Below are 114,352 nucleotides of genomic sequence, written 5' to 3'. Positions count from 1 at the left end.
CCTCGTCACCCTCGCCGACCCCACCAGCCCCTGGAGCTTCCTCGGCTACCTCAGAGAACGCGAACGCCTCTACCCCTTCTACTTCGCCGAGCGCTTCCACATCCAGCGCGCCGAGTACGACGCCTACTGCCGCTGGGTCGCCGAGAACCTCCCCGCCCTCCGCTTCGGCCACCGGGTCGACGCCGTCCGCTACGACCCCGAACACGCCCTGTTCGAGGTCGACCACACCCGCCTCGGCCCCGACGGCCAGGCCGAGGCCCCCGGCCGCACCCGCACCCGCCACCTCGTCCTCGGCACCGGCACCGAACCCCACGTCCCCGACCCGCTCAAACCCCTCGTCGACACCCCCGGCATCCCCGTCCTGCACGCCGCCGATTACCTCGACCACCGCGCCGACCTGCTCGCCGCCGGCCACGTCACCGTCATCGGCACCGGCCAGTCCGGCGCCGAGGTCTTCCTCGACCTGCTCCGCCACCGCCCCGCCGGCCGCGAACGCCTGCACTGGCTCGGCCGCACCCCCGCCCTCGCCCCCATGGAGTACTCCAAACTCGGCCTGGAGCACTTCACCCCCGACTACACCCGCTACTTCCACGCCCTCCCCGAACCCGTCCGCGACCGCCTCGTCCCCGCCCAGTGGCAGCTCCACAAGGCCGTCGACGCCGACACCCTCGCCGCCATCCACGACGAGCTGTACCGCCGCACCCTGCACGGAAGCTGGCCCGACACCGTCCTCACCCCCGGCGTCCAGGTCCGCACCGCCCACCGCACCGCCCCCGCCAAGGTCGAACTCCACCTCGAACACACCGAGCAGCACACCCGCTCCCGCCTCACCACCGACGCCGTCGTCCTCGCCACCGGCTACCGCGAACGCCCCCTGGACCCCCTCCTGGCCGGCCTCGGCCCCCACCTCCACCGCGACCACCACGGCCGCCCCCGCGTCGACGAACGGTTCCGCCTCGTCCTCGACCCCCGCATCGAGGCCGCCGGCCGCCACGTCTTCGTCCAGAACACCGGGACCCACACCCACGGCGTCGGCACCCCCGACCTCGGCCTCGCCGCCTGGCGCAGCGCCACCATCCTCAACACCCTCACCGGCGCCGAGCCCTACCCCCTGCCCCGCCGCACCGCCTTCACCACCTTCGGCCTCCCACAGCCCCCGCCCCGCACGCCGGCCGCCCGCGAGGCACGCGTCCTCACCCCGCTCGCGGACGGCATCCGAGCCGGCTCACCCCCGGCCCCCCGGCGCTAGAACACCGGCGTACCGTCCCGGGTCAGCCGCCAGTCCACCGACGCGAAGTCCGCCGGGTCCAGCACCCCCTTCGCGGTCACCCACTCCGCGATCCGGGTCCGGATCTCCGTCGACTCCGACCACACCTCCGGCGCCGACGCCACGTGCGGGAACGCCCCGCCGCCGTTGGCCCGGTAGTTGTTCACCGCCAGCACGAACCGCCGCGCGTCGTCCAGCGGAGCACCGCCGAACGCCAGGTTCCTGATCCGCGACCCGGCCGGCCGCGAGATGTCGATCTCGTACGTCAGCCCCGACACGTAGTCGTAGTTGTAGTCCGGCCGGCCGCCGGCGTTCGTCAGCCTGTCCACGTCCACCGCCGCCCCGGCCGGGGTCTGCGCGTAGTACTCCGCCGAGTACTCCAGGTACGCCCGCACCTGGGCGCCCGTCAGCACCTTCGCCACCAGCGTGTTGTCGTACACGTACAGACCCGACAGATCCCGGATCGTCACCTCGCCCGCCGGGATCTCGGAGGTCCGCGAGAACGGCGACGCCTGCGCCAGCACCGGCAGCGACGCGTACTCCGTGCCCGCCAGCGCCGCCCTGACCACGTCCTCCTGCACCCTGGTGATCAGGTCGATGATCGGCGCGTCCCGGTACCGGGCGTCCACCGTCGTCAGCGTCCCGGTCGCCGTGCCCACCACCTGGTTGACGTACGCCACCACCTTCGCGTGCTCGTCCGCCAGCAGCTTCGTGATCCGCGGGTCGTCCCCGACCGCCGCCGAGTCCCGCAGCGACGCCGTCACCGACTCGACCCGCCACCGCCCCTTCTCGAAGACCAGGGAGAAGTCGAACAGCGTCAGCCGCTCCGCGTAGCACAGCGGCTCCGACAGCACGACCGTCTTCCCGGTCGCCTCGTTCACGACCCGCAACTCCTCGATCTCCTGGTGCGCGTGACCCACCAGGACCGCGTCGATGCCCGGCACCCGACGGGCCACGTTCACCGCCGCGTTCTCCACGTACGGCACCTGATCGCCGTACGAGGACGTCCCCGACGTCCCCGAGTGCGCCGACACCACCACCACGTCCGCACCCATCGACCGCAGCTTCGGCACCCACTTCGCCGCCTGCTCCTCCAGCCCCGGGAACGCCAGCCTGCCCTGCACGTACGCCTTGTCCCAGATCGCGATACCGGGATTGGTCAGCCCCAGCACCGCCACCTTCACCGGCGGCGCCCCCTTCACCCGGAACGTCTTCATGAAGTACGGCGGGAAGGCCGGCCGCAGCGTCCTGGCGTCCACCGCGTTGGCGCCCAGCAGCGGGAAACGGCACTGCTCCTCGAACCTGCGCAGCGTCTCGATCCCGTAGTTGAACTCGTGGTTGCCCAGCGCCACGGCGTCGTACCCGATCGCGTTCATCGCCCGCGCCATCGGATGCACCGGCCCGCCCTCGGCGGTGATCGGGTCCACCTTCGCGTAGTAGTACGTCAGCGGCGTGCCCTGGATCGTGTCACCGGCGTCCAGCAGCAGCGTGTTCTCCCGGCCCTTCTCCCTGCGGACCTGCTCCACCAGCGACGAGATCCGGGACAGGCCCTGCGCGTTGCCCGCGCCGTCGGTGTACTCCGCGTCCTTGAAGTAGTCCCAGTTGAAGACGTGCCCGTGCAGATCGGTCGTGCCCAGGACGGTGAGCGCGTACCGCTTGGCCCGGCGGCCCCCGGGCCGGGAGTGCGCCTCGGCCGCCGGCGCCGCCACCGCGCCGGCCAGCGCCGCCCCCGCCCCCGTCACGGCGGACCTCTTCAGAAACCTTCGGCGGTTCAACGGCATGGCTGCTCTCCTCGACGACGAGCCTCACGGCAGGTGGTGACGCGCGTAGATTCTGGCCGCCGCGGACCACCGGCGACAGGCTCCCCAGGTTGCGATCCGGTGACGTGTCCCGGCCCGTCCCTTCGCGGCAGGTCAAAAGGGCTTCACCCGACGGTCGTTGGGCGGACACGCGTCCCCGATTCTCTACCCGCCGGTAGGTCGTAGGGTCGCCCCATGCGCCGAGCCAGAATCGTCTGCACCCTGGGCCCCGCCACCGACTCGTACGACCGGATCGAAGCACTGGTCGACGCCGGCATGGACATCGCCCGCTTCAACCTCGGCCACGGCGGCCGCACCGAGCGCGAGGAGCGCTACCGGCGGGTGCGCAAGGCGTCCGACCAGACCGGCCGCAGCGTCGGCGCCCTCGCCGACCTCCAGGGCCCCGAGATCCGGCTCGGCACCTTCACCGAGGGACCGGTACTCCTCGAACGCGGCGACGAGTTCACCATCACCGTCGAAGAGGGCGCCGAGGGCGACCGCGCAGGCTGCGGCACCACCTACGCCGGCCTCGCCGCCGACGTCACCCCCGGCGAACGCGTCCTCGTCGACGACGGCAAGGTCTGCCTGGAGGTCACCGGCGTCGACGGCCCCCGGGTCCGCACCCGGGTCGTCGAGGGCGGCATGGTCTCCGACCACAAGGGCCTCAACCTCCCCGGCGTCGCCGTCTCCGTCCCCGCCCTCGCCAAGAAGGACGAGGACGACCTGCGCTGGGCACTGCGCACCGGCTTCGACGTGATCGCCCTCTCCTTCGTCCGCAGCGCACGCGACATCCTCGACGTCCACCGCGTCATGGACGAGGAGGGCCGCCGCCTCCCCGTCCTCGCCAAGATCGCGAAACCCCAGGCGGTCGAGGACATCGAGGACATCGTCGCCGCCTTCGACGGCGTCATGATCTCCCGCGGCGACCTCGGCGTGGAGATGCCGCTGGAACAGGTCCCGATCGTCCAGAAACGCGCGATCAAGCTGGCCAAGCGGAACGCCAAACCGGTCATCGTCGCCACCCAGATGCTCGACTCGATGATCGACAACGCCCGGCCGACCCGCGCGGAGGCGTCCGACGTCGCCAACGCGGTGCTCGACGGCACGGACGCGGTGATGCTCTCCGGCGAGACCAGCGTCGGCAAGCACCCCGTGGAGACGGTCGGCACCATGGCCCGCATCATCGAGGCGGCGGAGGAGGATCTGCTGGCCGCCGGGCTCCCGCCGCTGACCGACCGCGCCAAGCCCCGCACCCAGGGCGGCGCGGTGGCCCGCGCGGCGGCGGAGATCGGCGACTTCCTCGGCGCCAAGTACCTGGTCGCCTTCACCCAGTCCGGCGACACCGCCCGCCGCCTCTCCCGCTACCGCTCACCCATCCCGCTGCTCGCCTTCACCCCCGAGCCGTCGACCCGCTCCCAACTGAACCTCACCTGGGGCGTGGAGACCTTCCTGGGCCCGCACGTCGACTCCACGGACGCGATGGTCGCCCAGGTCGACGAACTCCTCCTCCACCACGGCCGCTGCCGCCCCGGCGACACCGTCGTCATCACGGCGGGCTCCCCACCCGGCGTCTCCGGCACCACCAACCTGGTCCACGTCCACCACATCGGGCGGAAGTAGCGGCTAGTACTTGGCCCCGACATGAGCGTCCATGAGCGCCACGGACGCCCTGCGGGCGATGGAGATGGTGAAGGGGTCGCTTCCGCGTGCGAGGGTGGTCCACTCGACGCCGAGCCTGTCGAGGGTGCCGGCCAGGAGCCCTCGGATGTCGTCCGACTTGTTGGCGAAGAAGTACCGGGGGTATTCGTAGCGCTTGCGCTCACCGCCGACGATCCGGGTCGTCCAATTGGTGATGCGGCAGCCGTCGGAATGGATGAGCCCGCGGACGAACTCCCACGGGAACGCGTCGACGATCGTCTGCTGCCAGGGTTCGAGTGCGATCTCCCGCTCGTGCTTCTTGCCGGGGCCGTGCTGCGGGAAGAGGCAGTGCAGGTGCTTCGAGTAGACCTTCACGTTGTGGCAGCCGGTCCGCCTCACGCGGCAGACCGAGTTGTCCGGGAAGACAGCCCGCATCGCGTTCTCGCAGTCGTCCATGAGCCCCGGCCATGAGTCCGAGCAGGTGATCATGAGATTGGGTACGCGGTGCGCCGAGTAGTGGCTGATGTGCCCGTCGCCGAGGTAGAGGCCCAGCAGGTAGCCGTACGCGGGCTCGTCCAGTTCCCGCCCGTCGCACCTCGGACAGGGTGGATCGGGTCTGCCCGGACACGCGCCCCGCTCGGCGAGGTCCCTGTGCTTCCAGTAACCGACCGTGCCCAGGGGCACGTTCAGTCGCCGGGCGACAGCGGCGTTCGGCACACCGCCGCGCAGCAGGTCGAGGGCCCTCTGCCGTACTTCGGCGCCATGGAAGATCATGAGACCAGGGTGGGCCGCCGGGTGTGAGGGCGTACGCCGAAAGGCGGAAGATCACGCGAACGTGACCTTCCGCTTTGTGTCCGTGTGCCCGGTGTGGGATTCGAACCCACATGCCCAAAGGGCACGGCATTTTGAGTGCCGCGAGTCTGACCAGTTCCTCCAACCGGGCTGGCCGGGTAACCGCTGAGAAGTGTACCGGGTCCTCGTCCGTCACCGCCTCTGGGTAGGCTGCATACGCAGCAGTACCTGCCCGGCCCGTAACAAGGAGCCCACGTGACCGCCCCCGAGTCGCCCCAGCCCGTCGACGTGCCCGATGACGACAAGTCGCACGTGCCTCCGCTGACGACCCGTGTCGTCATCGCCGAGGACGAGGCGCTCATCCGGCTGGATCTGAAAGAGATGCTGGAGGAGGAGGGGTACTCCGTGGTCGGCGAGGCCGGTGACGGCGAGCAGGCCGTCGAGCTGGCCCGTGAGCACCGGCCCGACCTGGTGATCCTGGACGTGAAGATGCCGAAGCTGGACGGCATCTCGGCGGCCGAGAAGATCGCCGAGGAGCGCATCGCCCCGGTCCTGATGCTGACCGCGTTCTCGCAGCGCGACCTGGTGGAGCGGGCCCGGGACGCCGGCGCGATGGCGTACCTGGTGAAGCCGTTCAGCAAGAGCGACGTCGTCCCGGCGATCGAGATGGCCGTCTCGCGGTTCACCGAGCTGAAGGAGCTGGAGAAGGAGGTCGCGGACCTTTCCCAGCGGCTGGAGACCCGCAAGCTGGTCGACCGCGCCAAGTCCGTCCTGCAGACGGAGTACGGGCTGACCGAGCCGGCCGCCTTCCGGTGGATTCAGAAGACCTCCATGGACCGGCGGATGTCGATGCAGCAGGTGGCGCAGGCCGTCATCCAGGACGCCGACGAGAAGAAGGCCCCCAAGGACTGACCCGGCGCACGGCACGGAGGCCCGCGTCCCCCGCATCGGCGGGGGCGCGGGCCTCCGTCGTGAGGACTCAGTCCTCCCCGAGGTACGCCTTGCGGACCGACTCGTCGTGGAGGAGGTCCCGGCCGGAGCCGGACAGGACGATGTTGCCGACCTCCATGACATGGCCGTGGTCGGCCAGCGAGAGCGCGGCCTGGGCGTTCTGCTCGACCAGGAGGATCGTCGTGCCCTGGGACTTCAGCTCCGCGATGGTCGACATGATCTTCTGCATCATGATCGGCGACAGGCCCATGGAGGGCTCGTCCAGCATCAGCAGCTTGGGCCGGGACATCAGCGCCCTGCCCATGGCGAGCATCTGCTGCTCGCCGCCGGAGAGGGTGCCCGCGGCCTGCTTCCGGCGTTCCCCGAGGATGGGGAAGAGGTCGTAGGCGCGCTGGATGTCCTGCTCGATGCCGGCTTTGTCGTTGCGGAGGAAGGCGCCGAGGCGGAGGTTGTCCTCGATGGTCATGCGGGGGAAGATGTGCCGGCCCTCGGGGGAGTGGGCGAGGCCGAGGGAGACGATCTGGTGGGCGGGGACCTTCTTCAGTGACCGGCCGTTGAAGCGGATCTGTCCGCCGACCGGCTTGAGCAGCCCGGACAGGGTGCGCAGGGTGGTGGTCTTGCCGGCGCCGTTGGTGCCGATGAGGGTGACGACCTCGCCGGCGTCGACGGTGAACGAGATGCCCTTGACGGCTTCGATCTTGCCGTAGGCGACGCGGAGGTCCTCGACCTCTAGCAGCGCGGTCATCGGTCGGTCTCCTTGTTCTGCTGTCCGGCCGCGGGGTCCGCCGGGGCGTCGGCGTGGCCCCCGGCGTGGGCCTCGGCGGCCTCCACCTCGGCCGCCTCGGCCGCGCCGGGGTCGTTGTCCAGGGGTTCGCCGAGGTAGGCGGCGACGACGCGGTCGTCGCCCTGGACGGTGGCGCTGTCGCCTTCGACGAGTTTCTCGCCCTGGACGAGGACGGCGACGCGGTCGCAGAGGTTGAAGATGAACCTCATGTCGTGCTCGATGACGAGGACGGCGATGCCCTGGTCGCGGATGGCGAAGACGAGTTCCTCGGTGGCGCGGGTCTCCTGCGGGTTCATGCCGGCGGTGGGCTCGTCCAGGAGGAGCAGGCCGGGTTCGCTGGCGAGGGCGCGGGCGATCTCGAGTTTGCGCTGTTCGCCGTAGGGGAGGTTGCGCGCGAGGTGGTCGGCCTTGGCGGCGAGTCCGACGAACTCCAGGAGTTCCATGGCGCGGGCCCGGGAGGCCTTCTCGGCGCGGTGGAAGCCGGGGCCGCGCAGGACGGCGGACCAGAAGCCCTCTTTGGTGCGGGTGTGGCGGCCGACGAGGACGTTCTCCAGGACCGTCATGTTGGCGAAGAGGCGGATGTTCTGGAAGGTGCGGGCGATGCCGGCGGCGGTGACCTTGAAGGACTTGGGCGGCAGGATCTGGCCCTTGAAGCGGACCTCGCCCTCGGTGGGGGTGTAGAGGCCGGTGAGGCAGTTGAAGAAGGTGGTCTTGCCGGCGCCGTTGGGGCCGATGAGCCCGACGATCTCGCCGCTGTTGACGGTGAGGTCGACGCCGCGTACGGCGGTGAGGCCGCCGAAGCGCATGGTGACGCCGCGGGCGTCCAGGACGGTCCGGCCGGGGGTGGTGGCGCCGGGGGCGCCGCCCTTGGTGGTGGTGTCGGTGGTCATGGTGGTCAGGCCCCTGTCTTGCCGAGGACTGCGGGCGCGTCGGCCTCTTCGTGGAATTCGAGCTGGCGGCGGCGGTTGGGGACGAGGCCCTCGGGGCGGAAGCGCATCAGCAGGACGAGCGCGAGTCCGAAGGCGAAGAGCTGGTAGTCGCCGAGGAACTGGAGCTTGTTGGGGATGAGGAAGAGCAGTGCGGCGCCGATGAGGGGTCCGCCGATGGTGCCCATGCCGCCGAGGACGACGGCGGCGAGGAGGAAGGCGGAGTTGGGCGGGGTGGTGCCGGCGAAGAGGTACTGCTCGGGGGTGACGGTGTAGGTGACGTGGGCCTGGACGGTGCCGGCGAGGCCGGCGAGGGAGGCGCCGACGGCGAAGGCGATGAGTTTGACGCGGAAGCCGTTGATGCCCATGGCGAGGGCGGCGGTCTCGTCCTCGCGGATGGCGACCCAGGCGCGGCCGATGCGGGAGTCGCCGCTGCGCCGGAAGACGAGGACGACGACGGCGGTGATGAGCAGCATCAGGAAGAAGTAGTTGGCGAAGCGGCCGATGGTGACGCCGGCGATGTCGTGGTGGGTGCCGAAGTCGAAGCCGAGGACCTCCAGGTCGGGGATGCCGGCGATGCCGTTGGACCCGTTGGTGACGTCGGGTCCGGAGGTGCCGTCGAGGTTGTTGGCGGTGATGCGGAAGATCTCGCCGAAGCCGAGGGTGACGATGGCGAGGTAGTCGCCGCGCAGCCGCAGGGTCGGGGCGCCGATGAGGACGCCGAAGACGAGGGAGGCGGCGGCGCCGACGAGGACGGCGGCCCAGAAGGGGAAGTGCACGTCGAACGGGGAGCTCTGGGAGCCGGAGACCAGGGAGGCGGCGTAGGCGCCGACGCCGAGGAAGGCGACGTATCCGAGGTCGAGGAGGCCGGCGAGGCCGACGACGATGTTCAGGCCCAGGGCGACGGTGGCGAAGATGAGGATGTAGACGCCGAGGGTGGCGTACTGGTCGTCGGTCTGGGTGAAGGGGAAGCAGGCGGCGGCGACGAAGGCGCCGCAGATGGTGATGTTCTGGTGCCGGGCGGTGATCTCGGTGACCTGAGCGATCAGTCCGGAGCGGTGCAGGGCGGCGAAGCCGAGGCCGGCGGTGATGAGGAAGCCGACGAAGAGTTCGTCGTACTCGGTGCCGATGCCGTAGGTGAAGACGGTCAGGGCGACGCCGAGGACGGCGACGATGATGAGGATCTCGGCCCAGGAGGGCATGGCGCGGACGGGGCGGGGGCTGCCGGCGGCGAAGGCCGCCCGGACCGTCTGCCAGTTCTGGGCGGTGGTGTGCCGCAACCGTTCCCGGGGGGTGCTGTCCGGGTCGTGGGGGTCGGGGGCGGGGCGTTCGAAGGGGAGGGCGAGGGCGCCGAGGAAGGCGATGAGGGTGACGGCGGCGGCGAGGTAGCCGCCGGGTTCGAGGTTGACGACGCCGCCGAGCTGGGCGCTGATCGCGATGACCGTGTACCAGGTGGTGGCGAGGGTGGCGAGGGCGGCGAACTTGACGGCCGCGTCGGCGCCGGCGGGTGCGAGCCAGCGCAGGCCCTTGACGCCGTAGGAGGCGAGGCCGAGGAGCGCGGTGAGGGCGCCGCCGATCAGGACCAGGACCTGGAGGCCGCCGGGGTAGCCGTAGACGGTGAGGTCACCGGGGAAGGCGGAGGTCCAGGTCCAGGCGAGGAAGGTGGAGACGACGGTGAGGGCGCCGCCGCCGGTGGCGAGGGCGCGGCCGAGGTGCGGGGGTATGCCGATGAGGCCGGTGGCGCCGCCGTCGGGGGTGGCGGGGCCGGGGGTCTTCGGGGTGGTGGTCTGTGTGGTCATCGGTGTCACGCCCTGTCCGCAACGCGTTCGCCGAGCAGGCCCTGTGGCCTGAGCAGCAGTACGAGGATGAGGAGGATGAAGGCCCATACGTCGGCCCAGGACTGGCTGCCGAACTGTCCGAGGCCGGGGACGTCGGCGACGTAGGCGGTGGCGAGGGTCTCGGCGATGCCAAGGACGACGCCGCCGATCATGGCGCCGTAGATGTTGCCGATGCCGCCGAGGACGGCCGCGGTGAACGCCTTGAGGCCGAGGATGAAGCCCATCCGGAAGTCGATCTGGCCGTACTTGAGGCCGTTGGCGACGGCTCCGACGGCGGCGAAGAGGGCGCCGAGGGCGAAGGCGATGACGATGATGCGGTCGGTGTTGACGCCCATCAGGCGGGCGGTGTCCGGGTCCTGGGCGGTGGCCTGCATGCCGCGTCCGGTGCGGGTGCGCATCACGAAGTAGGCGAGGAAGGCCATGCTGACCGGGGCGGCGATGAGGAGGAAGATGTCGCCGGTCTGGATGGTGACGTCGCCGAGGTGGAAGGGGCCGCCGTCTATCTGGGGGAAGGTCCGCGCGGATTTCGCGTCGGGGTACCAGGCCCAGACCGCCTGCTGGAGGGCGAGGGAGAGGCCGATGGCGGTGATGAGGGGCGCGAGGCGGGGGGCGCCGCGCAGTGGACGGTAGGCGAACCGTTCCGCCCCGACGGCGACGGTGACGGCGACGATCATGGCGCCGATCAGCATCAGCGGCAGGGCGATCCACATGGAGGTGCCGTCGGGCAGGATGTAGACGTAGACCGTGAGTGCGCCGAAGGCGCCGGTCATGAAGATCTCGCCGTGGGCGAAGTTGATGAGCTGGACGATGCCGTAGACCATTGTGTAGCCGATGGCGATCAGCCCGTACATGGATCCCAGTAGCAGGCCGTTGACCAACTGCTGCGGCAGTTCGTTCACCGCATGTCCTCCGTGACTTTCGGGCGTTCGACGGATGTGGCCGGATGCGAGTCCGCGCGGGGCGCCTGTGGAACAGCGCCCCGCGCGGCTTGGTGGGCTGTGGTGCGGGCTGGGTCAGCCGGTGTAGGTGCCGGACTTGACGGCCTTGAAGGCTCCGTTCTCGACGGCGTACACGGTGAGCTGCTTGTTGGTGGCGTCACCGAACTCGTCGAAGGAGACCTTGCCGGTCACACCGTCGAAGGAGACGTTCTGCATGGCCGCGGTGACCTTGGCGCGGGCGTCGTCGGGGAGCTTCCCGCCGTTGTCGTCGACGACCTTCTTGACGGCCTCGATGATCGCCCAGGCGGAGTCGTAGGAGTAGCCGCCGTAGGCCGCGTAGTCCTCCTTGTAGCCGCCGGCCTTGTAGTCGGCGACGAACTTCTTGGCGGAGTCGAGTTCCTCGACGGGCGCGCCGACGGAGGTGGCGAGGTCGCCGTCGCTGCCGGCCCCGGCGAGCTTGATGAAGGTGTCGTCCTTGATGCCGTCGCCGCCGACGAGCGGGATCTTGGCTCCCGCTTCCTTGATCTGCTTGCTGAGCGGGCCGGCCTGCGGGTATTCGCCGCCGTAGTAGACGACGTCGGCGCCGGAGTTCTTGACCTTGGTGGCGACCGAGGAGAAGTCCTTGGTGTCCGGGTTGATGTGTTCCGTACCGACGACCTTGCCGCCGAGCTTCTTGAATTCCTCGGTGAAGGTGCCGGCCAGGCCCGCGCCGTAGGTCTTCTTGTCGTCGATGACGAAGACCTTCTTCTTCTTGGCGTCGTTGTAGACGTACTGGGCGGCGAACGGGCCCTGGATGGCGTCCGTGGTCGCGGTGCGGAAGTACGACTTGTACGGGCGGACCTTCTTGGTGCGCCAGTCCGGGCCCTGGGTGAGGGAGGGGCCGGTGTTGGCCGGGGAGACCTCGACCAGGCCGGCGCTGTCGAAGACCTTCTGCATCGACTCGCCGACGCTGGAGTTCAGCGGGCCGACGACGCCGAGGACGGACTTGTCGGCGACGAACTTGGCGGCGTTCTGCTGGCCGACGGAGGGCTGGCCCTGGTCGTCGAGGGCCTCGATCTCGAAGGTGACGCCATCGACGTACTTCTGCTTGTTGGCGGTCTTGGCCGCGAGGTCGGCCGAGTTCTTGATGCCGAGGCCCAGTGCGGTCAGGTCGCCGGTCAGCGGGGCGTCGACGCCGATGACGACGGTGGTGCCGTCGCCGTTACCGGAGTCCGAGCCGCCGTCGTCGTCGCGCGAGCCGCAGGCGGTGAGGGTGAGTGCTCCCGCCGCCAGAGCGGCGGTGATGGCGATGAGCGAACGTTGACGCACGATCAGTCCTTTCCCTGGCGCGGCCGCGTCCCCGTGGAGACGGCCGAGTCGAACGCTGGGCCGACGTGGCAATCGGACGGCGCGGTGACTGGCCGTGACTCTAAGCGCGTGCGGGGAACGCGGAGGAGGGTCTGACGGAGGCTGTGACGCTCTTGTTATGACACGGCGTAATGCAGAGCGGTACTGGCGGGGAAGAAGGGCGGAATTCCGGCCGATTCGCCCGGTCCGCATGCTGAGAACCCGCAGGACCGAGCGGGGGTGTTCAGGTGTGTCCGGGCTTTTTGGTGATTACCGGATTCCGTCGCCGCAGGCGACCCGGAGGGCTTCGGAGAGGTGCTGCGCATATCGCGGACCCAGGATGAAGCTGTGCACTTGTATTGCGCGTGTATTACGCAGTGTTACGTCAAGGAAAGGGAGTCCGGGATTCCGGGGCGCTTTATCGCATTCCGTCACCCGCAGCGTGACGGTGATCCGGCGGACGGAATGCGGCTTTGTCCGGAAAGGTGCCGCCGGGGAGGAGGTCACGGTGAGGCCGGCGTAGGGCTGGCCGAGGCCGGTCACGGTGACGGGCGGTCCGGAGCGGACGCTGAGCGCCACGGCGAAGCTGAAGCCCCCGGCGGCGCCGCTGCGGGGGGTGGCCACCGGGTCCAGGTAGACGAGGTCGACCGCCTGGGAGGGGTACGGCGGCGGGGGGTCGGGCGGGGGCTCGGGCCGGCCGGCGTAGAGGTAGCCGCCGCCGGCCAGGACGGCGAGGGCCGCGGCGGTGGCGAGGGCGGCACGGCGGTGGCGGGCGAGGCGTCCGGGCGGGCGGGGCGGCAGCCGCGGGACGGCGTGGGCGTGGGTGCCCTCGCCCGCCTCGACGGGGCCGGTGCCGCTCATCCCCAGGGCCCCGCGGTCGGGCCGCCGTCACGGTAGGCGCCGGCACACCTGGCGCGGGACTGGCGGTCGATCGACTCCCGTGCCCGTGACGGCCCTTGACGGGCGTTCACCTGCCGGGCCTCCTCCAGGACCGCACGCAGGATGTCGTACTGGCGGTTGGACAGCCCCATCGACTGGTAGTCCCCGTAGGAGTCGCCTTCGAGCAGCTCCCGTGCCCAGTAGGCGACGGCGCGCTCGCAGAGCTTCGCCGGCCGGACGGCCGTGGCGGAGGGGGCGGGTGTCGGCCTGGAGCCGCCGCCCGGTGATGAGCCGCAGCCCGCGGCCGCCGCGCAGACCGCCAGCGCCAGCCCGGCCACCAGCGCCCGCGCCCCCGGCCAGGGGGCCGCTCCCCGTCCCATGCCCCGACGCTAGGGCGTCGGGGGCCGGGGGGCAATGGAGGCGGCGCCGGGAGGGCGCCCGGCTCGCGGCGGTGCCGGAAGGAGCGGTCAGCCCGAGGCGCCGCCACGGGCCGCCGCGGCGAGGTCCACGTCCCGCAGCAGGCAGGTCAGCCGGGCCGTGCACACCCGCCGGTCCTGCTCGTCGGTGATCACGATCTCGTACGTCGCCGTGGTCCGGCCCCGGTGCACCGGCGTGGCCACCCCGGTCACCAGGCCGGAGCGGACCCCGCGGTGATGCGTGCAGTTCAGGTCGACCCCGACGGCGATCTTGGAGCTGCCGCCGTGCAGCATCGAGCCGACCGACCCGAGCGTCTCGGCCAGCACGGCGGAGGCGCCGCCGTGCAGCAGCCCGTACGGCTGGGTGTTGCCCTCCACCGGCATGGTGCCGACGACGCGGTCCGCCGACGCCTCCCGGATCTGGACGCCCATCCGGGTGCCGAGGTGTCCCGCGGAGAACAGGGCGGGCAGGTCCACGCCGAGCGCGGCGTACTCGGCTATGACTTCCTGCGGGAACTGCACCTGATGCTGCTCGCCCATGGGCCCGGCTCCGTTCGTCCTGATCGGTACGGCACTGTACGCGCTGAGCAAACGCTCAGTCGGTCGCCGATTGTTCCAGACGGACCACGACGGACTTGCTGGCCGGGGTGTTGCTGATGTCCGCGGTGGCGTCCAGCGGCACCAGGACGTTGGTCTCCGGGTAGTACGCCGCCGCACATCCCCGGGCCGTCGGGTAGTGCACCACCCGGAAGCCGGGCGCCCGCCGCTCCACCCCGTCCCGCCACTCGCCGACCAGGTCGACGTACGCGCCGTCGCGGACCCCGAGCCCCGCCGCGTCCTCGGGGTTCACCAGGACCACCCGCCGGCCGTCGCGGATTCCCCGGTAGCGGTCGTCCAGGCCGTAGATCGTGGTGTTGTACTGGTCGTGCGAGCGCAGTGTCTGGAGCAGCAGCCGGCCCTCGGGCAGCTCGGGGTACTCCACCGGCGCGGCGGTGAAGTTGGCCTTGCCGGTGGCGGTCGGGAAGCGCCGCTCGTCGCGCGGGGCGTGCGGGAGGGCGAAGCCGCCGGGGCGGGCCACGCGGGCGTTGAAGTCCGCGAACCCGGGGATCACGCGGGCGATGCGGTCACGGATCGTCGCGTAGTCCTTCTCGAACTCCTCCCAGGGCGTCGCGCTGCGCCCGCCGAGGACCCGGCGGGCCAGCCGGCAGACGATGGCCGGCTCCGACAGCAGGTGCGGGCTCGCGGGCTCCAGGCGTCCGCGCGAGGCGTGCACCATGCCCATGGAGTCCTCCACGGTCACGAACTGCTCGCCGCTTGCCCGGAGGTCGCGTTCGGTGCGGCCGAGGGTGGGCAGGATCAGCGCCCGCGCGCCCGTGACGACGTGCGACCGGTTCAGCTTCGTCGAGACGTGCACGGTGAGCCGGGCGCGCCGCACGGCGGCCTCGGTGACCTCGGTGTCGGGGGTGGCGGAGACGAAGTTGCCGCCCATGGCGAAGAACACCTCGGCCTCGCCGTCGCGCAGCGCGCGGATGGCCCGGACGACGTCGTAGCCGGGCCGGCGCGGCGGGGCGAAGCCGAACTCCTTCTCCAGGGCGTCCAGGAAGGCGGGCGCGGGGCGCTCGAAGATGCCCATCGTGCGGTCGCCCTGCACGTTGGAGTGGCCGCGCACCGGGCAGACGCCGGCGCCCTCGCGGCCGACGTTGCCGCGCAGCAGCAGGAAGTTGACGACCTCGCGGATGGTGGGCACGGAGTGCTTGTGCTGGGTCAGGCCCATCGCCCAGCACACGATGGTGCGCCGGGAGGCGAGGACCATCTCCAGGGCGCGCTCGATCTGCGCGCGGGCGAGGCCGGTCGCCGCGAGCGTCTCGTCCCAGTCGGCGGCGCGGGCGGCCTCGGCGAACTCCTCGAAGCCGTGGGTGTGCTCGCGCACGAACGCCTCGTCGACCGCGCCGTCCGTGTCGAGGATCAGCTTGTTCAGCAGCCGGAACAGGGCCTGGTCGCCGCCGATGCGGATCTGCAGGAACAGGTCGGTCAGGGCGGTGCCGGCGGTGAGCCCCTTGGCGGTCTGCGGGTTCTTGAAGCGCTCCAGGCCGGCCTCGGGCAGCGGATTGACGCTGATGATCTTCGCGCCGCCGGCCTTGGCCCGCTCCAGGGCGGTGAGCATCCGCGGGTGGTTGGTGCCCGGGTGCTGCCCGGCGACGATGATCAGGTCGGCCCGGTGCAGGTCCTCCAGCAGGACGCTGCCCTTGCCGACGCCGAGCGTCTCCGACAGGGCCGAACCGGACGACTCGTGGCACATGTTGGAGCAGTCCGGCAGGTTGTTGGTGCCCAGCTCGCGGGCGAACAACTGGTAGAGGAACGCCGCCTCGTTGCTGGTGCGTCCCGAGGTGTAGAACACCGCCTGGTCGGGGGAGTCCAGGGCGGCGATCTCCTCCGCGACGATGCCGAAGGCGCGCTCCCAGGTGACCGGCTCGTAGTGGGTGCCGCCCTCCGGCAGGTACATCGGGTGGGTGAGCCGGCCCTGCTGGCCGAGCCAGTAACCGCTGCGGCCGGCCAGGTCGGCGACGGAGTGCGCCGCGAAGAACTCGGGGGTGACCCGGCGCAGGGTGGCCTCCTCGGCGACCGCCTTCGCCCCGTTCTCGCAGAACTCCGCGGTGTGCCGGTGCTCCGGCTCCGGCCAGGCGCAGCCCGGACAGTCGAAGCCGTCCTTCTGGTTGACGCTCAGCAGGGTCAGCGCGGTCCGCCTCACGCCCATCTGGCGCCGCGCGATCCGCAGGGTGTGGCCGATGGCCGGGATGCCCGCCGCCGCGTGCCGCGGCTCGGTGACCCGCGGCGCGTCCTGGACCGGATCACTCTTGGGCGGCTCGGCGGCCATCGCGCACTCTCCTTCGCGTACGTGTGAGGTACGTCTCCGATCCTCGCACGCGGCACCGACAGCGCGGCCGGCCGGCCGGGCGCGGGAGGCGGCAGCAATGCTTGCGGCGGAGCGCGGTTCCGCCGCCGTCCAGGGCCGCGGTGGCGCCCTTGAGGGGCGCGGGGAACGGCGCGACCGGCCACGACGCACCCGCGCCGCACGACGGCGGAACCCCGTCACGGCGAGCGCGGGCCCGACTGTCAGTGGCACGTGGCAGGATCGGGGACGTGGCAGAAACAGCATCGAAGACGACCGATACCCCCACCGGCGGCAGCCGTCCGCGCCTGATGCTCATGGACGGGCACTCGCTGGCGTACCGCGCGTTCTTCGCGCTGCCCGCGGAGAACTTCACGACCGCGACCGGCCAGCCGACCAACGCGATCTACGGCTTCGCCTCGATGCTGGCCAACACGCTGCGTGACGAGACGCCCACGCACTTCGCGGTGGCCTTCGACGTCTCCCGCAAGACCTGGCGCAGCGAGGAGTTCACCGAGTACAAGGCGAACCGCTCCAAGACCCCCGACGAGTTCAAGGGCCAGGTCGAGCTGATCGGCGAGCTGCTCGACGCGATGCGCGTCCCGCGCTTCGCCGTCGAGGGCTTCGAGGCGGACGACGTGATCGCCACCCTCGCCACCGAGGCCGAGGCCGAGGGCTTCGACGTGCTGATCGTCACCGGCGACCGGGACTCCTTCCAACTGGTCAGCGAGCACACCACCGTGCTGTATCCGACCAAGGGCGTCTCCGAGCTGACCCGCTTCACCCCGGAGAAGGTCGTCGAGAAGTACGGCCTGACGCCCGCCCAGTACCCCGACTTCGCGGCGCTGCGCGGCGACCCGTCGGACAACCTGCCGGGCATCCCCGGCGTCGGCGAGAAGACCGCCGCGAAGTGGATCAACCAGTTCGGGTCGTTCGCCGAGCTGGTCGAGCGCGCCGACGAGGTCAAGGGCAAGGCCGGGCAGAACCTCCGCGACCACCTGGAGTCCGTCAAGCTCAACCGCCGCCTCACCGAGCTGGAGCGCCGGGTCGAGCTGCCCAGCGGGGTCACCGACCTGGAGCGGACCGCGTACGACCGCAAGGGCGTCGCGATGATCCTGGACACCCTGGAGATCCGCAACCCCTCGCTGCGCGAGCGTCTGTACGCCGTCGACCCCGGCGCGCAGGAGGCCGAGGCCACCCCGGTCGTCGCCGACGGCGTCGAGCTGGACGGCACCGTGCTGGGCACCGGCGAGCTGGCCGCCTGGCTCGCCGAGCACGGCACCGGTCCCCTCGGCGTCGCCACGGTCGGCACCTGGGCGCTGGGCACCGGCTCGGTCGCCGAGGTCGCGCTCGCCGCCGCCGGGGGGCCCGCGGCCTGGTTCGACCCGTCGCAGTCGGACGAGGCCGACGAGGCGGCCTGGGTGTCCTGGCTCGCCGACCCGGACCGGCCCAAGGTCCTGCACAACGCCAAGGGCGCGATGCGGGTCTTCGCCGAGCACGACTGGAGCGTCGCCGGCGTCACCATGGACACCGCGCTCGCCGCGTACCTGGTCAAGCCGGGCCGCCGCTCCTTCGACCTGGACGCGCTGTCGCTGGAGTACCTGCACCGCGAGCTGGCCCCGGCCGCCGCGGCCGACGGCCAGTTGGCGTTCGGCGCGGACGACGGTGCCGAGGCCGAGGCGCTGATGGTGCAGGCCCGTGCCGTCCTCGACCTCGGCGAGGCGTTCGAGACCCGGCTCCAGGAGGTCGGCGCCGCGGACCTGCTGCGCGACATGGAGCTGCCCACCTCCGCGCTGCTGGCCCGGATGGAGCGGCACGGCATCGCCGCCGACCGGGAGCACCTCCAGGCCATGGAGCAGATGTTCGCCGGGGCCGTGCAGCAGGCGGTGAAGGAGGCCCACACCGCGGCGGGGCACGAGTTCAACCTGGGCTCGCCCAAGCAGCTCCAGGAGGTCCTCTTCGGCGAGCTGAACCTGCCCAAGACCAAGAAGACCAAGACCGGCTACACCACGGACGCCGACGCCCTGGCGTGGCTGGCCGGCCAGACGGAGAACGAGCTGCCGGTGATCATGCTCCGGCACCGCGAGCAGGCCAAGCTCCGCGTCACCGTCGAGGGCCTGATCAAGACGATCGCCGCGGACGGCCGTATCCACACCACGTTCAACCAGACGGTCGCCGCGACCGGCCGCCTGTCCTCCACCGACCCCAACCTGCAGAACATCCCGGTGCGCACCGACGAGGGCCGGGCCATCCGCCGGGGCTTCGTGGTCGGCGCGGGCTACGAGTCGCTGATGACCGCCGACTACAGCCAGATCGAGCTGCGCGTGATGGCCCACCTGTCGGAGGACGCCGGCCTGATCGAGGCGTTCACCTCCGGCGAGGACCTGCACACCACCGCCGCCGCGCAGGTCTTCTCCGTCGAGCCGGGCGCGGTCGACGCGGAGATGCGCCGCAAGATCAAGGCCATGTCGTACGGCCTGGCGTACGGGCTGTCGGCCTTCGGCCTCTCCCAGCAGTTGAACATCGAGGCGGCCGAGGCGCGCGGCCTGATGGAGGCGTACTTCGAGCGGTTCGGCGGCGTACGGGACTATCTGCGCCGGGTCGTCGACGAGGCGCGGGCGACCGGATACACGGCGACGCTGTTCGGCCGCCGCCGCTATCTGCCCGACCTCAACAGCGACAACCGCCAGCGCCGCGAGGCCGCCGAGCGCATGGCGCTCAACGCGCCCATCCAGGGCACGGCGGCGGACATCGTCAAGATCGCCATGCTCAACGTGGACCGGGCCCTGCGCGAGGCGGACCTCAAGTCCCGGATGCTCCTCCAGGTGCACGACGAGATCGTCCTGGAGATCGCCCCCGGCGAGCGCGACCGCGCGGAGGAACTGGTCCGCCGCGAGATGGCCGCCGCGGTGACGCTCCGCGTCCCGCTCGGCGTCTCGGTCGGCGCGGGCCCGGACTGGGAGTCGGCGGCGCACTAGCCAGGACGCCGAACGGCACCCCGCCGAGTCGCCGCCGCCGCGTCCCGCCGCCCGCCGACGGGCTCGCGGCCCGCGCCGGGCGGGCCGTCGGCCTCGGGGGGGGCAGCGCCGAGTCGTGGCGGGCGGGCCGCCGGCCGCGGCGGTGAGCGTCAGCCGGGGGTCGGCGTGCGGGTGCCCGCACCTGAAGGGTGTCCAGTGCCGGACGGGGTTTCGCCCGGCGGTGCGCCGCCCGCCCGCGGCGCACGGCCGGATCAGGCCCCGTCACTCAGGTGGCCCCCGCGGAAACGCCCCCGTCCGGGTCTCCGCCCAGGATGCGAGGCATGGGTATACGCATGCTCCACCACCGGACGTCACCGGCACGGGCAAGCACCGACAGACCCGCCCGTGTGCCACCGCGGCCCGTCCCGGCCGTCGCGCCGGATGCCGGCACCGGCCGCGTCCCCGCCACCGTCGCCACGGCAGTGCGCCGCGGCGCGGCGGACCTGCGCCGCGGCCTCACCCGCCGGGGCCCGGCCCGCCAGGGCCCCGCCCCCCGGGGCGGCCCGGCCGTCACGCCCCGGCGTGAGACACCCGCCCGGCACCTCTGGGCCGACCTGGCCCGCAACTGCCTGGCCCTCGCCCACGGCCTGCTGCCGCGCACCCGGCCCACCCGTGCGGTCACCGTGTCCGTGGCGACCACCGGCACCTCCCGCGCGGAGGACTCCCCCTCCTGACCGGCCAACCGGCCCCCGGCGTCGGGCAGATGGCCGAAGAGACCCGCCGCGTCCTTGCACTGCCGTGAACGAGCCACTAGCGTCCCGTGTCCGCGGGGCCGTTCCGGTACGTGAGCAACAGGTGAATATCAGGCGTGAACGGGTGTTCGGTGGCCTGGAGTTGCCGTAGGGTGCCGAGAGCCCATCGTGTCGGGGTGTACGTCGCAGAACGTCCTCACGCCGGTCGAGGGCAACCATCGAAGCGGATGGATCGTCCCCAAGGGACGACCACAGCAGGCGTCGAGGGACGCACCGGCGTCCACGGGAGGGGTTCAACTCTATGGCGGCGCATTTCGGCAGGAGACTGCGCAAGGGCGCGGTGACCACCACCGTGGCGGCGGTCGCGGTCGCGGCCCTGTCCGCGTCCCAGGCTCCGGACGTCACGGCGGACGCCCGGGACAGACAGTCCGCCGCCGACGCCACCTCCTCGACCGACGCGGCCTCCGAGGCCAACGCCACCGGCAACTCGCCCTACTACACCGACCTGCCGCCGCTCAAGAGCCCCAACCCGTCGCCGACCATCGGCACTCCGGTCGCCCGGGGCCCGGCCGAGGCGGGCATCCCCGCCACCGTCCTCGACGCCTACAAGAAGGCCGAAGCCGCGCTGCGCGAGGCCAAGCCGAGCTGCAACCTGCCCTGGCAACTCCTCGCCGCCATCGGCAAGGTGGAATCCGGCCAGGCCCGCGGCGGCCGCGTGGACGCCGACGGCACCACCATCAGCCCGATCATCGGCCCCCAGCTCGACGGCAACGGCTTCGCCCTCATCAAGGACACCGACAACGGCGCCTACGACGGCAACAGCGACTACGACAACGCCGTCGGCCCCATGCAGTTCATCCCGTCCACCTGGGCGTGGGCGGGCCGCGACGGCAACGCCGACGGCAAGCGGGACCCCAACAACGTCTACGACGCCGCCCTCGCCGCCGGCCACTACCTGTGCCGCAACGGCTGGGACCTGTCCACGCAGGCCGACCTGAACCGGGCGATCCTCAGCTACAACAACTCGCAGGACTACCTGAACACCGTCCTGTCCTGGCTGGAGTACTACCGCAAGGGCAGCCACGAGATCCCGGACGGCACCGGCTCGCTGCCGGTGGGCCGCAGCGACAGCGGCGCCGGTACGGCCTCACCGAGCCCCAGCATCCAGGTGCCCGCGACGACCGCGCCGCCCGCGAAGCAGCCGAAGCCGGACGAGACGACGAAACCCGCCAAGCCGTCGAAGCCGACGACGCCGTCGAAGCCGACAAAGCCGTCGAAGCCCGCGGACCCCACCCCGCCCGGCAGCGATCCCGGCTCCCCGACGCCGAACCCGCCCTCCACCGGCACGCCCACGCCCACCCAGACCGTGGCCCGCCTGGAGAACGCGGGCACCGGCAGGCTCAGCGCCGTCGCCGGGGACACGTTCGCCGAGCGGATCAGCGCCCGCGCGGAGACGGAGGCCGGCCAGGGCGTCGGCAAGGTCCGCGTCCGCTTCACCGTCGTCGGCGACACCGACGCCGCCTTCGCCACCGGCGAGAACGTCGCGACAATCGCCACCGACAGCTCCGGCGTGGCCGTCGCCCCCGCGCTGAAGGCCGGCGAGAAGACCGGCGACTTCACCGTCCGCGCCACCGTCGTCGGCCGCGTGCTCCCCGGCGTCGACTACAAGGCGACGGTCACCGCGCCCGTCGCCGACGCCGTCCTCGGCGACACCGCGCTCACCGGCACGGCGGGCGGCGAGTTCGCCGAGCAGGTACAGGTACGGGCCACCTACAAGGGCGCCGCCGCGCACGGCGTCGCGGTCACCGCCGCGCTCATCAAGTCGCCCGCCGACCCCGCCGAGAACGACAAGGGCCCGTACTTCAAGAACGCCGCCGGCGCTCCCGTACGCACCCTGACCGGCCTGGAGACCGACGCCGCCGGCCGCCTCACGCTGCCGAAGCTGTACACGGGCGACGACCAGGGCACGTACGTGCTGCGCATCACCACCGCGGGCGGCGCCACGCTCGACATCACCCTGACGGTGCGGCCGGCCGAGACGGCCACCCCGTCCGCCGGTCCCACCGAGTAAGCCCCGTACGTACGACGGCGGCGCCCCCTGGGAAGGGGGCGCCGCCGTCGCCGTTCAGCGCCGCAGCCGGGCGTTGGTGTGCCGCGTGGGCTCCGCCGTGGCCGGGTCCTCGGGCCACGGGTGCCTGGGATACCGGCCGCGCAGCTCCGCGCGGACGCCCTGGTAGCCGTCCCGCCAGAAGGAGGCCAGGTCGGCGGTGACCGCGGCCGGGCGGCCGGCGGGGGAGAGCAGGTGCACGAGCAGCGGCACCCCGGCCACCTCGGGCGACCGCTGGAGCCCGAACATCTCCTGGAGCTTGACCGCGAGCACCGGCTGGTCCGGGTCCCCGTAGTCGATCCGGATTCTGGACCCACTGGGCACGGTGATCCGTTCCGGGGCCAGCTCCTCCAGGCGGGCCGCCTCCCCGGTCGACCAGGGCAGCAGCCGGGTCAGCGCCTGACCGGCGTCCAGGCGGCCCAGGTCGGCGCGGCGCCGGGCGCGGCTCAGCTCCGGCTCCAGCCACTCGTCCACACGCGCGTGCAGGGCGTCGTCGCCGACGTCCGGCCAGGGCGCGCCGAGGTGCCGGTGCAGGAAGGCGAGCCGCTGCCGCAGTCCGGCCGCCTCCGCCGGCCATCGCAGCAGCCCGAGCCCTTCCTGCCGCAGCCCTTCCACCAGGGCGGCGCGTACCAGGCCGGGGTCGGCGTCGGCCAGGGGGCGCACCGCGAGTTCGACGGCCCCGAGCCGTTCCACCCGCCGGACCACCACGTCCCCGTCGGCCCAGCGCACCTCGTCGCGCTCGGTCAGCAGGGCGCCCGCCGCGCGCCGGGCGACGTCCTCGTCGACGGCCGCGCCGAGCCGCACGTGGGCGTGCCCCTTGCCGACGGGCCGGTCGGCCACGGCCACGGCGATCCAGGGCGCCCCGTGCAGCCCGGACCCCTCGGGCAGTTCGGCCCGGGTCCCGGACACCATGAGATACGAGCCGCCGTCCTTCCTGGCCACCCGCTCGGGGAAGGCCAGCGCGGCGACGACCCCGGCCCGCCGCTCGTCCCCGGCCCGGGGCTCGTCGGGGGCGGGCCGGCGGGGAGCCCCTTCGGACACGCCCCGCAGCCGCCGCACCTCCGTCCGCCACCGCGCCGCGTAGGCGTCGTCCCCACGCCGGGCCGCCCGCAGCACGGCGGCCAGGTCGTCCCCGTACGCCCGCGGCACGTCCTCGCTCAGCAGCGCGACGACCTCCTCGTCCCCCGAGTCCAGCAGCGCCCGCCCCAGCCGGGGATGCACCCCCAGCCGGGCCAGCCGCGTCCCCCGCGCGGTCGCCCGCCCCGCGGAATCCACCGCCCCGATCGCGGACAGCACCGACCGCGCCGCCGCCATCGCCCCGCCCGGCGGGGGGTCCAGCAGCGCCAGCCCGGAGGCGTCCGGATCGCCCCAGCAGGCCGCCTGGAGCGCGAACGCCGTCAGGTCGGCCACCTTGATCTCGGGCGCCGGGAAACGCGGCAGACGGGCGTCCTCCGCCTCCGCCCAGCACCGGTACACCGCGCCCGGCGCCTCACGCCCCGCCCGTCCGGCCCGCTGCCGCCCGGCCGCCCGCGAGGCCCGTACCGTCGTCAGCGCGCTCAGCCCTCGCGCGTGGTCCACCCGGGGCTCCCGCGCCAGTCCGGAGTCCACCACCACCCGGACCCCTGGGACCGTCAGCGACGACTCCGCCACCGAGGTCGCCAGCACCACCCGGCGCCGCTCCCCGGCCGTCAGCACCGCGTCCTGCACGGCGGCCGGCGCCCGCCCGTGCACCTGGAGCACGTCCACCGCGCCCAGGTCCCCGAGCTGCCCCGCGACCCTGGCGATCTCGCCGACCCCGGGCAGGAAGCACAGCACGTCACCGTCCCGCTCGGCCAGCGCCCGCCGGACCACCGAGGCCACGTGCGCGAGCAGCACCGGATCGACCCGCGTGCCGTGCGGCGGGCGGACCGGCCGGGCCGGCGGCGCCCACACCACCTCCACCGGGTACGAGGCCCCCCGCGCCTCGACCACCGGCGCCCCGCCGAGCAGTTGCGCCCAGCCCTCCGCGTCGGTGGTCGCCGACGCGGCCACCAGGCGCAGCTCCGGCCGCAGCGTCTGGCGCACGTCCCACAGGAACGCCGCCGCCGTGTCCGCGTCCAGATGCCGCTCGTGGCACTCGTCGAGCACCACCGCGTCCGTCCCGGCCAGTTCCTGGTCCCGCTGGAGCCGCTGGAGCAGCACCCCGGTCGTGACGACCTCCACGCGCGTGTGCCGCCCGACGACCCGCTCACCGCGCACGGTGTACCCGACGCTCCCGCCCGGCCTCTCGCCCAGCAGCCACGCCATCCGGCGGGCCGCCGCGCGGGCCGCGATCCGCCGGGGCTCGGCCACCACCACACGCCGCGCGGCAGCGCCGCCCGCCAGTCCGGCCAGCACCAGGGGCACCAGCGTCGTCTTGCCGGTGCCGGGCGGCGCGACCAGCACCGCCGTGCCGTGCGCCGCCAGGGCGTCGTCCAGGGCGGGCAGGGCCTGCCGGACCGGAAGGGCGTCCAGGGCGTCGTACCGGATCACGCGCTCAGTCCCGCACGCAGACGAAGATCGCCGTCCCCGGGATCAGGTTGCCGCGCAGCGGGGACCAGCCGCCCCACTCGGAGCTGTTCCAGGCCGGCCACTCCGGTTCGACCAGGTCGACCAGGGTCAGGCCCGCCGCGACGACGTCCCGGACCCGGTCGCCGAGCGTGCGGTGGTGCTCGACGTACACCGCGCGGCCCTCCTCGTCCTGCTCGACGTAGGGCGTGCGGTCGAAGTAGGACGAGGAGACGCTCAGCCCCTCCGGTCCCGGCTCGTCGGGGAAGGCCCAGCGGATCGGGTGCGTCACGGAGAACACGAACCGCCCGCCCGGACGCAGCACCCGCCGCACCTCTCGCAGCACCGACCGCGGATCGGCCACGAAGGGCAGCGCCCCGTACGCCGAGCAGGCCAGGTCGAAGGAGGCGTCCGCGAAGGGCAGCGCCCCCGCGTCGGCGCACACCAGGGGGAACGATCCGCCGATGCGCAGGGCGTGCTGCAACTGGCGGTGCGAGATGTCCAGGGCCACCGGACGCGCCCCCTGGGCGGCCAGCCAGCGCGAGCACTGGGCGGCGCCCGCGCCGATCTCCAGGACCGCCCGGCCCTTCAGTTCCTCGGGCGGGCCGAGCAGCTCGGCCTCCACCTCGTCCAGGCCCTCCGGGCCCCATACGAAGCGGTCGTCACCCAGGAAGGTGCCGTGCTCCACCTGGTACTCGTCGGCGTTGCGGTCCCACCAGCCCCGGTTGGCGCGGGCGCTCTCCGCCACGCCCGCCACACGTCGGGTGGCCTCGGGTTCGGGACCTTCGGGCTCTTGGATGACCGGCTCCTTCGTACTACTCTGCGGCAATTCCGTACAGCCGTGCCCCACGGGTGTCACAAGGGCGCGCCACGGGGCGCGCGTGGCCTCGGGAGACACGATTTGTGCCGGGTATGCGGTGATCCGCCCCGGGTGTGCGGCTTCGCGCATTGACCCTGCCCGGCTGCCCCCGTATGCTACAAGTTGCGCTGCGGGCCTGCGCACCTCAGACGTAGCAGGCTGCGCTCGCATCTGTTGTATGTCCCCTCGGTTGTCGAGGCGCCATACCGGGAGACCGGTGAGGCGCTTCCTTGGCTGTCCGGCTTCTGCAGAGCGAAACGGGCTCCGGCGTAGCAGTACCTACGACTTCAATGTCCGTACCGGAGCCCTTTCCCACATGACGAGCAGCACCGAGACCACCGCCACCACCCCGCAGGTAGCGGTCAACGACATCGGTAACGAGGAAGCCTTCCTCGCCGCGATCGACGAGACGATCAAGTACTTCAACGACGGCGACATCGTCGACGGCGTCATCGTGAAGGTCGACCGGGACGAGGTCCTGCTCGACATCGGTTACAAGACCGAAGGTGTGATCCCGAGCCGCGAGCTCTCGATCAAGCACGACGTCGACCCGAACGAGGTCGTCGCCGTCGGCGACGAGATCGAGGCCCTCGTCCTTCAGAAGGAGGACAAGGAAGGCCGCCTGATCCTCTCGAAGAAGCGCGCCCAGTACGAGCGTGCCTGGGGCACCATCGAGAAGATCAAGGAAGAGGACGGGATCGTCACCGGTACCGTCATCGAGGTCGTCAAGGGTGGTCTCATCCTCGACATCGGCCTCCGCGGCTTCCTCCCGGCCTCCCTGGTCGAGATGCGTCGCGTCCGCGACCTCCAGCCCTACGTGGGCAAGGAGCTCGAGGCCAAGATCATCGAGCTGGACAAGAACCGCAACAACGTGGTCCTGTCCCGCCGTGCCTGGCTGGAGCAGACCCAGTCCGAGGTCCGCCAGACCTTCCTCACCACCCTCCAGAAGGGCCAGGTGCGGTCCGGCGTCGTCTCCTCGATCGTCAACTTCGGTGCCTTCGTGGACCTGGGTGGCGTCGACGGCCTGGTCCACGTCTCCGAGCTGTCCTGGAAGCACATCGACCACCCCTCCGAGGTCGTCGAGGTCGGTCAGGAAGTCACCGTCGAGGTCCTCGACGTGGACATGGACCGCGAGCGCGTCTCCCTGTCGCTGAAGGCGACCCAGGAAGACCCGTGGCAGCAGTTCGCCCGCACCCACCAGATCGGCCAGGTCGTGCCCGGCAAGGTCACGAAGCTGGTTCCGTTCGGTGCGTTCGTCCGCGTGGACGAGGGCATCGAGGGTCTGGTCCACATCTCCGAGCTGGCCGAGCGCCACGTGGAGATCCCGGAGCAGGTCGTCCAGGTCAACGACGAGATCTTCGTCAAGGTCATCGACATCGACCTCGAGCGCCGCCGCATCAGCCTCTCGCTGAAGCAGGCCAACGAGTCCTTCGGTGGCGACCCGTCGGCGGTCGAGTTCGACCCGACCCTGTACGGCATGGCCGCGTCCTACGACGACCAGGGCAACTACATCTACCCCGAGGGCTTCGACCCCGAGACCAACGACTGGCTCGAGGGCTACGAGAAGCAGCGCGAGGAGTGGGAGCGCCAGTACGCCGAGGCGCAGTCCCGCTTCGAGCAGCACCAGCAGCAGGTCATCAAGTCCCGCGAGGCGGACGCCCAGGCGGCCGCCGAGGGCGGCGAGGCTGCGGCTCCGGCCGCGTCCGGCGGTGGCGGCGGCGGCGGTTCGTACTCGTCCGAGGGCGGCGACAACTCCGGCGCCCTGGCGTCGGACGAGGCGCTGGCCGCGCTGCGCGAGAAGCTGGCCGGCGGCCAGAGCTGACGCTCTGACCCGGCCCGTATCGAGCGGACCTGTGGAAGGCCCCGTTCCCCTTGAGGGAGCGGGGCCTTCCCGCGTCTGCGGTACCCCGTCCCCGCCGCACCGGGGGCGCCGGCGCCATGTTCGCCACCATGGGCGCGCTCGGCTCGCCCCCACCGCCGCCCCGACTACTGCGTCGCCACCCTCGCCCCGCACCTCCTCGCCCGGACCCCCCACAACCTCGGCACCGCCGTGCAGAGCGCCCTGGAGGCCGTGCGGCCCGCCCACGCTTCCAAGATCGGCCTGGAGTACCGCAGCCGCTGGTGGGAGACCGACTTCAAGATCTTCGGCGGCATCACCGAGACCGACCTCGACCTCGCCCACATCTGGTACCCGTCCCACGGCCACCTCGGCGAACGCGGCCTGATCATCGGCTACTACAACACCGGCGCCGCCTCCGAGGCGTACTCCGCGCTCACCCCCGCCGAACGACGGGCCCGCGCCGTCGCCCAGGGCATGAAGATCCACGGCGAGAAGTACCGGACCGAACTGGCCGCCGCCTTCTCCCACCAGTGGAAGCTCACCCCGTACCTCGAAGGCGCCTGGCACTCCATGCCCGGCGGACCCGACGCGCCCGCCTACGCGCCCCTCAACCGGGCCCAGGGGCGCGTCTACTTCGCCGGTGACTACCTCAGCCACCTCGACGCCTGGCAGCACGGCGCGATCTCCTCCGCCCGCAAGGTGGTCACCGAACTGCACGCACGCGTGCTCGCCTCCTGATCGCGTCCCCCACAGGGGGGACGGGCGGGAATGCCCGAGCCCCCGCGGACGTTCGACCAGGGGGAAGACGAGGAGGACCCCCACAGTGCCTGATCCGCAGGGTTTGTACGCATGGGAGCCGAAGGGCCTGGCAGTCGTCGACGTGGCGCTCGCCCAGGAGTCGGCCGGCCTTGTCATGCTCTACCACTTCGACGGTTACATCGACGCCGGCGAGACCGGCGACCAGATCGTCGACCAACTGCTCGACTCGCTGCCGCACCAGGTCGTCGCCCGCTTCGACCACGACAGGCTCGTGGACTACCGGGCCCGCCGCCCGCTGCTGACGTTCAAGCGCGACCACTGGGACGACTACGAGGAACCCACCATCGAGGTGCGCGTCGTCCAGGACGCCACCGGAGCGCCGTTCCTGCTGCTGTCCGGCCCCGAGCCGGACGTCGAGTGGGAGCGCTTCGCCGCCGCCGTGACCCAGATCGTGGAGCGGCTCGGCGTCCGCCTCTCGGTGAACTTCCACGGCATCCCGATGGGCGTCCCGCACACCCGCCCCGTCGGCATCACCCCGCACGGCAACCGCACCGACCTCGTCCCCGGCCACCGCAGCCCCTTCGAGGAGGCGCAGGTCCCCGGCAGCGCCGAGGCGCTCGTCGAGTACCGGCTCGCCCAGGCCGGCCACGACGTCCTGGGCGTCGCCGCGCACGTGCCGCACTACATCGCCCGCTCCGCGTACCCCGACGCGGCGCTCACCGTGCTGGAGGCCATCACCGGGGCGACCGGACTGGTCCTGCCCGGCGTCGCGCACTCCCTGCGCACCGAGGCGCACCGCACCCAGACCGAGATCGACCGGCAGATCCAGGAGGGCGACGAGGAGCTGACCGCGCTCGTCCAGGGCCTGGAGCACCAGTACGACGCCGCCGCGGGCGCCGAGACCCGGGGCAACATGCTCGCCGAGCCCGTCGAGATCCCCTCGGCGGACGAGATCGGCCGCGAGTTCGAACGCTTCCTGGCGGAACGGGAGGGCGACGGCTAGGGCCCCTCGTCCGGCGACGGGGTCGCGGGGCCTAAGCTTCCGGTCATGCTGAAGGTTGGCCTGACCGGCGGTATCGGCGCCGGCAAGAGCGAGGTGTCGCGGCTGCTCGTCGAGTGCGGGGCCGTACTGATCGACGCGGACCGCATCGCCCGCGAGGTGGTCGAGCCGGGGACGCCCGGTCTCGCCGCGGTCGTGGCGGCCTTCGGCGAGGAGGTGCTCGCCGCGGACGGCAGCCTGGACCGGCCCAGGCTGGGCTCGATCGTCTTCGCCGACCAGGACAGGCTCGGCGTGCTCAACTCGATCGTGCACCCCCTGGTACGCGACCGCTCCCGCGAGCTGGAGGAGGCCGCCGCCGAGGACGCCGTCGTCGTCCACGACGTCCCGCTGCTGACCGAGAACGGCCTCGCACCCCTGTACGACCTGGTGATCGTCGTCGACGCCGACCCCGCCACCCAGCTCGACCGGCTGGTCCGGCTGCGCGGCATGGCCGAGGAGGACGCCCGCGCCCGGATGGCCGCCCAGGCGACGCGCGAACAGCGCCGGGGGATCGCGGACATCGTCATCGACAACGACGTACCGCTGGAGGACCTCCGGCGCCGCGTGCGGGGGGTCTGGGACGAGCTGGTCCGCAGGGCGCACCCGCCCCGCTGAGCGACCCCGGACCGCCCCGCGCACTGCAGGAATAGCGGCCCCCACGCACGCGTTGAACGCTTGCAGTGAGGGAAGGACTCAGCCGTGCCCGAAACCAGCGGATCGACCGGACGCACGCCGGAGACGGACGTGATCGACTTCCGTGCCGCCGAGCAGTTGCTGGCCGCGCGGGACCCACGGGGCGCGGTGAAGCTGCTCGACAGCGTGATCGCCGCGCACCCGGAGAACACCGCCGCGCGCCTGCTGCGCGCCCGCGCCTTCTTCGCCGCCGCGCAACTGCGACCCGCCGAGCTGGAGTTCACCGTCGTCCTGGAGCGCGAGCCGGACAACGCCTACGCGCACTTCGCGCTCGGCCGCACCTATGAGCGGCAGAACCGCCCCGACCAGGCCAGACGCCACTTCCGCCTGGCCGCCGCGCTCGACCCGAACCCGCAGTACCTGCGACGGGCCGGGTTCGACGGCTGACGGGACCGCGCCGGTGGTCCGCGCCGGTGGGCGGGTGCCGCTGTCGGCGTCGTCGTCCGTCGGCGGGTGCGGTCAGTGGTCGTCGTCCGGTGGCCGGTACGGCGGGATGCCGGGGCCGGGCTGGTAGTGCGGGCCCTGTCGCAGCCGGTGCAGGATCACGGTCAGATCGACCGTGGTGATCAGCCACAGGACCCCGCAGGCCACCGCCCAGCCGATCCGCCCGGTGAGGGCGAACGCCGCCGTCCCGAAGACCGCCCAGACCAGACCCCACAAGGTCAGCCAGAATCGCGCCCGCAGCGCACTGCGCGCGGTCGCCGGCTCACTGCCCGTACGCATCACGATCACCGCTTCTGCGTCTCCGCGCTCCTACGGGAAAACGTACTCGCCCTCGGCGACGTTCACCAGAAGAGCCCGCTGAGCGCCGGTCGTCGGAGCGGCCGTATCGATCAGCGGTGAGGCCCTATCGATCATCCGGGGGGTCGTTCGGGTGCCGTTCACTCGTTCGAGTGAAGGGGGGCGGGGTGGGAACGGCGTTGCGGGAGCGGGCCGTTGGACGGGCATGGAACGGAAAATGCGAGCAGGACATCAGGGGACGGGTCCCGGGGCCATCACCCCGGACGGCTGCGCGGTCGAGCTGTACGCGCGGCTGCCGGCCGGCACCGAGCCGGACATCATCGCCGCCGCCGTGCCGGAGGGGGCGCACATCCTGGAGCTGGGCTGCGGCGTGGGCCGCGTGACCCGCCCGCTGCTGGAGCGGGGATTCACGGTCACCGCGGTCGACGAGTCCCCCGAGATGCTGGAGCGCGTCCGAGGGGCGCGGACGATATGCGCCCCGATCGAGGACCTGGACCTGGGCGAGCGGTTCGACGCGGTGCTGCTCGCGTCGTTCCTGGTGCACACCGCCGACGTCGAGGTGCGGCGCGGCCTGCTGCGCGCCTGCGCCCGGCACGTCGCCGAGGACGGCTGCGTACTGATCCAGCGGGAGGGCGAGGACTACCACCGTGACCTGCCGCGCGAGCGCGTGGACCCCGGTGGCTTCACCGTGCGCATCGCCTCGTCGGAACCGGTCGGGGACGGAGTCCGCTCGGTGCGCGCGGAGTACGTCTTCCCGGACGCCCTCTGGACGCAGACCTTCCGTGCCCGGCCGCTGACCCGGGAGCAGTTCGAGACGGCCCTCACCGAGGCGGGCCTGCGGGTGGACCGCTATCTGACGGAGGACCGGATATGGGTACGGGCCGTGCCCGCGGCCTGAGCCACGGGCACGGCGGTGGACGGATTCCGGGGCGGAGCCAGGGTCAGAGGCGTCGGCCGGGCACCACGGCGAACGAACCCCGGCCGGGCGGCAGTTGCACGGTGTACTGGCTCAGGTACGTGTCCAGGAACGGCGAGCGCGCACCCTGGGTGGGGACGTCGTCGGCCGGGTTGTCCAGGGCCAGTTCCAGCCGTGCGCCCCGGACGGTGATGGTCTCGCCGGAGGGCGTGTCGCGCCACGAACCGGTCTGGATGGACCCGATCTCCACGGCCAGCACATGCCCGGCAGCCAGCGTCCAGTCGGTCGACTTCAGGTCGACGGTCAGCCGGCCCGAGTCCACCAGGGACACCTGCTCGTCGAACATGACCGCGGTGCCGTCCGGGGCGACGTCGTACAGCTTGAGCATGATGTTGCCCTCGCCCCTGGCGGTCAGCGACACCTGCGGGGTGCCGGTGACGCGCACCGGCTGCTTGACCGGCTTGGACCACACGAAGAAGCTCGACGTGACGTCACCGGCCTGCTGGCGCTTCGCCTGCGCCTCGGCCAGGCCCTTCGGCGCGGTCGGTTCCGTCCTGGGCGCGTTCTCCATGTCCCATGTGCCGGACGACTGCGGGGACGCCTTGGGGGCGGGCCGGCCCGACGCGGTCAGCGCCGCGCGGGCGGAGGCGCCGCCGTCGTCCACGTAGGAGCCGCCGCCGAGCGGCAGGGCGACGGTCCGTTCGACGACCGGCCAGGTCCGCTGGGCACGCCAGGCGCCGGTGTTGTCCTCGACGGCGTAGGCCGGGTAGCGGACGGACGGCTTGACGCCCTTGAGGTACTGGTCGAAGAAGGAGAGCGTCTCGTCGTACCAGCCCTCGCGGCCCATGGCCAGCCGGCCGTCGCCGACGCGGTCACCGCCGCGGACGTGGTCCCACTGGCCGAGCCAGCCGCGCTCGGGGCCGTGGTGGTTGTCGAGGTACTCCTCCATCTCCTCGGGCTTGGTGTTGTTCTCGATGAAGCCCTGGGTGACGAAGAGCGGGGTGTCGCTGCCCTTGGCCATCTTCGCCAGGTCACGGGAGGTCCAGTGCTCGTCCCACTGGTCGGATATTCGGTATCCGGCCGAGTTCTCGGTGAGGCACTCCGGGTGGGCGTCCTCGTAACGGGCGTTGGCCTGGTAGCGGGGGTCGTCGTCGGCCAGCGGGTCCATGGTGGCGATGCCGTTGTAGGCGTTGGCGGTGCCCGTCACGTTCGGGCGGGGCACACCGTTGGAGTAGATGTACTGGTACATGTCCCAGACGGGTTCCTGGGCGACGACGGCCTTGAGCGCGCGCTGGTCCAGGTTGTTGCCGATGAGACCGGTCACGGCGTCGTAGGACTTGCCGTACATGCCCACCGCGCCGGTGGACCACGGCTGCTTGGCCGCCCAGTCGATGGCGGCCTTCACATCGGCCTGCTCGCCGGGGCCGGCCCAGTCCAGGCAGCCGGTGGAGCCGCCGAAGCCGCGCAGGTCCACCATGACGAAGGCGTAACCCTCGTCGAAGAGGTCGGCGCCCTCGATGAAGTCCTGGAAGCGGGCCGAGGGGCCGGTGTGGGTGAATCCGTCGGGACCGGACTGCCCGGTGTGCGAGAAGTAGGGGCCGACCGACAGGATGACCGGCACCTTCTTGTGCTTGGGCCGGGACTCGGGCAGCAGGACGTCAGCGTGGAGTTCGGTGCCGGAGCCGTCGGAGGACGGGAAGTAGTGCTGGGTCCAGACCGAGCCCTCGGGGACGCGGTCGTTCTCCTCGTGGGTGACCGGGTCGGTCGCGGCGGTGGCCGCTGACGCCGCCTCGCCGGGCGCCGCGGTGGCGGGGCCGGCGAGTCCGGTGAGTCCGGCGGTCAGGGCGAAGGTGGCGACGAGCGCCGAGGCGGCCCGGACGGCCGTACGACGTGCTCTCACATGCTCCTCCTTGGGTGATGGATGGAGGTGGTGCGGTGGTGCGTGGTGGTGTGCAGTGGTGCCTGTGGTGCGCGGGGGTACCGGCGGCACTGTGGTGCGGTGCAGGTCTAGCAGCGATTCCGGCTCGCGTCGACGGGGCGTCGGTCATCTTCCTTGAGGCGCGCGGGCGTTGGGGCGGGGGGAAGAGCGGGGACAAGACGGCGCGAGTCGGGCCCGGGTGTGACGGGGAAAGGCGTGATCATCTTTCCGGGGCTGGATCGCGGGGGTGTGTCCGGGGAGTTACCGGTGTGGCCACCCCGAGCGGGCAGCGGGAAGGGGCGGCCGACCGGTCAGGGGCTCGGTCGGCCGCGGCTCGGGGGCGGTTCAGAGGCGGTGTCAGTGGCCGCCGGGGCTCTTGAGGCTGTTCAGCGCGCGCAGACGCTCCAGTTCGCGCCGGTCGCGCTTGGTGGGCCGGCCGGCGCCGCGGTCGCGGATGCCGGCGGGGGCGACGGCCTCGCGGGGCGGGGGCGGCGGGGAGTTGTCGATGTAGCACTGGGCGGCGACGGGGGCGCCGACGCGCTTGCGGATCAGCCGCTTCACGACGACGACGCGTTCCCGGCCCTCCTGCCGCAGCCGCACTTCGTCGCCGACGCGCAGGGAGTAGGCGGGCTTCACCCGTTCACCGTTCACCCGGACATGCCCGCCCCGGCAGGCGGTCGCACCGACGGAGCGGGTCTTGACCAGCCGGACCGCCCAGATCCAACTGTCGACGCGGACCGTCTCACCGTTCTTCAGCCCGGCCGCCTCGGCGGCGGCGATGGCGGCGGCGACCTTCGGGTCGACGGGAGCGGACGCGGAGGAGCCGGCGGTCTCGGACTCGACGGTCCGGGAGTCGGCGGTGCCTGGGGCTGCGGACTCGGATTCGGCGGTGCCTGGGGCCCCGGACTCCGAGTCGGCGGTCTCAGGGGCGGTGGACTCGGAGTCGGGTGCGGTGGAGCCGCGGGTTCCGGTGTCGTTCGCCGTGCCGGGCCGGCCGTTAGCCGTCACCTCGGCGGGGCCCCGCAGACGGGGCGCCGCGCCGTTCCTGTCCTCGTCACGCTCGGAAGCCATGCCCCGACCTTAGCCGCCCGGCCACCGCGGATGCCCGGGTTCTACCGTGGAGGCATGGACATCAGCGGCCTCACCGGTCTCGACCAGCGCGTCTCGGAGTGCCGGGCCTGTCCGCGGCTGGTCGCCTGGCGGGAAGAGGTCGCCCGTACCAAGCGCGCGGCCTTCGCCGACTGGACGTACTGGGGGCGTCCGGTGCCCGGCTTCGGACCGCCGGACGCCCGCCTGCTGATCGTCGGCCTCGCCCCCGCGGCCCATGGCGGGAACCGCACGGGACGGATGTTCACCGGTGACCGCTCCGGTGACGTGCTGTACCAGGCCCTGTACGACGTGGGCCTCGCCTCGCAGCCGACCGCGGTCGCCGCCGACGACGGACTCGAACTGTTCGGCGTCCGCGTCACCTCCCCGGTGCACTGCGCGCCGCCCGCCAACAAGCCCACCCCGGAGGAACGGGACACCTGCCGACCCTGGCTGGTGCGGGAACTGCGGCTGCTGCGGCCGACCCTGCGGGCCGTGGTCGTCCTCGGCGCCTTCGGCTGGCAGGCCGCGCTGCCCGCCTTCACCGAGGCGGGCTGGAACGTACCCCGGCCACGCCCCGGATTCGCCCACGGCGCGCGGATCACCCTCCACAGCCCCGGCAGCCCCGAAAGCCCCGGCAGTTCCGAGAGTCCCAGCCGTCCCGGCGAGCCCGGCAGCCCCGGCGGGTCCGCCCGGCTCGATCTCTTCGGCTGCTTCCACGTGAGCCAGCGCAACACCTTCACCGGCCGGCTCACCCCCGCGATGCTGCGCGGCGTACTGACCACGGCGGCCCGGACCGCGGGCCTGCCCACCACCGGGGGCGGAGGGGAAGCCGGGGGAGCCGGGGGCGCGGGGAAAAACGAGGCGACGGGGACGCCCCACGAGGGTTAGCGTGCTCCGATGGGTCACCATCCGGAGAGCGAACCGTACGACCACGGCATGCTCGACGTGGGCGACGGCAATCGAATCCACTGGGAGACCAGCGGCAACCCGCGCGGCAGACCCGCCGTCGTCCTGCACGGCGGGCCGGGATCGGGGTCGAGTCCGGCCCTGCGGCGCTACTTCGACCCGGCCGCGTACCGGATCGTGCTCTTCGACCAGCGCGGCTGCGGCCGTTCGACACCGTCGGCCGCGCTCCACGGCACCGACATGAGCGTCAACACGACCGCCCACCTCATCGCCGACCTCGAACTGCTGCGGCGGCACCTCGGTATCGAACGGTGGCTGGTCTGGGGCGTGTCCTGGGGTTCCGTGCTCGGGCTGCGGTACGCGCAGACGCACCCCGACGCGGTGACGGAACTGGTGCTCGCGGCGGTCGCGACCGGCTCGAACCCCGAGGTCACGCTGATGACCAAGGGGCTGGGCAGACTCTTCCCGGCCGCGTACGAGGAGTTCCGCGCGCTGGTCCCCGAGGCGGAACGGGACGGCAACCTCACCGCCGCCTACAACCGGTTGCTGGAATCCCCCGACCAGCGGGTGCGGGAGCGCGCGGCACGTGCCTGGACCGACTGGGAGACCGCGATGGCCTCGGCCCCGCCGCGCTCGGTCCCGCGCTACGAGGACCCGGTGTTCCGCATGGGGTTCGCCCGCACGGTGACGCACTACTGGGGCAACGACCACTTCCTGGGCGACGGCAACGACGAGGGAGTCGTCCTGCGCGACGCCCATCTGCTCGCGGACATCCCCGGCACCCTGGTCCAGGGCACCCTCGACCCCAACAACCTCCTCGGCATCGTCTGGCGGCTCCACCACGCGTGGCCCGCGAGCGAGCTGCTCGTCGTCGACGACGTCGGCCACGACGCGGGCGCCCCGGGGATGGCCGAGCTGCTGGTCGCGGCGACGGACCGGTACGCCGCCAACGGACGGTAGGCCCGCCCGACACCCGCCCGACACCTGGACGCACCGGAGACCCGGACGCCCGCAGACCCGGACGCCGCGGACCCGGAACCCGGACACCTGGACACCTGGAAGGAGCCCACCCCGTGCCCGACCTCACCGACGAAAAGTTCCTCGACGTCATCGCCGACCGGCTCGCCGCCCTGCCCACCGTGCGGGCGGTCACCCTCGGCGGCTCCCGGGCTCAGGGCACCCACCGGCCCGACAGCGACTGGGACCTGGCCGTCTACTACCGGGGCGCCTTCGATCCGGCCGACCTCCGCGCCCTCGGCTGGGCGGGTGAGGTCTCCGGTATCGGCGACTGGGGCGGCGGCGTGTTCAACGGGGGAGCCTGGCTGACCGTCGACGGACGGCGCGTCGATGTCCACTACCGCGACCTGGACGTCGTGGAGCACGAGCTGACGGAGGCCGGGGCGGGACGGTTCCGGGTCGAGCCGCTGATGTTCCACCTGGCGGGCATCCCGACGTACCTGGTCGTCGCCGAACTGGCGATCAACGGGGTGCTCCGCGGCGACCTGCCCCGCCCCGCCTACCCCGGGGCCCTGCGCCGCACCGCCCCCGGTCACTGGTGGGGCATGGCCGACGCCACCCTCGCCTACGCCAAGGCGGGCCACGCCCCCAAGGGCGCCCTCACCCAGGTCGCGGGGGCGATCGCGCTGGCCGCGACCCAGACGGCCCACGCGGTGCTGGCGGCCCGCGGGGAGTGGGTCACCAACGAGAAGGGGCTGGTCGAACGGGCCGGGCTCGGCGGGGTCGACGCGCTCATGGCCGGCCTGACACCGGAGCCGGACGCCTTGGCGGAGACGGTCGGGCGGGCCGCGACGGTGCTCGCAGACGCCGTGGAAGCGGCCCGTCGGTAGGGGGCGGCAGCGGGAGCAAGCGTTTACGGCGCGCACCCGTCCCCCTTGAAGCAAGCGCTTCCAAGCGGGATTGAAGCGGTCATTCCGGGCTAACCGTCACATGCCCGAAACAGAGCCGTTTCCGTCTCCACAACAACACCCCGTACCGTGGAAGGCACCACACCAGCCCGGCCACCGTCGCCCGAAGGCTCGCCCCCGCCCTCGACCGGACGACAGGAGCCCGCACACCGTGACCCACCGCGTTCGTCCCGCCGCCTCCCTCGCGCTTCCGCCCTGGCTCGCTCATGCCCTGCGGGCCCAGCGCGGACCCGTGTCCTGGAGCGCGGTCACGCGCGGGGCGCTGGCGGGAGGGCCGCTGCTCATCGCCGCCCTGGCGGCCGGACACGCCTCCCTGGGTGTCGTCGCCGCGATCGCCGCCATGCTGGCCGGGATCAACGACCGGCCCGGCAGCCGGCGGGCCTCGGTCCGCCGCATGGGCGTCCCCGCGCTCGCGGGCGCGGCCGGGCTGCTCGTCGGCACCTACGCCGGGGACCACCTCGGCGCCGTCGCCCTGACCCTCGTACTGACCGTGCTGGGACTCCTCGCCGGCGCCGTCAGCGCCGTCGGGCCCGTGGCGTCCGGGGTGGGCACACAGGTGCTGGTCACCGCCGCCGTAGGGGCCGGGATGCCGCTGCCCGACACCGGATGGCTGCGCACCCTGGCGTTCCTCGCCGGAGCGGGCTGGCTGCTCGCGCTGCGGCTGGCCCTGCCCACGCCCGGCTCGCTGACCGGCGACTTCCGCTTCGACGGGGAACGCGCGGCCGTCGCCGAGATCTACGACGCCGTGGCCGCGCTCCTCGACGCCACCGGCACCCGGCACGCCGTCGCCCGCCGCGCCGCGCTCACCGCCGCTCTCGACCAGGCGCAGGACGCGCTCGCCGGACCCCGGCTGCGCCGTTACGCCTCCTCGGCGGCCGAGCGCCGGCTGCACGCGCAGTACGCCGCCGCGCTGCCGCTCGCCGAGGCCGCGACCGCGCTCGCCTGGGCCGGGGAACCCGTCCCCGCCCGCGCGGCGGAAGGCCCCCGCCGCCTGGCCGCCGCCGTGCGCGGCGCGCGGCACACCGGTCCGCTGCCCGCCCCCGCGCGGTCCGCCCCGGGGCTGCGCGCCCTGGACGACGCCCTGTTGCGCGCCGCCGAGGCGTTCGACGGCGGCGAGGGCGGTGACCTGCACACCCGCAGGCGGTCGCCGCGTTCCGTGGCGCGCACCGTGTGCGGCGCCGCCGGGCGGGAGTACGGGCTGCGCGTCGGCCTCTGCTTCGGGGTCGGCGCGGCCGTCGCCCAGGCCCTGCACCACACCCACTGGTACGGGCAGCACCAGCACTGGTACTGGCTGCCCGCGACCGCCGTCTTCCTCGTCAAGCCCGACCTCGGGCCGCTCGCCTCCCGGGTACTGTGCCGGGCCGCCGGTACGGTCCTCGGCGCGCTGGTCTTCGCCGCGCTCGCCGCCGTGCTGCCCCGGCCCGCGGGTCTCGTCGTGCTCGTCGCCCTCGCCGGTGCGCTCATCCCCGTCGCCACCCGGCACTTCGCCGCGCAGACGGCCGTCGTCACCGTGCTCGTCCTGGCCCTCGTCATGGTCGGCGGCGAACCCCAGGCATCCGTCGGCCGCATCGGCGAGACCCTGCTGGCCTGCGCGATCGTGCTGGTCGTCGGTCATCTGCCGATGCCGGGACAGCGCGGCGGGGGCGTCCGCACCCGGCTCACCGCGGCGGACGACGCCGCCCACGCCTACCTCGCCCATGTGCTCAGCGGCTCCGAGGACCGCGCCACCCGCTGGACCCTGCGCCGCGAGGCGTACCGGACGCTCGCCGAGGCCCGCGCCGCCATAGCCCTGGCCGCCGCGGAACTCCCCGCCCTCGCCCGGCACGCCGAGGGCGCCGACGACATCGCCGCCACCCTCGAACGGCTCGCCGACACCACCACCGCCTGTGCCGTGCACCTGGACCACACCGGCCGGCTCACGCCCCAGCACCTCGAACGGCTCGCCGAACTCCGCGCCCAACTGGCCGACCGACGCGACCGCACGGGGGCCCGCCTGCCGGAACTGCCGCTCGCCGGGTGACCCTCCGGCCCCGCGGCCAGGCGTCGTACCGCACGCGGGTGTGCGTCCGCACCGGGTTGCCGTTCGCCGGTCAGCGCCCCGGGGCGCGTCCAGGCGTCGTGCGCGCGGGTGTGCGCCCGCCCAGGCCGCCGTGGACCGAATGACGGGCCGGCCCGGCGCCCGGATGTCGTACCGCGCGGGTGTGCGCCTCCCCGGACCGCCGCCCGCCGGACGGCCCCCGGTCCCCCCCACATCCCTCCCGCACCCCCTGGCGCCCGCCCCCACGCCGCACCCCGGCGTCATACGTTGACCCCATGACGCCCGCCGCAGACGCCGCCGATCTCGTCATCACCGGATGCACCGTCCTCGTCCACGACGCGGAGGAACAGGCCGGCTTCCGGCACGACGCGGCCGTCGTCGTACGTGGTGGCCTCGTCGACGCCGTCACCACCGCCGACGCCGTGCGCGGTCTCGCCGCCGCCGAGCGCGTCGACGCACGCGGACAGGTCGCCCTCCCCGGACTGATCAACTGCCACACGCACGCCCCGATGGTCGCCCTGCGCGGCCTCGCCGAGGACCTGCCCACCGAGGAGTGGTTCAACGAGGTCGTCTGGCCCGTCGAGTCCAACCTCACCGAGCGGGTCGTGACGCTCGGCGCCGAGCTGGCCTGCGCGGAGATGATCCGGGCCGGCGTGACCTGCTTCGCCGACCACTACTTCGCCATGGACGCGGTCGCCACCGTCGTCGCCCGGTGCGGGATGCGGGCGCTGCTGGGCGAGGCGTACTTCTCCTCGCAGGGCGAGCGGGGACGGCAGCGCTCCCTGGAGTTCGCGCTGGCGCACCGGGGGGCGGCCGGCGGCCGGATCACCACCGCCCTCGCCCCGCACGCCCCCTACACCGTCACCGAGGCCGATCTCACCGCCACCGCCGGACTGGCCCGCGCGCACGGACTGCCGGTGCACCTGCACGCCGCCGAGAACCGCGACCAGACCGACACGAGCCTCGCCCGGCACGGCGTCACCCCGATCGAGGTCCTGGACCGCACCGGCATCCTCGGCGCCGACGTGCTCATCGCGCACGGCACCGGCATCACCGAGCGCGACCTGCCGGTGCTGGCCCGTGCGACCGGGCGGGTAGCCGTCGCCACCGCGCCCCGTGGCTATCTGAAGTTCGCCTGGCCCACCACCACACCGGTGCGCGCGCTGCGCGGGATCGGCGTACCCGTGGAGGCGGCTGCCCGCCCTGACCGACCGCGGACACGGCCGGCGCGTTCGGACGTACGACACCTGAGGCCCACCGGACGTCTCTTCGGCGGTGGTCCGGAAAAAAACCTCGGACGCCGCGATGAGTTCCGCTGCTGCCGTCGGTCACCACTCCGACGGACCGCTGCACAGGAGGAGTCGATGTCACTTCCCGAAGCCGTCTCGCGCGAGGAGTGGCGCGCGGCGCGACAGGCACTGCTGGCCAAGGAGAAAGCGGCCACCCGCGCGCGTGACGCGCTCAACGCGGAGCGGCGCAGGCTGCCGATGGTGGAGATCGGCAAGGAGTACGTGTTCGAGGGCGGCGACGGGAAGGCGTCCCTGCTCGACCTGTTCGAGGGGCGGCAGCAGCTCGTCGTCCACCACTTCATGTTCGCCCCCGAGTGGGACGCCGGCTGCCGTAGCTGCTCGGCGTTCCTGGACCAGATCGGGCACCTGGCCCACCTGCGGGCACGCGGCACGGCGTTCGCGGCCGTCTCCCGGGCGCCGTATCCGAAGATCCTGCCGTTCAAGGCCCGGATGGGCTGGACGCTGCCCTGGTACTCGTCCTGCGTCAGCGACTTCAACGCCGACTTCGAGGTCACCCTCGAACACGGGGGGCACCTGGTCGAGCGGCCCGGCCTGAGCTGCTTCCTGCGGGACCGCGACCGCGTCTTCCACACCTACTCGACGTACGAGCGCGGCCTGGACTGCCTCGGCTCGACCACCAGCCTGCTGGATCTGACCGCCCTCGGCCGGCAGGAGGCGTGGGAGGAACCGGAGGGGCGCGCGTCGTCTCTCGGGGCGCCTGCGGGAAGCGAGGGCGTCCGTTACCACGACGAGTACGAGGACTGACCGCCCCCGGAACGGAAAGTGACCGAAACGGCCGTAAGGCCGTCAGAGTGCTCACTCCTTGCGGTGAACACGTGCCAACTAGATCTCAGTACCGTCACTTCGCGGGTCGTTCACCCCATCGTTGGCGTTTAACTCTATGAGCGCGACACAGATGGAGGTGCAGGGTGAACGGGCGAACGGTGCTCGAACGCTTCCCGGCCGGAGGACCACGCGGGTCCTGGCCGGCGGAGGAGTTCGCTTACGCGCGGCGTGCCGAGGGCCTGCCCGCGGAGGTCGTGATGGATCTCGCGACCGACATGTTCCTGGTGATCGTCCGCGGCGGTGACGCCGACCCCGCCGCCCTCTGAGCCGTACCGCCCGGCCGCGGCCTCAGCCCGCCTCCGGCGCGGACACCGGCGTCTTCGTGAACTGCTCCGCCTGGAGGGAGTACAGCTCGGCGTAGACACCCCCGGCGGCGAGCAGCTCCTGCGGAGTTCCCGGTTCCACGAGTCTTCCCTGGTCCAGGACGTGCACCAGGTCCGCGTGGCGGACCGAGGCCAGCCGGTGGGTGATCAGGACGACCGTCTGGCCGCTGCCCGCCAGCGCCCGGATCTTCTCGAACACCTCCAGCTCGGCCCGCGCGTCCAGGGCCGCCGTCGGCTCGTCCACGACCAGGACGCGGCCCCGCCGGTACGCCGCCCGCGCGATCCCGAGCCGCTGCCACTGCCCGCCGGACAGCTCGTGGCCGCCGCTGAAGTGGCGGGCCAGCAGGGTGTCCAGGCCGCGCGGCAGATCCGCGACCACCTCCCCGGCGCCGGCCTCGGCGATCGCCTCGGCCATCCGCCGCTCGTCCAGGGGCGCGGCGGAACGGCCCACGGCGACGTTCACCCGCGCGGTGAACGGCCACCGCTTGAAGTCCTGCGCCACCATGGCGATGCGGTCGGCCAGCGCCCGCCGGTCCGCGCCGGCCGCGTCCACGTCGTCCCACAGAATCCGGCCCCGGTCCGGGGTGTAGAGCCCGGCGAGCAGCTTGACCAGGGTGGTCTTGCCCGAGCCGTTCTCCCCGACGAGCGCGATGATCCGGCCGAGTGGGAGGGTGAGCGTCACATCGTCCAGGGCGGGACGTTCGGCGTCGCCGGGATAGCTGAAGGTGACGTTCTCGAAGCGGACCTCGCGCGGGTCCTCGGGCAGCGCCGCGCCGCCCTTGGGGATCTCCCGCCGGGCCGCCTCCACGTAGAGCCGCTCCAGGTCGCCGACGAACAGGGCCTCCTCGTGCAGCGCGTTCACCTCGACGACCAGCGTCTCCAGGCTCTGCGAACCGGTGCGGATCGCGATCACCGCCGTACCCGCCACCGACAGGGCCATCGCACCGCCGAGCAGCAGTCCGCCGAGCGTCGCGTACGTCGCCGCCGTCGCCAGCCCCGTCCAGGCCGCCGCGATCAGGCCCGTCCGCGCCGCGAGCCCGGCCAGCCGGGCCTGCTCCGCCTCGGCCGTCTCCGCCATCGCGCGGAAGTGCCGCAACAGGAACGCGCCCATGCCGTGCACCCGGATCTCGGGGGCCGCCGCCGGCTCGATGAGCAGACCGCCGATCAGGTGCCCCGCGCGGGTGTGCTGCACCCAGGTGTGGAACGACTCGTACCGGCGCCGGGCGACCGTCAGCGCGCTCCAGGCGCTCGGCAGCGTCATGGTCACCAGCAGCGGCAGCAGCAGCGGATGCAGCACGGTCAGCACACCGGCCGCCGCCACCAGCGAGATCACCGCGTTGATGACCCGTGTGCCGTACATGATCATGCGGCGGGCGGAGGCGGCGCCGTACTGGGCGGTGTCCAGCAGTTTGTGGAAGGCGTGGTCCTCGATCGCCGCCAGCTCGACCTGCGCCGCGCGTTCCAGGTACCGCTCCGTGGCCACCCGCTCCACCTTGGGTTCCAGCTTCCCCGTGGCGTACGTGGTGGCCGCCCGCAGCAGCGCCGCCAGCAGCATCGCCACGGCCAGCGTGACCAGCGCGGGCAGGGCGCCGCGGAGTCTTTCCGGCATGGGGCCGCCCGCCATCAGCCGCCCCAGGACGCCGTTGACCGCCAGCAGGCTCACCGCCTGCGCCACGCCCCGGGCCGCCTCGGAGGCCAGCACCGTGCGCGCGGCCCGCGGATCGGCCTGCCGGGCGAGCCGCAGCCCGGCGGCCAGCAGGGCGGGCAGCCGGGTCAGCAGGGCCCGGAAGTTCAGCTCCAGGAACGCTTCGGCGTGCTGGTTCCAGCCCATGTCGTAACGGAGCGGCCCGCCGAAGAGCAGCCGCTCCGACTCCGACACCCCGACCTGCTCCGCGCCGCCCGTCTTCCGCACCGCCGGCCTCCCCGGTCGTGGACGAACGGCCACTATGGCGGGGCCGCCCGCGCCGGGGCAGAGCGCGAGCGGGGCAGGCGGGAGCGCGGGGGCGCACACCGGGACCGGGGCCCGCGACGCCGGGGCGAAGGTCCCTCGTTACGGGCCGGCCGGGCGCTTCGTCACGCGCTGACGGGGCGCGACCAGGTCGGCGTCGTGCCCGTCAGGCGGCACAGCGTCAGGTAGAGGGGGATCGGCGGGGTGTACGGAACCGTACCGTCCGGTCGGTGGATGAGGCCGGGCACGTCGGGGGAGTCGGGCAGCACCGCTCCCGCGGCGTACCGCGCCGGGGCGGGCCACTCCATGGCGTAGTCGGAGTCGGAGGGAACGAGCCACCACCAGTGCGCCTCGTCGGCGAAGACGCACCCCACGCGCGGCAGCCGGGGAAGCACCTGCTGGCCCAGCAGCGAGGGAACCGCCACCGCGTCGCAGCCCAGCGGCGCGCTCATGCCGTCCGGTACGGCGAGCCGGTGCGGCGCCGCCGCGGCCCGGACCCCCCGCTGGAGCCGGACCAGCGTGTCCAGGCCGAGGACCCGGGCACCTGACACTGCGCTCACAGCCATGCGTCCCCCGTCATGTGGCGTGCTCGATGCGTCTGCTGCGCCTGTACGCGCGGCTGGTCCTGCCGTGCGGTGCGGAACCGGTTCTCGCCGCCGGAGCCTTCCCCGGGGCGGTCGCCGGAACTCTTGCCGGAGCCGTCGTCCGGGCCGCCCTCGGCCGGGTCGGGCTTGGGCCGCGCGCCCCAGCCCAGGTCGCCGCGCGGCTCGGGGATGCCGTGCGCTCCGCCGGCCCGGCGCGGCAGCTCGGCCCAGACCATCAGCCCGGGGCCCTGTTCCTGCGCGCCCCAGGAGTGGCACAGGGCGTCGACCAGGAGCAGACCCCGCCCGTGCTCCTCCTCGGGCTGGTCCCGGGACGAGGCGTGCGGCTGGCCGGGCGCGCATCCCTCGTCACGTACGGCTATGCGCACCAGCTCGGCGCCGTCGTGCAGCTCGCACACTATGTGTCTGCTCGCGGTGTGCACGATGGCGTTGGTGACCAGCTCGGAGACGACCAGGGCAGCCGTGTCGCAGGTGTCCTCGCACACCGCCCAGTTGGTCAGCCGGGCCCGCGTCAGGCGTCTGGCCTGGGCGGGAGAACCCGGGTGGGCGGCCAGCTCGAAGCGGAACCTGCGCTCGGCAGCGGCCTTGGCGGGGGCGGCTTCCGTGGCGGCGCCGAGGCCGTGGCGGCCCGTGGCGGCGTCTGTTCCTAAAGGCGCGGACGGAATCACGCTTGCCACTATCTCCCCGCCGTGAACACTTGGCAAGTGTCACTCTGAAAATTGCAGAGTGCGGTGTGACGCTCTGGACTGACGTGGCACACTGCTCGCAACAGCACGTCGAGCGGCGCCAGTTCAAGGCAGCGGAGGTCTGCGCCGACCTTCGAAAACGTCTTCGAATGGCGCCGCCGGGCTGTCCGCACGCGGTCGCGGCCGGTCCGGCGGCCCCGTGGCCGCGGCGCGCGACAAAGGGATCTTCTTGGAGGTGGAACGGTGAGCGAACCGCGGTCCGCGCCGACGGTCGGCCAGGTCGTCCTCGGCCGGCGCCTGCTGGACCTGCGGGAACGCGCCGGGATGAAGCGCGAGGAGGCCGCCCGCATCCTCCGCGTCGCCCCCGCCACCGTCCGCCGGATGGAGATGGCCGAGGTCGGGCTGAAGATCCCGTACCTCCAGTTGCTGCTCAAGGCGTACGGGGTCTCCGACGAGGAGGCCGAGGCGTTCGTCCAGTTGGCCGAGGAGGCCAACAAACCCGGCTGGTGGCAGCGGTTCCACGACATCCTGCCGGGCTGGTTCTCCATGTACGTCAGCCTGGAGGGGGCCGCGTCCCTCATCCGCTCCTACGAACCGCACTTCGTCCCCGGGCTGCTCCAGACCGAGGACTACGCTCGCGGGGTGCTGCAGTCCGGCGCCATCGGCCAGACCCGCCCCGACGACATCGAGCGCCACGTCGCCCTGCGCATGCGGCGCCAGGACCTCCTCACCCGCAAGGACGCCCCCCGGCTGTGGGTCGTCATGGACGAGACCGTGCTGCGCCGGCCGGTCGGCGGTCCGGAGGTGATGCGGGCCCAGGTCGACAGACTGCTCGAAGCCACGAAGCTGCCCAACGTCACGCTTCAGGTCGTCCCGTTCGCCAACGGGCCGCACCCCGGCACGTACGGGCCCTTCGTGCTGTTCCGATTCGCCGTGCCGGAACTCCCGGACATGGTCTACAGCGAGTACCTGACCGGCGCCGTCTACCTGGACGCGCGCTCAGAGGTGGCGACCCACCTGGAGGTCATGGACCGCATGGCGGCGCAAGCCGCCACGGCACATCGCACGAAGGAGATCCTCCGGGATCTCCGCAAGGAGCTGTGAATGGATCGCATCACGTCCAAGCCCAAGCCGCGGGTCCGCGGCGAGCGGATCTACAACGGCATGCCCGCACGCGAGCTGGGCAGCGAGGGCTGGCACAAGCCGTGGAGCGGCGGCAACGGCGGCAACTGCCTGGAGGCGATGAAGCTCGCCGACGGCCGGATAGCCGTCCGGCAGTCCACCGACCCCGACGGGCCCGCGCTGATCTACACCTCCGACGAGATGACGGCCTTCATCCAGGGGGCCAAGGCGGGAGAGGCGGACTTCCTGCTCTCCTGACACCTGCGCACCACTTGCTTTTTACGTCTCTTGCCCCCTGTCACTTCTCTTCCGCATCGGCACTGACTTGATCACTTACCGCAGCACAGACTTAGCCCTCTGGAGTCCGTCATGACCGGACAGCACCCCATCGAGATCGACACGAGCAAGCCCCATCCCGCGCGGATGTACGACTGGTACCTCGGCGGCAAGGACAACTACCCCGTGGACGAGGAGATGGGCCGGCAGATGCTCACCCTCGACCCGAGGGTGCCGGTCATGGCCCGGGTCAACCGCGCGTTCATGCAGCGGGCCACGCGCTGGCTGGCGGGGCGGGGCATCCGGCAGTTCCTGGACATCGGCACGGGCATACCGACCGAACCGAACCTCCACCAGGTCGCCCAGGAGATCGCGCCGGACGCACGTGTCGTCTACTGCGACAACGACCCCATCGTGCTGGCCCACGCGGCGGCCCTGCTGCGCGGCACGCCCGAGGGCGCCACCGAGTACCTCCAGGCCGACGTGCGCGAGCCGGACACCATCCTGGAGGGCGCCAGGAAGATCCTCGACCTCGGCAGGCCGGTGGCGCTGTCCCTGGTGGCGCTGCTGCACTTCGTCCCCGACGAGGACGGCGCGCACGAGCTGGTGCGCCGGCTGCTTCACGCGCTGCCCTCCGGCAGTCACCTGGTGGTCACCCATGCCACCGCCGACTTCACGCCGGAGGAGTCGGAAGCGGCCACCGCCAAGCTCAGGGCAGCCGGAGTGATGCTGGCGCTGCGCTCCCGCGAGGAGTTCGCCCGCTTCTTCGACGGACTCGAACTGGTCGAGCCCGGCATCGAGGTGCCCCACCGGTGGCACCCCGAACTGGGCGAACCGATCCCCGGCCAGGACGACGGGGTCATCCCGGGATACGGGGCGGTGGCCCGCAAGCCGTGACGGCTGGGGCGCCGACGGGGGCCTGCGGCGCCGAGGGGCTGGTGATGAGGGCTGGTGGGGGCGTTTCGGCCGTGGCCGTGGCCGTGACCGCGGTCGTGGCGTGCGTGGGGGCGGACCGACTGCCCAGCACCGCGAACGGTGGCTGCCCCCGTCCGGCCCCCGCCCGGACTCAGACCGTCATCGGACGGTCGTACGGCCCGATCGGCGCGGGCAGGCGTGAGGGGCCGCCGGTCAGGTGGCGGTCGACGGCCGCCGCCACCGCACGCCCCTCCGCTATCGCCCACACGATGAGCGACTGCCCGCGCGCCGCGTCCCCCGCGGCGAACACACCGGGGACGTTCGTCGCGAACCCCGCGTCCCGCGCGATCGTGCCGCGCGGCTCCAGCTCCAGCCCCAACTGGCCGGCCAGCCCGTCCGCGCGGTCCGGTCCCGAGAAACCGAGGGCCAGCAGCACCAGGTCGGCGGGGAGCGTCCGCCCGGTGCCCGGCAACGGGCGGCGCCGGTCGTCCACACCGCTCAGGTGCAGCGACCGCACATGCCCGTCCGCGTCACCGGTCAGACGGAGCGTGGACGCCCCGAACAGGCGCGCGTCCGCGTCCGCCGCCGGCGCGGACCGAAGATCACGCGCCTCCTCGTGCGCCGCCGACAGCCGGTACACCCTCGGATACGTCGGCCAGGGCTCCCCCTCCTCGTCACGTGCCGTGCCCGGCTGCGTGTAGATGTCCAACTGGGTCACCGACGCGGCGCCTTCCCGTACCGCCGTGCCCAGACAGTCCGCCCCCGTGTCCCCGCCGCCGACGATGACCACGTGCTTCCCGGCGGCGCTCAGCGGGGACGCCTCCAGGTCGCCCTCGCGCACCCGGTTGGCCAGCGGCAGATACTCCATCGCCTGATGGACACCGGCCAACTCCCGCCCGGGTACCGCTAGTTCCCGCCACGCCGTCGCCCCGGTGGCGATCACCACGGCGTCGTACCCGCTGCGCAGCTCCCCGGCGCCGATGTCCCGGCCGACCGCCGTGCAGGGACGGAACCTCGTCCCCTCGGCCCGCATCTGCTCGATACGCCGCTCCAGATGGCGCTTCTCCATCTTGAACTCGGGGATGCCGTACCGCAGCAGCCCGCCGATCCGGTCGTCCCTCTCGTACACGGCGACCGTGTGCCCCGCCCGGGTGAGCTGCTGCGCAGCGGCGAGCCCCGCGGGCCCCGACCCGATCACCGCCACCGTCCTGCCCGACAGCCGCTCCGGCGGGTGTGGTGCGGCGCAGCCCTCCTCCCATGCCCGGTCGGCGATGGCGCACTCGACGTTCTTGATGGTGACGGCCGGCTGGTTGATCGCCAGTACGCAGCCCGCCTCGCACGGCGCGGGACACAACCGGCCCGTGAACTCCGGGAAGTTGTTCGTGGCGTGCAGCCGGTCGCTCGCCCTGCGCCAGTCCTCCCGGGCGACCAGGTCGTTCCAGTCGGGGATCAGGTTCCCCAGCGGACACGCCTCGTGGCAGAACGGGACACCGCAGTCCATGCAGCGGTCGGCCTGCCCGCCGATGATCGGCAGCAGCGCCCCCGGGACATGGACCTCCTGCCAGTCGCGGACCCGCTCCCCGACCGGCCTGCGCGGCCAGTCCTCGCGGGGAGTGGTCATGAATCCCTTGGGGTCGGCCATGGCCGTCTTCCTTGCGTGCGCGGGTCGCGGGCCGTGCGTCGGCGGCGGCACTCCTCGATCCACGTTACGTCCGGCCCGCCCACCCCGCAGAGCGGCCGCGAGTGGCCGGCCCGGGGCCTCGCCGGGCGGCGCTCAGGTGAGGGCCGATATGTAGGCCGCCGCCGCCCCGGCGGACGCGGCGGTGCGGACGTGGTTCCAGGCCGTCCACTCGCGCACGTACGCCGGCCAGTACGCGGTCGCCTCCGAGGTGCCCGGGTCCAGCCGGGCCAGCGCGTCGTTGCGGGGCACGTTGGCGATCACGGTGACGCCGAACGACCCGACCAGGTACAGCGCGCTGCCCAGCAGCAGTTCCCCCGTGCCCTCGTCCGGCCACAGCACGAACGTCACCACGGCGATCACCCCGCACAGCACCGCGGAACCGACGAACAGCGCCATGAAGGCCGGTGTCACCGCGGCCACGTTGATCGCCTTCATCGCCGCCACGCCCTGCGCGGGCGGCAACGCGGCCAGCCCCCGCATCACGAAGGCCGAGAAACCGCAGAACACCCCGGCCACCAGTCCCGTCCCCAGCACCCCCAGCACCGTCAGCACGAAGTACGGCCCATCGATCATCTCTCGTCCACTCCCGTCCGTCGTCCACTGTCGTCCGTCGTCCACGTCGAGCCCCGCGCGGGCTGGCTGCCCATGGCCGCGGGGCGCGGCGGCCCCGGGCGCTCGTCCGGACCGCCGGCCGCCGTCCCTCTTCTCCCACCGTCGCCCCCGTCGCCGAGGTGCCCGACCCGCCGGGACGGTGCCTGGCGCATCATGGGCCCTGTGCGATGGGAAGCGATCACCTGGGACCGGCTCGGCGACCGGCTCGCCGAGCGACTGCTCGACCTGAAACCGGCCGACGGCAGCCCCTGGCCGCGCGTCGCCTTCGACGGAGCCCCCGCCGCCCGCCCCGGCGACCTGGCCGAGCGCGTCGCCAAGACGCTCCGTGTCCTCGGCCGCCCCTCCCTGGTCGTCGGCACGGCAGGCTTCCTGCGCCCCGCCTCGGTCCGGCTGCAGTACGGCCATCAGGACATCGACGCCTACTACGACGGCTGGTACGACACCGGCGCCCTGTGGCGCGAGGTCTTCGGGCCCCTCGAACCCGGCGGCGACGGACGCGTCCTACCCGACCTGTGGGACCCCGTCACCGACCGCGCCACCCGCAGCCCCTACACGGCCCTCCCGCCCGGCGGCTTCCTGCTCCTGCACGGCCCCCTTCTCCTGCGTCACTGGTTCCCCTTCGACCTGAGCGTCCACCTCCTCCTCACCCCGGGCGCCCTGCGCCGCCGCACCCCCGAGGCCGAGCAGTGGACGCTGCCCGCCTTCGAGCGCTACGCGGACGAGACCGACCCGGCCGGCACCGCCGACGTCCTGGTGCGTGCCGACGACCCCCGGCACCCCGCCTGGAACGGCTGACCGCCGTGCCGCTCCCGGACGTCTACAGCCAGCCGTTGCGCCGGAAGCCCCGGTACAGCACCGCGCAGGCGACGGTGATCAAGCCGATGACCAGGGCGTATCCGTACCGCCACCCCAGCTCGGGCATGTGCTCGAAGTTCATGCCGTACACGCCGCACACCATGGTCGGCACGGCCACGATCGCCGCCCAGGCGGTGATCTTCCGCATGTCCTCGTTCTGCGCGACGGTGACCTGCGCCAGGTGTGCCTGGAGGATGGAGTTGAGCAGTTCGTCGAAGGCGGCGATCTGCTCCGTGGCCCGCAGCAGGTGGTCGGAGACATCGCGGAAGTAGGCCCGTATCTCCGGGGCGACCACGCGGACCGGCCGGGTGGCCAGCTCCTCCAGCGGCCGGCCGAGCGGCACCACCGCCCGCTTCAGCTCCAGCAGTTCCCGCTTGAGCTGGTAGATCCGCCCCGGGTCCAGCCGCGCCCCGTCCTCCGCGAAGACGGCCGTCTCGGCCTGGTCGATGTCCCCCTGCACCTCGTCGATGGCGGTCAGGAAGTCGTCGACGACATGGTCCGCGATCGCGTGCAACACCGCCGACGGCCCCTTGGCGAGCTGCTCCGGATCGGACTCCAGCTCCTCCCGCAGCGGTCCCAGCGAGCCGTGCCGCCCGTGCCGTACGGTCACCACGAAGTCCGGGCCGACGAAGACCATGATCTCGCCGGTGTTCACCACCTCGCTGGTGGCGGTCAGCTCCTCGTGCTCGACGTAGCAGACCGTCTTGAACACGGCGAAGAGGGTGTCGCCGTACCGCTCCAGCTTCGGACGCTGATGGGCCTCGACGGCGTCCTCGACCGCCAGTGGATGCAGGTCGAACAGCTCGGCGATGTCCGCGAACTCCTCGTTCGTCGGCTCGTGCAGGCCGAGCCAGACGAAGCCGTCACCTCGCTTGCGCACCCGCCGCACGGCGTCGACCAGGCCGGTGCCTTCCGGGGTGCGGACGCCGTCCCGGTACGTCACGCAGTTCACCACCGAGGAGCCGAGCGGGGAACGCGCGGGGTGGCTCAGGTCGACGCGCGGGCGCCGCCGGGCCAGCCTCGCGACTGTGCGGAGGCCGCCGGCCCTGCCGAGGCTCGTGACCTTCCGCAGATTCCCTGCCATGGACATGTGGATCTCCTCGCGTGGAACCCCTCGCGCCGTGCTTTCTGCGCCCTGGCGCGCCAGTTTGCCAGCTCGGGGCGGGTCGTGTGCGGGCCTGTGGAAACGGAGGATTCCGCTTTGTTCCCGGCTGTGGACAGGCGTCGGTGGCCGATGGGGGAGAGGGAGCGGGCGCCGCGCGAGGGGCCCCGCGGGATGTCGTTCCGGAGCGTCGACCACTTCGGACAAGCCGGGCAACTGGGATGATCAGTGCATGACGCGAACCGACGGAGACCTTCTCGACAATCGGCCGACCGAGCCGGCGGAGCGCCTCGACGCCTTCGCCGCCCTGTACGACCCCACGACGTTCCGGCACCTGGCGGCCCTAGGCGTCGGCCCCGGCTGGCGCTGCTGGGAGGTCGGGCCCGGCGGCACCTCGGTGATCTCCTGGCTGGCCAAGAAGGTGGGGCCCACCGGAAAGGTCATCGTGACGGACGTCGACACCGCGCGGCTCGCCCGGGTCGCCCGTCCGCCGGTGGAGGTGCTCAGGCACGACGTGACGTCCCAGGAGCCGCCGGGGGAGGGCTTCGACCTCGTGCACGCCCGCCTCGTCCTGGTGCGCGTACCGGAGCGGGAGCGGGCGCTGCGGTCGATGGCCCAGTCCCTGCGCCCCGGCGGCCGGCTGCTGGTCGAGGACGCCGACCTCGCGCTCCAGCCGCTGCTCTGCCCCGACGAGCACGGCCCCGAGCAGCAGTTGGCGAACCGGTTGCGGTACGCCTTCCGCCAACTGACCACCCGTCGGGGCGCCGACGTGGCCCACGGCCGTCAACTCCCGCGCCTGCTCCGGGAGGCGGGACTGCACCGCGTGGAGGCGGACGCCCACTTCCCGGTGACCTCGCCCGCCTGTGCCGCCCTGGAGACCGCCACCATCCGTCAGGTCCGCGACCAGCTCGTCCGCGCCGGACTCGCCACCGACCAGGACATCGACCGCCACCTCGCCAACGTGGCGTCCGGCGCCATGGACCTGGCCACGGCCCCGATGGTCTCGGCCTGGGGCCGCAAGGCGTGAGCGGCGGACCGGGAGGACGGCCCCGTACCGCGCCACCGCCACCGTCCGGTGAGCCGGGGCGCGGAGCCGGTCGTCGCGGCCACGGCCGGCTCGGGTCACGGGCCGCCTCGCGCCGGGGAGGCGGAAGCGCCCCTGCCCGTCCCCGCCCCGGGAGGTCTGCCGCCCAGCCGCTCCACCGCCAGCGCGCCCGCCCGGCACCCCTCCGCAGCCGCCGCCTCCGGTGCGGCGCCGGCCAGCAGGGCGGCGAGGAACCCGCCGGTGAAGGCGTCACCGGCGCCCGTGGTGTCCCGGGGAACCGCCGGTACGGCGGGCACCCGGGCGCACACGGAACCGCCGCGCGCCACCAGCGCGCCGTCCGCTCCCTGCTTGGCGACCACCAGCGGAAACCGCCGGCTCAGCGCCGCCGCCGCGTCCGCCGCGTCGGACAGCCCGGTGAGCAGACCCGCCTCGGCACGGCTGGGCAGCAGGACGTTCACACCCCCGACGAGCGCCAGGAAGCGGTCCGCGCCCAGCTCGGTCAGGAACCCGGACGACGCCGGGTCCAGGCTCACCGGCACCCCGCGTGCGCGTGCCGCCTCCAGGGCGACCGTCACGAGCGCGCGGCCGGGCGCGGAGAACAAGAGGTACCCCGACAGATGCAGCCGGGCCACGCCGTCGAGCAACGCGTCCGACCAGTCACCGGGCTTCAGCAGCAGCGACGCCCCACTGTCCGTCAGGAACGTGCGCTCGGCCGCCGCGTCCGAGTCGACCAGGCAGATCACCGTCCCCGTCGGCGCCTCCTCGTCCACCACCAGCCGGGGCCGCACCCCGGACGCCAGCAGCTCCCGCTCGTGCCAGGCCGCCGCGTCCGCGCCGACCCGCCCGACCAACCGGACGTCACCGCACCCCTGGTGCGCCGCCCAGCACGCCGCGTTGGCACCGGCCCCGCCCGGCAGCTTCCGGATCGACGCGGCCGTGTCCGTCCCGGCGGCCAGCGGTCCGCGATGCCGGGCGACGATGTCCGTGACGACGTCACCGACGACCAGCAGGGCACCGCACGGCCCCGCCGTCACACCCGGGCCCAGGCGGTCGCCACCCGCGCCGCCAGCCGTACGTTGCCGCGCACCGCCGCCAGGTTGGCGCTCAGCGAGGCCCCGTCGGTGTGCCGCGCCAGGTGGTCGAGCAGGAACGGCGTGACCGCCTGACCGGTGACGCCCTCCCGCGCGCACGCGCGCAGCGCGTCGGCCAGTACGCGCTCGTGCAGTCCGGGATCGAGCTGTTCCTCCTCGGGCACGGGGTTGGCGACGACCAGCGCCGACCCGGGCGCGCCGAGCGCGTCCTGGGCCCGCATGACCTGTGCCACCTCCTCCGGCGTGCGCAGCGTCCAGTCCACCGGATGTCCCGAGTCGGACAGGTAGAAGCCGGGGAACCGGTCCGTGCCGTACCCGGCCACCGCGACACCCAGTGTCTCCAGCCGCTGCAAGGTCGCCGGCACGTCCAGGATCGACTTCACCCCGGCGCACACCACGGTGATCCTGGTCCGCGCCAGCAGACCGAGGTCGGCCGACTCGTCCTGCGTCACCGTCCACTCCCGGTGCACCCCGCCGAGCCCGCCGGTGGCGAACACCCGGATGCCCGATCGGGCCGCCAGCAGGGCGGTCGCCGACACCGTGGTCGCCCCGATCGCGCCCGAGGCCACCGCGAGCGGCAGGTCCCGGTGCCCGAGCTTGCGGACGCCGTCGTCACCGGCGATCCGCTCCAACTGCTCCTCGCCCAGCCCGACCTGCGGCCGGCCGTCCAGCACGGCGATCGTCGCCGGAACGGCTCCCTCCCGCCGTACCGCCTGCTCCAGCTCCCGTGCCACCTGGAGATTGCGCGGGCGGGGCAGCCCGTGCGCGATGATCGTGGACTCCAGGGCCACCACGGGCCGACGCGCGTCGAGCGCCTCCCGCACCTCTTCCGACACCACCAGCACCACGGGTATGCCTCCTGTCCGTCGGTTCTCCCTCATCCCTGGCGGCCGCCGCACCGGACCAAACACTTGCGGCGCGCGGAGCGCGGCACGAGCCTGGTGAGCATGACGGACAACACGGCACGTTTCGACCACGTCGTCCTGTGGGTGCGCGATCCGATCGCCGCGGCCGGCTTCTACGAGAAGGTCCTCGGGCTGGAGCCCCTCAGGCTCACCGAATTCGCGGCGGGCACCGTGGCGTTCCCCTCCGTACGCCTCAACGAGGAGACCGTCTTCGACCTGGCGCCGCTCACCATGGCGGAGCACATGAGGATGCTGCCCGGCGCCGCGGACAGCGCCGGCCACCCCGTCAACCACGTCTGCCTGTCACTGCCGGCGGACGCCTTCGACGCGCTGCGCGACCGCCTGGCGGAGCAGCAGGTCCCCGTATCGCAGCTCACCCACGACCTGTACGGCGCCCGGGGCCTGGCCGAACGCGCCTTCTACTTCACCGATCCGGACGGGAACATCTTCGAGGCCCGGCACTACGCCTGACGCCCAGGCCCCGGGCATCGGCATTCACCGGGCCGACCGGCCGGGTCAGCCCATCGGGTCGGCCGCCGGGCCGATTCCACGAGGCCGGCCCACCGGGTCCGCCACCGGGCCGATCCGGCAGGCCGGCCCACCGGATCAGAACAGCGGCTCCGGCAGCACGCCCTCCAGCGCGAGCAGCTTCCGCTTGGTCTCCAGACCGCCCCCGAACCCGCCTATGCCGCCGTGGCTCTCCACGACCCGGTGGCACGGCACCACCACGGGCAGCGGGTTGGCACCCATCGCCGTGCCCACCGCCTGGGCCGCGCCCGGCTGGCCCGCCCGCCCGGCGAGATCGCCGTAGCCGACGACCGAACCGTAGGGGACCTCGGCCGCCAGCTTCCGCAGCACCTCGCGGTTGAAGCCCGAGATCAGCGACCAGTCCAGCGGCAGGTCGAAGCCCCGCCGCGCACCGGCGAAGTACGCCTCGACCTGGCGTACCGCCTCCGCCAGCAGCGGGGAGCCGGGCGCCTCGACGGGCTCGGCGCCCAGTCGTGAGGCGAGCCGCCCGAGCGCCCGGTCCCGCACCGGGCCGGTGGCGTGGAACACGACGTTGACCAGGCCCTCGCGGGTCGCGGCCAGCAGCAGCGGACCGATGCCGGTGCCGACGACCGTCCACCCCACCCGCCGCCCGTACTGCCCATGGCTGTCCATGCGCCCCACCGTACGGCCCGGCACTGACATTGCCGTCCGGAGCGGCCCCGGCGGCCCCGCCCCGCGCTCACTGCCCGGCGCCGCCCGCGCCGAGCGTCGCCTCCCGGACCACGTCCGGCTTGTCGGTGATGATGCCGTCCACGCCGTACCCGGCCGCCCGCCGGGCACCGGCCGCGTCGTCGACCGTCCAGGTGAAGACCTCCATCGGCTTGCCGTGCGGCCCCGTGAGGGCGTGGACGACGGACACATAGCCCACAGAGAGCGACTTGTAGGAGGGGTTGATCTGATCGGCGAACCCGGCGTATGCGGGCAGGTCCCGGACCGGCGGAGTCCCGAGGACCCCGGTCCTCACGGCCGGCTCCAGCTCGTGCACGGTCCGCACGCTGTCCGTGTCGAAGCTCTGCACGATCAGCCGGCCGGACAGATGCCGCCGGTCCAGCCAGCCCTCGTTGCCGAGCACCTTGAGCGTGTCGCGTTCGATGCCGGGATACAGCCCGGGGTTCTTGATCTCCAGCAGCAGCTTCTGGTGGTGATGCTCGACACGGTCCACGTACTGCCTCAGCGTCGGCACGCGCGTGCCCGCCCAGGAGGCGCCGAACCAGCTCCCGGCGTCCAGGCGGGCGATCTCGGCGGCGGTGAAGTCCTTCACCTTCCACGGCGCCCGGCCGGGAAAGACCTCCTCCACGTCCGTGGTACGCCGCAGGGTGTCGTCGTGGACCACGACCAGCTCACCGTCCTTGGTGCGCTGGACGTCGTTCTCCACCCAGTGGATGCCCAGCTCGGCCGCCTTGTCGACGGCGGCCAGGGTGTTCTCCGGGGCGTAGGCCGAAGCGCCCCGGTGGGCGATGACGGCCGGCCGCTCCCCGCCGTGGGCCCGAGCCGCCGAGGCCGGGCCCAGCAGGGCGGCGGCCCCCAGGAGCGCGGTGGTCGTGGCGACAACTGCGCGCGTGTGCATACGTACTCCTCGCGTCGGCCGATCACGGACAGCTCAACTGTGACAGCAGAGCGTCAAGAACGGCGGGGCGCGGAATCGGCGCGGAAAGACGGGGGACTCTCAACTGCGCACACCGGGGGCGCACAACTGGGGCAGGATCGGTGATTCTTTGTCGGAGAATCGTTCGACCATTGCGGTGGGAGTCATACTCTCTGCTCTCGACCCTGATCGCTCGGGCGGTTCTGGGAGGAGTGCTCACCGGGGGACCCAGGGACACAAGAGGGCGGAAAGGCAGCCGCACATGCAAGACACGGTCGACGGATTCAGCTACGGACTCGTCACACCGCTGGTGGCTTACCTCATGGCCTGCCTGGGCGGCGCCCTCGGGCTGCGCTGCACCACCAGGTCCGTGCTGCTGGCCCGCTCCTGGCGGCCGGGATGGCTGGCGCTCGGCTCCGCGGCGATCGGCTCGGGCATCTGGACCATGCACTTCATCGCGATGATGGGGTTCGCGGTCGAGGGCACGCCGATCCGCTACGACAAGCCGCTGACCTTCGCCAGCCTCGCCATCGCCATCGTCATGGTCGGCGTGGGGATCTTCATCGTCGGCTACCGGGGCGCCAGGGGCACGGCCCTGTTCACCGGGGGCACGATCACCGGACTCGGCATCGCCTCGATGCACTACCTGGGCATGGCCGGTATGCGCCTCGACGGCGAGCTGCGGTACAACACCGTCACCGTGGCCGTGTCCGTCGTCATAGCGATGGCCGCGGCCACCGCCGCCCTGTGGGCCGCCGGCCAGGTGCGCGGCGTCCTGTGGAGCGTGGGCGCGAGCCTGGTCATGGGCCTCGCCGTCACCGGCATGCACTACACGGGCATGGCCGCGCTCGACGTCCATCTGCACGGCACCGCCGTCCCCGTCACCGGGGAGCCGCCCGCCGCTCTTCTCGCGCCCATGCTGGTGGGCCCGCTGGCGTTCCTCGTCCTCGCCGGCGTCGTCGTGCTGTTCGACCCGCTCCTGATCATGGGGAAGCCCGCCGCGCTCCGCGCCGAACCCAAGCCGGGCGTCCCCGCCCGCACGGCGGTCTCCCCGCAGGTCCGCCACCCGTACCCGCCCCAGGCCCCCCGCACCCTGGTACGGGCCCGCTCCCGCACCCCGCAGAACCGCTGACCCGGCCCGTTGTCAGTGGGGGGTCGTACGGTGGATGGCATGCGGCCCGTTTCCCACATTGAACGCACGGTGGCGCCCTTCGAGGTCGTCAGCCCCTACCAGCCGAGCGGCGACCAGCCCACGGCCATCGCCGACCTCGCCCGGCGCGTCGAAGCAGGCGAGAAGGACGTCGTCCTGCTCGGCGCCACCGGCACCGGAAAGTCCGCCACCACCGCGTGGATGATCGAGAAGCTCCAGCGCCCCACCCTGGTGATGGCGCCGAACAAGACCCTGGCCGCCCAGTTGGCGAACGAGTTCCGCGAGCTGCTGCCGAACAACGCCGTCGAGTACTTCGTCTCGTACTACGACTACTACCAGCCCGAGGCGTACGTCCCGCAGTCGGACACCTACATCGAGAAGGACTCCTCGATCAACGAGGAGGTCGAGCGGCTGCGCCACTCCGCGACCAACTCGCTGCTCACCCGCCGCGACGTCGTCGTGGTCGCCTCGGTGTCCTGCATCTACGGCCTCGGTACGCCGCAGGAGTACGTGGACCGCATGGTCCCGCTCCGCGTCGGCGACGAGATCGACCGCGACGAGATGCTGCGCCGCTTCGTGGACATCCAGTACACGCGCAACGACATGGCGTTCACCCGCGGCACCTTCCGGGTCCGCGGCGACACCATCGAGATCTTCCCGGTCTACGAGGAGCTGGCCGTCCGCATCGAGATGTTCGGCGACGAGATCGAGGCCCTCTCCACCCTCCACCCCGTCACCGGCGAGATCATCAGCGACGACGACCACCTCTACGTCTTCCCCGCCTCCCACTACGTCGCCGGACCCGAGCGCATGGAGCGGGCCGTCAACGACATCGAGAAGGAGCTGGTCGACCGCCTCGCCGAGCTGGAGAAGCAGGGCAAGCTGCTGGAGGCCCAGCGCCTGCGGATGCGCACCACGTACGACATCGAGATGCTCCGCCAGATCGGCACCTGCTCGGGCGTGGAGAACTATTCGATGCACTTCGACGGCCGCCTGCCCGGCTCCCCGCCGAACACCCTGCTCGACTACTTCCCGGACGACTTCCTCCTGGTCATCGACGAGTCGCACGTCACCGTGCCGCAGATCGGCGCCATGTACGAGGGCGACGCCTCCCGCAAGCGCACCCTGGTCGACCACGGCTTCCGGCTGCCCTCCGCGCTGGACAACCGCCCGCTGAAGTGGGAGGAGTTCCAGGAGCGCATCGGGCAGACCGTCTACCTGTCGGCCACCCCGGGGCAGTACGAGCTGTCCCGCTCGGACGGCGTCGTCGAGCAGATCATCCGCCCCACGGGCCTGGTCGACCCCGAGGTCGTCGTCAAGCCCACCGAGGGCCAGATCGACGACCTGGTGCACGAGATCCGCGAGCGCACCGAGAAGAACGAGCGCGTCCTGGTCACCACGCTCACCAAGAAGATGGCCGAGGACCTCACCGACTACTTCCTGGAACTGGGCATCCAGGTGCGCTACCTGCACAGCGACGTCGACACCCTCCGTCGCGTCGAACTGCTGCGCGAGCTGCGCGTAGGCGAGTACGACGTCCTGGTCGGCATCAACCTCCTCCGTGAGGGCCTCGACCTGCCCGAAGTCTCCCTGGTGGCGATCCTCGACGCCGACAAGGAGGGCTTCCTGCGCTCCGGGACCTCCCTGATCCAGACCATCGGCCGCGCGGCGCGCAATGTCTCCGGTCAGGTCCACATGTACGCCGACAAGATCACCCCGGCGATGGCCAAGGCCATCGACGAGACCAACCGCCGCCGGGAGAAGCAGGTCGCCTACAACAAGGCGAACGGCGTCGATCCCCAGCCGCTCCGCAAGAAGATCAACGACATCGTCGCGCAGATCGCCCGCGAGGACGTCGACACCGAGCAGTTGCTCGGTTCCGGATACCGCGGCCAGTCCAAGGACGGCAAGGGGGCCAAGGCGCCCGTGCCCTCCCTCGGCAAGGCGACGGCCGGGGCCAAGGGCGGCAGGGCCGCCAAGGGCAAGGCCAAGGAGACCGCCGTCACCGACCGCCCGGCGGCCGAGCTGGCGGAGCAGATCGAGGAGATGACCGCACGCATGCGGGCCGCCGCCGCGGACCTCCAGTTCGAGATCGCGGCCCGGCTGCGCGACGAGGTCTCCGAGATGAAGAAGGAACTGCGTCAGATGCGGGAGGCCGGCCTGGCCTGACGGCACGCGCGGGCACGCGCAGTGTTGCAAGACCGACACAAAGCGTGGAGGGGACTACGGCACTGTCAGTGCCCCTGCGTAGGGTTCTCGACAACCGCGGGCGCCGCGGCAACAGGGGAAGCTCAAGAGGGGAATCAGCGCGTGACCGTCAACATGACCAAGGGTCAGGCCATCAGTCTGCAGAAGAACGACGGCGGCAGCCTGACGTCGGTGCGCATGGGTCTCGGCTGGCAGGCGGCTCCCCGGCGCGGCCTGTTCGGCTCGCGCACCCGGGAGATCGACCTGGACGCCTCCGCCGTGCTGTTCGCGGACAAGCAGCCGGTCGACGTCGTCTTCTTCCGCCACCTGGTGAGCGACGACGGCTCGGTGCGGCACACCGGTGACAACCTCGTCGGCGGAGTCGGCCAGGGCGGTGACGACGAGGCGATCCTCGTCGACCTCCAGCGCGTCCCGGTCCACATCGACCAGATCGTCTTCACCGTGAACTCCTTCACGGGCCAGACCTTCCAGGAGGTGCAGAACGCGTTCTGCCGCCTGGTCGACGAGACCAACGGCCAGGAACTCGCCCGCTACACGCTCGCCGGCGGCGGCCAGTACACGGCCCAGATCATGGCGAAGGTGCACCGGTCGGGCCAGGGCTGGTCCCTGACCGCCCTCGGCTCCCCGGCCAACGGCCGCACCTTCCAGGACCTGATGCCGGCCATCCTGCCCGCCCTGTAAGGCGTACGCGGGGCAGCGGCACCGGCGCGGGGACCACGAGCGACACAGGGGGAGAACGCGATGACGGCCGAGCTGGTGCGGGGGCAGAACCACCCGCTCTCCCAGGCCCGACTGGAGATCAGGGTCTCGGCGGGCACACCGGTCGTGGCCGCGGCCGCCTTCGGCGACGCCGACGGCCGGGTCGACGGCGCCGACCGGGTCGCCCACCCGGGCGGGCCCGCCCTGCCCGGCCTGGAGGTCCCCGGGCAGGCCGCCGCCGACCACCGCCTCGCGGTGGACCTGGACGCCGTGCCGGACGCGGTGCACCGGGTCAGCGTGCTGCTGGCCCTGCCCGCCCCCGGCGGGCAGGGCCCGGTCCGCTTCGGTGCCGTCGCCGCCCCCTTCGTCGCCGTCACCGGCCTCGCCGGCGACGAGATCGCCAGTTACACCATCACCGGCCTGGACACCGAGACCGCCGTCATCGCCCTGGAGCTGTACCGCAGACAGGGCGCCTGGAAGGTGCGGGCCGTCGGCCAGGGCTACGCGGGCGGCCTCGCCGAGCTGCTGACCGACCAGGGCCTGGCCGACGCCCACGGCCTCGCCGGGACCGTCCACGAAGCCGTGACCCGGGGCCTGGCCGGCTCGTTGCCGGCGCCCCCGCCCCGCCCGGCGGACGGCGACCGCTCCCGGCCGACCGCCGCCCCCGCGCTCGGTCCCGACCACGGAGACACCGCGGCCCAGGGCGCCCCGGGGCCCGTACCCGCCCCGCCGGCCTACGGTCCGCAGACCTCCGGCGCACCGGGGCAGCCCCCGGCCGGACCCCAGCAGCCGCCGTTCCCCGGCGGACCGGGCCCGGACGACGCCACGCTCGCCCAGTCGCCCACGCCCGCCGCCGGCGGCCCGGTCGACTACAGCCATCCGCGCCGGCAGACCACCGCCCCGCCGCCGCCCCCGCCGACCGCGCCGCCGGCCGCGCCCGGCCAGCCCGCCCGGCCCGTCGCCGGTGACGCCACCGGCTGGTCCATGGAGGAGCGGCTCTACAACCAGGTGTGGGGCATGTTCGAGGACCTGGCCCGCACCATGGCCGCCTACCGCAGCGCGGTCGACTTCGCCGACTCGCGCATGGAGAAGGAACTCGACCAGGTCCTGTCCGACCCGCGCAGCCGGATCGGCGGGCGCGGCGACGCCGCCCGCGAGGCCGCCCGGGAGCGGTACGACTCGCTCGTCGGCCGGGCCAGACAGGCCCTCGACCGGGACCTCACCCAGCTCGCCGCCGAGTCCGACGTCGTCGAACCCGCCCTGCCCCTGGCGTACGCCCGCTGGGACAGCCCCGCCTGGCACGACTACCGCGTGCCGATGGAGATCCCCATGGCGGTGCGCCTGGGCGACCTCCACCTGCCCGAGGCCGACGGGATCAGCATCCCGATGCTGGTCCGGCTGCCGCTGGAGCGCGGCCTGTGGATCGACAGCGGACGCGCCCCCTCGCTCGACGGCTCCTTCGCCGACTCCCACGAGCTGCGCCGCCTGGCCCTGGAGACGGCCGTGGCGCACGCGGCCCGGCTGCTCGCCGTCTATCCGGCGGGCGAGTTCACCGCGCACGTCATCGACCCGGCCGGAGCGGGCGCCCGGTCACTGGCTCCGCTCGTCCGCGCCGGGGTGCTGGCCTCGGCGCCCGCCGCCGGCGCCACGGGCGTCGCGGACGTCCTCTCCCGGCTCACCCAGCGCGTCGACCTGGTGCAGATGGCGCTGCGCGGCGGCGCCCCCGACGCGCTGCCGCCCGGCTTCGACACCTCCCAGCACCTGCTGATCGTCAACGACTTCCCGCACGGCTTCGACGACCGCGCCGTCAACCAGCTCCGGTACCTCGCGGACGAGGGGCCGTCCGTCGGCGTCCACCTGATGATGGTCGCCGACCGCGAGGAGTCCGCCGACTACGGCCCGCTGCTCGACCCGCTCTGGCGGTCGCTGCTGCGCCTTACTCCGGTGGCCGACGACCATCTGGCCGACCCCTGGGTCGGGCACGCCTGGACGTACGAGCCCCCGCTGGTGCCGTCCGACAGCCAGGTGCTCCAGCGGGTCCTCACCGAGGTCGCCGCCGCCCGCCGGGCCTGGGACAGGTAGCCCCGACCGATTGACCAAGGACTCGTAAAGCCCTCTGACCAGCGACCTTTAGTATTTCTTTGCTGACCCCTTTACCAATCCTTGGTGATGGGGGTACTGTTTTCCGTACGGAGGGGAGTACTCCCTGTCTGCTGCGGCGTACCCGTCAATACGGATCAGGCCAGATCCCGGGGCGTCGGCCCGTGGGTTCCCGGACGCATCGCGCGCCCCGGTCGCCCCGGGTGGAAGAGACCTCCGGTAGCGACGACGCTGACATCTGCCGTTACGTACTGCCGGAGGCGCAGTGGAAGTTTCCACGACCCTATGGGTCCTGACCATCCTGGGCCTTGCCGCCCTGATCGCGGTCGATTTCTTCATCGGCCGCAAGCCGCACGACGTGTCGATCAAGGAAGCCGGAATCTGGACGGGCGTCTGGATCGCCCTGGCCGGCCTCTTCGGACTCGGCCTGTTCCTCTTCGGGGGCGGTCAGCCCGCCGGTGAGTTCTTCGCGGGCTTCATCACCGAGAAATCGCTGAGCGTCGACAACCTGTTCGTCTTCGTCCTGATCATGGCGAAGTTCGCGGTGCCCTCGCAGTACCAGCAGCGAGTGCTCCTCATCGGTGTCCTGATAGCCCTGGTCCTCAGGGCCGTGTTCATCGCCGCGGGTGCGGCGATCATCGCCAGCTTCTCGTGGGTCTTCTACCTCTTCGGCGCCTTCCTGATCTACACCGCCTGGAAGCTCATCCAGGAGGCCAGGGCCGACCAGGAGGACGAGGAGTACGAGGAGAACAAGCTGCTCAAGGCAGTCGAGCGCCGCTTCGGTGTCGCCGACCGCTACCACGGCACCAAGCTGTGGATACAGCAGAACGGCAAGCGGGTCATGACCCCGATGCTGGTCGTGATGCTCGCGATCGGTACCACCGACGTCCTCTTCGCCCTGGACTCGATCCCCGCGATCTTCGGTCTGACCCAGGACCCGTACATCGTGTTCACGGCGAACGCGTTCGCCCTGATGGGTCTGCGGCAGCTCTACTTCCTCATCGGCGGACTGCTGAGGAAGCTGGTCCACCTCTCCTACGGCCTGTCGATCATCCTGGGCTTCATCGGCGTCAAGCTCGTGCTGCACGCGCTCCACGAGTCCGGCGTCCACGTCCCGGAGATCAGCATCCCGGTCTCGCTCGGGGTGATCTGCGCGGTCCTGATCGTCACCACGATCACCAGCCTCATGGCCTCCAAGAAGCAGGCGGCGGCCGCCGGTGAGGAAGGCGCCGAGAAGGACAGCATCGACGTCTGACGCCGTCCCCCGGCGGAGGGAACCGACAGCCCCCGGGAGCGGTCCACGGCACCCGGCCGTGGACCGCTCCCGGCGGGCTCACCGCTCGTCCCGGCCGCTTCGGACCCCTGCGTCACCCCGAGGCCGCTCCCACCGCCGCCCCGACCGGGGCCGGGCGGGTCTCCGGGAGCAGCGCGAAGCAGCCGAGGCTGAGCAGCGCCACCGCCGTCAGATACGCCGCCACGCCCCACGGCACCCGGCCGCCCTGCTCGGCCAGCGCCGTCGCCACGATCGGGGTGAGGGCGCCCCCGACCACCCCGCCGAGGTTGTAGCCGACCGCGGCGCCCGTGCAGCGCACCCGGGGCTCGTACAGCTCCGGAAGGTAGGCGGCGATCACCGCGAACATCGTGATGAACGCGAGCATCGCGCCCAGGAAGCCGAGGAACATCAGCAGCGGCTCACCGGTCGCCAGCAGCGCCACCATCGGGAACATCCACACCGCGGCCGCCGCGCTCCCGGCGAGACACAGCGGCCGGCGCCCGTAGCGGTCGCCCAGCAGCGCGACCACCGGCGTCAGCGCGCCCTTGACCACCACCGCGGCCATCACGCAGGCCAGCATCACGCCCTGGTCCACCCCGAGCCGCTCCGTCCCGTACGCCAGGGACCAGGTCGACACGGTGTAGAAGAGGGCGTACCCGACCGCGAGCCCCCCGGCGGTCAGCAGGACCAGCCGCCAGTGGTCCCGCACCACCTCGGCGAGCGGCACCCGCGCGTGATCGTCGATCTCCAGGAAGCGGGGGCTCTCGGCGAGCGAGGACCGCAGCCACAGCCCGGCCAGCGCCAGCACGCCCGCCGCCCAGAACGGCACCCGCCACCCCCACTGCGCGAACCGCGCGTCGGACAGCGCCGACGACAGCGCCAGCACCACCCCGTTGGCCAGCAGGAACCCGAGCGCCGGGCCGACCTGGGGAAAGCTGGACCAGAGCACGCGCCGCTGCGCCGGAGCGTGCTCCGAGGCCAGCAGCACCGCGCCGCCCCACTCCCCGCCGAGCCCCAGCCCTTGCAGGAAGCGCAGCCCGACCAGCAGCAGGGGCGCGGCCACCCCGATCGTCCCGTACGACGGCAGACAGCCGACCGCGACCGTCGAGGCCCCGGTCAGCAGCAGCGAGGCCATCAGGACCGGCCGCCGCCCGTGGCGGTCCCCGATGTGCCCGAACAGCACCGACCCCAGCGGCCGGGCCACGAACCCCACCCCGAAGGTGGCGAACGCCGCCAGCGTGCCCGCCAGCGGGGAGAACGTCGGGAAGAACAGCGGGCCGAACACCAGGGCGGCCGCGGTGCCGTACACGAAGAAGTCGTAGAACTCGATCGCCGTGCCGGCGAGCGCGGCGGCGGCGATCCGCGGCATGGAGGGCGCCCTCACGGCGCGTACAGGCTGCATGCCGCGACAACCACGCTCGGTCACCGTCGGTTACGGGGCGCGCGAGGGGCGCGCGGGGCAGTGCCGCGCCGGTCCGCCGGGCGGCCGGAAGCCGGTCCGGCGCCCCGTGATAGACCGGGGGCCCAGCGGCGGTCCCGACGGGCCGCCCCACGCCGACGGACCGGAGGAACCGTGCCCCGCACCCTGGCCAACGCCCCGATCATGATCCTCAACGGCCCCAACCTGAACCTGCTCGGCCAGCGCCAGCCGGAGATCTACGGCTCCGACACCCTGGCCGACGTCGAGGCCCGGTGCGCCGAGGCGGCCGCCGCGCACGGCGGCACGGTGGACTTCCGCCAGTCCAACCACGAGGGCGAACTGGTCGACTGGGTCCACGAGGCCCGGCTGAACCACTGCGGGATCGTGATCAACCCGGCCGCCTACTCCCACACGTCCGTCGCGCTCCTGGATGCGCTCAACACCTGTGACGGGCTTCCCGTGGTGGAGGTGCACATCTCCAACATCCACCAGCGCGAGGCGTTCCGGCACCACTCGTACGTCTCGCAGCGCGCCGACGGGGTCATCGCGGGGTGCGGAGTGCAGGGGTACGTGTTCGGGGTGGAGCGGGTCGCGGCGCTCGCGGCAGCGGCGAGCGCCGAGGCGTGAGCGCCCGCACGCGGCTCACCACACCCCCGCCCCGCCCCCGCTCACCCCGTCCCGCACCCGCTCACCACGACCCGCCCCCGCTCACCAGCCGCGTGCGTGCCACTCCGGCAGGTGCGGTCGTTCGGCGCCCAGCGTGGTGTCGTTGCCGTGGCCGGGGTAGACCCACGTCTCGTCCGGGAGCGGCTCGAAGATCTTCGTCTCGACGTCGCGGATCAGGCTCGCGAACGCCTCCGGGTCCTTGCGGGTGTTGCCCACGCCGCCGGGGAAGAGGCAGTCCCCGGTGAACACATGGGGATGGCCGTGCGGGTCGTCGTAGATCAGGACGATGGAGCCCGGGGTGTGGCCGACGAGGTGCCGGGCGGTGAGCCGTACCTGGCCGACGCGGACGGTGTCGCCGTCGTCGAGCGGGACGTCGGTGGGCACCGGGATGCCCTCGGCGTCGTACCGCCCGGCGTGCGTGCGGGCGCCGGTGGCGGCGACCACCTCGGCCAGCGCCTGCCAGTGGTCGGCGTGCCGGTGGGTGGTGACGACGGACTCGATGCCGTCGTCACCGATCGTGCCCAGCAGTACGTGCGCCTCGGCGGCGGCGTCGATCAGCAACTGCTCGTCGGTGGCCCGGCAGCGCAGCAGATAGGCGTTGTTGTCCATCGGACCGACCGCGATCTTCGTGATCATCAGGTCCTTCAGCTCATGCACGTCGGCGGGACCGCCGACCCGCACCTCTCCGCTGTACGTCATGGCCGCCAGCCTAGTGGTGCGCCGCCCGCGCGGGGACCGCGCCGGAGCGGTGCCCTACAGCGGGGGAAGCGCCGGGAGCGCGCCGCCGGTCACCGTGAGGGCCGAGCCGTCGCGGCGGCCGGCCAGCCAGCCGAGCAGGTCGGCCCGGCCGCCCGTGACGGTGACCTCGGGCCCGTCGGCGTCCCGGCCGGTGCGCCATGCGCGCGTGCCGTCCGTGAGCCGCGTCGGCGGCACGTCCGGACGCCCCGCGAACCGCTCGGCGAGGACGCCGATCTCGCGCTCCGTGAACTGGTCCGGCAGGTCCTCCAGCTCGTATCCGATGCCCAGGTCGACGTGGTGCAGCTCCACCTCGACCCACCGCCGGAACGGGATCGCGGAAGCGGAGTCGGTGATGCCGTTGCGCAGCGTGACCCTGCGGGACCAGTCCGGGAGGGCGGCCGCGGCCTCCCGGAGGCGTGCGTCGCTCGCGCGTACGTCGTCGAGCTGGTCGGCCAGGGGGCGCGGGGCGTCCCGCTCGATGTCCGCGTCCCGGGCCTCCTCCGAGGCGTACATGGGCCGCCCCTGGAGGACGTTCACGAGCGCGTCGGCGTTGCGGGCGAGGTGGGCGAGGACGTGGCCGCGGGTCCAGCCCGGCAGCCGTGACTGCTTCGTCACGGCGGCGTCGTCCAGTTCGCCGACAGCGGTGAGCAGCCGCTCGGTAGCGTCACGTACAGACGCCAGGTCAGGTGCGTGATCCGTCATGCGCCTGACCCTAGTGCGCGCCACACCATCGGGTGAAGATGACGGACCACACCCGTAAATCGAATGCACGTGCTATATGGTCGGAGGCGGCGTCGGGCATGCTGGAGAGCCGGGGTTTGTTGACAACCCGTGAATCCGACCGGCGTTGTCAGTGGCTCCCCCTAGTCTGAGAAGGACGGGGGCCCCGCCCCTGTCACTTCTCTCAAAGAAAGGTGCGGACCGGCGTGGCCGACCGTCTCATCGTCCGTGGCGCGCGCGAGCACAACCTGAAGAACGTCTCGCTCGACCTGCCGCGTGACTCGCTCATCGTCTTCACGGGCCTGTCCGGGTCGGGCAAGTCCTCCCTGGCCTTCGACACGATCTTCGCCGAGGGCCAGCGGCGCTACGTGGAGTCGCTCTCCTCCTACGCCCGGCAGTTCCTCGGCCAGATGGACAAGCCGGACGTCGACTTCATCGAGGGACTCTCCCCGGCGGTCTCCATCGACCAGAAGTCGACCTCGCGCAACCCGCGCTCCACGGTCGGCACCATCACCGAGGTCTACGACTACCTGCGCCTGCTCTTCGCGCGGATCGGCAAGCCGCACTGCCCCGAGTGCGGCCGGCCGATCTCCCGCCAGTCGCCGCAGGCCATCGTGGACCGGGTCCTGGAGCTGCCCGAGGGCAGCCGCTTCCAGGTGCTCTCCCCGCTGGTGCGCGAGCGCAAGGGCGAGTTCGTCGACCTGTTCGCCGACCTCCAGACCAAGGGCTACTCCCGTGCGCGGGTGGACGGCGAGACCGTCCAGCTCTCCAACCCGCCCACGTTGAAGAAGCAGGAGAAGCACACCATCGAGGTGGTCATCGACCGCCTCACGGTGAAGGAGTCCGCCAAGCGCCGGCTCACCGACTCCGTGGAGACCGCCCTCGGCCTCTCCGGCGGCATGGTCGTGCTCGACTTCGTCGACCTCCCCGAGGACGACCCCGAGCGCGAGCGCATGTACTCCGAGCACCTGTACTGCCCGTACGACGACCTGTCCTTCGAGGAGCTGGAGCCCCGCTCCTTCTCCTTCAACTCGCCCTTCGGCGCCTGCCCCGACTGCACCGGCATCGGCACGCGCATGGAGGTCGACCCCGACCTGATCGTCCCGGACCCCGACAAGTCCCTCGACGAGGGTGCCGTCCACCCGTGGTCGCACGGCCACACCAAGGACTACTTCGACCGTCTGATCGGCGCCCTCGCGGACGCGCTGGGCTTCCGCACGGACATCCCCTTCGCGGGCCTGCCGCAGCGTGCCAAGAAGGCCCTGCTGTACGGCCACAAGACCCAGGTCGAGGTCCGCTACCGCAACCGGTACGGGCGCGAGCGCCGGTACACCACGGCCTTCGAGGGCGCCGTGCCGTTCGTCAAGCGGCGGCACTCCGACGCCGAGAGCGACGCCGGCCGGGAGCGCTTCGAGGGCTATATGCGCGAGGTGCCCTGCCCCACCTGTGAGGGCACCCGCCTCAAGCCGCTCATCCTCGCCGTCACGGTCATGGGCAGGTCCATCGCCGAGGTCTCCGCGATGTCCATCAGCGACTGCGCGGACTTCCTGGGCGAGCTGAAGCTCACCGACCGCGACAAGAAGATCGCCGAGCGCGTGCTCAAGGAGGTCAACGAGCGGCTGCGGTTCCTGGTCGACGTCGGCCTGGACTACCTCTCGCTGAACCGGGCGGCCGGCACCCTCTCCGGCGGCGAGGCCCAGCGCATCCGCCTGGCCACCCAGATCGGCTCCGGACTCGTCGGCGTCCTCTACGTGCTCGACGAGCCGTCCATCGGACTGCACCAGCGCGACAACCACCGGCTGATCGAGACGCTCGTCCGCCTGCGCGACATGGGCAACACGCTCATCGTCGTCGAGCACGACGAGGACACCATCAAGACCGCCGACTGGGTCGTCGACATCGGCCCCGGCGCCGGCGAGCACGGCGGCAAGGTCGTCCACAGCGGCTCCTTCAAGGAACTGCTCGACAACACCGAGTCGCAGACCGGCCTCTACCTGTCCGGCAGGAAGGCCATCCCGCTGCCCGACGTCCGCCGCCCCCGCGACCCGTCCCGGCAGCTCACCGTGCACGGCGCCCGGGAGAACAACCTCCAGGACATCGACGTCTCCTTCCCCCTGGGCATCTTCACGGCCGTCACCGGCGTCTCCGGCTCCGGCAAGTCGACCCTGGTCAACGACATCCTCTACACCCACCTCGCCCGCGAGCTGAACGGCGCCCGCAGCGTTCCCGGGCGGCACACGCGCGTGGAGGGCGACGACCTCGTCGACAAGGTCGTCCACGTCGACCAGTCGCCCATCGGCCGCACCCCGCGGTCGAACCCGGCGACGTACACCGGTGTCTTCGACCACATCCGCAAGCTGTTCGCCGAGACCACCGAGGCGAAGGTCCGCGGCTACCTGCCGGGCCGGTTCTCCTTCAACGTCAAGGGCGGCCGCTGCGAGAACTGCGCGGGCGACGGCACCATCAAGATCGAGATGAACTTCCTGCCGGACGTCTACGTCCCGTGCGAGGTCTGCCACGGCGCCCGGTACAACCGGGAGACCCTGGAGGTCCACTACAAGGGCAAGTCCATCGCCGAGGTGCTGAACATGCCGATCGAGGAGGCCACCGAGTTCTTCGAGGCGGTCCCCGCGATCTCCCGGCACCTGCGCACCCTCAAGGACGTCGGTCTCGGCTACGTCCGGCTCGGCCAGTCGGCGACCACCCTGTCCGGCGGTGAGGCACAGCGCGTCAAGCTCGCCAGCGAGCTGCAGCGCCGGTCCACCGGCCGCACGGTCTACGTCCTGGACGAGCCGACCACCGGCCTGCACTTCGAGGACATCAGCAAGCTGCTGACCGTCCTGTCCGGCCTGGTCGACAAGGGCAACTCGGTCATCGTCATCGAGCACAACCTCGATGTGATCAAGACCGCCGACTGGATCGTCGACATGGGCCCCGAGGGCGGCGCCGGCGGTGGCCTGGTCGTCGCCGAGGGCACGCCCGAGCAGGTCGCCGCGGTCCCGGCCAGCCACACCGGCAAGTTCCTGCGCGAGGTCCTCGGCGCCGACCGGATCAGCGACGCGGCCCCCGTGAAGGCCCCGCGCAAGACGGCGGCGAAGAAGGCGGCGCCCAGGAAGACGGCCGCGACAAAGACGGCCGCGACAAAGACGGCCGCCAAGGCGCCCGCCAAGAAGGCGACCGGCACCCGCAAGTCCTGACCGCGCCCACGACGCTCCGTGTCCCGCCTCACCGCGTGGGGCACGGAGCGTCGCCGTGTTCACGCGGTCTTCGGTTCCACGAACTGCATGTCGAGCTGGATTCTCACCACGTCCCCGAGCAGCCCGGGAGCGAAGTCCAGACCGAAGTCGCCGCGCCGGATCTCACCCGTCGCCTCGAACCCGGCGTGCCGGCCCGCGCCCTCGACCGGCACGTCCACGAGCCCGCCGAACTCCACCGCGAGCGGCACCGGCCGCGTCACCTCGCCGATCGTCAGCTCGCCCTCCATGGTCCAGTCCGCGCCCTCGCCCGACACCCGCGTCGAGCGGTACGTCATGGTCGGGCGCTTCTCCACGTCGAGCAGGTCGGAGGCGCGCACATGGGCGTCCCGGTCGGCGTTCCCGGTGTCGATCGAGGCCAGGTCGATCGTGGCCGAGACCCGGACGTCCTCGGCGGTCGCACCGACGTACAGATCGGCCTCGACCTTGCCGAAACGTCCCCGCACCTTGGCGATGCCCAGGTGCCGGACGGCGAAGTTCACGGCGGAGTGCAGCGGGTCCAGCTCCCAGCGGCCCGACGGGATCGGCAGAGCGGCGGCAGCGGCGGCGCGGGTCGTGCCCGCGGTGGCGGAGTCGTTCGTCATGCCCACCACCCTGTGCGCTCCGCGCCCGGCCAGGGAGACCGGCTTGAGCGTGGTAGTCACAGGGACACCCTCCGGGGCCCGCGCGTTGGTACGTTCGCACCGTGAGCGACAACGACCTGGGCACGTTCCTGCGCGGCCAACGCGAAGCCGTCACCCCCGCCGAGGCCGGGCTGCCCACCGGGCCCCGCCGCCGCACCCCCGGCCTGCGCCGCGCCGAACTGGCCACCCTCGCCGGCATCAGCGTCGAATACCTCACCCGGCTCGAACAGGGACGCGACCGCAACCCGTCCGCCCAGGTCCTCGGCGCCCTCGCCGACGTGCTGCACCTCTCGCTCGCCGACCGGATGCTGCTGCGCCGGCTGACCCAGGAGGCGGACTGCGGCGAGGACCCGCTGATCTGCGCCGCGGCCCCGCCGCTCAGCAGCACCGCGCGCCCCACCGTCCGCGCCGTACTGGACCGCCTGGACCCGACCCCCGCCGTCGCCCTCAACTGGATCGGCGACGTCCTCGCCCGCAACAGGGCGTACGAACGGCTGGTCGGCCCGGTCGGAATGCTCGACGCCGAGCGGCCCAACCTGCTCCGCTACCTGTTCACCGACGCACGGGCCCGCACGGCGTTCCCGGACTGGGAGCAGGTCGCCGACGACCTGGTCGCCCAGTTGCGGCACGACGTACCGCTGCGGGACCCGTACGTCGCCGAACTGGCCGACGAGCTGACGGTGACGGCCGGGGCGGAGTTCGCCGACCGGTTCGCCGACCTCTCCCTTGCGCCGCGCCGGGTCGGCAACCGGCGCGTCGAGCACCCCGAGGCCGGTGTGCTGCGCCTGCTGCACGAGACGCTCGCGCTGCCCGAGGACGGCCAGCGGATCGTCGTCCACCTCCCCGCGGACGACTCCACGGCCGCCGCCCTCGACCGCCTCGCGGGCCTCCGCCCCGGCGCCCTGCGGGCCGTACCGGCGGCCGGCTGAACCGCCGTCAGTCCGCCAGTTCGCGGGCGTACGGCGGTTCCGCGCCCGCGCGGGAGCAGGTGACGGCCGCGGCGCGCGCCGCGAACCGCAGCAGCTCCGCCCAGCCGTCCGGACCGAGCGCGCCCAGCGCCTGCTCGTTCAGCGCGTCCCGGACGGCCAGACCGTGCAGCAGCGCCGCGTTCACGGTGTCGCCCGCGCCGATGGTGTCGACGACGTCCACCCGCTCGCCCGGCACCGCGTACTCGCCGCCGTCCCGGGTGAAGACGGTCAGCCCGGCACCGCCCCGGGTGACCACGACCGCCGCCGGGCCCGCCGCCAGCCACTCCCGGGGCGTGCCGCCCAGCCACTCGGCGTCCTCGGCGGACAGCTTCAGCAGCGACACCGACGGCAGCCAGCTCTCGAACCTAGCCCGGTAGGCGTCCGGATCGGCGATGAGACCCGCCCGGATGTTCGGGTCCAGCGCCGTGAACACCCCCCGCGCCGCCGCGTCCCGCATCAGCTCCTCGTACGCGCTCGCCCCCGGCTCCAGCACCAGCGAGCACGTGCCGAAGGAGACCGCCCGGGTGCCCGGCGGCAGCGCGGCGGGCGTGCCGAACAGCCGGTCCGCCGTGCCCTCCACGTAGAAGGAGTACGCGGCCGAACCGTCCGCGCCGACCGTGGCGACGGCGAGCGTCGTCGGCTCCGCCCCGCGCTGCACCCCCGACACGTCCACGCCGGTTCGGCGCAGCCGGTCCAGCAGCGCCTCGCCGAACGCGTCGTACGACACCCGGGAGCAGAAGGCGGTGGGGGAGCCGAGGCGGCCCAGCGCGACGGCCGTGTTGTACGGCCCGCCGCCGAGCGCCGGGGTCAGGGCGGCCAGCGCGCCCCGGCCCTGCGGTACCAGATCGATCAGTGCCTCACCGGCGACGACGATCACGGGTGGTCCTCTCTGGTGTGGTGGGGGTTTCGGGTGTGTCGGGGGACCCGGACGACTTGGGGGCCCTGCGGGTCTTGCGGGTCTTGGTGGCCTTGGGGGACTGGGGCGGGTAGTGGTCGGTGGGTGCGGGTGGGGCGTCCTCGGGGCAGCCGCAGGAGGTGCGGTGTACGAAGGCGCAGGGCAGCCGTACGGTCCGGGCGGGCCGGTCCGGTTCCGCCAGCCGCTCCAGGAGGAGCCGGACGGCCTGGGCGCCGAGTTCCCGGCTGGGCTGGGCCACGGCGGTGAGCCGGGGTGAGAAGAGGTCCGCCCAGTCGAAGTCGTCGAAGCAGCACAGCGCCATGTCGCCGGGCACGGACAGCCCGCGGTCCCGCAGGGCGCGCAGCGCGCCGATGGTCATCGCGTTGTTGGCCGTGACCAGCGCGGACGGCGGCACCGCGAGGGACAGCAGCTCGGCCGCGGCCCGTTGCGCACCGGCCGACTCGGAGTCGCCGTGCACCAGCAGCCGCTCGTCGTACGGCAGACCGGCCGCCGCCAGGCCGTGCCGGTACCCGGTGATCCGCTCGCGCGTGGTGCTGAGTCCGGGCCGGCCGGCGACCAGCCCGATCCGCCGGTGCCCCAGCCCGGCCAGATGCATGACCAGCCGGGTCGTCGGTTCGGCACCGGCCGCGCAGACCTGGTCGATGTGCGGGGCGCCGTCGTCGGGGACGTCGACCGTCCGGTCGAGGAACACGGTCGGTACGCGGTGCCGCCGCAGGTAGGCGACGAGTGCGCCCGGGTCGGCGGAGGGTGCCACGATCATGCCGTCGACACGGCGTTCGTACAGAAGCTGGACGACCTGCCGTTCATGGCCGGGGTCGTCGTGCGGGTCGGCGATGAGCAGTCCGTAACCCTGTTCCAGGGCGGCGGTCTCGACGCCCTGGAGGATCTCGGTGAAGTACGGGTTGCTGACCGCGGAGACGGCCAGTCCGATGGACCGGGTGCGTGCGGTCACCAGGGAGCGGGCGAGGGTGTTCGGGGTGTAGCCCAGCTCCTCGATCGCGTCCAGGACCGCTTGGCGGGTGTGCGGCAGGACGGGCCGGGTGTCGTTCAGGACGTGCGAGACGGTGGCGACGGAGACGCCGGCGCTTCGCGCCACATCGGCCATGGTCGGCATCGGCGGGCTCTCTCCTGTCGGTCGATGGCGGGACGGTATCGCATCGGAAGGGGTGGGTAAACGTTTGCGCAAGCGTTTACGCAATCGCTTGCGCGAGCGGTTGCGCACTCGTTCGCGGGCCCGCCCCCACCCCCCACCGTCCCCCTCGATATCGTCGACCCGACCGACCCGCCCCCTCCGACCCCGACCAGGGAGTCCGCATGCCTGCCCGTCCCGCCGTCCCGAGCCGTCGTACCGTCCTGCGCTCGGTGGCCGTCGTCCCCGTCGCCGGAGTGGGGGCGGCCGCGTGCGGGCCGGACGGCGGGGCGGACGCGGCGGCGGCGCCGACCGCTGCTGTCGACCTGGGCGCGGAGAAGGAGGTCGCGGAGGGGAGCGCCAAGCTGTACCGGGATCACCATGTGGTGGTCAGCCGGGGGCAGGACGGTTCCTTGAAGGCGTACAGCACGGTGTGCACGCACGCGGGGTGTGCCATCGACAGGCTGGAGGGGACCCGGCTCGTCTGTCCCTGTCACGGCAGCGAGTTCGACGCCCGGACCGGTGAGGTGCTGCACGCCCCGGCCACCGTGCCGTTGGAGGAGCTGTCCGTCGAGGCGAAGGGCGGCAGGATCGTCGCGGGGCCGGCAGCCTGACGTCCGGCCCGTGTTCCCCGGCCCTCGGCCTTCAGCGCCGGCCGTCGGCCGGGTCAGGCCCAGTCCCATCCGATGCCGACGAGACCCGGCCGTACGCGGGATTCCACGAGGTGGACGCAGCGGTGGGCGTCGCTGAGGGCGAGTGCCTGGCACCTGCCGCGCGGGGTGGTCGCCGACTGCTGGGTGAACCGGTGGCAGCGCACCGGTCGTGCGGCCGCGTCGAACCGGACCTGGAGCGCGTACTGCCCGCCCGCCGCGTCGAACTCCCGGGCGTACTCGTGCGACACGCCCGCGGTGCCGTCCACGACGCCGTAGCGGAAGAGGTAGGTGTCACCGGTGCGCAGCCGGGTGTCGAACAGCAGCTCGGCGACCAGGACGCCGGTGTCGTGGTGCCGGCGGACGCGGCCGGTGCGGCAGTTCTCCAGCGCGTGGACGGTCATGCGCTCCGGTGCGCACCCCGGGTCGCCGTGGTGGACGGCCAGGAAGCGGTCGACGCCGTCCCGGCGGGCGCGGACGATGTGGTGCTCCTCGCGGTCGGCCAGTTCGCGGCGCGGTCCGATGCGGACCTGTTCGTGGTGGCCGAGGGTGTGCAGCCCGCCGTCCGGCTGCTGGCCCAGCTCGGCCAGCAGTCGGTCCACCGTGCCGGAGACCGCCACGCGCGCTTGGCGCCGGCGGGCCGCGAACTGCTGCCCCCGCTGCCCCGCTGTGCTCGCCGCGCCCGCGACGCCCGCCGTGCCCGTCCCGTTCCCGGTCTCGCCGAGCAGCCGGAGCAGCGACTGGGCCGGCAGGTGGAGGATCTCCTCCAGCGCCCGCACGGCCCGCAGCGACTCGGGGCGCTGCGGGCGCCGGGCACCCTGCTGCCAGTAGCTCAGACTGGTGACGCCCACCTTCACGCCGCGGCGCGATAGATGGTGCTGCACGCGTTGCAGCGGCAGCCCCCGCGCGGCTATCGCGGTGCGCAGCGCGACATGGAAGGGCCCACCGCGCAGGACGGAGTCCAGTTCGGCGCCGGCGGCGTCCGCGTGCTGTGGGGCGTGCGGCATGCAGGGGCTCCTCTGTGAAGGCTCGTCGCGGCGGTTCGGGCCCGCCGGACGCGGATCGGCAGGGGCCGCCCCCGGTGCGGCGCGGAGGAGTCCTCACATCCGTACGCCGCTTCGGCCCCCGGGTCCCCCCGCATTGAAGCGTGTCGGCCAGGTCCCGACAACACTTCCGACCCGACGGCCGCGCGCTGCTGGCCGAGACCGCACCGTCCGCCCGCGCGGGGCGCCGGGCATGATCGACGGGCGACGCGGCACGTCGTCCACGGGCCCGCCGGACTGTCGGTCCTCGCAAGTAGGGTGTGAGTCATGGCCGACCCCTCCAGCTACCGCCCCAGTCCGGGACAGATCCCGGACTCGCCGGGGGTGTACAGGTTCCGCGACGAGCACCGCCGGGTGATCTACGTCGGAAAGGCGAAGAGCCTGCGCCAGCGCCTGGCCAACTACTTCCAGGACCTGGCGAACCTGCACCCCCGCACCCGCACCATGGTCACCACGGCCGCGTCCGTGGAGTGGACGGTGGTGTCCACGGAGGTGGAGGCGCTCCAGCTCGAGTACTCCTGGATCAAGGAGTACGACCCGCGGTTCAACGTGAAGTACCGCGACGACAAGAGCTACCCGTACCTCGCGGTGACGATGAACGAGGACTTTCCGCGGGTGCAGGTGATGCGCGGCCACAAGAAGAAGGGTGTGCGGTACTTCGGCCCGTACGCGCACGCGTGGGCGATCCGGGACACGGTCGACCTCCTGTTGCGCGTCTTCCCGGTCCGCACCTGCTCGGCCGGCGTCTTCAAGAACGCGGCCCGGACCGGCCGCCCCTGTCTGCTCGGCTACATCGGCAAGTGCTCCGCACCCTGCGTCGGCCGGATCTCGCCCGACGACCACTGGGACCTGGCCGACGAGTTCTGCGACTTCATGACCGGCCGCACGGGCACCTATCTGCGCCGCCTGGAGAAGCAGATGGCCGAGGCGGCCGAGGAGATGGAGTACGAGCGGGCGGCCCGGCTGCGCGACGACATCGAGGCCCTGAAGAAGGCCATGGAGAAGAACGCGGTCGTGCTCGCCGACGCGACCGACGCCGACCTGATCGCCGTCGCCGAGGACGAGCTGGAGGCGGCCGTCCAGATCTTCCACGTGCGCGGCGGACGCGTGCGCGGTCAGCGCGGCTGGGTCACCGACAAGGTCGAGGAGATCACCACCGGCGCCCTCGTCGAGCACGCGCTGCAGCAGTTGTACGGCGAGGAGACGGGGGACGCCGTCCCCAAGGAGGTCCTGGTCCCGGCGCTGCCCGACCCGGTGGAGCCGGTCCAGCAGTGGCTCACCGACCGCCGCGGGTCGGGCGTGTCGCTGCGCATCCCGCAGCGCGGCGACAAGAAGGCGCTCATGGAGACCGTGCAGCGCAATGCCCAGCAGGCGCTGGTGCTGCACAAGACCAAGCGTGCCTCCGACCTGACCACGCGCTCGCGTGCGCTGGAGGAGATCGCCGGGGCCCTCGGTCTGGACAGCGCCCCGTTGCGCATCGAGTGCTACGACATCTCCCATCTCCAGGGGGACGACGTCGTGGCCTCCATGGTCGTCTTCGAGGACGGGCTCGCCCGCAAGAGCGAGTACCGGCGGTTCCAGATCAAGGGATTCGCGGGGCAGGACGACGTCCGGTCCATGCATGAGGTGATCACCCGCCGCTTCCGCCGCTACCTCGCCGAGAAGGAGCGCACGGGCGAGTGGGCGGACGGCCCGCAGACCCCGGCCGACCCGCGGTCCCCGGACGCCCGGCCGCTCCCGGACGGCACCCTCAAGGCGGACACGGGCACGGACACGGGCACGGACGCGTCCCCGGCTCCCCGCACGGACCCGGCCCACGACCCGCGCGTGTTCCCGGACGCGGACGCCGACCTCCCCCTCGACAGCGGTCTCAAAGACGACGACGGCCGCCCCAAGCGTTTCGCGTACCCGCCGCAGCTCGTCGTCGTCGACGGTGGGCAGCCGCAGGTGGCCGCGGCCCAGCGGGCCCTGGACGAGCTGGGCATCGACGACATCGCGGTGTGCGGTCTGGCCAAGCGGCTGGAGGAGGTCTGGCTGCCCGGCGAGGACGACCCGGTGGTGCTGCCCCGCACCAGTGAGGGCCTGTACCTGCTCCAGCGCGTCCGCGACGAGGCCCACCGCTTCGCGATCACCTACCAGCGGGCCAAGCGCGCCAAGCGTTTCCGCGCCAGCCCCCTGGACGACGTCCCGGGTCTGGGTGAGACCCGTAAACAGGCTCTGATCAAGCACTTCGGTTCGCTGAAGAAGCTGCGCGCGGCGACCGTCGACGAGATCCGCGAGGTGCCCGGCATAGGCCGCAAGACGGCCGAGACGGTCGCCGCGGCGCTCGCCCAGGCGGCCCCGGCCGCGCCCGCCGTGAACACGGCGACCGGCGAGATCATGGAAGACGACGAAGGGGCGCCCGAAACGACGGCGGACGCCCCGGGGGAGCCCGTGACCACGGGCGCCCCGGACGAAAGACGGGGGCAGGAGACATGACCGAGCACGAGACACGGCCCACGAGCGGCCGAGAACACGCCGCGGGCACGACCGGGCGGGAACCGGCCGCGGGCACGACCGCGCGGGAAGACGCCGCGGGCACGACCGGCGGGGGTGCCGTCCCGCCGGCGGCCGGCCCCGACCGGCAGGACGACGGAGCACAGGTGAGCACGGGCAGCACGGGCAGCACGGGCAGTACTACAGGGAGCACGGGCAAGGACAACGGCGGGGTGCCCGAGGCGGCCATCCCCGAGCTGGTGATCATCTCCGGCATGTCGGGGGCCGGGCGGTCGACGGCCGCCAAGTGCCTGGAGGACCTCGGCTGGTTCGTGGTGGACAACCTGCCGCCCGCGCTGATCCCCACCATGGTGGAGCTGGGCGCCCGCTCGCAGGGCAACGTGGCCAGGATCGCGGTCGTGGTCGACGTCCGCGGCCGCCGCTTCTTCGACAACCTGCGCGAATCCCTGGCCGACCTCGACGCCCGCGGGGTCACCCGGCGGATCGTCTTCCTGGAGTCGTCGGACGAGGCCCTGGTGCGCCGCTTCGAGTCGGTGCGCCGCCCGCACCCCCTCCAGGGCGACGGCCGGATCGTCGACGGCATCGCCGCCGAGCGGGAACTGCTGCGCGAGCTGCGCGGCGACGCCGACCTGGTGATCGACACCTCCAGCCTCAACGTGCACGAGCTGCGCGCCAAGATGGACGCCCAGTTCGCCGGCGAGGAGGAGCCGGAGCTGCGGGCCACCGTCATGTCGTTCGGCTTCAAGTACGGGCTGCCGGTCGACGCCGACCTGGTGGCGGACATGCGCTTCCTGCCCAACCCGCACTGGGTCCCGGAGCTGCGCCCGTTCACCGGCCTGAACGAGGAGGTGTCGGCGTACGTCCTGAACCAGCCGGGGGCGAAGGAGTTCCTCGACCGCTATGCCGAACTGCTCCAGCTCGTGGCCGCGGGCTACCGTCGGGAGGGCAAGCGCTATGTGACCATCGCCGTCGGCTGCACCGGCGGCAAGCACCGCTCCGTCGCCATGTCGGAGAAGCTCGCCGCCAGGCTCGCGGCCGAGGGTGTGGAGACGGTGGTCGTGCACCGGGACATGGGACGGGAATGACAGGACGTACTCCGCGGCTGAGCAGGCTGCGCCGGGCGGTGTCCGAAGGACGCGGCAGCCGGCCCGTAGAGGCGCGCGGCGGCAAGCCGCGCCGCCGGGGCGCCCAGCCCAAGGTCGTCGCCCTCGGCGGCGGCATGGGCCTGTCCGCCTCGCTCGCCGCACTGCGCCGGATCACCGGCGACCTCACCGCCGTCGTCACGGTGGCCGACGACGGCGGCTCCAGCGGGCGCCTGCGCGACGAGCTGGGGGTACTGCCCCCCGGCGACCTGCGCAAGGCGCTGGCCGCGCTCTGCGGCGACGACGACTGGGGCCAGACCTGGGCCAGGGTCATCCAGCACCGCTTCCAGTCCCAGGGCGACCTGCACGAGCACGCGGTCGGCAATCTGCTGATCGTCGCCCTGTGGGAGCAGCTCGGCGACCATGTCCAGGCGCTGGACCTGGTCGGCAAGCTGCTCGGCGCGCACGGGCGGGTGCTGCCCATGTCCGCCGTGCCGCTGGAGCTGCAGGCCCTGGTCAAGGGCCACGACCCGGAGCGGCCGGGGGACGTCGACACCGTCCGCGGGCAGGCGACCGTGGCGCTCACGCCCGGCGAGGTGCAGTCGGTGCACCTGGTGCCGGCCGACCCGCCGGCCGTCCCCGAGGCGGTCGAGGCGGTCCTCGACGCCGACTGGGTGGTCCTCGGCCCCGGCTCCTGGTTCTCCTCCGTCATCCCGCATCTGCTGGTGCCCGATCTGCTGGACGCCCTCACCGGGACGAAGGCCCGCCGGGTGCTGTCACTGAACCTCGCCCCGCAGCCAGGAGAAACCGAGGGCTTCTCCCCGCAGCGTCATTTGGAGGTTTTGGGGCGACACGCCCCTAAACTCGCCCTGGACGTGGTGCTGGCCGACGAGGCCGCCGTGCCCGACCGGGACTCGCTCACCGACGCCGCCAAGCGGTTCGGCGCCGCGGTCGAGCTGGCGCCGGTGGCCCGGACCGACGGGACCCCGAGGCACGACCCGGAGCTGCTGGCCGCCGCGTACGACCGTATTTTTCGGATGCATGGAAGGATCGGCCCATGGCGATGACGGCAGCGGTGAAGGACGAGGTCTCGCGACTTCCCGTCACCCGTACCTGCTGCAGGAAGGCGGAGGTCTCCGCCATTCTGCGGTTCGCCGGCGGCCTTCACCTGGTCAGCGGACGCATCGTGATCGAGGCGGAGCTGGACACCACCAGTGCCGCCCGGCGGCTCAAGCGGGACATCCTGGAGATCTTCGGCCACAGCTCGGAGCTGATCGTGATGGCGCCGGGCGGACTGCGCCGCGGTTCGCGCTACGTCGTCCGGGTCGTCGCGGGCGGTGACCAACTGGCCCGGCAGACCGGTCTGGTCGACGGCCGGGGCCGCCCCATCCGCGGCCTGCCCCCGCAGGTGGTCTCGGGGGCCACCTGCGACGCCGAGGCCGCCTGGCGCGGGGCCTTCCTGGCGCACGGTTCGCTGACCGAGCCCGGCCGTTCCTCCTCCCTGGAGGTGACCTGCCCGGGGCCGGAGGCCGCGCTCGCGCTGGTCGGCGCCGCCCGCCGGCTGTCGATCGCCGCGAAGGCCCGCGAGGTGCGCGGGGTGGACCGGGTCGTGGTCCGCGACGGCGACGCGATCGGCGCCCTGCTCACCCGGCTCGGCGCCCATGACTCCGTGCTGGCCTGGGAGGAGCGGCGGATGCGCCGCGAGGTCCGCGCCACCGCCAACCGCCTGGCCAACTTCGACGACGCCAACCTGCGCCGTTCCGCCCGCGCGGCGGTCGCCGCCGGTGCCCGGGTGCAGCGCGCCCTGGAGATCCTCGGCGACGACGTCCCCGAGCACCTCGCGGCGGCCGGCCGGCTCCGCATGGAGCACAAGCAGGCGTCCCTGGAGGAGCTGGGCGCGCTGGCCGACCCGCCGCTGACCAAGGACGCCGTCGCCGGCCGTATCCGGCGGCTGCTGGCCATGGCCGACAAGCGCGCCACCGACCTCGGCATCCCGGGCACGGAGGCGAACCTCTCCGAGGAACTGGCCGACAACCTCGCGGGCTGACCGGCCGCCCCTGGCCGATCACCGCGCGGGTCGGCCCGTGCCCTTGGCCGATGACCGCGCGGGTCGGCCCGTGTGCTTGGCCGATGACCGCGCGGGCTGGCCCGTACCCCGGCCGACAGCCCCGCGGGCTGGCCCGTCCCCCCGGCCGATGACCGCGCGGGTCGCCCGTCCCCCCCGGTCGACAGCCCCGCGGGCTGACCCGGCCCCCGGCCGCTCACCTCACGCACTCACCCCCGCCCCCCGCCCCCCGCCCCTCGCGCCCGGAACCCAGAACCCCTGACCAGACGCCCCCAACACGCCGGTCCCCACCGCCACTTGAGTGGCAGGGGCCGGCGTGACGCGTGTCGTGGACGGGCTCTTGACTCGATCATGGAGTGTCATGAGCCTGGCATCTGTTCGCCGCCGTGGCGGACCACGCTAGGGGGGTTCATGAGACGCAGAGCGAGATCGATCCTCGCCGTCGGCACGCTCCTGATCGGCGGAGCGAGCTTCGCACCCGTCGCCCAGGCCCAGTCCGGGGCCGCCGCGTCCCAGGACGCGGACGAGGTGAAGGTCTTCCGCGCCGACGTCACCCAGCGGCAGGTACCCCTGCTGCTGGCCGCCGGCCAGGACGGGCATGAACTCGGCGAGCAGGTGCCCGCCGAGGGCACCGCCACCGTCGAGGTGTACCTCACCGACCAGCAGGCCGAGGACCTGGAGAAACAGGGCGTCGACCTCACCGAACACACCCTGTCCGCCCGCGCCGAACAGCGAGTCGAGGCCGCCGCCGACGGCGTCTTCCGGCCGTACAGCGGCAGCGGCGGGCTGAAGGAGGAACTCCTCCGGACCGCCCAGGAGAACCCCGGCCTCACCAAGGTCGTCTCCATCGGCAAGACCGTCAACGGACAGGACATCCTCGCGCTGAAGCTCACCAAGGGCGCGAAGTACACCAAGGACGGCTCCAAGCCGTCCGTGCTGTACGCGTCCAACCAGCACGCGCGTGAGTGGATCACCCCGGAGATGACCCGGCGGCTGATGCACCACTACCTGGACAACTACCGGACCGACCGGCGCATCAAGAAGATCGTCGACAGCACCGAACTGTGGTTCCTGCTCTCGGCCAACCCCGACGGCTACGACTACACCTTCCAGGACACCGACAACCGCCTGTGGCGCAAGAACCTGCGGGACGTCAACGGCGACGGCGCCATCAGCACCGGCGACGGCGTCGACCTCAACCGCAACTTCGCCTACAAGTGGGGCTACGACGACGAGGGCTCGTCCCCCAACCCCACCAGCCAGACCTACCGCGGCCCCGGCCCGAACTCCGAGCCCGAGACCAAGGCCCTGGACGCCTTCGAGAAGCGGATCGGCTTCACGTACGGCATCAACTACCACTCCGCCGCCGAACTGCTGCTCTACGGCGTCGGCTGGCAGGTGGCCACCGACACCCCGGACGACGTCCTGTACCGGGCGCTGGCCGGCACCCCCGGCAACTCGGCGATCCCCGGCTACCGCCCGCAGGTCTCCTCGGAGCTGTACACCACCAACGGCGAGGCGGACGGCCACGCCGCCAACGTCAACGGCATGGCGATGTTCACCCCCGAGATGTCGACCTGCCAGACCGCCTCGGACCTCGACCCGGACGACGAGTGGAACGCGGGCGACTGCCAGTCCGGTTTCAACTTCCCGGACGACGAGAAGCTGATCCAGCAGGAGTTCGAGAAGAACGTCCCGTTCGCGCTCTCCGTCGCCGAGACCGCGCAGCACCCGGACCGGCCGTCCTCCGCGGTCGGCCTGGACGCCCCCGACTTCACCCCGAAGACCTTCAGCACCTCCTACGCACGCGGCGCCGGCCAGGAGGTCGCCGTCGTCGCCCGCAAGGCGGTGCGCCACAAGGAGCTGAAGTACCGCGTCAACGGCGGACGGACGCACGACACGTCGCTGCGCCCCTGGAAGGGCGGCGAGACCTACGGCGGCGAGGACAACCTCTACTTCGACGAGTACCGGGCCGAGGTGCGGTACGCGGACCCGGGCGACAAGGTCGAGGTCTGGTTCACCGGCGAGGACCGGCGGGGCAGGCGCGTCTCCAGCGAGCGCTTCACCTACACCGTGGCCGCCCGGCCGCGCGCCGACGTCCTGGTGGTCGCCGAGGAAGGCGCCAAGGCCACCCGGGCGCAGACGTACGTGGACGCCCTGAGGGCGGCGGGCCACCGGGCCGTCGTGTGGGACGTCGCCACCCAGGGCGCGCCCGACGCGCTCGGCGTCCTCGCCCACTTCGGCACCGTCGTGCACTACACCGGCGCGGCCGCCCCCGGCAACGCCACCCAGCTCCAGTTGCGCGCCTACCTCAACGAGGGCGGCAAGCTGGTCGAGGCGGGCGAGCAGGCCGGCGGCACCGTCGACCTCGGCGAAGGCAACCTGTCGGACGACTTCAGCCAGTACTACCTGGGCGCCTACACCCGCACCTCGACCCCCGGGGCCACCGCGTTCACCGGCTCCGGACGGCTGGCGGGCGTCGGCGGCACGCTCGGCGCCGCCCCCGGCAACCCGCTGGACCAGGCCGGCACCTACAGCGTCACCTCCGACGAACTGCCGGTCGAGGAGTACCCGCAGTTCGCCAGCGAGGGCGCCGGGCAGTTCGCCGGGACGGTCAACCCGTACGGGCCCTACGCGGGCTCCTACATGGCCGCCGCCGTGCACACCGACGACGCCTACAAGCGGCTGAGTCGGACCGTCGACCTGACCGGCGTCACCGCGGCCCAGCGGCCGGCGTTCACCACGCGTCTGCTGTGGAACACCGAGCGCGGCTACGACCACGTCCTGGTGGAGGCGCGCACCGCGGGCGGCGACGACTGGACGACCCTGCCCGAGGCGGGCGGCGCCACCAGCAGCGCCGTCCCCGCCGAGTGCTCGGCCGGCTACTACCTCGACGAGCACCCCTGGCTGGAGCACTACCTGACCCTCGGTGACGACGGCTGCGCCGCCACCGGCACCACCGGGTCCTGGAACAGCCTCACCGGGGCCTCCGACGGCTGGCAGCAGGTCTCGTTCGACCTGAGCGCGTACGCCGGGAAGAACGTGGAGATCTCGCTCAGTTACGTCACCGACCCCGGCACCGGCGGACGCGGCGTCCTCGCCGACCAGGCGTCCCTGGTCGTCGGCGGCACCGCGACCGAGACCGAGGGCTTCGAGACCTCCCTCGGCGCCTGGCACGTCGCCGGACCGCCCGCGGGCAGCCCGGCCGTCCTGCGGGACTGGACGCGCACCGGAACGCTGTTCCAGACGTACGGAGCGGTCACCACCGACGACACCGTGCTGCTGGGCTTCGGCCTGGAGCACCTCACCTCCGCCGCCGACCGGACGGCATTGATCCGCAAGGCACTGGGAACCCTGGACGAGTGACATCGCCGGTCAACAGGGAGTGAGACCCCGTAGCCAAAACGGGTGATCTTTCCCTGGCAACTCCGGGCGGTCCGTACCCCTACCGGTGGGTACGGGCCGCCGTGCCGTGTACGGCCCTCTCGATGTCACCCCCGGGCCTTTGGGGAGGTAGGGTCGTATGCGGTCGGGGACATCCCATACAGCTCGCCGGCATTCGAGCCGGCGTACCAACGAGGAGATCGGTTCGTGACGATCCGCGTAGGCATCAACGGCTTTGGCCGCATCGGTCGTAACTACTTCCGCGCGCTGCTGGAGCAGGGTGCAGACATCGAGATCGTGGCTGTCAACGACCTGGGTGACACCGCGACCACCGCTCACCTGCTGAAGTACGACACGATCCTCGGGCGCCTCAAGCAGGAGGTCACCCACACCGAGGACACCATCACCGTCGGCGGCAAGACCATCAAGGTCCTCGCCGAGCGCAACCCCGCCGACATCCCCTGGGGCGAGCTGGGCGTCGACATCGTCATCGAGTCGACCGGCATCTTCACCAAGAAGGCCGACGCCGAGAAGCACATCGCCGGCGGCGCCAAGAAGGTCCTCATCTCGGCTCCGGCCAAGGACGAGGACGTCACCATCGTGATGGGCGTCAACCAGGACACGTACGACCCGGCGAACCACCACGTCATCTCCAACGCCTCCTGCACCACCAACTGTGTGGCGCCGATGGCCAAGGTCCTCGACGAGAACTTCGGCATCGTCAAGGGCCTGATGACGACGGTGCACGCGTACACCAACGACCAGCGCATCCTGGACTTCCCGCACAAGGACCTGCGCCGCGCCCGCGCCGCCGCCGAGAACATCATCCCGACCACCACCGGCGCCGCCAAGGCGACCGCCCTGGTGCTCCCGCAGCTCAAGGGCAAGCTGGACGGCATGGCCATGCGCGTCCCGGTCCCGACCGGTTCGGTCACCGACCTGGTCATCGAACTGTCCCGCGAGGTCACCAAGGAAGAGGTCAACGCCGCCTTCCAGAAGGCCGCCGAGGGCGAGCTGAAGGGCATCCTGGAGTACACCGAGGACCCGATCGTCTCCTCGGACATCGTCAACGCCCCGGCGTCCTGCACCTTCGACTCCTCCCTGACCATGGTCCAGGAGGGCAAGAGCGTGAAGGTCATCGGCTGGTACGACAACGAGTGGGGTTACTCCAACCGCCTCGTCGACCTCACGGTCTTCGTCGGCAACCAGCTCTGACCGACGGTCGCGGCAGCAGGGCTCGGACAGCACCACGCGTGTGCCGTCCGAGCCCTGACTCGCGTCCGGCACGACCAGCCCTCGTAGGATCACGAGCGTTCCAGAGTCCCAGGAGTTGCTGCATGAAGACGATCGACGAACTGCTCTCCGAAGGCGTCGCGGGCAAGCGCGTCTTCGTCCGCGCCGACCTCAACGTCCCGCTGGACGGCACCACCATCACCGACGACGGCCGCATCCGCGCCGTGCTGCCCACCGTCAAGGCCCTGGCCGACGCGGGCGCGCGGGTGATCGTCGCCTCGCACCTGGGCCGCCCCAAGGGCGCCCCGGACCCCGCCTTCTCCCTCGCGCCCGCCGCCGCCCGCCTCGGTGAGCTGCTCGGCGCCGACGTCGCCTTCGCCGAGGACACCGTCGGCCCCTCCGCCGAGGCGGCCGTCGGCGGCCTCGCCGACGGCCGGGTCGCGGTCGTCGAGAACCTGCGCTTCAACGCCGGGGAGACGTCCAAGGACGACGCCGAGCGCGCCGCCTTCGCCGACAAGCTGGCCGGCCTCGCCGACGTCTACGTCGGCGACGGCTTCGGCGCCGTGCACCGCAAGCACGCCTCGGTCTTCGACCTGCCGAAGAAGCTCCCGCACTACGCCGGCTACCTCATCGCCACCGAGGTCGGCGTCCTGAAGAAGCTCACCGACGACGTCCAGCGCCCCTACGTGGTCGCGCTCGGCGGCGCCAAGGTCTCCGACAAGCTCGCCGTCATCGACCAGTTGCTCGGCAAGGCCGACAAGCTGCTCATCGGCGGCGGCATGGCCTACACCTTCCTCAAGGCCAAGGGCTACGAGGTCGGCATCTCCCTGCTCCAGGAGGACCAGGTCCCGGCCGTCAAGGAGTACATCGAGCGCGCGGAGAAGAACGGCGTGGAGCTGGTGCTCCCCGTCGACGTGCTGGTGTCCACCGAGTTCCCGGACCTGAAGGCCAAGGCCCCGACCCACCCCGCCACCGTCGCCGCGGACGCCATCCCCGCCGACCAGGAGGGCCTGGACATCGGCCCGGAGACCCGCAAGCTGTACGCCTCGAAGCTCGCCGACGCGGCCACCGTCTTCTGGAACGGCCCCATGGGCGTCTTCGAACACCCCGACTACGCCGAGGGCACCAAAGCGGTCGCCCAGGCCCTCATCGACGCCCCGGGCTTCACCGTGGTCGGCGGCGGCGACTCCGCCGCCGCCGTCCGCACCCTGGGCTTCGACGAGAACGCATTCGGCCACATCTCGACCGGCGGCGGCGCCTCCCTCGAATACCTCGAGGGCAAGACGCTCCCCGGTCTCGCCGCACTGGAGGACTGAACCTCGATGACCACCCGTACGCCGCTGATGGCGGGCAACTGGAAGATGAACCTCAACCACCTGGAGGCCATCGCCCACGTCCAGAAGCTCGCCTTCGCCCTGGCCGACAAGGACTACGAGGCCGTCGAGGTCGCCGTACTGCCGCCCTTCACCGACCTGCGCTCGGTGCAGACCCTGGTCGACGGGGACAAGCTGCGGATCAAGTACGGCGCCCAGGACATCTCGGCCCACGACGGCGGTGCCTACACCGGCGAGATCTCCGGCCCGATGCTGGCCAAGCTGAAGTGCACCTACGTCGCGGTCGGCCACTCCGAGCGCCGGCAGTACCACGCCGAGACCGACGAACTGATCAACGCCAAGGTCAAGGCCGCCTACAAGCACGGCCTGACCCCGATCCTGTGCGTCGGCGAGGAACTGGACGTCCGCGAGGCGGGCAACCACGTCACCCACACCCTCGCCCAGGTCGAGGGCGGTCTGCGGGACCTCCCGGCCGAGCAGGCCCGTACCGTCGTCATCGCCTACGAGCCGGTGTGGGCCATCGGCACCGGCAAGGTCTGCGGCGCCGAGGACGCGCAGGAGGTCTGCGCGGCGATCCGCGGCAAGCTCGCCGAGCTGTACTCGCAGGAAGTGGCCGACGAGGTCCGCATCCAGTACGGCGGCTCGGTCAAGTCGGGCAACGTCGCCGAGATCATGGGGCAGGCCGACATCGACGGCGCCCTGGTCGGCGGCGCCTCGCTGGACGCCGACGAGTTCGTCAAGATCGTCCGCTTCCGGGACCAGTAGTCCCAGCAGTGAGTATGCGGTGACGGCGATACGTCGTACCCTGGCGGGGTCCAGCAGTTCGTGCTGGACCCCGTCGTCCGTCAGAATCCGAGGAAGTTGGTCCAGCCGTGGTTATGGGGTTCTCGATCGCCCTGATCGTCTTCAGCCTGCTGCTGATGCTGCTGGTGCTGATGCACAAGGGAAAGGGCGGCGGCCTCTCCGACATGTTCGGTGGCGGTATGCAGTCGTCCGTCGGCGGCTCCTCGGTCGCCGAGCGCAACCTCGACCGGATCACCGTCGTGGTCGGTCTGCTCTGGTTCGTGTGCATCATCGTGCTCGGCCTGCTGATGAAGGCCAACAACTAGGGCCTGGTCGATCCGCACTTCCGCACGTAAGGCCCCATGTTCGGGTACGCGCCCCCCGGCGCGGCCTATCATGGGGCTTGCGTCTGGACGGGGGGCGGGTAACTCCCATCACTGGACGCGCGTTGGGCCTTACGTAGACTGAGGCGCTCGCAGCGAAGCGAAACGTCGACTCGCTTCGCGGCACCATCACGCAGGGAGTTACGACCGTGGCAAGTGGCAACGCGATCCGAGGTAGCCGGGTCGGGGCGGGGCCGATGGGCGAGGCCGAGCGCGGCGAGTCCGCCCCGCGCCTGCGCGTCTCCTTCTGGTGTTCCAACGGGCATGAGACGCAGCCGAGCTTCGCCAGCGACGCGCAGGTGCCCGACACGTGGGACTGTCCGCGCTGCGGCTTCCCGGCCGGGCAGGACCGGGACAACCCGCCGGACCCACCGCGCACCGAGCCCTACAAGACCCACCTGGCGTATGTGCGTGAGCGCCGCAGCGACGCGGACGGCGAGGCGATCCTCGCCGAGGCGCTCGCCAAACTGCGGGGCGAGATCTAGGAGTTGAGACCGGCCGGGCACTCACGAGGTGCCCGGCCGGACCCGTCTTCACCCTGCCCGGCGCCGCGCCGGTACCGGGGAGCACGCCGGACGTACCCGTTGTTGGTCCGGATGCCGGGCCGACGACAGGCCGCGCCGTGCCCTGATCAATTAGGTTGGGACCGGCAGCGGGGACCGGCAGGAAAGAAGGCGGAAGTCAGAAATGAACGCAGACGGCCGTACCAGGCTCAACCGGACGCCCGAATGGACCGCACTCGCCGAGCACCGCGAGGAACTGGGCGAGGTGCGCCTGCGCGAGCTGTTCGGGACCGACCCCGGACGCGGCACCGGATACACCCTCCGGGTGGGCGATCTGTACGTCGACTACTCCAAGCACCTCGTCACCGACGAGACCCTGCGGCTGCTGCGCGAGCTGGCCGCCGCCACCGATGTGTTCGGCCTCAGGGACGCCATGTTCCGCGGTGAGCGGATCAATGTCACCGAGGACCGGGCGGTGCTGCACACCGCGCTGCGCGCCCCGGCCGACGCGGTGGTCGAGGTCGACGGCGAGAACGTGGTGCCGAAGGTGCACGCCGTGCTCGGCAAGATGGCCGGGTTCGCCGACCGGGTCCGCTCGGGCGAGTGGAAGGGCCACACCGGCAAGCGCATCCGCACCGTCGTCAACATCGGCATCGGCGGCTCCGACCTCGGCCCCGCGATGGCCTACGAGGCGCTGCGCGCCTTCACCGACCGGGACCTCACCGTCCGCTTCGTCTCCAACGTGGACGGCGCCGACCTGCACGAGGCGGTCCGCGACCTGGACCCGGCCGAGACACTGTTCGTCATCGCGTCGAAGACGTTCACCACCATCGAGACCATCACCAACGCGACCTCGGCCCGGTCCTGGCTGCTGGCCGGCCTCGACGGGGACGAGAAGGCGGTCGCCGAGCACTTCGTCGCCCTGTCGACCAACGCGGAGAAGGTCGCCGCGTTCGGCATCGACGTCGAGAACATGTTCGAGTTCTGGGACTGGGTCGGCGGCCGGTACTCCTACGACTCGGCGATCGGCCTCTCCCTGATGATCGCCATCGGCCCGGACCGGTTCCGGGAGATGCTCGACGGCTTCCGCCTCGTCGACGAGCACTTCCGCACCGCGCCCGCCGAGTCCAACGCCCCGCTGCTGCTCGGCCTGCTCGGCGTCTGGTACGGCAACTTCCTGGGCGCCCAGTCGCACGCGGTACTGCCGTACTCGCACTACCTGTCGAAGTTCACCGCCTACCTCCAGCAGCTCGACATGGAGTCCAACGGCAAGTACGTCGCGCGGGACGGGCGCGAGGTCGAGTGGGAGACCGGGCCGGTGGTGTGGGGCACGCCGGGCACCAACGGGCAGCACGCCTACTACCAGTTGATCCACCAGGGCACCAAGCTGATCCCGGCGGACTTCATCGGCTTCGCCCGGCCCGTCGCCGAGCTGAGCGGGGAGCTGAAGGCCCAGCACGACCTGCTGATGGCCAACTTCTTCGCCCAGACCCAGGCCCTGGCCTTCGGCAAGACCCCCGACGAGGTCCGCGCCGAGGGCGTGCCCGAGGAACTGGTGCCGCACAAGACGTTCAAGGGCGGCCACCCCACCACCACGATCCTGGCCACCGAGCTGACCCCGTCGGTCCTCGGCCAGTTGATCGCGCTCTACGAGCACAAGGTGTTCGTGCAGGGCGCGATCTGGAACATCGACTCCTTCGACCAGTGGGGCGTCGAACTCGGCAAGGTCCTCGCCAAGCGCGTCGAACCCGCCCTCACCGAGGGCGCCGAGGTACCCGGCCTGGACGCCTCCACCGAGGCCCTGGTCGGCGCCTACCGGGAGCTGCGCGGCCGGCGGTGAGAAGGCCGGCCGGCGACGGCGGACCCCCGCACGCCCGTCGAGGCGGCGGGGGTCCGTGGCCGGGCCGTCCGGCCCGTGTTCACGCCGAGGCCGGCGGGTACAGCGAGCGCGGCAACCGGGAGGCCGCCGCCGAGTCCAGCAGCCACAGCGTGCGGGCACGGCCCACCGCGCCCGCCGCCGGAGCCTGGATCTCGCCCGCCCCGGACAGGGCGATCGCCGCGGCCTGCGCCTTGTCCTCACCGGCCGCGAGCAGCCACACCTCGCGGGCGGCCCGGATCGCCGGAAGGGTGAGCGTCACCCGGGTCGGCGGCGGCTTGGGCGAGCCGTGCACGCCGACCACCGTGCGCTCGGTCTCCCGGACCGCGGGCAGCTCCGGGAAGAGCGAGGCGACATGCGTGTCCGGGCCGACGCCGAGCAGCAGGACGTCGAAGGAGGGCACGGCGGCGTGGTTCTCCGGCCCGGCGGACCGCGCCAGCTCCTCCGCGTACGCCGCGGCGGCGGCGTCGGCGTCGGAGCCGTACGGGCCGTCGGAGGCCGGCATCGCGTGCACCCGCTCCGGGTCCAGCGGCACCGAGTCCAGCAGGGCCTCGCGGGCCTGCGTGACATTGCGGTCCGGGTCGCCCTCGGGCAGGAACCGCTCGTCGCCCCACCACAGGTCGAGGCGGCCCCAGTCGACGGCGTCCCGGGCGGGCGAGGAGGCCAGCGCGGCCAGCAGCCCGTTGCCGTTGCGGCCGCCGGTCAGCACCACGGACGCGTAGCCCCGGGAGGTCTGCGCGTCCACGACCTTGGTGATGAGCCGGGCCGCGGCGGCCTCGGCCATCAGTTCCTTGTCGCGGTGCACGACCAACTGCGGGGTGTGCGCGCTCACTTCGACGCCGCCTTCTTCGCCGGTGCCTTCTTCTGCGCCGCCCGCTTCGCGGGTGCCTTCGCGGCCTTCTCGACCGGAGCGGGCTCGGCGACGGGCCGGTCCCCGGCCGGGTCGCCCCCGGCCGGCGAGGCCAGCCGCTCCACCCCGTACCGCAGTGCGGCGGCGTAGGTGTCGTCCGGGTCGAGGCGGCGCAGCTCCTCGGCGATCAGCTCGGCCGTGTCCCGGCGCTTGAGCGCCACCGCACGGTCGGGCTGGCCCTCGATGCTCAGCGTGGCCAGCGTGCCGTCCGCCCGGTCCAGGACGATCGGCCCGCAGTCCGTCTCCATCCGGACCGCGGTCAGTCCCGGCCCGGCGGAGTGCGCGCGCTCGACCGGCACGCCGAGCTTGTCCGCCAGCCACATGGCCAGCAGCTCGCAGCTCGGGTTGAACTCCTCGCCCTCCACCTCCACCGACCGCACCTCGCAGTCGACCTGGTCCAGGGCGGCCGCGAGCATCGAACGCCACGGCGTGATCCGGGTCCAGGACAGGTCGGTGTCGCCGGGGGTGTAGGCCGCGGCGCGGGCGGTCAGGGCCCGTACCGGCTCCTCCGAGGCGTAGGTGTCGGTGACCCGGCGCTGGGCGAGGGCGCCCAGGGGGTCGTTGGCCGGGTCCAGCGGGGCGTCCACCGGCCACCACACGACGACCGGGGCGTCGGGCAGCAGCAGCGGCAGGACCACCGACTGGGCGTGCTCGGACACCTCGCCGTGCAGCCGCAGGATGACGGTCTCGCCGGTGCCGGCCTCCGCGCCGAGGCGGACCTCGGCGTCCAGCCGGGACTTGGTGCGGTCCCGGGGGGATCGGGAGACCCGCTTGATGACCACGAGGGTGCGCGAGGGGTGCTCGTGCGAGGCGTCGTTCGCGGCCTTCAGCGCGTCGTAGGCGTTCTCCTCGTCGGTGACGACGACCAGCGTGAGCACCATGCCGACGGCCGGGGTGCCGATGGCCCGGCGGCCCTGCACCAGCGCCTTGTTGATCTTGCTGGCCGTGGTGTCGGTCAGGTCCGTCTTCATGGCCGGCGCCAGCTCCGTCCGTCTCGCTGCAGCATCTGGTCCGCCTCGACGGGTCCCCAGGTTCCGGCCGGGTACTGGGCCGGGGTGCCGTGGGTGTCCCAGTACTCCTCGATCGGGTCGAGGATCTTCCAGGACAGCTCCACCTCCTCCGTGCGCGGGAAGAGGTTGGCGTCGCCCAGCAGGACGTCGAGGATGAGGCGCTCGTACGCCTCCGGGCTGGACTCGGTGAAGGACTCCCCGTACGCGAAGTCCATCGACACGTCCCGGATCTCCATGGAGGTGCCGGGCACCTTGGAACCGAAGCGGACGGTGACCCCCTCGTCGGGCTGGACGCGGATCACGATCGCGTTCGACCCGAGTTCCTCGGTCGCCGTCTGGTCGAAGGGGGAGTGCGGGGCGCGCTGGAAGACCACCGCGATCTCGGTGACCCGGCGGCCCAGCCGCTTGCCGGTGCGCAGGTAGAACGGGACCCCGGCCCAGCGGCGGTTGTCGATGCCGACCTTGATCGCCGCGTAGGTGTCGGTCTTCGACTTGCCGTCGATGCCGTCCTCTTCGAGGTAGCCGATGACCTTCTCGCCGCCCTGCCAGCCCGCCGCGTACTGGGCGCGCACGGTGTCGCGGCCCAGGTCGCCGGGCAGCTTGACCGCGCCGAGCACCTTGGTCTTCTCCGCGGCCAGCGCGTCGGCGTCGAAGGAGGCGGGCTCCTCCATCGCGGTCAGCGCCAGCAGTTGGAGCAGGTGGTTCTGGATGACGTCGCGGGCGGCGCCGATGCCGTCGTAGTAGCCGGCCCGGCCGCCGATGCCGATGTCCTCGGCCATGGTGATCTGCACGTGGTCGACGTAGGACCGGTTCCAGACCGGCTCGAACATCGTGTTGGCGAAGCGCAGCGCCAGGATGTTCTGGACGGTCTCCTTGCCCAGGTAGTGGTCGATGCGGAAGACCTGGTCGGGGGCGAAGACCTCGTGGACGATGGAGTTGAGTTCCTCGGCCGACCTCAGGTCGTGGCCGAAGGGCTTCTCGATGACCGCGCGGCGCCAGGAGCCGCCCTTCTGGTCGGCCAGCCCGTGCTTCTTGAGCTGCTGGATGACCACGGGGAAGGACTTGGGCGGCACCGACAGGTAGAAGGCGAAGTTGCCGCCCGTGCCCTGGGCCTTGTCCAGTTCCCCGATGGTGGCGCGCAGCCGCTCGAACGCCTCGTCGTCGTCGAAGGTGCCCTGGACGAAGCGCATCCCCTGGATGAGCTGCTGCCAGACCTCCTCGCGGAAGGGCGTACGGGAGTGTTCCTTGACGGCGTCGTGCACGACCTGGGCGAAGTCCTCGTGCTCCCAGTCGCGGCGGGCGAAGCCGACGAGCGAGAAGCCCGGCGGCAGCAGACCCCGGTTGGCGAGGTCGTACACGGCGGGCATGAGCTTCTTGCGTGAGAGGTCGCCGGTGACGCCGAAAATGACCAGGCCCGACGGCCCCGCGATACGCGGGAGCCGCCGGTCTGCGGGGTCACGCAGCGGATTGCCGCTTGACAAGGTGGTCAGCCCTCCGAGGGGGCGAGGCGCTGGAGCTCCGCCTCGGTCGACTTCAGCAGGTCGGTCCAGGCCGACTCGAACTTCTCGACGCCCTCGTCCTCCAGCAACTGGACGACCTCGTCGTACGAGATGCCGAGCGCCTCGACCGCGTCGAGGTCGGCACGGGCCTGCTCGTAGGTGCCGGACACGGTGTCGCCCTTGATCTCGCCGTGGTCCTCGGTGGCCACCAGGGTGGCCTCCGGCATGGTGTTCACGGTGTTCGGGGCGACCAGCTCGGTGACGTACATGGTGTCGCTGTACGCCTTGTCCTTCACGCCGGTCGACGCCCACAGCGGACGCTGCTTGACGGCGCCGGCCTTCTCCAGGGCCGCCCAGCGGTCGGAGGAGAAGATCTCCTCGTACGCCTGGTAGGCGAGGCGGGCGTTGGCGATGGCGGCCTTGCCGCGCAGCGCCTTGGCCTCGTCGGTGCCGAGCGCGTCGATCCGCTTGTCGATCTCGGTGTCCACGCGGGACACGAAGAAGGACGCCACCGAGTGGATCTGCGACAGGTCCAGGCCGCGCTCCTTGGCCTTCTCCAGGCCGGTCAGGAACGCGTCCATGACCTTGCGGTAGCGCTCCAGGGAGAAGATCAGCGTGACGTTGACGCTGATGCCCAGGCCGATGGTCTCGGCGATCGCCGGGATGCCCGCCTCGGTGGCCGGGATCTTGATCAGGGCGTTGGGGCGGTCCACCAGCCAGGCGAGCTGCTTGGCCTCGGCGACGGTCGCCTTGGTGTTGTGCGCCAGGCGCGGGTCGACCTCGATGGAGACCCGGCCGTCCTGGCCGCCGGTGGCGTCGAAGACGGGGCGCAGGATGTCGGCGGCGTCGCGGACGTCCGCCGTGGTGATCATGCGGATGGCCTCTTCGACGGTCACCCGGCGGGCGGCGAGGTCGGAGAGCTGCAGGTCGTAGCCGTCGCCCTCCGAGATCGCCTTCTGGAAGATCGACGGGTTGGTGGTGACGCCCACGACGTGCTGCTGGTCGATCAGCTCGGCGAGGTTGCCGGACGTGATCCGCTTGCGCGACAGGTCGTCCAGCCAGATCGCCACGCCTTCATCGGAGAGGCGCTTGAGTGCGTCTGTCATGGAAATTGCATCTCCTACGTGTCGTATATGAGCGTCAGCGCTGAGCGGCGGCGATCGATTCCCGCGCCTTGTCGGCCACGTTCTCGGCAGTGAAACCGAACTCCTGGAAGAGCAGCTTGCCGTCCGCGGAAGCGCCGAAGTGCTCCAGGGAAACGATGCGGCCGGCATCCCCGACGTAGCGGTGCCAGGTCAGTCCGATCCCGGCCTCGACCGCGACGCGGGCCCTGACGTCCGCGGGCAGGACGCTGTCCCGGTACCCCTGGTCCTGCTGCTCGAACCACTCGACGCACGGCATGGAGACCACGCGGGTCGGCACCCCGTCGGCCTGGAGCCGCTCGCGCGCCTCGACGGCGACGTGCACCTCGGAGCCGGTGGCGATCAGGATGACCTCGGGCGCGCCGCCCTCGGCCTCGAACAGGACGTAGCCGCCCTTGGCCGCGTCCTCGTTGGGCTCGTACGTCGGCACGCCCTGCCGGGTGAGGGCGAGGCCGTGCGGCTGGCCCTTGCCGAACTCCTTGGTCCAGCGGCCGAGGATCTCGCGCCAGGCGATCGCGGTCTCGTTGGCGTCGGCCGGGCGCACCACGTTCAGGCCCGGGATGGCGCGCAGCGACGCGAGGTGTTCGACCGGCTGGTGGGTCGGGCCGTCCTCGCCCAGGCCGATGGAGTCGTGCGTCCACACGTACGTCACCGGCAGGTGCATCAGCGCCGACAGCCGGACGGCGTTGCGCATGTAGTCGGAGAACACCAGGAAGGTGCCGCCGTAGATGCGGGTGTTGCCGTGCAGCGCGATGCCGTTCATCTCCGCGGCCATGGAGTGCTCGCGGATGCCGAAGTGGATCGTGCGGCCGTACGGGTCGGCCTCGGGCAGCGGGTTGCCCGCGGGCAGGAACGACGAGGTCTTGTCGATCGTCGTGTTGTTCGAGCCGGCCAGGTCGGCGGAGCCGCCCCACAGCTCCGGAACGACCGCGCCGAGCGCCTGGAGCACCTTGCCGGAGGCGGCACGGGTGGCGACGCCCTTGCCGGTCTCGAAGACCGGGATCTTCTCCGCCCAGTTGGTGGGCAGCTCGCCCTTGGCGATCCGCTCGTACTCGGCGGCGCGCTCGGGGTTGTTGTCCCGCCACTGCTGGAAGGACTTGTCCCACACCGCGCGGGCCGCCTGGCCCCGCTCCAGCGCCTTGCGGGTGTGCGCGAGGACCTCGTCGGCGACCTCGAAGGACTTCTCCGGGTCGAAGCCGAGGACCCGCTTGGTGGCGGCCACCTCGTCGTCGCCGAGCGCCGAGCCGTGCGCGGCCTCGGTGTTCTGCGCGTTCGGGGCGGGCCAGGCGATGATCGAGCGCATCGCGATGAAGGACGGGCGGTCGGTGACCTGCTTCGCCGCCTCGATCGCGTCGTAGATCGCGTTCGGGTCCAGGTCGCCGTCCGGCTTCGGCGCGACCCGCTGGACGTGCCAGCCGTACGCCTCGTAGCGCTTGACGGTGTCCTCGGAGACGGCCGTCTCCGTGTCGCCCTCGATCGAGATGTGGTTGTCGTCCCACAGCAGGATCAGGTTGCCGAGCCTCTGGTGGCCCGCGAGGGAGGACGCCTCGGCGGAGATGCCCTCCTGGAGGCAGCCGTCACCGGCGATGCAGTAGATGTAGTGGTCGAACGGCGACTCGCCCTGGGGAGCCTCCGGGTCGAACAGACCGCGCTCGTAGCGGGCGGCCATCGCCATGCCCACCGCGTTGGCCACGCCCTGGCCCAGCGGGCCGGTGGTGGTCTCCACGCCGGTGGTGTGGCCGTACTCCGGGTGGCCCGGGGTCTTCGAACCCCAGGTCCTGAAGGACTTCAGGTCGTCCAGCTCCAGGCCGAAACCGGCCAGGTAGAGCTGGGTGTAGAGGGTCAGGGACGAGTGGCCGGCGGACAGCACGAAGCGGTCGCGTCCGACCCAGTTCGGGTCGGCCGGGTCGTGCCGCATCACCTTCTGGAAGAGGGTGTAGGCGGCGGGGGCCAGGCTCATCGCCGTACCGGGATGGCCGTTGCCGACCTTCTGTACGGCGTCGGCGGCCAGGACGCGTGCGGTGTCTACGGCCCGCTGGTCCAGCTCGGTCCACTCGAGGTCTGTGGTGGTCGGCTTGGTGCTCACCCTGAGTCAGGGCTCCTCTCCACATGTCGGATGCCGGTGCACGTGAGCGCCCACCGGCTGCCGGCGTTCGGCATCGGCCGGCCGCTGACGAGCCTACCCCCGTAAGTACGTGCGTTTTTTCCTTCGGAAACCAGACTGCCGGGACCATCGGGTATCCGCCTCCCGGCCGGGCGGAACGGCATTCGGCAAGTGAATACGCGGGCGCTCATCTGACCGCTCGAACGACTTCCCGTACGCACGTCCGAGCGCGCCCGCCAACACGACCCCACCCCCGCGAAGGCCGGGGTATGGGCAACGTCTAAAGTGGCGTGGTACGCGCGAGCCCTTTACCCGCACTTCACGCGGGGGGCTTGCTGGGATGTCTCTGTCAGGGGTGTGCGTGACGGCCGTTGAATCCCGTCCTGCGGGGGTTATCGGGACGAGCCAGGGCCCGAGTCACCGGCCGTTCGGGGCCCGTGTCAAGGCGTTCGTGGCGCTGACCAAGCCGCGGATCATCGAGCTGCTGCTGATCACCACCGTTCCGGTGATGTTCCTCGCCGAGCAGGGCGTGCCGGACCTGCGCCTGGTGCTGCTCACCTGCGTCGGCGGTTACCTCTCCGCGGGCGGCGCCAACGCGCTCAACATGTACATCGACCGCGACATCGACGCGCTGATGGACCGCACCTCGCAGCGTCCGCTGGTCACCGGGATGGTCAGCCCGCGCGAGTGCCTGGTCTTCGGCATCACCCTCGCGGTGGTCTCCACGCTGCTGTTCGGCCTCGCCGTCAACTGGCTCTCGGCCTGGCTCTCGCTCGGCGCGCTCCTCTTCTACGTGGTCGTCTACACGATGATCCTCAAGCGCCGCACCTCGCAGAACATCGTCTGGGGCGGTATCGCGGGCTGCCTGCCGGTGCTGATCGGCTGGTCCTCGGTGACCGACTCGATGTCCTGGGCGCCGGTCATCCTCTTCCTGGTGATGTTCTTCTGGACGCCGCCGCACTACTGGCCGCTGTCCATGAAGGTGAAGGACGACTACGCACGCGTGGGCGTGCCGATGCTGCCCGTCATCGCCTCCAACAAGGTCGTCGCCCGGCAGATCGTCATCTATAGCTGGGTGATGGTCGTCGTCTCGCTGCTGCTCACTCCGCTGGGCTACACCGGGTGGTTCTACCTGGTCGTCGCCGCGGTGGCCGGCGGGATGTGGCTGTGGGAGGCGCACGGGCTGCAGAACCGGGCGAAGGCCGAGGTGACCGGGGTGAAGCTCAAGGAGATGCGGCTGTTCCACTGGTCGATCACCTATGTGTCGGTGCTGTTCCTCGCGGTGGCGGTGGACCCGTTCCTGCGGTGAGCCGTTCGCCGCGGATGCGCCGTGGTCGACCGCGCCCGCGCGGCGGAGCCGCACATGGACAGCGCCCCGCGCCCCGGAGGGGGCTCTTGTGGGCGTTCTTTACTCGTCGGTAGCATCGTCTTATGGCAGAGACTCAGCAGGGTGACGAGCGGGCCGTCGGCCGGGTGGTGCGGCGGATCGGGGCCTTCTCCAAGGCGCACGGCGGGGCCGAGGGGCAGGTGGCCTACCTCGGGCAGCGCGGGGCGCGGATCGTGCTCGTCGGCGGGGACGGCGACTGGGGGGACGTGGTCGCCCCCTCGTACGAGATCGCCGAGCAGGCCGTGGCGAAGGCCGGGATCACGGTCCACGAGTCCTTCGACGGCGAGTTCGCCGGCAAGGTGCGCACGGGGCCGTACGAGTGGTCGCGCATGGCCGGCATCCAGGTGGGCGGCCCGCGCCGCAAGGACTGAGACGCGCACGGGGTGCGGGTGAGCAACACCTGACGCCCGGTTCACCCGTTAGGACCTGTGAGCAGCACGGCGTCTACGCGGGGAGCCCGGATGATCGACACGCCGTCCCTGGTGGACCAGTACTGCCACGGCGTCCTCAGGACCGAGCTGGGCCTCGGCACCTTCGAGGCCCAGTTGGCCCGGACGGAGGGGCCGCCCGCGCCGGGCACCACCCTGTTCGACACGCAGACCGGGTTCGCGGTACGCCGCTGGTGCCCGCCGCTGCTCGGCCTGGAGCCGCACTGCCCGCCCGCCCGCTATCTCGCCCGGCGCCGCGAGCTGGGCGTCCTGGAGGCCGACCGCAGGCTGCTGCGGGGCAGCGGCATCACGACGTACCTGGTCGACACCGGGCTGCCCGGCGACCTCACCGGGGCCGCCGAGCTGGCCTCGGCCGCGGCGGCCGACGTCCACGAGATCGTGCGGCTCGAACTGCTGGCCGAGCAGGTCGCCGACACCTCCGGCACCGTCGATTCCTTCCTCGCCAACCTCGCCGAGGCGGTGCACGGCGCCGCCGCGCACGCCGTGGCCTTCACCTCCGTCGCGGGCGTCCGGCACGGCCTGGCGCTGGCTCCGCAGCCGCCGGGTCCGGGCGAGGTGCGCGGCGCGGCCGGCCGCTGGCTGGCGGGGCGCGCGGTCGGCGGGGAGCTGAGCGACCCGGTGCTGCTGCGCCATCTGCTGTGGATCGCGGTCGCCTCCGGCCGGCCGCTGCAGTTGCACGCCGGGCTCGGCGAGCCCGGCCTGCGCATCGACCGCACCGATCCGGTGCTGCTGACCGACTTCGTCCGGGCCACCGCCGGGCTCGGCACCGACCTCGTCCTGCTGCACGGCTACCCGTACCACCGGCAGGCCGCGCATCTCGCCGGTGTCTTCCCGCACGTGTACGCCGACTCCGGGGCCGCGCTGGTGCGCACCGGCGCACGGGCCGCCACCGTCCTCGCCGAGATCCTGGAGCTGGCCCCGTTCGGCAAGATCCTGTTCTCCACCGGCGCCCAGGGCCTGCCCGAGCTGCACGTGGTGGGCGCCCGCCTGTTCCGCGAGGCGCTGGACCGGGTGCTCGGCACCTGGGTGGCCGACGGCGCGTGGTCCCTGACGGACGCCCAGCGGGTCGCCGGGATGATCGCCTCGGCGAACGCGGTACGGGTGTACGGGCTGGAGTGATCAGGCGCGGCTGAACGCGGCCTCCACCGCGGGGCCGGGCACGCCGGTGGCCTCGGCGGGGCGCTCGCGCAGCGACAGCAGCACCCGCAGCACGCCGATCCACACCAGGCACGAGCCGACCATGTGCAGGCCCACCAGGACCTCGGGCAGGTCGGTGAAGTACTGGACGTATCCGATGAGCCCCTGGGCGAGCAGGATCAGGAACAGGTCCCGGGTGCGGGCCAGCGGGCCCTCGGGGGCGTCGACGGCCTTGAGGACGAACCACAGGGCGAAGGTCAGCGTCACCACGATCCACGCCAGCACCGCGTGCAGCTTGGTCACCGTCTCCCAGTCCAGCGGCATCCGCGCGACCTCGCTGGAGTCGCCCGCGTGCGGGCCCGCGCCGGTGACCACCGTGCCCACCGCGATCAGCGCCACGCAGACGGCGACCAGGACCCACACCAACTGCTGGACCGAGGCACCGACCAGGGGGCGCGGTGCCGTGTCGCCCTCCCGGGTGCGCTGCCACATCACGGTGGCGATCGCGATCAGCGCGGTCGACAGCAGGAAGTGGGCGGCGACGGTGTACGGGTTCAGGCCGACCAGGACGACGATCCCGCCGAGGACCGCGTTGCCCATCACGACCCAGAACTGCGCCCAGCCCAGCCTGGTCAGGGAGCGCCGGTACGGCTTCTCGGAGCGGGCGGCGACGATCGCCCAGCCGACCGCCGCGCACAGCACGTAGGTGAGCAGGCGGTTGCCGAACTCGATGACGCCGTGCAGGCCCATCTCGCTGGTGGTGGTCAGCGAGTCGTCGGTGCACTTGGGCCAGGTCGGGCAGCCGAGGCCCGACCCGGTCAGGCGGACGGCGCCGCCGGTGCCGACGATGATCACCGCCATGACGAGGGCGGCCAGCGCCGACCGCCGGACGGTCCGGGGGTCCGGGGTCCAGCGCGCGGCGATGAAGGCGAGCGGGTTGCGCACGGCGGTTGCGAGGTCGTCGCGGGTCACGTTTGGCACGCGTTCCATCGTAGGGGGACGCTTGTGCACGCGTTCACGAGGGTCACTCCCAGCGGAAGAAGCGGCCGGCCGCGGCGAGGGCCGCGGCGGCCCAGACGGCGAGGACGCCCAGGTCGCCCCAGGGCAGCGCGGCGCCGTGCTGGAGCACGTCCCGCAGTCCGTCCGACAGCGCGGAGATGGGCAGCAGGCCGAGGACGTCCTGGGCCGCGTCCGGGAACCTGTCCAGCGGCACGATCACCCCGCCGCCGACCAGCAGCAGCAGGAAGACCAGGTTGGCGGCGGCCAGCGTCGCCTCGGCCTTCAGCGTGCCGGCCATCAGCAGGCCGAGGCCGGAGAAGGCGGCCGTGCCGAGGACCAGCAGCAGGAGTACGGCGAAGGGGTTGCCGTGCGGCGACCAGCCCAGCGCGAACGCGATCACCGTCAGCAGCGCCACCTGGAGCACCTCGGTGACCAGCACGGAGAGGGTCTTGGCGGTCATCAGGCCCCACCGGGGCAGCGGTGAGGACGCCAGCCGCTTCAGCACCCCGTAGCGGCGTTCGAAGCCGGTGGCGATGGCCTGGCCGGTGAACGCCGTGGACATCACGGCGAGCGCCAGGACGCCGGGGGCGAGGAAGTCGACGGCCTCGCCGACGCCGGTGTCGACGATGTCCACCGAGCTGAACAGCACCAGCAGCAGCGTCGGGATGACCACCGTCAGCAGCAACTGCTCGCCGTTGCGCAGCAGCATCTTCGTCTCCAGGGCGGCCTGGGCGGCGATCATGCGGGTCAGGGGCGCGGCGCCGGGCCTCGGCGCGTACCGGCCCGTACCGGTGGTGGCGGTCATGAGCGCAGCTCCTTGCCGGTCAGCTCCAAGAAGACGTCCTCCAGGGTGTGCCGTTCCACCGAGATGCGGTCCGGCATCACCCCGTGCTGGGCGCACCACGACGTCACCGTCGCGAGCAGTTGCGGATCGATCTTGCCGGTGACCCGGTACGAGCCCGGCGTCAGCTCGACCGCCGCGGAGTCCGCCGGGAGCGCCTTCAGCAGGCTTGCCGCGTCCAGGCCGGGGCGGCCGGTGAAGCGCAGGGTGTTCTCGGCGCCGCCGCGGCACAGCTCCTCGGGCGAGCCCTGGGCGATGACCCGGCCCGCGTCGATGATGGCCACGTCGTCGGCGAGCTGCTCGGCCTCGTCCATGTGGTGCGTGGTCAGGATCACCGAGACGCCGTCGGCGCGCAGGTCCCGGATCAGCTCCCAGGTGGCGCGGCGGGCCTGCGGGTCCAGGCCCGCGGTCGGCTCGTCCAGGAAGACCAGCTCCGGACGCCCGACCACGGCCATCGCCAGCGCGAGGCGCTGCTGCTGGCCGCCGGAGAGGCGGCGGTAGGCGGTCCGGCCGCAGGAGCCGAGGCCGAGCCGTTCGATCAGGGCGGGCACGTCCAGCGGGTGCGCGTGCAGCTTCGCGACGTGGCGCAGCATCTCGTCCGCGCGGGCGCCCGGGTAGACGCCGCCGGACTGGAGCATCACGCCGACGCGGGGCCGCAGCTCACCGGCCTGGCGCAGCGGGTCGAGGCCCAGGACGCGCACCGTGCCGGAGTCCGGCCGGCGGTAGCCCTCGCAGGTCTCCACGGTGGTCGTCTTGCCCGCCCCGTTGGGGCCGAGGACGGCGGTCACACCCGGCCGGGCCACCAGGTCGAGGCCGTCCACCGCGGTCTTCGTGCCGTACCGCTTCACCAGGGCCTGGACCTGGACCACGGGCTCGCTTCGCATGGGACACGAGTCTAGGTAGGCGCGCGGCGGCTCAGGCGCGGGGGTGCGCGATGTCCTCCGCGCGGGGCCGGTGCAGCGCCAGCCACCGCTCGGCGTACGCCACCGCGTCCGCCACCGGGAACAGCCGTGCCTCGGCCGCGCCGACCCGGCCGCGGACCACCGGCCGGTCGCGTTCGAAGTCGTGGCCCAGTTCGTCGAACCGGTCCGAGGTGATCGACACCTCGGTGACCCGTTCCCAGCCGTACGGTCCCGGGCGGCCGACCTCGACGAGCGGGGCGGGGACGCGGTACTCGGCCAGGTGGAAACTGGTGCACGAGCCGTAGCCGGCGCCCAGCAGCAGCACCCGGGCGCCGAGGCGCTCCAGCGTGGCCAGGGGGCTGCGCTCGCCGAGCCGGCAGTCCGTGGCGTGCCCGGCGACGACCTCGGCGGCACCCGGGCCGACCGCCGCGAACGAGGTCTGGGGGTGCGCGCTGCGCAGGGCGCCCGGCCAGGTCCGTACGGTCTCCGGGACGACGCCGACCCCCCGGGCGGGCGTGGTCCTCGGGTCGTACGGCGGCATGGCGCGGCGGATGACGGGCCACCACTCCTCTGGGACCGGCGGGTTGTGCCACAGGGCCGGGTCGGAGAGGTCGGCGGTCTGGGTGGGGACGACGAGGGTGCCGTCCGGGCCGAGGGCGTCCAGGAGTGCCTGGACCACCGCCACGGCACCGCCGCAGACCCAGCCGAGGGCGCTCAGCGAGGAGTGGACGAGCAGGGTCTCGCCCGAGGCGACGCCCAGCGCGCGCAGCTCTGCCGCGAGCGTGCCGCGGGTCACAAGTGGGCCGGTGGGAGGGGGTGCGGACATGCTCCGGAGTGTCCCCCGGGAGCGGGCGCGGACACCACCGTTTTTGATCGATCAATGATCGTCGCCGCAGGTCAGATTAGGTTTACCTAAGTGACGCACGGCACCGAAAGGGCGTTTGGGCGCGGCTTGCCGGGGCTCGGAGAATTACGCAACAATGGCGTTGTGAAAAACGTCGGCGAGGCACCCCACGAGGAACTCGCGACCGGTGAGCGCTCCACGCGCAACCGCGTCGCGCGGTCCATCCTGGACCACGGGCCGTCGACCGTCGCCGAGCTGGCCGAGCGCCTCGGCCTCACCCAGGCCGCCGTCCGCCGCCACCTCGACGCCCTCACCGCGGACAACGTCGTGGAGGCCCGCGAGCGCCGGGTGTACGGCACGCGCACGCGCGGGCGGCCCGCGAAGGTGTTCGCCCTGACCGACTGCGGCCGGGACGCCTTCGACCAGTCCTACGACAAGCTCGCCGTGGACGCGCTGCGCTGGATCGCCGAGCGCGAGGGCGGGGAGCAGGCGGTCGCCGCCTTCGCCCGCGCCCGGATCGCCGCCCAGGCCGGCGCGTACCGCGAGGCCGTCGAGGCCGCGCCCCCCGAACGCCGGGCGGAAGCCCTGGCCAAGGCGCTGAGCGCGGACGGGTACGCTGCAACCGCGCGCAGCGCACCGGTCGGCGAGCAGCTCTGCCAGCACCACTGCCCGGTCGCCCACGCCGCCGAGCGGTTCCCGCAGCTCTGCGAGGCCGAGACGGCATTCTTCGCCGAGCTGCTCGGTACACACGTACAGCGGCTGGCGACCATCGCGCACGGCGACGGCGTCTGCACGACGTTCATCCCCAAGACTTCCAAGACCACCGATATCGCATCCGCAAGCACGGCCGGGAGGAACCCCGCATGACGCTCCCCACGGAGACTGCCCACCCCGAGCTCGACGGCCTGGGCAAGTACGAATACGGCTGGGCCGACTCCGACACGGCCGGCGCCTCCGCCAGGCGTGGTGTCGACGAGGACGTGGTCCGGGACATCTCCGGCAAGAAGTCCGAGCCGGAGTGGATGACCAAGCTCCGCCTCAAGGGCCTGAAGCTGTTCGAGAAGAAGCCCATGCCGAACTGGGGCTCGGACCTCTCCGGCATCGACTTCGACAACATCAAGTACTTCGTGCGCTCCACGGAGAAGCAGGCGGAGTCCTGGGAGGACCTGCCCGAGGACATCAAGAACACGTACGACAAGCTCGGCATCCCCGAGGCGGAGAAGCAGCGCCTCGTCGCCGGTGTCGCCGCCCAGTACGAGTCCGAGGTCGTCTACCACCAGATCCGCGAGGACCTGGAGGAGCAGGGCGTCATCTTCCTGGACACCGACACGGCGCTCAAGGAGCACCCGGAGCTGTTCAAGGAGTACTTCGGCACGGTCATCCCGGCCGGTGACAACAAGTTCGCCGCGCTGAACACCGCCGTGTGGTCCGGCGGCTCCTTCATCTACGTCCCGCCGGGCGTGCACGTCGAGATCCCGCTCCAGGCCTACTTCCGGATCAACACCGAGAACATGGGCCAGTTCGAGCGGACCCTGATCATCGTCGACGAGGGCGCCTACGTGCACTACGTCGAGGGCTGCACGGCGCCGATCTACAAGTCGGACTCCCTGCACTCCGCCGTGGTCGAGATCATCGTCAAGAAGAACGCCCGCTGCCGCTACACGACCATCCAGAACTGGTCGAACAACGTCTACAACCTGGTCACCAAGCGCGCCGTGGCGTACGAGGGCGCGACCATGGAGTGGATCGACGGCAACATCGGCTCCAAGGTGACGATGAAGTACCCCGCCGTCTACCTGATGGGCGAGCACGCCAAGGGCGAGACCCTGTCCATCGCCTTCGCGGGCGAGGGCCAGCACCAGGACGCCGGCTCCAAGATGGTCCACATGGCGCCGAACACGTCGTCCAACATCGTGTCGAAGTCCGTGGCGCGTGGGGGCGGCCGCACCTCCTACCGTGGTCTGGTGGAGATCGGCGAGGGCGCCCACGGCTCCAAGTCCAACGTGCTGTGCGACGCCTTGCTGGTCGACACCATCTCCCGGTCGGACACCTACCCCTACGTGGACGTCCGCGAGGACGACGTGTCCATGGGCCACGAGGCGACCGTCTCCAAGGTCTCCGAGGACCAGCTCTTCTACCTGATGAGCCGCGGCCTCAGCGAGTTCGAAGCGATGGCGATGATCGTGCGCGGCTTCGTCGAGCCGATCGCCAAGGAACTGCCGATGGAGTACGCCCTCGAACTCAACCGGCTGATCGAGCTGCAGATGGAAGGCGCGGTCGGCTGACCCCGGCGCCGCCACGCAAGCCCCTTACGCAACGGAAAGCGAGCACTACGACAGCCATGGCTGAGGCTCAGAATCTCCCGGTGGGCTCCACCACCGCCGGCTCGGTCGCGGTGGCCGCCGAGTCGACCGTCGCCACGCGCATGAGCGCGCCCCCGTCCTTCGACGTGGCGGACTTCCCGGTCCCGCACGGCCGCGAGGAGGAGTGGCGGTTCACCCCGCTGGAGCGGCTGCGCGGTCTGCACGACGGCACCGCCACCGTCACCGGAACCGGCGTGAAGGTCGACATCCAGGCCCCCGAGGGCGTCACCGTCGAGACCGTCGGCCGCGACGACGCGCGGCTCGGCCGGGCGGGCGCCCCGGTGGACCGCGTCGCCGCCCAGGCGTACACCGCCTTCGAGCGGGCCTCGGTCGTGACCGTGCCCGAGGAGACCGTCCTCACCGAGCCGATCCGCATCGCGGTGCACGGCGAGGGCGGCACCGCCTACGGCCACCAGGTCATCGAGCTGGGCGCGTTCGCCGAGGCCGTCGTGGTCATCGACCACACCGGCGACGCGGTGCTCGCCGCCAACGTCGAGTACGTCCTCGGGGACGGCGCCAAGCTGACCGTCGTCTCCGTCCAGGACTGGGACGACAAGGCCGTCCACGTCGGCCAGCACAACACGCTGATCGGCCGCGACGCCTCCTTCAAGTCGGTCGTCGTCACCTTCGGCGGCGACCTCGTCCGCCTGCACCCGCGCGTGGCGTACGCCGGTCCCGGCGGCGAGGCCGAGCTGTTCGGCCTGTACTTCACCGACCGGGGCCAGCACCAGGAGCACCGCCTCCTGGTCGACCACAACGTGCCGCACTGCAAGTCCAACGTCGTCTACAAGGGCGCGCTCCAGGGCGACGCGGCGCACGCGGTGTGGATCGGCGACGTCCTCATCGAGGCCAGGGCCGAGGGCACCGACACCTACGAGATGAACCGCAACCTCGTGCTCACCGACGGCGCCCGCGTCGACTCGGTCCCCAACCTGGAGATCGAGACCGGCGAGATCGTCGGCGCCGGCCACGCCTCCGCCACCGGCCGCTTCGACGACGAGCAGCTCTTCTACCTGATGGCCCGCGGCATCCCGGAGCTGGAGGCCCGCCGCCTGGTGGTCCGCGGCTTCTTCGCCGAACTGGTCCAGCAGATCGGTGTCCCGGACATCGAGGAGCGCCTGCTCGCCAAGATCGAGCAGGAGCTGGAGGCGTCGGTCGCATGACCTTCGTACGCGTCTGCGGAGCGGGCGAGCTGGAGGAGGACACCCCCAAGCGGGTGGAACTCGACGGCACGCCGGTCTCCCTCGTGCGCACCGAGGGTGAGGTGTTCGCGATCCACGACATCTGCTCGCACGCCAACGTCTCCCTCGCCGAGGGCGAGGTCGACGACTGCCACATCGAGTGCTGGCTGCACGGCTCGCGCTTCGACCTGCGCACCGGCAAGCCCGACAGCCTTCCGGCGACGCGCCCCGTCCCCGTTTACCCCGTAAAGATCGAAGGGGACGACGTGCTCGTCTCCCTCACCCAGGAGTCCTGAGGCACCCATGGCAACGCTTGAAATCCGAGACCTGCACGTCACCGTCGAGGCCGACAACGCCACGAAGGAGATCCTCAAGGGCGTCGACCTGACCGTGAAGCAGGGCGAGACGCACGCCATCATGGGCCCCAACGGCTCGGGCAAGTCGACCCTCGCCTACTCGCTCGCGGGTCACCCCAAGTACACGATCACCGGCGGCACCGTCACCCTCGACGGCGAGGACGTCCTGGAGATGTCCGTCGACGAGCGCGCCCGCGCCGGCCTCTTCCTCGCCATGCAGTACCCGGTCGAGGTCCCCGGCGTGTCGGTCTCCAACTTCCTGCGCACCTCCGCCACCGCCGTCCGCGGTGAGGCCCCCAAGCTGCGCACCTGGGTCAAGGAGGTCCGCGAGGCCATGGAGCGCCTCCACATGGACCCCGCCTTCGCCGAGCGCAACGTCAACGAGGGCTTCTCCGGCGGTGAGAAGAAGCGCCACGAGATCCTCCAGCTCGAACTGCTCAGGCCGAAGGTCGCCATCCTCGACGAGACCGACTCCGGCCTGGACGTCGACGCCCTGCGCGTCGTCTCCGAGGGCGTGAACCGGGTCCGCGAGACCGGCGAGGTCGGCACCCTGCTGATCACCCACTACACCCGCATCCTGCGCTACATCAAGCCCGACTTCGTGCACGTGTTCTCGGCCGGCCGCATCGTCGAGTCCGGCGGCGCGGAGCTGGCCGACAAGCTGGAGAACGAGGGCTACGAGGCTTACACGAAGGGCGGCGTATCCGCGTGACACATGTGCCGGGCCTCCTCGACACCGAAGCGATCCGCAAGGACTTCCCCATCCTGGACCGCCAGGTCCACGACGGCAGGAAGCTCGTCTACCTGGACAACGCGGCGACCTCGCAGAAGCCGCGCCAGGTGCTCGACGCGCTCAGCGAGTACTACGAGAGGTACAACGCCAACGTCCACCGTGGCGTGCACGTCCTCGCCGAGGAGGCCACGGCGCTGTACGAGGGCGCGCGGGACAAGGTCGCGGAGTTCATCAACGCGCCCTCCCGCGACGAGGTGATCTTCACCAAGAACGCCTCGGAGTCCCTCAACCTGGTGGCCAACATGCTGGGCTGGGCCGACGAGCCCTACCGCGTGGACCACGAGACCGAGATCGTCATCACGGAGATGGAGCACCACTCCAACATCGTGCCGTGGCAGTTGCTGGCGCAGCGCACGGGCGCGAAGCTGAAGTGGTTCGGCCTCACCGACGACGGCCGCCTGGACCTGTCCCGCATCGAGGAGATCATCACCGAGAAGACGAAGATCGTCTCCTTCGTGCTGGTCTCCAACATCCTGGGCACCCAGAACCCGGTCGAGGCGATCGTGCGCCGCGCCCAGGAGGTCGGCGCCCTGGTCTGCGTCGACGCCTCCCAGGCCGCGCCGCACATGCCGCTGGACGTGCAGGCCCTCCAGGCCGACTTCGTGGCCTTCACCGGCCACAAGATGTGCGGCCCGACCGGCATCGGCGTGCTGTGGGGCCGCCAGGAACTGCTGGAGGACCTCCCGCCGTTCCTCGGCGGCGGCGAGATGATCGAGACCGTGTCGATGCACTCGTCGACGTACGCCCCGGCCCCGCACAAGTTCGAGGCGGGCACCCCCCCGGTCGCCCAGGCGGTCGGGCTGGGCGCGGCGATCGACTACCTGAACTCGATCGGCATGGACAAGGTCCACGCCCATGAGCACGCCCTCACCGAGTACGCGGTGCGCAAGCTCCTGGAGGTCCCCGACCTGCGGATCATCGGCCCGACCACGGCCGAGGAGCGGGGCGCGGCGATCTCCTTCACGCTCGGCGACATCCACCCGCACGACGTGGGCCAGGTCCTCGACGAGCAGGGCATCGCGGTCCGGGTCGGCCACCACTGCGCCCGGCCGGTCTGCCTCAGGTACGGAATTCCCGCGACCACGCGAGCGTCGTTCTATCTGTACTCCACGCCGGCCGAGGTCGACGCCCTGGTCGACGGCCTGGAGCACGTACGGAACTTCTTCGGATGAGGGGCTGAGGCGTGAAGCTGGACTCCATGTACCAGGACGTCATCCTGGACCACTACAAGAACCCGCACGGGCGTGGTCTGCGCGATGGCGACGCCGAGGTACACCACGTGAACCCGACGTGCGGCGACGAGATCACCCTCCGGGTGAAGTACGACGGCACGACGATCGAGGACGTCTCGTACGAGGGCCAGGGCTGTTCCATCAGCCAGGCGTCGGCCTCCGTGCTGAACGACCTGCTGGTCGGCAAGGACCTGGCGGACGCGCGGCGGATTCAGGAGACCTTCCTGGAGCTGATGCAGTCCAAGGGCCGCATCGAGCCCGACGACGCGATGGAGGACGTCCTGGAGGACGCGGTCGCGTTCGCCGGGGTGTCGAAGTACCCCGCCCGGGTCAAGTGCGCCCTCCTGAGCTGGATGGCGTGGAAGGACGCGACGGCCCAGGCACTGGACGGCGCCGACGCCGAAAGGAAGACGGCATGACCGAGACCGTTGAGATGAAGCCGGCTTCCGAGGAGGAGCTGCGCGAGGCCCTGATGGACGTCGTCGACCCCGAACTGGGCATCGACGTCGTCAACCTGGGCCTGATCTACGGCATCCACGTCGACGACGCGAACATCGCGACCATCGACATGACCCTGACCTCGGCGGCCTGCCCGCTGACCGACGTCATCGAGGACCAGGCCAAGTCCGCCACGGACGGCCTGGTCAACGAGTTGCGCATCAACTGGGTCTGGATGCCGCCGTGGGGCCCCGACAAGATCACGGACGACGGCCGCGAGCAGCTCCGCGCGCTCGGGTTCAACGTCTGACCCGCTGCCTCCCCGACGGCCCCCGGCGATCCGCCGGGGGCCCTCGTGTTCCGTACGGCCGGACCCGGCTTCCTACCGTGACCGGCAGGGGGTATCCGCTCCTGCTCGGAGCCATCGCCCCGGGGGGACTGCCGGGCCGTTCAGGCACCGGTGAGGCACGATCGCCGGCGGCTCGGCGGAGGCCGGTTCGCACCTGGTGTGTCCGGGCGGTTAGGTTGCCCTCATGACCGATACGACTGCTTCCCGTACCACCGGTGCCGTGGCCGCCGGCCTCGCCACGATCGCCGCCGACGGCACCGTTCTCGACACCTGGTTCCCCGCGCCCGAACTCGTCGCCGAGCCCGGCCCGGCCGGCACCGAGCGGCTCTCCGCCGAGCAGGCCGCGAAGTCGCTGGGCGGCGGCGCGACCGCCGCGGTCGGCCCGGACACCCGCCGGGGCGTCGAGGTGGTCGCGGTCCGCACGGTCATCGCCTCCCTGGACGAGAAGCCGATCGACGCGCACGACGTCTACCTGCGCCTGCACCTGCTCTCCCACCGCCTGGTCAAGCCGCACGGCCAGAGCCTGGACGGCATCTTCGGCCACCTCGCCAACGTGGCCTGGACCTCGCTGGGCCCGGTCGCCGTGGACGACGTCGAGAAGGTCCGCCTCAACGCCCGCGCCGAGGGCCTGCACCTCCAGGTGACCTCGATCGACAAGTTCCCCCGCATGACCGACTACGTCGCCCCCAAGGGCGTCCGCATCGCCGACGCCGACCGGGTCCGCCTCGGCGCGCACCTGGCCGAGGGCACGACCGTCATGCACGAGGGCTTCGTCAACTTCAACGCCGGCACGCTCGGCACCTCGATGGTCGAGGGCCGTATCTCCGCGGGCGTCGTGATCGGCGACGGCTCGGACATCGGCGGCGGCGCCTCCACCATGGGCACGCTCTCCGGCGGCGGCAACGTGATCATCTCCGTCGGCGAGCGCTGCCTGATCGGCGCCGAGGCGGGCGTCGGCATCGCGCTGGGCGACGAGTGCGTGGTCGAGGCCGGCCTCTACATCACCGCCGGCACCCGCGTGACCATGCCCGACGGAGAGATCGTCAAGGCCCGTGACCTCTCCGGCGCCTCCAACATCCTCTTCCGCCGCAACTCGGTCACCGGCACCGTCGAGGCCCGCCCGAACAACGCCGTCTGGGGCGGCCTGAACGAGATCCTGCACAGCCACAACTGACCCGCCGCCACCGACAGCGCCCTCCCGCGGCCCCCGAGACCGGCCGGGGAGGGCGCTGTCGTGCCGGCGGCCGGCGGGCCGGCGACCCGATTGGAGGACGGACTGGAGCGCACACCGCTGTCCGGGGACGGCCACCGCCGGGACCGAGGCATAGCGGGACCCGGCCGCGTGCGTCACAGGAAGTACAGGGGCCGGACGGCGGGTCCGGCCCGGGGGTACGAGAAGGTGGTACCGCTGTCCGCGGTCCGGGTGCCGGACGACGACTTCGACACCCTGGAGTGGCAGCCGGTCTTCGCCACCCGCTGACCAGGCCGTCAGCCCGCCACCAGCCGGTCGTACACCTCGCGCAGCCCGTCGGCCGTCTCCCGGCCGGCGGGCCGCAGCGGGGCGCGGACCGGCCCGGCGGGCAGGCCGAGGCCGCCGAGCAGCGCCTTGACGGTGACGGTGCCGGGCAGTCCCGCCGCCATCACCGCCTCGATCAGCTCGGCCGCCCCGGTCTGGAGCCGGGCCGCCTCGGCCGTGCGGCCCGCGTCGAAGGCGTCGAGGACCGCGCGGAGGTGTCCGGGGACGAGGTTCGCGACCGTGCTGACGTATCCGGCGGCGCCGCTCGCGTACAGGGCGAGGTTCTCCTCGTCGCAGCCCGCGTAGTACGCCAGTGCGGTGCGGGCGAGCACCCGCTGGGTGCCCAGCAGGTCGTGGGCGCAGTCCTTGACGGCCACGATCCGGGGGTGCCCGGCGAGCCGGACCAGGGTGGCGGGGGCGATCCGGGTGCCGGTGCGGGCCGGGATGTCGTACAGCATGACGGGCAGGTCCGAGGCGTCCGCGACCTCGCGGAAGTGGGCCTCCAGGGCGTCCTGCGGGGGGCGACTGTAGTACGGCGCGACCACCAGCAGGCCGTCCGCCCCGGCCCGCTCGGCCGCGCGGGCCAGTTCCAGGGTGTGCCGGGTGTCGGCGGTGCCCACCCCGGCGACGATCGAGGCCCGGCCGCCGACCGCCGACCGCACCGCCCCGACCAGCGCGGACTTCTCGGCGTCCGTGGTGGTCGGCGACTCGCCCGTGGTGCCGGACAGCACCAGTCCGTCGCAGCCCCGGGTCACCAGGTGGTCGGCGAGCCGGGCCGCGCCGTCGGGATCGAGGGCGCCGTCCGCGGTGAACGGCGTGACCATGGCGCACAGCGCGCGGCCGAAGGGAGTCGTCATGGCAGCAGTGTCGGCCGCGTCATCGTGCAGCTCCACTTAATTCCGCTACCGGGTATGCGTAAGCGTTGCTGATGGGACGGCGGGCGGCGGGGAGGCCCTCTGTCCGATCCGGGCCGTATCGGTCACCATGGCCGGGACGGTCGTCAGCGGAGATGGGGAGGCGTCATGAAGCTCGGGAAGGCACTCGCCACCGGCGTCGCGCAGGAGCAGCCGGAATCGTACGAGGAGGAGACCCCGCTCGCCGAGGAGAGCCCGTTCGCCGAGGAGAGCCCGGAGCCGGTCGCCCGCGAAGAGGCCCCGGCCGCCGCCCGATGAGGCTCCGGCTCCCGGAGGAACGCCCGACGGAGCCGCCGACCGGGTACAAGATCGCCCACCCGGTGCTGTCCCTCGACGGCACCCGGGCCGG

At 72.2% G+C, this 114,352-nt stretch carries 100 protein-coding genes, 1 tRNA gene and 3 pseudogenes (2 of these 104 running past the window's edge); 60 read left to right on the top strand and 44 right to left on the bottom strand.

The features are described 5' to 3' along the window. Positions 1-1,249 carry the 3' portion of a lysine N(6)-hydroxylase/L-ornithine N(5)-oxygenase family protein gene (locus ACFY32_RS07970; RefSeq protein ID WP_390673706.1) on the top strand. It extends 185 nt beyond the left edge of the window, so only the last 1,249 of its 1,434 coding nucleotides appear in the window; the start codon falls outside the window, past its left edge; its stop codon occupies positions 1,247-1,249. Here ACFY32_RS07970 and ACFY32_RS07965 read toward each other — a convergent pair. Then, on the bottom strand, positions 1,246-3,048 hold the full coding sequence (locus ACFY32_RS07965) for a bifunctional metallophosphatase/5'-nucleotidase (RefSeq protein WP_390673705.1): 1,803 nt from the start codon (positions 3,046-3,048) through the stop codon (positions 1,246-1,248). The genes ACFY32_RS07970 and ACFY32_RS07965 overlap by 4 nt on opposite strands. A gap of 213 nt (positions 3,049-3,261) precedes the next feature. Between ACFY32_RS07965 and pyk the strand changes: the two genes are divergently transcribed. Next, the gene (gene pyk / locus ACFY32_RS07960) at positions 3,262-4,686 is read left to right on the top strand and encodes a pyruvate kinase (RefSeq protein WP_390673704.1); all 1,425 of its coding nucleotides are present in this window, start codon (positions 3,262-3,264) and stop codon (positions 4,684-4,686) included. A gap of 3 nt (positions 4,687-4,689) precedes the next feature. Here the strand turns inward: pyk and ACFY32_RS07955 are convergent, their stop codons facing one another. Continuing rightward, positions 4,690-5,478 carry a helix-turn-helix domain-containing protein gene (locus ACFY32_RS07955; protein WP_359192838.1) on the bottom strand — a complete coding sequence of 263 codons (789 nt, stop codon included), beginning with the start codon at positions 5,476-5,478 and terminating at the stop codon, positions 4,690-4,692. An 85-nt stretch (positions 5,479-5,563) separates the two neighbouring features. Next, positions 5,564-5,647, bottom strand: a tRNA-Leu gene (locus ACFY32_RS07950). A 104-nt stretch (positions 5,648-5,751) separates the two neighbouring features. Here ACFY32_RS07950 and ACFY32_RS07945 point away from each other — a divergent pair. Continuing rightward, complete coding sequence (locus tag ACFY32_RS07945) at positions 5,752-6,408, top strand: response regulator (RefSeq protein ID WP_359192835.1); 657 nt, start codon at positions 5,752-5,754, stop codon at positions 6,406-6,408. Between the two features lie 67 nt (positions 6,409-6,475). Here ACFY32_RS07945 and ACFY32_RS07940 read toward each other — a convergent pair whose 3' ends face one another. The 9 genes from ACFY32_RS07940 to ACFY32_RS07900 all read right to left on the bottom strand — a co-directional run bounded on the left by ACFY32_RS07940 (position 6,476) and on the right by ACFY32_RS07900 (position 16,429). Beyond that, complete coding sequence (locus tag ACFY32_RS07940) at positions 6,476-7,192, bottom strand: ABC transporter ATP-binding protein (protein WP_359192833.1); 717 nt, start codon at positions 7,190-7,192, stop codon at positions 6,476-6,478. Beyond that, positions 7,189-8,121: an ABC transporter ATP-binding protein gene (locus tag ACFY32_RS07935; RefSeq protein ID WP_359192829.1), complete on the bottom strand. Its 933-nt coding sequence runs from the start codon at positions 8,119-8,121 to the stop codon at positions 7,189-7,191. The genes ACFY32_RS07940 and ACFY32_RS07935 overlap by 4 nt, the downstream gene beginning before the upstream one ends. Positions 8,122-8,126: 5 nt before the next feature. Beyond that, the gene (locus ACFY32_RS07930; RefSeq protein WP_390673703.1) at positions 8,127-9,956 is read right to left on the bottom strand and encodes a branched-chain amino acid ABC transporter permease; all 1,830 of its coding nucleotides are present in this window, start codon (positions 9,954-9,956) and stop codon (positions 8,127-8,129) included. Positions 9,957-9,961: 5 nt separating this feature from the next. Continuing rightward, on the bottom strand, positions 9,962-10,894 hold the full coding sequence (locus ACFY32_RS07925) for a branched-chain amino acid ABC transporter permease (protein WP_359192823.1): 933 nt from the start codon (positions 10,892-10,894) through the stop codon (positions 9,962-9,964). A 114-nt stretch (positions 10,895-11,008) separates the two neighbouring features. Next, complete coding sequence (locus ACFY32_RS07920) at positions 11,009-12,241, bottom strand: branched-chain amino acid ABC transporter substrate-binding protein (protein ID WP_359192820.1); 1,233 nt, start codon at positions 12,239-12,241, stop codon at positions 11,009-11,011. 288 nt (positions 12,242-12,529) lie between these two features. Then, the gene (locus ACFY32_RS07915) at positions 12,530-13,120 is read right to left on the bottom strand and encodes a Tat pathway signal sequence domain protein (protein ID WP_359192817.1); all 591 of its coding nucleotides are present in this window, start codon (positions 13,118-13,120) and stop codon (positions 12,530-12,532) included. Further along, a complete protein-coding gene (locus tag ACFY32_RS07910; protein WP_390673702.1) occupies positions 13,117-13,518 on the bottom strand; it encodes a hypothetical protein in 402 nt (133 codons plus the stop codon). The genes ACFY32_RS07915 and ACFY32_RS07910 overlap by 4 nt, the downstream gene beginning before the upstream one ends. Before the next feature lie 87 nt (positions 13,519-13,605). After that, on the bottom strand, positions 13,606-14,094 hold the full coding sequence (locus ACFY32_RS07905) for a hotdog fold thioesterase (protein WP_359192811.1): 489 nt from the start codon (positions 14,092-14,094) through the stop codon (positions 13,606-13,608). 55 nt (positions 14,095-14,149) lie between these two features. Next, positions 14,150-16,429: an FdhF/YdeP family oxidoreductase gene (locus ACFY32_RS07900; RefSeq protein ID WP_390673701.1), complete on the bottom strand. Its 2,280-nt coding sequence runs from the start codon at positions 16,427-16,429 to the stop codon at positions 14,150-14,152. A 266-nt stretch (positions 16,430-16,695) separates the two neighbouring features. Between ACFY32_RS07900 and polA the strand changes: the two genes are divergently transcribed. The 3 genes from polA to ACFY32_RS07885 all read left to right on the top strand — a co-directional run bounded on the left by polA (position 16,696) and on the right by ACFY32_RS07885 (position 22,224). After that, positions 16,696-19,422, top strand: coding sequence for a DNA polymerase I (gene polA / locus ACFY32_RS07895; protein ID WP_359192805.1), 2,727 nt, complete (start codon positions 16,696-16,698; stop codon positions 19,420-19,422). 386 nt (positions 19,423-19,808) lie between these two features. Continuing rightward, a complete protein-coding gene (locus ACFY32_RS07890) occupies positions 19,809-20,135 on the top strand; it encodes a hypothetical protein (RefSeq protein WP_390673700.1) in 327 nt (108 codons plus the stop codon). A 319-nt stretch (positions 20,136-20,454) separates the two neighbouring features. After that, complete coding sequence (locus ACFY32_RS07885; RefSeq protein ID WP_390673699.1) at positions 20,455-22,224, top strand: lytic murein transglycosylase; 1,770 nt, start codon at positions 20,455-20,457, stop codon at positions 22,222-22,224. A gap of 54 nt (positions 22,225-22,278) precedes the next feature. Here ACFY32_RS07885 and hrpB read toward each other — a convergent pair whose 3' ends face one another. Then, positions 22,279-24,771: an ATP-dependent helicase HrpB gene (gene hrpB / locus ACFY32_RS07880; RefSeq protein ID WP_390673698.1), complete on the bottom strand. Its 2,493-nt coding sequence runs from the start codon at positions 24,769-24,771 to the stop codon at positions 22,279-22,281. 4 nt (positions 24,772-24,775) lie between these two features. Continuing rightward, positions 24,776-25,735, bottom strand: coding sequence for a class I SAM-dependent methyltransferase (locus ACFY32_RS07875; protein WP_359192794.1), 960 nt, complete (start codon positions 25,733-25,735; stop codon positions 24,776-24,778). A 226-nt stretch (positions 25,736-25,961) separates the two neighbouring features. Between ACFY32_RS07875 and rpsA the strand changes: the two genes are divergently transcribed. The 5 genes and pseudogenes from rpsA to ACFY32_RS07850 all read left to right on the top strand — a co-directional run bounded on the left by rpsA (position 25,962) and on the right by ACFY32_RS07850 (position 30,363). After that, positions 25,962-27,467, top strand: a complete 1,506-nt coding sequence (gene rpsA / locus ACFY32_RS07870; RefSeq protein ID WP_390673697.1) for a 30S ribosomal protein S1 — start codon at positions 25,962-25,964, stop codon at positions 27,465-27,467. A 162-nt stretch (positions 27,468-27,629) separates the two neighbouring features. Beyond that, a pseudogene (locus ACFY32_RS07865) lies at positions 27,630-28,223 on the top strand (flavin monoamine oxidase family protein); the annotation flags it as partial. 85 nt (positions 28,224-28,308) lie between these two features. After that, positions 28,309-29,247 (top strand): PAC2 family protein, encoded by a 939-nt coding sequence (locus tag ACFY32_RS07860; RefSeq protein WP_359192789.1) that lies wholly within the window; start codon positions 28,309-28,311, stop codon positions 29,245-29,247. Between the two features lie 45 nt (positions 29,248-29,292). After that, the gene (gene coaE / locus ACFY32_RS07855; RefSeq protein WP_359192786.1) at positions 29,293-29,898 is read left to right on the top strand and encodes a dephospho-CoA kinase; all 606 of its coding nucleotides are present in this window, start codon (positions 29,293-29,295) and stop codon (positions 29,896-29,898) included. Positions 29,899-29,982: 84 nt separating this feature from the next. Next, a complete protein-coding gene (locus tag ACFY32_RS07850) occupies positions 29,983-30,363 on the top strand; it encodes a tetratricopeptide repeat protein (protein WP_359192783.1) in 381 nt (126 codons plus the stop codon). 72 nt (positions 30,364-30,435) lie between these two features. Here the strand turns inward: ACFY32_RS07850 and ACFY32_RS07845 are convergent, their stop codons facing one another. Continuing rightward, positions 30,436-30,699 (bottom strand): DUF6343 family protein, encoded by a 264-nt coding sequence (locus ACFY32_RS07845; RefSeq protein WP_359192780.1) that lies wholly within the window; start codon positions 30,697-30,699, stop codon positions 30,436-30,438. Positions 30,700-30,934: 235 nt separating this feature from the next. Between ACFY32_RS07845 and ACFY32_RS07840 the strand changes: the two genes are divergently transcribed. Further along, the gene (locus ACFY32_RS07840) at positions 30,935-31,615 is read left to right on the top strand and encodes a methyltransferase domain-containing protein (RefSeq protein WP_359192777.1); all 681 of its coding nucleotides are present in this window, start codon (positions 30,935-30,937) and stop codon (positions 31,613-31,615) included. Between the two features lie 43 nt (positions 31,616-31,658). Here the strand turns inward: ACFY32_RS07840 and ACFY32_RS07835 are convergent, their stop codons facing one another. Together ACFY32_RS07835 and ACFY32_RS07830 are read right to left on the bottom strand one after the other, a co-directional pair. Next, positions 31,659-33,533: a CocE/NonD family hydrolase gene (locus ACFY32_RS07835; RefSeq protein ID WP_390673696.1), complete on the bottom strand. Its 1,875-nt coding sequence runs from the start codon at positions 33,531-33,533 to the stop codon at positions 31,659-31,661. A gap of 375 nt (positions 33,534-33,908) precedes the next feature. Beyond that, a pseudogene (locus ACFY32_RS07830) lies at positions 33,909-34,367 on the bottom strand (RNA-binding S4 domain-containing protein); the annotation flags it as partial. 309 nt (positions 34,368-34,676) lie between these two features. Here ACFY32_RS07830 and ACFY32_RS07825 point away from each other — a divergent pair. The 7 genes and pseudogenes from ACFY32_RS07825 (at position 34,677) to ACFY32_RS07795 (ending at position 41,910) form a co-directional block, all read left to right on the top strand. Then, complete coding sequence (locus tag ACFY32_RS07825) at positions 34,677-35,528, top strand: uracil-DNA glycosylase (RefSeq protein WP_390673695.1); 852 nt, start codon at positions 34,677-34,679, stop codon at positions 35,526-35,528. A 9-nt stretch (positions 35,529-35,537) separates the two neighbouring features. Next, on the top strand, positions 35,538-36,506 hold the full coding sequence (gene pip, locus ACFY32_RS07820; protein ID WP_390673694.1) for a prolyl aminopeptidase: 969 nt from the start codon (positions 35,538-35,540) through the stop codon (positions 36,504-36,506). Between the two features lie 113 nt (positions 36,507-36,619). Next, positions 36,620-37,393 (top strand): nucleotidyltransferase domain-containing protein, encoded by a 774-nt coding sequence (locus ACFY32_RS07815; protein WP_390673693.1) that lies wholly within the window; start codon positions 36,620-36,622, stop codon positions 37,391-37,393. Between the two features lie 229 nt (positions 37,394-37,622). After that, positions 37,623-39,491, top strand: a complete 1,869-nt coding sequence (locus tag ACFY32_RS07810; protein ID WP_390673692.1) for an FUSC family protein — start codon at positions 37,623-37,625, stop codon at positions 39,489-39,491. A gap of 293 nt (positions 39,492-39,784) precedes the next feature. Continuing rightward, a pseudogene (locus ACFY32_RS07805) lies at positions 39,785-40,705 on the top strand (amidohydrolase family protein); the annotation flags it as partial. Between the two features lie 168 nt (positions 40,706-40,873). Further along, positions 40,874-41,563, top strand: coding sequence for a DUF899 domain-containing protein (locus ACFY32_RS07800; RefSeq protein ID WP_390673773.1), 690 nt, complete (start codon positions 40,874-40,876; stop codon positions 41,561-41,563). A gap of 164 nt (positions 41,564-41,727) precedes the next feature. After that, positions 41,728-41,910 carry a hypothetical protein gene (locus ACFY32_RS07795; protein ID WP_359192756.1) on the top strand — a complete coding sequence of 61 codons (183 nt, stop codon included), beginning with the start codon at positions 41,728-41,730 and terminating at the stop codon, positions 41,908-41,910. Between the two features lie 22 nt (positions 41,911-41,932). Here the strand turns inward: ACFY32_RS07795 and ACFY32_RS07790 are convergent, their stop codons facing one another. The 3 genes from ACFY32_RS07790 to ACFY32_RS07780 form a co-directional block, all read right to left on the bottom strand. Next, a complete protein-coding gene (locus ACFY32_RS07790; RefSeq protein WP_390673691.1) occupies positions 41,933-43,879 on the bottom strand; it encodes an ABC transporter ATP-binding protein in 1,947 nt (648 codons plus the stop codon). A 161-nt stretch (positions 43,880-44,040) separates the two neighbouring features. Beyond that, on the bottom strand, positions 44,041-44,481 hold the full coding sequence (locus tag ACFY32_RS07785) for a hypothetical protein (RefSeq protein WP_390673690.1): 441 nt from the start codon (positions 44,479-44,481) through the stop codon (positions 44,041-44,043). Further along, positions 44,472-45,194, bottom strand: coding sequence for an ATP-binding protein (locus ACFY32_RS07780; RefSeq protein ID WP_390673689.1), 723 nt, complete (start codon positions 45,192-45,194; stop codon positions 44,472-44,474). Before ACFY32_RS07780 ends, ACFY32_RS07785 begins: the two co-directional genes overlap by 10 nt. Before the next feature lie 252 nt (positions 45,195-45,446). On the opposite strand from ACFY32_RS07780, the gene ACFY32_RS07775 reads away from it, so the two are divergent. The 3 genes from ACFY32_RS07775 (at position 45,447) to ACFY32_RS07765 (ending at position 47,498) form a co-directional block, all read left to right on the top strand. Then, on the top strand, positions 45,447-46,307 hold the full coding sequence (locus ACFY32_RS07775; protein WP_359192747.1) for a helix-turn-helix transcriptional regulator: 861 nt from the start codon (positions 45,447-45,449) through the stop codon (positions 46,305-46,307). Further along, a complete protein-coding gene (locus tag ACFY32_RS07770; protein ID WP_359192744.1) occupies positions 46,308-46,583 on the top strand; it encodes a DUF397 domain-containing protein in 276 nt (91 codons plus the stop codon). A gap of 111 nt (positions 46,584-46,694) precedes the next feature. Beyond that, entirely contained in the window at positions 46,695-47,498 is an 804-nt protein-coding gene (locus ACFY32_RS07765; RefSeq protein ID WP_390673688.1) for an SAM-dependent methyltransferase, read from the top strand. Between the two features lie 169 nt (positions 47,499-47,667). Here the strand turns inward: ACFY32_RS07765 and ACFY32_RS07760 are convergent, their stop codons facing one another. Then, positions 47,668-49,158 (bottom strand): glutamate synthase subunit beta, encoded by a 1,491-nt coding sequence (locus ACFY32_RS07760; protein WP_390673687.1) that lies wholly within the window; start codon positions 49,156-49,158, stop codon positions 47,668-47,670. A 132-nt stretch (positions 49,159-49,290) separates the two neighbouring features. Next, entirely contained in the window at positions 49,291-49,770 is a 480-nt protein-coding gene (locus ACFY32_RS07755; protein WP_359192736.1) for an anthrone oxygenase family protein, read from the bottom strand. Between the two features lie 192 nt (positions 49,771-49,962). Here ACFY32_RS07755 and ACFY32_RS07750 point away from each other — a divergent pair, with 192 nt between their 5' ends. Then, the gene (locus tag ACFY32_RS07750; RefSeq protein WP_390673686.1) at positions 49,963-50,604 is read left to right on the top strand and encodes a uridine kinase; all 642 of its coding nucleotides are present in this window, start codon (positions 49,963-49,965) and stop codon (positions 50,602-50,604) included. Between the two features lie 22 nt (positions 50,605-50,626). Here the strand turns inward: ACFY32_RS07750 and ACFY32_RS07745 are convergent, their stop codons facing one another. Then, a complete protein-coding gene (locus ACFY32_RS07745; RefSeq protein ID WP_390673685.1) occupies positions 50,627-51,754 on the bottom strand; it encodes a magnesium and cobalt transport protein CorA in 1,128 nt (375 codons plus the stop codon). 244 nt (positions 51,755-51,998) lie between these two features. On the opposite strand from ACFY32_RS07745, the gene ACFY32_RS07740 reads away from it, so the two are divergent. Next, positions 51,999-52,793 carry a methyltransferase domain-containing protein gene (locus ACFY32_RS07740; RefSeq protein WP_359192727.1) on the top strand — a complete coding sequence of 265 codons (795 nt, stop codon included), beginning with the start codon at positions 51,999-52,001 and terminating at the stop codon, positions 52,791-52,793. A 95-nt stretch (positions 52,794-52,888) separates the two neighbouring features. Here ACFY32_RS07740 and ACFY32_RS07735 read toward each other — a convergent pair whose 3' ends face one another. Continuing rightward, a complete protein-coding gene (locus ACFY32_RS07735; protein WP_390673684.1) occupies positions 52,889-53,845 on the bottom strand; it encodes a carbohydrate kinase family protein in 957 nt (318 codons plus the stop codon). Beyond that, a complete protein-coding gene (locus tag ACFY32_RS07730; RefSeq protein WP_390673683.1) occupies positions 53,842-54,750 on the bottom strand; it encodes a pseudouridine-5'-phosphate glycosidase in 909 nt (302 codons plus the stop codon). Before ACFY32_RS07730 ends, ACFY32_RS07735 begins: the two co-directional genes overlap by 4 nt. Before the next feature lie 99 nt (positions 54,751-54,849). Here ACFY32_RS07730 and ACFY32_RS07725 point away from each other — a divergent pair, with 99 nt between their 5' ends. Continuing rightward, entirely contained in the window at positions 54,850-55,278 is a 429-nt protein-coding gene (locus ACFY32_RS07725) for a VOC family protein (RefSeq protein ID WP_390673682.1), read from the top strand. Between the two features lie 135 nt (positions 55,279-55,413). Here the strand turns inward: ACFY32_RS07725 and ACFY32_RS07720 are convergent, their stop codons facing one another. Both ACFY32_RS07720 and ACFY32_RS07715 read right to left on the bottom strand, forming a co-directional pair. Continuing rightward, positions 55,414-55,968 carry a methylated-DNA--[protein]-cysteine S-methyltransferase gene (locus ACFY32_RS07720; RefSeq protein ID WP_390673681.1) on the bottom strand — a complete coding sequence of 185 codons (555 nt, stop codon included), beginning with the start codon at positions 55,966-55,968 and terminating at the stop codon, positions 55,414-55,416. Positions 55,969-56,035: 67 nt separating this feature from the next. Continuing rightward, positions 56,036-56,923 carry a glycerophosphodiester phosphodiesterase gene (locus tag ACFY32_RS07715; RefSeq protein WP_390673680.1) on the bottom strand — a complete coding sequence of 296 codons (888 nt, stop codon included), beginning with the start codon at positions 56,921-56,923 and terminating at the stop codon, positions 56,036-56,038. A 280-nt stretch (positions 56,924-57,203) separates the two neighbouring features. Here ACFY32_RS07715 and ACFY32_RS07710 point away from each other — a divergent pair, with 280 nt between their 5' ends. The 5 genes from ACFY32_RS07710 to ACFY32_RS07690 all read left to right on the top strand — a co-directional run bounded on the left by ACFY32_RS07710 (position 57,204) and on the right by ACFY32_RS07690 (position 64,353). Beyond that, positions 57,204-58,073: an MHYT domain-containing protein gene (locus ACFY32_RS07710; protein ID WP_359192711.1), complete on the top strand. Its 870-nt coding sequence runs from the start codon at positions 57,204-57,206 to the stop codon at positions 58,071-58,073. Positions 58,074-58,112: 39 nt separating this feature from the next. Further along, positions 58,113-60,260: an excinuclease ABC subunit UvrB gene (gene uvrB / locus ACFY32_RS07705; protein WP_390673679.1), complete on the top strand. Its 2,148-nt coding sequence runs from the start codon at positions 58,113-58,115 to the stop codon at positions 60,258-60,260. 141 nt (positions 60,261-60,401) lie between these two features. Continuing rightward, entirely contained in the window at positions 60,402-60,980 is a 579-nt protein-coding gene (locus tag ACFY32_RS07700) for a TerD family protein (protein ID WP_359192705.1), read from the top strand. Between the two features lie 60 nt (positions 60,981-61,040). Continuing rightward, the gene (locus ACFY32_RS07695; protein ID WP_390673678.1) at positions 61,041-63,080 is read left to right on the top strand and encodes a TerD family protein; all 2,040 of its coding nucleotides are present in this window, start codon (positions 61,041-61,043) and stop codon (positions 63,078-63,080) included. 283 nt (positions 63,081-63,363) lie between these two features. Next, entirely contained in the window at positions 63,364-64,353 is a 990-nt protein-coding gene (locus tag ACFY32_RS07690; protein ID WP_359192699.1) for a TerC family protein, read from the top strand. A 112-nt stretch (positions 64,354-64,465) separates the two neighbouring features. On the opposite strand, the gene ACFY32_RS07685 is transcribed toward ACFY32_RS07690, so the two are convergent. After that, positions 64,466-65,740 (bottom strand): MFS transporter, encoded by a 1,275-nt coding sequence (locus ACFY32_RS07685; RefSeq protein ID WP_390673677.1) that lies wholly within the window; start codon positions 65,738-65,740, stop codon positions 64,466-64,468. Positions 65,741-65,944: 204 nt separating this feature from the next. On the opposite strand from ACFY32_RS07685, the gene aroQ reads away from it, so the two are divergent. Next, positions 65,945-66,418, top strand: a complete 474-nt coding sequence (aroQ, locus tag ACFY32_RS07680; protein ID WP_390673676.1) for a type II 3-dehydroquinate dehydratase — start codon at positions 65,945-65,947, stop codon at positions 66,416-66,418. A gap of 81 nt (positions 66,419-66,499) precedes the next feature. On the opposite strand, the gene ACFY32_RS07675 is transcribed toward aroQ, so the two are convergent. Then, positions 66,500-67,156, bottom strand: a complete 657-nt coding sequence (locus tag ACFY32_RS07675; RefSeq protein WP_359204262.1) for an MBL fold metallo-hydrolase — start codon at positions 67,154-67,156, stop codon at positions 66,500-66,502. A gap of 54 nt (positions 67,157-67,210) precedes the next feature. Beyond that, complete coding sequence (locus ACFY32_RS07670; RefSeq protein ID WP_390673675.1) at positions 67,211-67,897, bottom strand: maleylpyruvate isomerase family mycothiol-dependent enzyme; 687 nt, start codon at positions 67,895-67,897, stop codon at positions 67,211-67,213. A gap of 224 nt (positions 67,898-68,121) precedes the next feature. On the opposite strand from ACFY32_RS07670, the gene uvrA reads away from it, so the two are divergent. Further along, entirely contained in the window at positions 68,122-71,112 is a 2,991-nt protein-coding gene (gene uvrA / locus ACFY32_RS07665) for an excinuclease ABC subunit UvrA (protein WP_390673674.1), read from the top strand. 59 nt (positions 71,113-71,171) lie between these two features. Here the strand turns inward: uvrA and ACFY32_RS07660 are convergent, their stop codons facing one another. Continuing rightward, on the bottom strand, positions 71,172-71,753 hold the full coding sequence (locus ACFY32_RS07660) for a YceI family protein (protein WP_390673673.1): 582 nt from the start codon (positions 71,751-71,753) through the stop codon (positions 71,172-71,174). 101 nt (positions 71,754-71,854) lie between these two features. Here ACFY32_RS07660 and ACFY32_RS07655 point away from each other — a divergent pair, with 101 nt between their 5' ends. After that, the gene (locus tag ACFY32_RS07655; RefSeq protein WP_390673672.1) at positions 71,855-72,721 is read left to right on the top strand and encodes a helix-turn-helix domain-containing protein; all 867 of its coding nucleotides are present in this window, start codon (positions 71,855-71,857) and stop codon (positions 72,719-72,721) included. Between the two features lie 7 nt (positions 72,722-72,728). On the opposite strand, the gene ACFY32_RS07650 is transcribed toward ACFY32_RS07655, so the two are convergent. Beyond that, a complete protein-coding gene (locus tag ACFY32_RS07650) occupies positions 72,729-73,637 on the bottom strand; it encodes a carbohydrate kinase (RefSeq protein WP_390673671.1) in 909 nt (302 codons plus the stop codon). Beyond that, on the bottom strand, positions 73,618-74,790 hold the full coding sequence (locus ACFY32_RS07645) for a LacI family DNA-binding transcriptional regulator (RefSeq protein WP_390673670.1): 1,173 nt from the start codon (positions 74,788-74,790) through the stop codon (positions 73,618-73,620). Before ACFY32_RS07645 ends, ACFY32_RS07650 begins: the two co-directional genes overlap by 20 nt. Positions 74,791-74,990: 200 nt before the next feature. Between ACFY32_RS07645 and ACFY32_RS07640 the strand changes: the two genes are divergently transcribed. Continuing rightward, positions 74,991-75,419, top strand: coding sequence for a Rieske (2Fe-2S) protein (locus ACFY32_RS07640; protein ID WP_390673669.1), 429 nt, complete (start codon positions 74,991-74,993; stop codon positions 75,417-75,419). Between the two features lie 53 nt (positions 75,420-75,472). Here ACFY32_RS07640 and ACFY32_RS07635 read toward each other — a convergent pair whose 3' ends face one another. Next, entirely contained in the window at positions 75,473-76,462 is a 990-nt protein-coding gene (locus tag ACFY32_RS07635; RefSeq protein ID WP_390673668.1) for a hypothetical protein, read from the bottom strand. A gap of 303 nt (positions 76,463-76,765) precedes the next feature. Between ACFY32_RS07635 and uvrC the strand changes: the two genes are divergently transcribed. The 11 genes from uvrC (at position 76,766) to pgi (ending at position 91,601) form a co-directional block, all read left to right on the top strand. Further along, a complete protein-coding gene (uvrC, locus tag ACFY32_RS07630) occupies positions 76,766-78,976 on the top strand; it encodes an excinuclease ABC subunit UvrC (protein ID WP_390673667.1) in 2,211 nt (736 codons plus the stop codon). Then, entirely contained in the window at positions 78,973-80,079 is a 1,107-nt protein-coding gene (rapZ, locus tag ACFY32_RS07625; RefSeq protein ID WP_390673666.1) for an RNase adapter RapZ, read from the top strand. Before uvrC ends, rapZ begins: the two co-directional genes overlap by 4 nt. Beyond that, positions 80,076-81,143, top strand: coding sequence for a uridine diphosphate-N-acetylglucosamine-binding protein YvcK (yvcK, locus tag ACFY32_RS07620; RefSeq protein WP_359204295.1), 1,068 nt, complete (start codon positions 80,076-80,078; stop codon positions 81,141-81,143). Before rapZ ends, yvcK begins: the two co-directional genes overlap by 4 nt. Beyond that, positions 81,134-82,123 carry a DNA-binding protein WhiA gene (gene whiA, locus ACFY32_RS07615; RefSeq protein ID WP_359204298.1) on the top strand — a complete coding sequence of 330 codons (990 nt, stop codon included), beginning with the start codon at positions 81,134-81,136 and terminating at the stop codon, positions 82,121-82,123. Before yvcK ends, whiA begins: the two co-directional genes overlap by 10 nt. Before the next feature lie 429 nt (positions 82,124-82,552). Then, positions 82,553-85,507 (top strand): M14 family zinc carboxypeptidase, encoded by a 2,955-nt coding sequence (locus ACFY32_RS07610; RefSeq protein ID WP_359204301.1) that lies wholly within the window; start codon positions 82,553-82,555, stop codon positions 85,505-85,507. A gap of 225 nt (positions 85,508-85,732) precedes the next feature. Further along, complete coding sequence (gene gap / locus ACFY32_RS07605) at positions 85,733-86,740, top strand: type I glyceraldehyde-3-phosphate dehydrogenase (protein ID WP_359204304.1); 1,008 nt, start codon at positions 85,733-85,735, stop codon at positions 86,738-86,740. Positions 86,741-86,862: 122 nt separating this feature from the next. Then, on the top strand, positions 86,863-88,074 hold the full coding sequence (locus ACFY32_RS07600) for a phosphoglycerate kinase (protein ID WP_359204307.1): 1,212 nt from the start codon (positions 86,863-86,865) through the stop codon (positions 88,072-88,074). 6 nt (positions 88,075-88,080) lie between these two features. After that, a complete protein-coding gene (gene tpiA, locus ACFY32_RS07595; protein WP_359204310.1) occupies positions 88,081-88,857 on the top strand; it encodes a triose-phosphate isomerase in 777 nt (258 codons plus the stop codon). A gap of 113 nt (positions 88,858-88,970) precedes the next feature. Next, positions 88,971-89,201: a preprotein translocase subunit SecG gene (secG, locus tag ACFY32_RS07590; RefSeq protein WP_359204314.1), complete on the top strand. Its 231-nt coding sequence runs from the start codon at positions 88,971-88,973 to the stop codon at positions 89,199-89,201. Between the two features lie 206 nt (positions 89,202-89,407). Beyond that, positions 89,408-89,743 carry an RNA polymerase-binding protein RbpA gene (locus ACFY32_RS07585; RefSeq protein WP_078066843.1) on the top strand — a complete coding sequence of 112 codons (336 nt, stop codon included), beginning with the start codon at positions 89,408-89,410 and terminating at the stop codon, positions 89,741-89,743. Positions 89,744-89,945: 202 nt separating this feature from the next. Then, entirely contained in the window at positions 89,946-91,601 is a 1,656-nt protein-coding gene (gene pgi, locus ACFY32_RS07580; protein ID WP_390673665.1) for a glucose-6-phosphate isomerase, read from the top strand. 79 nt (positions 91,602-91,680) lie between these two features. Here pgi and pgl read toward each other — a convergent pair whose 3' ends face one another. Genes pgl through tkt form a run of 5 tightly spaced genes read right to left on the bottom strand, consistent with a single transcriptional unit; the run spans position 91,681 to position 98,284 of the window. Then, positions 91,681-92,469 (bottom strand): 6-phosphogluconolactonase, encoded by a 789-nt coding sequence (pgl, locus tag ACFY32_RS07575; RefSeq protein WP_359200715.1) that lies wholly within the window; start codon positions 92,467-92,469, stop codon positions 91,681-91,683. After that, complete coding sequence (gene opcA, locus ACFY32_RS07570; protein WP_359200713.1) at positions 92,466-93,518, bottom strand: glucose-6-phosphate dehydrogenase assembly protein OpcA; 1,053 nt, start codon at positions 93,516-93,518, stop codon at positions 92,466-92,468. Before opcA ends, pgl begins: the two co-directional genes overlap by 4 nt. Further along, a complete protein-coding gene (gene zwf / locus ACFY32_RS07565) occupies positions 93,515-95,047 on the bottom strand; it encodes a glucose-6-phosphate dehydrogenase (protein ID WP_390673772.1) in 1,533 nt (510 codons plus the stop codon). Before zwf ends, opcA begins: the two co-directional genes overlap by 4 nt. Next, on the bottom strand, positions 95,044-96,162 hold the full coding sequence (gene tal / locus ACFY32_RS07560; RefSeq protein WP_359200709.1) for a transaldolase: 1,119 nt from the start codon (positions 96,160-96,162) through the stop codon (positions 95,044-95,046). Before tal ends, zwf begins: the two co-directional genes overlap by 4 nt. A gap of 34 nt (positions 96,163-96,196) precedes the next feature. Then, positions 96,197-98,284 (bottom strand): transketolase, encoded by a 2,088-nt coding sequence (tkt, locus tag ACFY32_RS07555; RefSeq protein WP_359200707.1) that lies wholly within the window; start codon positions 98,282-98,284, stop codon positions 96,197-96,199. 358 nt (positions 98,285-98,642) lie between these two features. On the opposite strand from tkt, the gene ACFY32_RS07550 reads away from it, so the two are divergent. The 3 genes from ACFY32_RS07550 (at position 98,643) to ACFY32_RS07540 (ending at position 101,257) form a co-directional block, all read left to right on the top strand. Further along, complete coding sequence (locus tag ACFY32_RS07550) at positions 98,643-99,611, top strand: heme o synthase (protein ID WP_390673664.1); 969 nt, start codon at positions 98,643-98,645, stop codon at positions 99,609-99,611. A gap of 122 nt (positions 99,612-99,733) precedes the next feature. Next, the gene (locus ACFY32_RS07545; RefSeq protein ID WP_390673663.1) at positions 99,734-100,060 is read left to right on the top strand and encodes a hypothetical protein; all 327 of its coding nucleotides are present in this window, start codon (positions 99,734-99,736) and stop codon (positions 100,058-100,060) included. 90 nt (positions 100,061-100,150) lie between these two features. Beyond that, a complete protein-coding gene (locus ACFY32_RS07540; RefSeq protein ID WP_359200703.1) occupies positions 100,151-101,257 on the top strand; it encodes an amidohydrolase family protein in 1,107 nt (368 codons plus the stop codon). Here ACFY32_RS07540 and ACFY32_RS07535 read toward each other — a convergent pair whose 3' ends face one another. The 4 genes from ACFY32_RS07535 to ACFY32_RS07520 are packed head-to-tail and all read right to left on the bottom strand — an operon-like array spanning position 101,258 to position 104,843. After that, the gene (locus tag ACFY32_RS07535) at positions 101,258-102,265 is read right to left on the bottom strand and encodes a COX15/CtaA family protein (protein WP_359200701.1); all 1,008 of its coding nucleotides are present in this window, start codon (positions 102,263-102,265) and stop codon (positions 101,258-101,260) included. Between the two features lie 34 nt (positions 102,266-102,299). Beyond that, on the bottom strand, positions 102,300-103,079 hold the full coding sequence (locus ACFY32_RS07530; protein ID WP_390673662.1) for an ABC transporter permease: 780 nt from the start codon (positions 103,077-103,079) through the stop codon (positions 102,300-102,302). Further along, positions 103,076-103,999, bottom strand: a complete 924-nt coding sequence (locus ACFY32_RS07525) for an ABC transporter ATP-binding protein (protein ID WP_390673661.1) — start codon at positions 103,997-103,999, stop codon at positions 103,076-103,078. The genes ACFY32_RS07530 and ACFY32_RS07525 overlap by 4 nt, the downstream gene beginning before the upstream one ends. Before the next feature lie 31 nt (positions 104,000-104,030). Continuing rightward, on the bottom strand, positions 104,031-104,843 hold the full coding sequence (locus ACFY32_RS07520) for an AAC(3) family N-acetyltransferase (RefSeq protein ID WP_359200695.1): 813 nt from the start codon (positions 104,841-104,843) through the stop codon (positions 104,031-104,033). Between the two features lie 162 nt (positions 104,844-105,005). On the opposite strand from ACFY32_RS07520, the gene ACFY32_RS07515 reads away from it, so the two are divergent. The 10 genes from ACFY32_RS07515 to ACFY32_RS07470 all read left to right on the top strand — a co-directional run bounded on the left by ACFY32_RS07515 (position 105,006) and on the right by ACFY32_RS07470 (position 113,053). Continuing rightward, positions 105,006-105,728 (top strand): helix-turn-helix transcriptional regulator, encoded by a 723-nt coding sequence (locus ACFY32_RS07515; RefSeq protein WP_390673660.1) that lies wholly within the window; start codon positions 105,006-105,008, stop codon positions 105,726-105,728. Then, complete coding sequence (sufB, locus tag ACFY32_RS07510) at positions 105,725-107,146, top strand: Fe-S cluster assembly protein SufB (protein ID WP_359200691.1); 1,422 nt, start codon at positions 105,725-105,727, stop codon at positions 107,144-107,146. The genes ACFY32_RS07515 and sufB overlap by 4 nt, the downstream gene beginning before the upstream one ends. A 56-nt stretch (positions 107,147-107,202) precedes the next feature. After that, on the top strand, positions 107,203-108,387 hold the full coding sequence (sufD, locus tag ACFY32_RS07505) for a Fe-S cluster assembly protein SufD (protein ID WP_390673659.1): 1,185 nt from the start codon (positions 107,203-107,205) through the stop codon (positions 108,385-108,387). After that, a complete protein-coding gene (locus ACFY32_RS07500) occupies positions 108,384-108,701 on the top strand; it encodes a non-heme iron oxygenase ferredoxin subunit (protein ID WP_190208085.1) in 318 nt (105 codons plus the stop codon). The genes sufD and ACFY32_RS07500 overlap by 4 nt, the downstream gene beginning before the upstream one ends. Positions 108,702-108,708: 7 nt before the next feature. After that, positions 108,709-109,473, top strand: a complete 765-nt coding sequence (gene sufC, locus ACFY32_RS07495) for a Fe-S cluster assembly ATPase SufC (protein ID WP_390673658.1) — start codon at positions 108,709-108,711, stop codon at positions 109,471-109,473. Then, a complete protein-coding gene (locus ACFY32_RS07490) occupies positions 109,470-110,726 on the top strand; it encodes a cysteine desulfurase (protein ID WP_359200684.1) in 1,257 nt (418 codons plus the stop codon). Before sufC ends, ACFY32_RS07490 begins: the two co-directional genes overlap by 4 nt. An 11-nt stretch (positions 110,727-110,737) precedes the next feature. After that, on the top strand, positions 110,738-111,205 hold the full coding sequence (sufU, locus tag ACFY32_RS07485; RefSeq protein ID WP_359200682.1) for a Fe-S cluster assembly sulfur transfer protein SufU: 468 nt from the start codon (positions 110,738-110,740) through the stop codon (positions 111,203-111,205). Then, positions 111,202-111,534, top strand: coding sequence for a metal-sulfur cluster assembly factor (locus tag ACFY32_RS07480; RefSeq protein WP_359200680.1), 333 nt, complete (start codon positions 111,202-111,204; stop codon positions 111,532-111,534). Before sufU ends, ACFY32_RS07480 begins: the two co-directional genes overlap by 4 nt. A 223-nt stretch (positions 111,535-111,757) precedes the next feature. After that, positions 111,758-112,747, top strand: a complete 990-nt coding sequence (gene dapD, locus ACFY32_RS07475) for a 2,3,4,5-tetrahydropyridine-2,6-dicarboxylate N-succinyltransferase (protein WP_359200678.1) — start codon at positions 111,758-111,760, stop codon at positions 112,745-112,747. Between the two features lie 168 nt (positions 112,748-112,915). Further along, complete coding sequence (locus tag ACFY32_RS07470) at positions 112,916-113,053, top strand: hypothetical protein (protein ID WP_390673657.1); 138 nt, start codon at positions 112,916-112,918, stop codon at positions 113,051-113,053. 8 nt (positions 113,054-113,061) lie between these two features. On the opposite strand, the gene dapA is transcribed toward ACFY32_RS07470, so the two are convergent. Next, positions 113,062-113,946: a 4-hydroxy-tetrahydrodipicolinate synthase gene (dapA, locus tag ACFY32_RS07465; RefSeq protein WP_390673656.1), complete on the bottom strand. Its 885-nt coding sequence runs from the start codon at positions 113,944-113,946 to the stop codon at positions 113,062-113,064. Positions 113,947-114,111: 165 nt separating this feature from the next. Here dapA and ACFY32_RS07460 point away from each other — a divergent pair, with 165 nt between their 5' ends. After that, positions 114,112-114,261, top strand: a complete 150-nt coding sequence (locus tag ACFY32_RS07460; protein WP_390673655.1) for a hypothetical protein — start codon at positions 114,112-114,114, stop codon at positions 114,259-114,261. After that, on the top strand, positions 114,258-114,352 hold the beginning of the coding sequence (locus ACFY32_RS07455; protein WP_390673654.1) for a hypothetical protein. It continues 565 nt past the right edge of the window; the window shows 95 of its 660 coding nt (coding positions 1-95); it begins with the start codon at positions 114,258-114,260; its stop codon lies beyond the right edge, outside the window. Before ACFY32_RS07460 ends, ACFY32_RS07455 begins: the two co-directional genes overlap by 4 nt.

This window comes from Streptomyces sp. NPDC000134, from assembly GCF_042899225.1.
Taxonomy (GTDB): Bacteria; Actinomycetota; Actinomycetes; order Streptomycetales; family Streptomycetaceae; genus Streptomyces.
This window is presented reverse-complemented; position numbering and strand designations above follow the sequence as displayed.

Bases quoted from the DNA above. Each gene is read 5' to 3' on its own strand.
- ACFY32_RS07965 (WP_390673705.1), bottom strand. From the start codon at position 3,048: ATGCCGTTGAACCGCCGAAGGTTTCTGAAGAGGTCCGCCGTGACGGGG.
- pyk (WP_390673704.1), top strand. From the start codon at position 3,262: ATGCGCCGAGCCAGAATCGTCTGCACCCTGGGCCCCGCCACCGACTCG.
- ACFY32_RS07955 (WP_359192838.1), bottom strand. From the start codon at position 5,478: ATGATCTTCCATGGCGCCGAAGTACGGCAGAGGGCCCTCGACCTGCTG.
- ACFY32_RS07940 (WP_359192833.1), bottom strand. From the start codon at position 7,192: ATGACCGCGCTGCTAGAGGTCGAGGACCTCCGCGTCGCCTACGGCAAG.
- ACFY32_RS07935 (WP_359192829.1), bottom strand. From the start codon at position 8,121: ATGACCACCGACACCACCACCAAGGGCGGCGCCCCCGGCGCCACCACC.
- ACFY32_RS07930 (WP_390673703.1), bottom strand. From the start codon at position 9,956: ATGACCACACAGACCACCACCCCGAAGACCCCCGGCCCCGCCACCCCC.
- ACFY32_RS07915 (WP_359192817.1), bottom strand. From the start codon at position 13,120: ATGAGCGGCACCGGCCCCGTCGAGGCGGGCGAGGGCACCCACGCCCAC.
- ACFY32_RS07910 (WP_390673702.1), bottom strand. From the start codon at position 13,518: ATGGGACGGGGAGCGGCCCCCTGGCCGGGGGCGCGGGCGCTGGTGGCC.
- ACFY32_RS07905 (WP_359192811.1), bottom strand. From the start codon at position 14,094: ATGGGCGAGCAGCATCAGGTGCAGTTCCCGCAGGAAGTCATAGCCGAG.
- ACFY32_RS07900 (WP_390673701.1), bottom strand. From the start codon at position 16,429: ATGGCCGCCGAGCCGCCCAAGAGTGATCCGGTCCAGGACGCGCCGCGG.
- ACFY32_RS07885 (WP_390673699.1), top strand. From the start codon at position 20,455: ATGGCGGCGCATTTCGGCAGGAGACTGCGCAAGGGCGCGGTGACCACC.
- ACFY32_RS07875 (WP_359192794.1), bottom strand. From the start codon at position 25,735: ATGCGCGAAGCCGCACACCCGGGGCGGATCACCGCATACCCGGCACAA.
- rpsA (WP_390673697.1), top strand. From the start codon at position 25,962: ATGACGAGCAGCACCGAGACCACCGCCACCACCCCGCAGGTAGCGGTC.
- coaE (WP_359192786.1), top strand. From the start codon at position 29,293: ATGCTGAAGGTTGGCCTGACCGGCGGTATCGGCGCCGGCAAGAGCGAG.
- ACFY32_RS07845 (WP_359192780.1), bottom strand. From the start codon at position 30,699: ATGCGTACGGGCAGTGAGCCGGCGACCGCGCGCAGTGCGCTGCGGGCG.
- ACFY32_RS07840 (WP_359192777.1), top strand. From the start codon at position 30,935: ATGCGAGCAGGACATCAGGGGACGGGTCCCGGGGCCATCACCCCGGAC.
- ACFY32_RS07825 (WP_390673695.1), top strand. From the start codon at position 34,677: ATGGACATCAGCGGCCTCACCGGTCTCGACCAGCGCGTCTCGGAGTGC.
- pip (WP_390673694.1), top strand. From the start codon at position 35,538: ATGGGTCACCATCCGGAGAGCGAACCGTACGACCACGGCATGCTCGAC.
- ACFY32_RS07800 (WP_390673773.1), top strand. From the start codon at position 40,874: ATGTCACTTCCCGAAGCCGTCTCGCGCGAGGAGTGGCGCGCGGCGCGA.
- ACFY32_RS07785 (WP_390673690.1), bottom strand. From the start codon at position 44,481: ATGGCTGTGAGCGCAGTGTCAGGTGCCCGGGTCCTCGGCCTGGACACG.
- ACFY32_RS07770 (WP_359192744.1), top strand. From the start codon at position 46,308: ATGGATCGCATCACGTCCAAGCCCAAGCCGCGGGTCCGCGGCGAGCGG.
- ACFY32_RS07765 (WP_390673688.1), top strand. From the start codon at position 46,695: ATGACCGGACAGCACCCCATCGAGATCGACACGAGCAAGCCCCATCCC.
- ACFY32_RS07760 (WP_390673687.1), bottom strand. From the start codon at position 49,158: ATGGCCGACCCCAAGGGATTCATGACCACTCCCCGCGAGGACTGGCCG.
- ACFY32_RS07755 (WP_359192736.1), bottom strand. From the start codon at position 49,770: ATGATCGATGGGCCGTACTTCGTGCTGACGGTGCTGGGGGTGCTGGGG.
- ACFY32_RS07750 (WP_390673686.1), top strand. From the start codon at position 49,963: ATGGGCCCTGTGCGATGGGAAGCGATCACCTGGGACCGGCTCGGCGAC.
- ACFY32_RS07745 (WP_390673685.1), bottom strand. From the start codon at position 51,754: ATGTCCATGGCAGGGAATCTGCGGAAGGTCACGAGCCTCGGCAGGGCC.
- ACFY32_RS07740 (WP_359192727.1), top strand. From the start codon at position 51,999: ATGACGCGAACCGACGGAGACCTTCTCGACAATCGGCCGACCGAGCCG.
- ACFY32_RS07725 (WP_390673682.1), top strand. From the start codon at position 54,850: ATGACGGACAACACGGCACGTTTCGACCACGTCGTCCTGTGGGTGCGC.
- ACFY32_RS07720 (WP_390673681.1), bottom strand. From the start codon at position 55,968: ATGGACAGCCATGGGCAGTACGGGCGGCGGGTGGGGTGGACGGTCGTC.
- ACFY32_RS07715 (WP_390673680.1), bottom strand. From the start codon at position 56,923: ATGCACACGCGCGCAGTTGTCGCCACGACCACCGCGCTCCTGGGGGCC.
- ACFY32_RS07710 (WP_359192711.1), top strand. From the start codon at position 57,204: ATGCAAGACACGGTCGACGGATTCAGCTACGGACTCGTCACACCGCTG.
- uvrB (WP_390673679.1), top strand. From the start codon at position 58,113: ATGCGGCCCGTTTCCCACATTGAACGCACGGTGGCGCCCTTCGAGGTC.
- ACFY32_RS07695 (WP_390673678.1), top strand. From the start codon at position 61,041: ATGACGGCCGAGCTGGTGCGGGGGCAGAACCACCCGCTCTCCCAGGCC.
- ACFY32_RS07685 (WP_390673677.1), bottom strand. From the start codon at position 65,740: ATGCCGCGGATCGCCGCCGCCGCGCTCGCCGGCACGGCGATCGAGTTC.
- ACFY32_RS07675 (WP_359204262.1), bottom strand. From the start codon at position 67,156: ATGACGTACAGCGGAGAGGTGCGGGTCGGCGGTCCCGCCGACGTGCAT.
- ACFY32_RS07670 (WP_390673675.1), bottom strand. From the start codon at position 67,897: ATGACGGATCACGCACCTGACCTGGCGTCTGTACGTGACGCTACCGAG.
- ACFY32_RS07660 (WP_390673673.1), bottom strand. From the start codon at position 71,753: ATGACGAACGACTCCGCCACCGCGGGCACGACCCGCGCCGCCGCTGCC.
- ACFY32_RS07645 (WP_390673670.1), bottom strand. From the start codon at position 74,790: ATGCCGACCATGGCCGATGTGGCGCGAAGCGCCGGCGTCTCCGTCGCC.
- ACFY32_RS07640 (WP_390673669.1), top strand. From the start codon at position 74,991: ATGCCTGCCCGTCCCGCCGTCCCGAGCCGTCGTACCGTCCTGCGCTCG.
- ACFY32_RS07635 (WP_390673668.1), bottom strand. From the start codon at position 76,462: ATGCCGCACGCCCCACAGCACGCGGACGCCGCCGGCGCCGAACTGGAC.
- uvrC (WP_390673667.1), top strand. From the start codon at position 76,766: ATGGCCGACCCCTCCAGCTACCGCCCCAGTCCGGGACAGATCCCGGAC.
- rapZ (WP_390673666.1), top strand. From the start codon at position 78,973: ATGACCGAGCACGAGACACGGCCCACGAGCGGCCGAGAACACGCCGCG.
- yvcK (WP_359204295.1), top strand. From the start codon at position 80,076: ATGACAGGACGTACTCCGCGGCTGAGCAGGCTGCGCCGGGCGGTGTCC.
- whiA (WP_359204298.1), top strand. From the start codon at position 81,134: ATGGCGATGACGGCAGCGGTGAAGGACGAGGTCTCGCGACTTCCCGTC.
- ACFY32_RS07610 (WP_359204301.1), top strand. From the start codon at position 82,553: ATGAGACGCAGAGCGAGATCGATCCTCGCCGTCGGCACGCTCCTGATC.
- ACFY32_RS07600 (WP_359204307.1), top strand. From the start codon at position 86,863: ATGAAGACGATCGACGAACTGCTCTCCGAAGGCGTCGCGGGCAAGCGC.
- tpiA (WP_359204310.1), top strand. From the start codon at position 88,081: ATGACCACCCGTACGCCGCTGATGGCGGGCAACTGGAAGATGAACCTC.
- secG (WP_359204314.1), top strand. From the start codon at position 88,971: ATGGGGTTCTCGATCGCCCTGATCGTCTTCAGCCTGCTGCTGATGCTG.
- pgi (WP_390673665.1), top strand. From the start codon at position 89,946: ATGAACGCAGACGGCCGTACCAGGCTCAACCGGACGCCCGAATGGACC.
- opcA (WP_359200713.1), bottom strand. From the start codon at position 93,518: ATGAAGACGGACCTGACCGACACCACGGCCAGCAAGATCAACAAGGCG.
- tal (WP_359200709.1), bottom strand. From the start codon at position 96,162: ATGACAGACGCACTCAAGCGCCTCTCCGATGAAGGCGTGGCGATCTGG.
- ACFY32_RS07550 (WP_390673664.1), top strand. From the start codon at position 98,643: ATGTCTCTGTCAGGGGTGTGCGTGACGGCCGTTGAATCCCGTCCTGCG.
- ACFY32_RS07545 (WP_390673663.1), top strand. From the start codon at position 99,734: ATGGCAGAGACTCAGCAGGGTGACGAGCGGGCCGTCGGCCGGGTGGTG.
- ACFY32_RS07540 (WP_359200703.1), top strand. From the start codon at position 100,151: ATGATCGACACGCCGTCCCTGGTGGACCAGTACTGCCACGGCGTCCTC.
- ACFY32_RS07535 (WP_359200701.1), bottom strand. From the start codon at position 102,265: ATGGAACGCGTGCCAAACGTGACCCGCGACGACCTCGCAACCGCCGTG.
- ACFY32_RS07530 (WP_390673662.1), bottom strand. From the start codon at position 103,079: ATGACCGCCACCACCGGTACGGGCCGGTACGCGCCGAGGCCCGGCGCC.
- ACFY32_RS07525 (WP_390673661.1), bottom strand. From the start codon at position 103,999: ATGCGAAGCGAGCCCGTGGTCCAGGTCCAGGCCCTGGTGAAGCGGTAC.
- ACFY32_RS07520 (WP_359200695.1), bottom strand. From the start codon at position 104,843: ATGTCCGCACCCCCTCCCACCGGCCCACTTGTGACCCGCGGCACGCTC.
- sufB (WP_359200691.1), top strand. From the start codon at position 105,725: ATGACGCTCCCCACGGAGACTGCCCACCCCGAGCTCGACGGCCTGGGC.
- sufD (WP_390673659.1), top strand. From the start codon at position 107,203: ATGGCTGAGGCTCAGAATCTCCCGGTGGGCTCCACCACCGCCGGCTCG.
- ACFY32_RS07500 (WP_190208085.1), top strand. From the start codon at position 108,384: ATGACCTTCGTACGCGTCTGCGGAGCGGGCGAGCTGGAGGAGGACACC.
- sufC (WP_390673658.1), top strand. From the start codon at position 108,709: ATGGCAACGCTTGAAATCCGAGACCTGCACGTCACCGTCGAGGCCGAC.
- ACFY32_RS07480 (WP_359200680.1), top strand. From the start codon at position 111,202: ATGACCGAGACCGTTGAGATGAAGCCGGCTTCCGAGGAGGAGCTGCGC.
- dapD (WP_359200678.1), top strand. From the start codon at position 111,758: ATGACCGATACGACTGCTTCCCGTACCACCGGTGCCGTGGCCGCCGGC.
- dapA (WP_390673656.1), bottom strand. From the start codon at position 113,946: ATGACGACTCCCTTCGGCCGCGCGCTGTGCGCCATGGTCACGCCGTTC.
- ACFY32_RS07460 (WP_390673655.1), top strand. From the start codon at position 114,112: ATGAAGCTCGGGAAGGCACTCGCCACCGGCGTCGCGCAGGAGCAGCCG.